Below are 110,163 nucleotides of genomic sequence, written 5' to 3'. Positions count from 1 at the left end.
CCCTGACGATGCGCCGGCTCGATTTCGCCGGAACCGATGACGCCGCGACGCTGCGCGACCTGCCAATCGAGGCGCCGGTGTCGGTCGAGGTTTGCGGCATCGGCTATGCCGTGATGATGGCGACGCCGTCGGACCTGGAAGATTATGCGATCGGCTTCGCACTCGGCGAAGCATTGGTCGAAACCGCCGCGCAAATCCGCAGCATCGACGTCCATCCGGTCGAAGGCGGTTTCGCGCTGCGTATCTGGCTACCGCCCGAACGGACCGAAAAGGCACTCGAACGCGCGCGCAAGCGGGTAAGCGAAAGCAGCTGCGGGCTGTGCGGGATGGAGAATATCGAAGAGGTGCTGCGCCCCCTGCCCGCGAACGCGGCGCGGATCGCGACCGATCGCGCGGCGATCGCGGCGGCGCTGGCGGCCTTGCCCGACCATCAGCCGCTCGGCCGCGCCACCGGCGCCGCGCATGCCGCCGCCTTTTGCAGCCCCAACGGCGACATCCTCCGCGTCCGCGAGGATGTCGGGCGCCACAACGCGCTCGACAAATTGATCGGTGCGCTCGCGCGGGACGGTATCGATCCGGGGGGCGGTTTCATCCTGCTGTCGGCGCGCTGCAGTTATGAGCTGGTCGAAAAGACGGTGCGTGCCGGTTGCCCGATGCTCGTCACCATCTCGGCGGCGACCAGCCTTGCCGCCGAGCGCGCGGTCGCGGCGGGACTGACGCTCGTCACGCTGGCGCGCGCGGATTCAGCGCTGATCGTCGGCGACCCGCACGGGATGATCCGATGAAGACGCTCGGCGCGGTGCTCGCGGGCGGGCGCTCGTCGCGCTTCGGGTCGGACAAGGCAGCCGCGTTGCTCGCCGGGCAAAGCCTGCTCGACCATGCGCTCGCGGCGCTGCGCCCGCATGTCGATGCCGTCGTGGTCGTCGGTCGCGCGATCGAGGGCCAGCCGATGATCGCCGACTGGCCGGCGCCCGACCTCGGGCCGATGGGCGGCATCGCGGGGGCGCTGCGCCATGCCGAGGCCGCCGGCTTCGACCAATTGCTCTGCATCTCGGTCGATTGCGTCCGCCTGCCCGCCGACCTGCGCGCGTTGCTCACCCCTGCCCCCGCCTATCTCGCGAGCCAGCCGGTGATCTCCCTCTGGCCGGTGTCGGCACGCGGCGCGTTCGAAAAACAGCTGATCGGGGGCGACGACCGCTCGGTCCGCCGCTTCGGCAACAGCATCGGCGCGCGCGCCGTCGCCAGCGATTTTGTCCCGCCGAACATCAACAGTGTCGCCGACCTCGACCGCGAGACAAGCCTATAAGCCCCCGAGCGCGTTCACGGTGAAAGCCAATATCCCCATGTTGAACAAAAACGCCGCCATGCAATGGCCGAGCACGACGCGGCGCATATGCGCGCCGGTGACGCTGACGTCCGAGGTCTGGAAGGTCATGCCGAGGGTGAAGGCGAAATAGAGGAAATCCCAATAATCCGGCTCGTGCGTCCCCGGCACCTCGAGCCCGCCACGGTCGCTTCCCTTCGCCTGAAGGTAGAAGAGATGCGCATAGTGAAGCGTGAACACCATGTTCGCGAACAGCCAGGCGAGCACCAGCGTGACGATAATCAGGATGACGTCGCCGCGCCCAAGGCTGCCGGGATCGGCAATCAGCGCCCCCACGGCAAAGAGGACGACCAGCGACAGCAAAACCGAAATGGCGAGCAGGCTCGCGCGGTTCGCGTCATTGTCTTCGGACCGCTGGCGCATCGCATCGGCATCGCCCGACAGCAGCGAGACGATCGACACGAGAAAGACCGCCGCGGCGGCATCGAAACCGAGCAGCAGCGCCGTGCGCGTATCGCAGCCCCATGCCAGCGCGCCGCCCGAAATGGCGACCAGCACGGCGGCGAAGGTCAGGAAACGGACCGGCGCGATATGGCGCCCGGGCGCGAAACCCCTCTTTGCCGTCACGCCGCCGATTCCTCCGCCGCCACGATCCGCACCGGGATCGATTTCGCCGCCGGGCAGCCGCTGATCTTGTCGTAGAAAGCGAGCGGCAACAGCGGGTTGAGTTCGGGATAATAGCCCGCGACCGCGCCGCGCGACATCGGATAGTCGAGCAGGGTCAGCCCCTCGACGCGCCGCACGACACCATCGTCGCTGAACGTTTCAAGCGCGACCTTCGCTCCCGCCGCAAAGCCGCGCGCTTCGCGATCCTCGGCGTTGACGAAAAGTACCATCCGGTCGCCATACACGCCGCGATAGCGGTCGTTATAGCTGTACACCGTGGTGTTGAACTGGTCGTGCGACCGCACCGTGGCGAGCCGCAGCATCGCCGGATCAACGACAGGGTCGTTAGCGTGCAGCCCCGGCAGGATCAGGAAATTCGCCTTCCCGTTCGGCGTCGCCCACACCCGGCGACGCGGCGGAATGTCGAGGTGGAAGCCGCCGGGATTTTTGATCCGCTCCGAAAAGTCGTCGTAGATGTCGGGATAGACCGCGGCGATCTTGTCGCGGATCGCGTCATAATCGTCGATATAGCGTGCCCAATCGACCTTGCTGTCGGGCAGCGTCGCCATCGCCATGCGGCAGACGATCTCCGTCTCGGTCAGCAAATGCTCGCTCGCGGGGTCGAGCACCCCGCGCGAGGCGGTGACGTTCGACATCGAATCCTCGATCGTCACGAACTGCTCGCCCTTCGCGGTTTCGATGCGTTCCGAACGCGCGACCACCGGCAGGATCAGCGCATCCTGACCATGCACCAGATGCCCGCGATTGAGCTTGGTCGCGATCCCGACGGTCAGCTTCAACTTGCGCATCGCCGCATAAGCATGATCGGTGTCGGGGACCGCGCGGACAAAATTGCCGCCCATGCCGATGAAGACCTTGGCGGTTCCGGCCTGCATCGCCGCGACCGATTCGACACTATGATGCCCTTCGGCGCGCGGCGGTTCGAACCCGAACACATCGCGCACCTTGTCGAGATACGCCTGGCTCGGCTTCTCGTCGATGCCGACGGTACGGTCGCCCTGGACGTTCGAATGGCCGCGGATCGGTGAGATGCCCGCACCCGGCTTGCCATAATTGCCCTTGAGCAACAGCAAATTGGCGATCTGTTGCACCAGCCGCGAACCCTCCTGATGCTGGGTGATCCCCATGCCGTAACAGATGATCGTCGCCGACGAGCGGATGTAGATTTCGGCGCAGCGCCGGATCTGCGCCTCATCGACCCCCGACACCGCGACGATTTCGGCCCAGTCCTGCGCCATGATGTCGTCGTGCAGCGCCTCATACCCCGTGCTATGTTCGGCGATGAACGCGTGATCGAGCACGGCTTTGCCCGCCGCTTCGCGCTCGAACAGCACCTTCATCATGCCCTTGAGCAGCGCGAGGTCGCCGCCGATCGCGATATGGACGAATTCGCTGCTGATCTCGGTCGAACCGAAGGTCGCCATCTGGACGATGTCCTGCGGCTCGGTGAATTTGATCAGCGCGCGTTCGGGCATCGGATTGACCGCGACGATCGGCACCCCGCGCTTCCTCGCCTCGACCAGCGGGGTCATCATCCGCGGTGCGTTGGTTCCGGCGTTGTGGCCGATCAGGAAAATCGCCTCGGCATGCTCGAAATCGTCGAGGATCACCGTGCCCTTCCCCACCCCGATCGAATGCGGCAGCCCGCGGCTCGTCGGTTCGTGGCACATGTTCGAACAGTCGGGGAAATTGTTGGTGCCATACTCGCGCACGAAGATCGAATAGAGGAAGGCGGTCTCGTTCGCGGTGCGGCCCGAGGTGTAGAACTCCGCCTCGTTCGGATCCCCCAGCGCGCGCAAATGCGTGCCGATCAACGCGAAGGCATCGTCCCAGCTGACCGGCACATAGTGGTCGGTCGCGGCGTCGTAGCGCATCGGTTCGGTCAGCCGGCCCTGCATTTCGAGCCAATAGTCCGACTGCGCCATCAATGCGGTCACGCCGTGCGCCGCGAAAAATTCGCGCGTCACGCGAAACTTCGTCGCCTCATGCGCCAGCGCCTTGGCGCCATTTTCGCAGAACTCGAGTGTCTTGGTGCAACTCGCGTCGGGAAAGGCGCAGCTGGGGCATTTGAAGCCGCCCGGCTGGTTCATCGACAACAGGGCGCGCGAGCCCTTGCCCACCACGCTCTGCTCGAGCAGCACCTTGGCGGTCGCCGCCGCCGCGCCCCAGCCGCCAGCGGGGCTATTGTAGCTTTTGTATCTCGGTTTCTCACCGGCCATGATATCGCGTCCCGAACCAATGCTCCTCGCGAGACTAGAGCATTTCGGGCGGCCTGTATCTATCGCGAAAACATCGGCGATCGGTCAGCGCGCGGGAACCAGTTGGACGACATGCACTTCCGGACCCGACCGCTCGCCGCGCCGAGGCTTGACGATCAGGCGGGTCGTGCCACCCGCCAGCAGCGAGTCGTAACGCGCCAGTTCTTTGCGATAGCCAACCGGATCGGCGCGATAGCGAAGGTGGTTGGTGACGACCGCAAAATCGGCACGGCACGATTCCAGCTTCGTCCTGTCGACATGACCGACGTCGACGATCGCCCCGCCGCCGCGCAAGCGGTCGACCTTCGAATAGCGGATCTGTCCCGACAGCAGATCGCGGACGTCGACACATCCCGCCGACCCCATCGCGGTGCGCAGTTCGAACGGCGCGGCGAGCAGGTCGAACGCGGCATGTTCGATCAGCACGCTGCTCCCCGGCGGCGCGTGATCGCGCAGCCACGCCGACGCGATCTGGCGCGTGTCGTGTTGCCGCTCGGCCGCCTCGATCTGCGCCTCCCAGACGATGGGGGTCAGCAGGATGAGCAGCGCGACGGGCAACGCCGCCATGCGCAACCGATGGCGCGGCAACAGGTCGGCGAGCCCGCACAAGGCGCGCGCGGCGGCGAGCGCGGCGAACGGCAGCAGCGGCACGACCCAGCGTTCCCAACGCAACGACTGGAAACAGATCATCGCGAAGAACAGCAGACAGAAGGGCAGGATCACGAAGACCCACAGGCGCCTTTTGCCGCCGCCCCAGACGAGGCCGGCCGCGGCGAGCAACAGCCCGCCGACGCCCAGCGACGCGAGCAACGGGCCCGCGACATACCAGCTCAAATTGGCGAAAAGGCCACCGCCCGTCGCGCCGGGGTGCAGCGGCCGTGCCTCACCCGACAGATTGGCGATCACCGTCGCATGGTCGATCAACAGATAGGGCGACACCGCGAATAAGGTGATGATCGCCGCAGCGACCACCATCGCCAGCCGGCTCCAATGGCGCTCACCTGGCGGTCGATAAGCCCAACCGCCGAGCGCGGTCACCAATATCGCCGCCGCTGGCCATTTCGTCGCGCACGCCAGCCCGGCGCAGATGCCGGCGAACAGATAGTCGCGCCGCCGGCCTTGCTCGGCGATGCCGATCGCCGCCAGCGCGCCGAGGAGCATGAAGACGCTCGCCTGGATATCGGTGCGGATGATCTGCGAATATTCGATATGCACCGCATTGACCGCGAGGATCGCCGCCGCGACCAACCCGATCCGCGCGCCGCCGAGCCTCTTGCCGAGCCGGAAGGTCAGCCAGACGCACAGCACGCCGCATAGCACGATCATCACCCGGGCGGGCAGGAACACGATACCGGGATCGGCATAAACCGCAGCCGCCAACGCATCGGCGTCGGCGAAGCGCCCCGTCGCGATGCCGATGCCGCCGACCGCGGCGATGACCAGCGCGAGCGAATAGAGGGTGATCGTCCCCGGATGGCCGAACCAGCCGGGGTCGAGGCTGTGCTTCTGCAGCATTTCGAGCGCGGTCATCATGAACAACGGCTCGTCGGGGTCGTTGAGCGCCGGCAGCCCGAAGCCGACCCCGTCGAGCCGCAGCCAAAGCGCGGCGAGCAGGATCGCCCATAACGCCAGGGCTTCGGCTGACGGACGCCAGCGGGCGGCGATCGTCATCGCGCGCCGTTGTCGCGGAAGGTGACACGATTGTGCCAGAACCAGCTGCCGACGATCACAACGAGCGTGAAGCCGGTCTGCGCGATCACCGGCGGTACAGCGCCGACTTCGACAAGCAGCGGCAGCGCCAGCCAGTTGGCGGCATAGTTGGCGAGGTAAAAGCTCGCGAAGGTCCCGAATTCGCGCAGCACATTGCCCCGCGTGCGAAAGACCGCAAGCTTGTAGGTCGTGAAGGCAAAGCACAGACACACCGCCTGCGCGATCCCGAGCGCGACCATATAATGGACCGCGAACAGCGGCACCGACCACAGCAGCAGCGGATAGAAGCTGAGACCGAACGCCGTGTTGACGCCGCCGACCATCAGGAAGCGCAAAGGCTTCCCGAGGCGGAGGAAACGCGCGGTCACCACGCGGCTCATTCCTCGTCCATCAACGCAATGCGCATATTCGCTTCCAGCACCTCGCGCGGCAGGAAGGGCGACAAATCCTCGAGCGCGGGTGAGGTGATGCGCCCGTCGGGATGCTGCTTCGCGCCGAGCTTGGGGGCGAAGCCGACATGCTCGTCGACCATGATCTCGCAAAAGGCGGGACCGTCGGCCGCGAGCGTCGCGGCGATGGCGCCGGCCAGCTCGGCATGGTTTTCGGCGCGCGCATAAGCGAAACCGAAAGCGCCCGCGACCTTCGAGAAATCAGGGAAGGTCACATGGCTCTTCGGCCCGCCGCCGACTTCCTGCCCGTTGAAGAAATTGCGCTGGGTCTGGAAGATCGAGACATAACCGCTGTTGTTGATCAGGATCACCTTCACCGGCAGACCGTATCCGGCGATCGTCTGCATCTCCTGCAAATTCATCATGATACTGCCGTCGCCGGCAATCGCGATCACCCGCTGCTGTCCCTTGGTCGCGGTGCAGACGCCGATCGCGGCGGGCAGGTCATAGCCCATCGTCGCGCAGCCCGAATTGGTCCACAGCCGCTGTCCCGAATGCAGATGCGCCGCCTGGAAACCGACGACGCAGGCGCTACCATTGCCGGTGACGACGATGTCCTCGCCGCCAAGCTGGCCGAACAGTTCGTCCATCGCGACATAGGGATGCACCAGTGTCGCATGGTCGCGATATTCGGGCAGCACGGTCGGGAATTTCGCGACCCGCTGCCGCGCCCAGCCGAGCCATTCGCGCTGCCCCTCGGTCGGCCCGGCATAGGGCTGCGCGAGCAGCGCGGGGATCAGCTCGGCAAGGTCGGCGGTCACCGGCATGTCGGGGACGACGGTCGGCTTGGCGAGTTCGACCGGGTCGATATCGACCCAGATCTTGTACGCCCCGCGCGCAAAGCTTTTCCAATTGTAGCTGACCTGCCGGATGTTGAGCCGGCTTCCCAGCACAAGCAACAGGTCGGCGCTCTGCGTCACCATATTGCCGCCGCGGTCGCCGACCGTGCCGGGTTTGCCGCAATTGAGCGGGTGGTCGGTCCACAGCGCGTCATGCGCGTTCCAGCCGGTGACCACGGGCACGCCGAGCCGCTCGATCAGCGTCAGGAATTGCGCGTGCGCGCCGCTCAGCCGGACCCCGCTGCCCGCGAACACGACGGGGCGATCGGCCTTGGCGATGCGCTCCAAAATCTCGGTCGCGACCGCGTCGAGGTCGCCCCGCTTCCACGGCTCGTCGAGTTCGGCGGGGTCGAAACCCGGCAGCAGATCGTCGGGGTCGATCTTCGCCGCCTGCACGTCGAGCGGGATGTCGAGCCACACCGGCCCCGGCCGGCCGCTGGTCGCGAGATAGAGCGATTTTTCCAAGTGATAGCGGATCGAGCGCGGGTCGGTGACCATCACTGCATATTTGGTGACCGGCCGGACCAGTTCCTCGATATCGAGTTCCTGGTCGCCATATTGGCGCAGCGGCAACCCGGTGTGGCGCACCGTCGTCTCGGTCTTCACCTGCCCCGAAATTACCAGCATGCCGATCGAATCGACGAAGGCGCCGTAAACGCCGGTGATCGCATTGGTGCCGCCGGGACCCGAGGTGACGTTGACCACCGCGAGCCGGTTGGTCAGCCGATAATAGGCCTCGGCGGCCATCGACAGCGCCTGCTCATGATGGGTGAAGGTCGTCGTCAGCGCGGGGTGGGTGCCGAGCGAATGGTTGAGGTGCATCGCGCCGCCGCCGGTCAGCATGAAGACGTCGGTGATGCCGCGGTCGGCGAGGGTCTGGGCGACCCAGTCGGAGAGCTTGATCTGGCTCATTCTATCCATCCATTGAAAATTGCGGTGCGGCGGATTGCCGCGTCGAGGGTGATGGTCGGCGCGACGCCGAGCCGGCTGCGGATCGCCGCGGTCGAGGGGACATAGCGACCGGGGTTCCACCCGGCGTCGGCTTGTCCCAGCACCTCGACCCCCGGGCCGCCGAGGACGGCGGCGGTGCGCCGCGCGAGGTCGGCGATCGACACCGCTTCCTCCGACCCCATGTTCCATGTCGCGCCGCGCGGCGCGCGCAGCAGCATCAGCCACAGCCAGGCGGTAAGATCGGCGGCATAGAGATATGAGCGGACGGCGGTCCCCGCGCTTTCGATCCGGATCGCCCGCCCCGCCATCGCGTCGCGGATGAAATTGCCCGCCGCGAAATGGATATCGAGCGACAGCAAGGGGCCGAGCAACGCGAAGATACGCGACGTCACGACGTCGAGCCCGAACTGCTGGCCGTAAATGGCGCAGAGCAGTTCGGCGGCACGCTTGCCCTCACCATAGGATGATTTGGGATCGCGCGGGTCGGGGCCGCCATGCCAATCCTCGGCGACATGGCCGACGTCCCACGGCTGGGCGCCATAGACCGCCCCCGAACTCAGGAAGAGGACCCGCCCCGCTTGCCGCTCGATCGCGAGATCGAGCGCGTTGCGGGTACCGGTGACGATGGTGTCGAACATGCGGCGCGGGTCATTCGCGTTGAGCGCCGCGCTAGCATCGGTCGCGGCGTGGATGACATGGGTGAAGCGGCCCGGCGGCGCGGCGAAATCCATGACGTCGCCGGCAACGAACTCGAATCGGCTGGCCAGATGCGGCGCGCGCGCCGCGAAGGCATCGGGATCGCGGCTGAGGATCACCACTTCGGCATCGCAATCCGAAAATGCCAGCGCTTCGAGCATCCAGCGCCCGATGAAGCCGGTGCCGCCGGTCATGAAGATGCGCGCGCCGTCCAGCCCCGCCCAGTAAGGCGCCAGCTGGCGGTCGATCGCGGTCAGGTCTTCGGTCAAGATCATGCGACCACCAGCCCCAGCGAAGGGCGTTGGCTGCGATGCGCGCGCACGACGCGCACGATGCTGTCGAGCGACAACGCCCACAGCATGATGACGATCAGCCCCGGCCGGATGAAATGGCCCGCGGTCAATCCGAAGCTCGCGGTCACCGTGCGCTCGCCCAGCCAGCTCGCACTGGTCACGTCGAGCACCGTCGCCAGCGGCCAGTCGCCGACGAGGCAGAGCAGGTAAGCGCAGACGATCGCGGCGATCGGCCCCGCGCCCTTCCATGTCTCCATCAAGACGAGAAACAGCAGGAACAATTGCGTGTAGCCGCCCGGTGACTGGGTCACCAGATAGGCCCCGAGCAGGATCGCCGCGATGCGGTGCGTCGGCAGCGCCCTGGGCTGGAGCCACGCCGCGGCGAGCGCGGCGAGCGCGACCAGCTGGCTCGACCGGATGACGATCGGCACCAGAAATTCGATCGTCTCGATCAGCCGCGACGGCACGAATTGCAGCAGCGGGATGTCGAGGGTGCGGAACATCAACAGCGGCGCGTAGCTCGTCGAATAATTGACCTCGTTCCACACCTGACCGCCCTGGAAGACGACCCAGTTGGCGGTGTTCGCCGCCAGCTCCATCGGCGTCCCCGATCCGACGAGCGCGAGGGTGACGAGATAGAGCGCGATCGTCGCGATCCCCGCGACTTCGAGCGTCCGCCAGTCGCGCTTCACCGCATGCGCCAGCATCGGCAGCACCAGATAGGGCTTGAAATTGATCGTCACCGCGGCGGCGAACCAGCGCCACGGCTTCGACGACGTCACCGGCCCGTGCGCGATCATGAAGAAGGCGAAGGCGACGAGGATCAGATTGCCGCGCTCGATCGTGAACAGCATCGGCAAACCAAGCGCGATCGCGATCGTCCGCATCGGCGCGGTGCGGCGGTCGAGGCGGCGGAAACAGACCCACGCCAGCACCACGTCGATGACATAGAAGATGTAGATCGTCCCGCGCCCCAGCCAGTCGCAATCGCGCGCGGTAAAGCTGTTGTGCAGGTAACAGCCCGGCAGGCTCGTCGCGTCGAGAAAGACGAACGACAGCGGCGGATAGATGCTCCGCCACACATTGTAGATACCGGGATTGTTCGCCCAATAGGCGGTGTTGAACCAGTCCATGAACGTGTCGTTGGTGTCGAACACGAAGGGCTGAGGCAAATAGCCGAACTCGAGGAAGAAACGCAGCGTCCACGCGCTGCTCGCCACCACGGCGAGCGCGAGCAAGGCTTCCGGGACCAGCGGCAGCAGGCGGACGCGCGGCGCGGTCATGGCCGGCGGATGTGGGTGCGGGCCGCGGGCCGCGACCGGTCGGCGGGAAAATTGATCCGCTCCTCCTCGATCACCAGCGGCACGTTGCGGCTGCGTTCGGCGAGCATACGCACCTGCTCGCCGATCAGCCCGAGGAAGAGCAGCAGGATGGCGAACAGCGCAAAGCCGAGCGCCAGGCCGAGCAGCGCCCAGACCGGGCCATCGAGCGCCAGCGCGACCGGCGCGGCGACCAGCAGGCACAGCGCCAATGCGGCGATGTAGACCGAAAGAAACAACGGCAACCGCAACAGCGACTTCGCCGACCCCGCCAGCCCCGACAGCGCGAAGGACGCGAGCGCGACGAAGTCATTCTTGCTCTCGCCCGCCGCGCGGCCGGGCCGGTCGAACGGCTCCAGTTCCAGGCGAAAACCGCTTTCGACCACCATGCCGCGAAAAAAAGGCTCGGGCTCGTTCCACGCCGCCAGCGTGTCGATCACAATGCGGTCGAACAGCCCGAAACCGGTCGCGCCCGGGATCACCGGATAGTCGCCGAAACGGCGCAGGAAGCCATAGCCCATATGCCGCGCCGCGCGCAGCATCGGCGACGCGCGTTCGGACCGCCGCTGCCCCAGCACCACCTGTGCGCCCTCACGCCACCGCGCGACGAAGGCGCCGATCATCTCGGGCGGGTCTTGGAAATCGGCGCACATGCCGATCACCGCCCGCCCCTCGGCCTGGTACAGGCCATAGGTCGGCGAGCGCATCTGGCCGTAATCGCGGTTGTTGAAGATCACCCGCACGCGCGGATCGACGGCGCAGATCGCACGCATGATCGCCCGGGTGCCATCGGTCGAGCCATTGTCGATCAGGATGATCTCGTGACTCGCCGCATGCGCCTCGGCCTCGGCGGTCACCGCGGCGCAGATCGCCGCGACATTCGCCGCCTCGTTATAGCAGGGAATGACGACCGACAGTTCGGGCGCGGCGTCCGCAGTCATGCCGCGCCGTCCGCCTTGCGCGCCGCAAACAGGCGGATCCCCGTCACGGGCGCATAGATTTCGGTGAACAGCGCCGCGAGAATGACGAGCGCCAGCAGCGCGACCGCCGCGACATTATATTTGCGGTCTGGATCGAGCCGCGGCGCCTCCAGCACCTGCACGCTCGCCGCGGTCTCACCCGCAAGCGTTTCGACCGCGACCTCTTCGGACGAGCGCGCATAAACCTCGTACAGCGCCTGCGCGAAGCGATAGTCGCGATAGAGGTTCAGATATTCGCCCGATACTTCGCTGAGGCCCGCGACGTTCGGGCCGGCGGCACCGGCTGCGGGCTGCGCCGAGCGCGCGATCTGGGCGCGCAGCGACGCGACTTCGGTCTGGACCGCCAGCAGTTCGGGGTTTTCGGGGCCCTGCACCTTTTCCAGCGTCTGCAGCTGGACCTGTTTCGCCTGCAGCCGCGCCTCGAGCCCCGCGCGCAGCGACAGCGCCGCGCCGAGTTCGGCCTGTGGTTCGGCGAGCCGGTTGCGGCGGCGGAAATCATTAAGCGCGGTTTCGGTTTCGACGACACGGTCGCCGGCTTCCTTGAAGCGCTGCATGACGATCGCACGCTTGCGCTCGACGCGGTCCTTGCCAAGCGCGACGATGCGGTCGCCGATCGCCGCGACATAGGCGCGGGTCAGATTCTCGGCCTCTTCGGCGTCGCGCGTGCGCACCTCGACCTCGACGATGCCGCCGGTCAGCGTGTGGATGTCGACCTTCTGCGCCAGCGCGACATGCGCGCTGGTCGCGCTGGCATAGCCGTCCGGCCCGACGAGCTTGAGCCGCTTGATCACCGCATCGCCGACTTCGCTGCTGCGGCTGACCGCCAGATACATGTCGGTCTGCTGCTTCGCGCCGCCGAACAGCGCGGCGAACCCCTGCAACTGGCCGCCGAGCGCGTTGAGCGTCGAGCCGAGCCCGATGCTGCTGCTGTCCTGCGGCAGCAGCTTGGCGCGTGCGACATAGGGTTGCGGAAAGACCGTCAGCAGCGCGAGGATCAGCGCGGCGAGCGCGTAACCGCGACGGCGCCACCGCGGGTCGGCGGCGAAAGCGATCAACCGGCTCATTTCGTGATCGCCGCGACCGAGGCCGCGCCGACGAGCCCGCTGAACAATGTCCCGGTGATGTCGCGCAGCCGCGCCCAGAACTCGCCGCGATTGGCGTCGATCGGGACATAGACAAGGTCGCCGGGCAAGGCCGCGGCGCGCAGCGCGCGCTTGCCGCCCGCCAGCACCGTGCCATTGGCGCGCACGACGAAAATCTCGTCCTTGTCGCCGATATTCTGCACGCCCCCGGCGGACTTGACGAAATCCTCGACGCTCGCGCCCGGACGGTAGGCGAAGGACGCGGGGCTCGGCACCGCGCCGAACACCCCGACCGTCACCGGCCGTGCGGGGACATGGACGACGTCGTTATTCTCGAGGATCAGGTCGCCGGGCAGCGCCGCAGCGTCTACGGCCAAGTCGAACACCAGCCGCCCGTCGGGCTCGCGGCGCCGAAGCTGGTCGACGATGCTGTTGATCAGCGCGATATTGCCGGGCTGCGCGAGCTGGGCGCGGTTGACCGAGGTCACCGGCTGCGCCGCGAGCAGCAATTCGACGTCGCTGATCGCGCGGTCGTAACTCAGCCGTTGCTGATGCTTAACGCTCTCGCGCGTGATGACGCTGGCATAGGGGAAGGCCTCGCCGGTCAGCCCGCCCGCCTGCGCGACGACATCGGCCATGCGGGTGCCGGGCTGGACATAATAATGACCCGGCCGCGCCACCTCACCGCTCAGCGTCACGAGCACCGGCTGCTGGCGCAGCGGCCGCGCGATGCCGATGTTCGACAGGATGCGGATCACGTCGCCGCGCCGCGCCTTGCTGCTCGCTGCGTCGGCGGCGGACAATTCCCGCCAGCCGCTCGCATCGGGGCTCAGCGCGTTGAGCACCATCAGCCGCCCGTCGTCGGCGACGGTGTTGACCCCGCCGGCATATACGATCGCGTCGGTCAGCGTCTCACCGGGCGCGAGTTCGAAAATCGCCTCGCGGTTGATGCTGCCGATCACCGCGACCTCGGCGCCCGCCGGCGCGATATAAAGGACGTCGCCATTCTGCAGCACCGCGTCGCCGCGCGTGTCGCCCTTGAGCAGCAGGTCGTAGAGATCGAAGTCGGAGATCAGCTGGCCGCCGCGGCGCAGCTGGATCGACCGGAAGCTGCCCCCCGTCGCGGGTCCGCCCGCGGCGAGCACGACGTTGACAAGCGTCGACAGGCTGCTCGCCGAATAGGAGCCGGGACGCGCGGCAAAGCCGGTGACATAGACGGTGATGCCCTTGAGCTTGGCGACCCCGACCTCGAGGTGGAAACCGCGATACTGGCGCGACACTTCGCGCTCGATCACGCCATGGACATCGCCATAGCGCACCCCGCCGACGCGGATCGCGCCGACGCGCGGCACGAAGATGCGCCCCTCGCTGTCGATGACGAGGCGCAGGCCCGACGCCTGCACCGATCCGGTGAGGCCGATCAGCAATTCGTCGCCGGGGTTGAGCCGGTAGTCGGGCGGAATCGCGGTGGTCGACGGCGCGGTGAAATCGCGCGCGCCGGGGATCAACAGGTCCGACCCGAAACGGCGCAGCGGCTTGCCGGCGACCGAGGACACCCAGGTTTCGAACTCGCTCGCGACCGGCGGCGCCTTGCCGACCGGGCGGCGGCCGCCCTCGTCGGGCGCTTCGGGCACGGGCGTCGGAGCCTCGATCACCGCGGGCGCGATCGGCGGCAGTTCGACCACCGGCACCGCGACCTGTTCGGCGGCGCCGCGGCTCGCGGCATTGTCGCCCGGCGCGCCGACCGGCGACGCGAGCTGCGCCGACGCGGGCGCCAGTCCGACCAACGACAGTGCCAGCGACACCGTCGCCAGCCGCTTCCACCCATGGCTCATCGCGATATGTCTTTCATGTCCACCAGCCCGGCTTCGGCGCCGAGCAATATGTCGGCGGCGGCCTGCCACAGGTCGGGCGTCGCCGCGGCCAACATCCCCTGCCCCGTTCCGCCGACCCGATACGGCCGCCCGTCCCAATGCGTCGCCTTGCCGCCCGCCTCGGTCAGGAACAGAGCGCCAGCGGCGTGGTCCCACGGCAGGATGCGCTGGAACAGCGCGACATCGTCCTGCCCCAGCACCAGCCGCGGATAGCTTTCGGCGGCGCAGCGCGGCACCGGCTGGACGTCGAGGCCGTTCGCGGCGGCGGCATGCACCCGCTCGCGGCGGTCGGGCGGCAGGAAATGCGTTCCGAGCGCCGCGCGCGGCACCCTGCGCGTCGCCGACCGCGCCCGCACCGGCTGGCCGTCGCAGGTCGCGCCCTTGCCGCGCTCGGCATGGCACAGGCGCCCGGCGAGCGGGTCGAGGATCCACGCCGCCAGCGGCGCGCCATCCTCGACCAGCGCCACCATCATGCCGAAAGGCGACCGCCCTTCGGCGAAATTGGCGGTGCCGTCGAGCGGGTCGATCAACCAGAGCAATCCGCGATCGACGCCCTCCAGCAAGTCCGCGTCGGCGTCGGCCTCGGCCGCCTCCTCGCCGACAATGCGCGCGCCAAGCCCGAGCGCCGCGAGACCGTCGTGGAGCCGCCGTTCGCTTTCGCAATCGACGATCGTGACGATCTCGCCGGGGCTTTTCTCGTCGATCTCCTCGGGCGCGAGCAGGCGGAACCGTGGCATCACCACGTCCGCCGCGACATCGCGCATCAGGGTCGAGACTTGGTCGCGCAGCGGCATCGGGCTCAGGCGGCGACGCTGGCGAGATGCGCGCGCTTGGCGACCGCGCTGCGCTCTTCCATCATGCGGATGCGCGGCAAGTCCTCGGCGGCGATCGCACCGTAATAGTCGCGCTTGTTCTGCAGCCAGGCAAGTTCGAACGCGACGGCATTGGCGACACCGGCGTCGAAGCCGGCGCTCTCGACCGCCGCGCCGTCGAACACGATCTTGCGCGTCTCGAAGCGGTCGAGCCGGACCGCACGGACTTCGCGCAGCGCCGCCGCCGCCTCGACCGCGACCGAACCGCCGACGACGAGTTCGAGGTCATGCTCTGCGCAGGCGTGCGCCACGCGCAGCACCGCATCGGTGATCGCGCGCTCGTTGATCGCACCGCGCGGCATCCCCCGCGACAGCGTGAAATCGACGCGGCCGAACACGATCCCATCGATCTCGCTCGCCAGCGGCAGCATCGCGTCGAGATTGCCGAGCGTGGTTTCGGTTTCGAGGTTGAACAACATGCGCGTGTCGCCGCGATCGGCGCCATAGACCTTGGCGGCGGCATCGACGAATTTCGAGAGCGCATAGGGCGTCTCGACCATCGGCGCGATGATGTAGTCGGCACCGTAGAGCTTTGAAGCGTGGAGGTCGGTGACCGCCTCGCAGCCGCCGATCTTGAGCGCGAATTTCAGGTCGGCGCGCCAGGTCAGTTCGAGCAGGCGCAGCAGTTCGTCGGGGCGCGTGCCCTCGGCTTCGAACTCGGCCTTGACCGCGACGACACCGTGGTGGTCGCGGCCCTTTTTGAGCATGTCGAGCATGCGTTTTTCGGTGGAATTCATTTTCCGTCTCCCTTCGGTGCAAAGGCTGGTGACACAGCCGAAGACGAAGGAAGGCGGTGCATTCCGTAAGGATTTCAGCACAAAAATATTTCTGCTGGCCGATCCAAGGCTAGGCACGCACCGTTCCGTCATTACAGGAAATGCCTGTGCCCCCGGCTCTTCGTCCAACCCTCGCCTTGTGGCTGCTTTGCGCCGCGGGAAGCGCGACAGCAGCCGAACAGGCGGTGCTTCCGTCGGGCGACAGCACCGCGGTGCGCGAACGCATGACCGGCTGGTCCGCGCCGCCGCCCGCGCCCGTCCTCGCACCGCCGCCGCAGCAGCGCGCACCGTCCGCCCCGGCCCGCCTGCCTCGCCTCTCCTCGGGTTTCGGCACCCGCGTCGATCCGATCGACGGCAGCCACCGCGCCCACCGGGGCCTTGATATGCCCGGTCGCGCCGGGACGCCGATCCTTGCCGCGGCGCCGGGAACGATCGCCTTCGCGGGCCGCGCCGGGGGTTACGGCCAGATGGTCGAGATCGACCATGGCGGCGGTCTCAAGACACGTTATGCGCATCTGTCGCAGATCCTGGTGCGGCCGGGCGAAACGGTATCGCGCGAACAGGCGATCGCGCTGATGGGATCGACCGGCCGCTCGACCGGCAATCATTTGCATTTCGAGGTCCGGATGAACGGCCGCCCGACCGATCCGCTCGGCTGGTTCGGCGGCGCCGCCGCGCCGCGCGCCGCGATCGCCGATGCCCCGGTCGCGCCCCCCGCGCCGCATATCTCCGACTTCGCGCGCCGCCGCGCGCCGGCCGAAGCGCGCTAGACGATGGAAGCGGGCGACACCGCCAACGATCTGCAGCGGGTGCTGCTCGGCGAACGACCCCGGCTGGTCCGCTTCCTCGCCGCGCGCGGCGCCGGGGACGAGGCCGAGGATCTGTTTCACGACCTGTGGCAGAAGGTCGCCGTGCTGCCCGACCGCGCCGTCGACGACCCGCTGTCCTACCTGTTCCGCGCCGCCGAAAATCTGATGCGCGACATGCGCCGCGCCGCGATCAGCCGCGACCGGCGCCAGTCCGAATGGCACGGCCTGTCCGACGCGCCGCACGACCGGCCGGCGGGCGAGCGGGCGCTGATCGCGCGCGAGCAGCTGACGGCGATCGAGGCCACGCTCGCCGCGCTCGGCCCGCGCGCCGAACGCATTTTCCGCCGTTATCGGCTTGACGGCGCCGGACAGGCCGATATCGCCGCCGAATGGGGGATCAGCCTGAGTTCGGTCGAAAAGGACCTGCAAAAGGCCTATCGGGCGATTGCGGAATTGAAGGCGCGCTTCGATGCGGAATAGGTCACCCGGCTTCGTCATGGGGTAAAATCCCGTCGAAACAGGGAAGTGGGGAATGCCGACGCATCCATCCGAGCTGAACGAGATCGCCCGCCGCTGGGCGATCCGCGTCGGCGACCCCGCCTTCGGCGATTGGGAGGCGCTGACCGCGTGGCTGGAAGCCGATCCCGCGCACCTCGCCGCCTATGACGCCGCGGTCGACGGCGAAACATGGGCGAGCACGGCGCTGGCCGGCAAAAAAATCCGCGCCGAACGAATGAGCGAGCCGAGCACCCCCGCCCTGCTGAAGGATATTCTGGGGGTCCAGGCGCTGACGACCATCGCCGATGCCGGCCGCGCCGCCTCGCCGCGTTTCGATCGCGAGGCGTTTCTCGCCGCCGCCTCGGACGGTCTCGACGCGCTGTCGATCATGGAACGGGTGCGCCATATCGCCGACGCGCTCGCCGTCGCCCTGCCCGCCGACTACCCGGCCGCGCTGCCGATCGTCCGCACGATGGCGCCGCGCCTGACCCACGGTTTCCAGGCGGTTGCGGTCACCGAATATGTCGCGCGCCACGGCCTCGGCGATTTCGAGGCATCGATGGCGGCGCTCGCCGACCTCACCCGCCATGGCACCGCCGAATTCGCGATCCGGCCGTTCCTCGCCCAAGCTCCCGATCGCACCCTCGCTATGATGCTGCGATGGACGGATCACGAAAACGAGCATGTCCGCCGCCTCGCCAGCGAAGGCTGCCGCCCGCGCCTGCCCTGGGCGGCACGCGTTCCGGCGTTGAAGGCCGATCCGACGCTCGGCGCCCCGATTCTCGAAGCGCTGAAAGCCGACCCCGCGCTCTATGTGCGCAAATCGGTCGCCAACCATCTCAACGACATCGCCAAGGACCGCCCGGACTGGCTGCTCGATCGCCTCGGCGGCTGGTCGCAGGCCGATGCCGCCACAAAGTGGATCGTCCGCCACGCGCTGCGCACGCTGATCAAGGCGGGCGACCCGCGCGCGCTGGCGCTGATCGGGGTCGGCCATGGCGCCGCGGTCACCGTACAGCGCTTTGCCGTCGAACCCGCGACCATCCGCCTCGGCGACCAGATCGCCATCGCGGCCACCCTCGCGTCCGATGCGACCGACGCGCAGTCGCTCGTCGTCGACTATCGCATCCACTATGCCCGCGCCGGCGGCAAGACCGCGGCGAAGGTGTTCAAATGGAAGAGCTTCGACCTCGCCGCCGGCGAAACCGCAGCGCTGGCGATCCGCCAGACGATCCGCGATTTCAGCACGCGGCGCCATCATCCGGGCCGCCACGCGGTCGACCTGATCGTCAACGGCCGGACGATGGCGACGAGCGCGTTCGAGATCGAAGGACGTAGGGACCGTCCCGGCCCTGCCTGATCGATATGGGAAGATTTGGTAGCGGAGGAGGGACTTGAACCCCCGACACCCGGATTATGATTCCGGTGCTCTAACCAGCTGAGCTACTCCGCCCCGAAAGGCCGCCGCACCCAAGATCGGGCGGGCGAGCCGCGCCTATAGATAGGCGGTGCGCCCCGGTCAATATGCTCGCTGACCTCGTCAGCGCCTGCCGCGAAAATTGCGCGTGACCGCGGTTTCCCAAGGACCGCCGCGATAATGATGCGCGGCCAGTCCCACGATCGACAGCGGACGCGGATGGAAATCGCGCCGCAATTCGGCGAGCAGCGCCCTCGCCTGCGCGGACTCGACCTTGTTCTGGACCGTGATGTGGAGCCGCGGGATGCCGCGATCCTGCGCTGACAGCGATCCGGCGAACCAGTCGGCGATATATTCGCGGATCGCGAGCAGTTCGGGGCTGTCGACGCGATAGGCGACCCCGCCACCGAGCGAAAATATGTCGCTCACCGTCGCGGGCGGCGGCCCGTCGGCGACGATCGCCTTGAGCAGTCGGTCGAGTTCGGCAAGGCACGACGGCGGCAGTTGGTGGAACAACGTGAGATGCGCGCGGAGGACATTGCGCTCGGGCGGGAAATGGGTCTGCCGCAGCGCATCGAAAAAGCGCTGGTCGGCCGCACCCATCGTCGCGGTCACGATGATGGGCGCGGCACCAGCGACCCGGCCGGGAGGGGGGGTGGCCGGATCGCCGATCACGAACGGAATTGGGCGCGGCAGGGAGGAGGGGGATGGCCATCGTCCATGGGACACCCGTTCGGGATCGCCGCGCATGTGGTTCGCCGGCCCGCAAACTTCCAATCGATTTTGTTCGTCACAATAATCGTACAAAGCGATGACATAATATTATCCGGTGCTTAGCCCGCTCCAGAACGCCTTCAGCGCCGCGGCGACCTCGACCGGGCGCTCGGCGATCGCCCAATGCCCTGCCCCGTCGATCACCGTGAGCGGGGTGCCGGTGGTCGCCGCAAAGCGCTGCGCCACCGACAATTCCACATAGGGATCGCCCGCGCCCCAGACGAGAGCGCCCGCCTTCGGCAGCTTCGGAATATCGAGCGCCCAGTCGTGCGCGAAGCTCAGCCCCTTCGCCGAACGATAAAGTTTCAGGATCGCGCGGCGCTTGTCCTTGTTCGCCCACTGCCCCGCCTCCTCCGCCGCGATGTCGGCGGGCATCCCCGCCGCCGCGAGTCCCTGGGCGAGCTTCGCGGGCTTGCTCAGCGCCATGAACAATTCGCCGAGGATCGGCGTGTTCCAGATCCGCGCCAGCCGGTGCCCGCGATAGTCGGGGTCGATCACCGCGTTCGACACCGCCCAGCTGCGCAACAGGTCGGGCCGCAGCATCGCCACCCGCTGCGCGATCAGCGCCCCCCAGTCGTGGCCGACGATATCGATCGGACCATGCGCCGCGAACAACGCCTCGGCCTGCCCCACCGCCCAGTCGGCATAAGCCTCCTTGGTCGCCGGAAAGCCCACGGGCAGCGGCGCGGTGAAGCCAGGCAGCGCGGGCACCGCGACGGGCGTGTCGCCGAGGTCGAGTTCGGCGAGCAGTGGTCGCCAGATCGCCGGGCTGTCGGGAACGCCGTGGAGGAAAAGCTTTGCCGTCATACCGTCTCCCCTCGCCGCCGCCGATGCGACCTATTCGATCTCTCCGCGCTCCCGGCGCAGCGCGTACCATTTCTGCACATTGGCATTATGCTCGCTCAGCGTCCGCGCGAAAATATGGCCGCCGTCGCCCTTGGCGACGAAGAACAGATAGTCGTTCGCCTCGGGATCGAGCACCGCGGCGATCGACGCCTTGCCGGGGTTGGCGATCGGACCCTGCGGCAGGCCCGCCATGCTGTAGGTGTTATAGCCGTTCACCGCCTGGATTTCGGAGCGGAGGATGCGGCGGCCGAGCGGCTTGCCCTTGGTGATCGGATAGATGATCGTCGGGTCGGCCTGGAGCCGCATGCCGACACCGAGGCGATTGGTGTAAACCCCCGCGACGGTGCGGCGCTCGGCGGCGACGCCGGTCTCCTTCTCGACGATCGAGGCCAAGGTCATCGCCTCGTTGCGATCCTTGACCGCGGTGCGCGGGGATCGCTTTTTCCACAAGGCGTCGAACGCCCTGTCCATCGCCGCCTGCATCCGCTTGACGACGGCGGCGCGGCTTTCGCCGGTGGTGAAGGCATAGCTGTCGGGCAATATGCTGCCCTCGGCGGGCACCGGGATTTCGCCCTTGAGCCGCTTTTCGGCCATCAGCCGGTCCCACACCATGATCGACGGCATGCCCTCCGGGATCATCACCAGGCGCTGGATCGTCTTGCCCGACTGGAACAGCGCGAGGATGTCGCCCGCGTCCATCCCCTTCTCGATCCTGTATTCGCCGGGCTTGATCGGGGCGGCGCCGCCGAAGAAGCGCGCCTCATTGCGAAAGCTCGACGCCGACACCGCGCCCGCCTTTTCGACGATTTCGCCCGCTTTGGCGATGCTCGCGCCCTGCGGGATGACGACGACGGCATCGCGCGGCGCACCGCCCGAACAGGCAGCGAGGAGCAGGGCCAGCAGGGCTGTCACAAACAGCCTTTTGCGGATCATGCCTTGGTCTTCGCGATATATTCAACGACTTTGTCGACCGAACAGAGTTGTTCGGCGGCATCGTCCGGAATGCTGATCGCATATTCCTCTTCGAACGCCATGATGAGTTCGACAAAATCGAGGCTGTCGGCACCCAGTTCGGTGAAGCTGGACGTCGCAGTAACCTTGCCCGGGGCAAGTCCCAGATGTTCGGACACGATCTCGATGACGCGTCGCTCGACCGGCGATTGCGCCGGGGCCGGCGCATTCGCGCTGCACGCCGCCGGGGCGCACAGCACCACGGGTGCCAGGAGCGCCGCGGCTGCCCGCATCAATCGACCGCCTTGACGATCAGGCTGGCGTTGGTGCCGCCGAAACCGAAGCTGTTGTTGAGCGCCGCCTTGACGACGCGCTTCTTGGCCTTCCACGGCACCAGGTCGACGCCGTCGGTGCCTTCGTCGGGATTGTCGAGGTTCAGCGTCGGGGGGACGATCTGGTCGCGGATCGCGAGGATGCAGAAGATCGTCTCGACCGCGCCAGCGCCGCCGAGCAGATGGCCGATCGCCGATTTGGTCGAGCTCATCGACACATTGGCGATCTCGTTGCCGAACAATTTCTTGACCGCGCCGAGCTCGATCGTGTCGGCCATCGTCGAGGTGCCATGCGCGTTGACATAGTCGATATCGCCGGGGGTCATGCCTGCCTTCTTCAGCGCCATTTCCATCGAGCGATAGGCGCCGAAGCCCTCTGGGTGCGGCGCGGTGACATGATAGGCGTCGCCCGACAGACCGTAACCGACCACCTCGGCGTAGATCTTGGCGCCGCGTGCCTTGGCATGCTCATATTCCTCGAGCACCACCACGCCCGCGCCCTCGCCCATGACGAAGCCGTCGCGGTCCTTGTCATAAGGACGGCTGGCCTTTTCAGGCGCGTCGTTGCTGCTCATGTTGAGCGCGCGCGCCTGTGCGAAGCCGGCGATGCCGATCGGGCAGATCGTCGCCTCGGCGCCGCCCGCGAGCATGATGTCGGCATCGTCGTCGCGGATCATGCGCGCCGCGTCGCCGATCGAATGCGCGCCGGTCGAACAGGCGGTGACGACGGCATGGTTGGGACCCATCAGCCCGTATTTGATGCTGACCTGGCCCGAGATCAGGTTGATCAGACGGCCGTGGACGAAGTGCGGCGAAACGCGGCCCGGTCCCTTTTCGGCGAGCAACAGGCTTTCGCTTTCGATACCCGGCAGGCCGCCGATGCCCGACCCGATCGAGCAGCCGGCGCGCAGCTTTTGCTCGTCGGTCATATCCTCGAGGCCGGCGTCCTCGATCGCCTGGCCCGCGGCGTCGATGCCGAAGATGATGAAGGGGTCGACCTGGCGTTGCACCTTGTGGTCGACGCGCTTGCCGGGGTCGAAACCATATTCATGGTCGGGCCCCTTGACCTCGCACGCGATGGTGCATTTCTGGTCGGAGGCGTCGAAATGGGTGATCTGGCCCGCGCCCGATTTACCGGCGAGCAGATTGGCCCATGTGGTTTCCACATCGGCGCCCAGCGGCGTCACCAAACCCAATCCCGTCACCACAACCCGGCGCATAGTCATTCCTTTCGTCGGTCCCCGTTCGCCCGGGACCCGGCAGCATCATCGGCGCCCTTTTAGGGAAAGCGGGCGCATAAAAAAAGCTTCCCGGTCTCTGCGCGCGAGCGCTCGGGACCGGGAAGCCGGAAACGCGTGGGCGGCGTCGCCGCCGCGTCCGGCCAGGCCGGACCGCAGGGCGTTAGCCCTTGTTCGCTTCGATATAGTCGATCGCATCCTTGACGGTGGCGATCTTTTCCGCCGCGTCGTCGGGGATTTCGACACCGAATTCTTCTTCGAACGCCATCACCAGTTCGACGATGTCGAGGCTGTCTGCGCCCAGATCGTCGATGAAGCTCGCTTCCTCGGTGACCTTGTCGGCTTCGACGCCCAGATGTTCGACGACGATCTTCTTAACCTTTTCGGCCGAATCGCTCATGCGCTATTCCTTTTCTGACTAAGCCGTGAATGTTGAAATTTGCCCTAGTGTGCGCCAGCGGGGCTGGCAAGAGGGCTGGCGTCGGGGTGCCCGGCGCGTGCTTTGTCGACCAATGCCTCCTCTGCGGCGCTATAGGCCGACCGCTTCCCTTTCTGCCCCTCCGGCACCTGTGTGACGAAATAGGCGATGCCTTGCCCGCGTTCAAGGTCGAACCACAATCCCGACCGCAAACCATAGGCATCGCCCGAATGACCAAGGCGCAGGCGGCCGTCGCCGAACAAATCGTCGCGGCACGCCGGATCGGCAAGCGCCGGGCCGCCATTGCTATGCATCGCAACGCCATATTCGCAGAAAAAGCCGCCGGTCCCCTCGCCGCTCGTCGGATGCACCGGGGCCATCGCCTCCAGCCGAACCAGGCTTTGGGGCTTCAGAAAGCCGCCACCGCGGCGAAGAAACATCACGCCGATCCGCGCCAGCCCGTTCGCCGAAATACGCAAACCGCCCTGCGGGCTGAACCCCGCGCCATGCCGGCCGAGGCGATAGGTGGCAAGGTCGCAGCTGCCATCGGCGGCGGGGACGACCGGGCACGCCGGTCGCCGCCCTTTCAGGTCGTCGCGCTGAACGCTGCCGTCGGCGCCGTACAGCACCACCGCGCGCGCAACCGCTCCGTCGCCGCACGTCGTCCAGTTGAAACAGGCGTCGAGCTTGAGCGGCTCGAGGACCAGCCGTGCCATCGCCCGGTCGAACCGTTCGCCGGTCGCCGCCTCGATCACCGCGGCGACCACCGGATAGTTCAGATTGGCATAAGCGAAATCGCCCCCCGGCGGTCGGGCGATGTCCCACGCCGCGGGATTTCGCAGGACCCTTTCCAGATCGGTGCCGAGCGGCAGCGCATAGTCGATATTGTCGGTCAGCCCGGCGCGGTGGCCGAGCAATTGCGTCAGCGTCACCGGCGCATCGGGATGCCCCGGCGCGCGCAGCCGCCAGCCGAGATAGTCGGACACGTCGCGGTCGAGATCGAGCGTCCCGGCCTCGACCAGCCGCATCACCCCGAGTGCGACGACCAGTTTGGAAATGGACGCGATCCGTACCGGATCGTCGGCGGTCAGCAGTCGCCCGGCATCGCGATCCGCCGCGCCTTCGACGACCCGCGTTTCGATGTGGCCCTCGCGGTCGAACGCGACCGCGACCGCGGCGGGCGGAACCGGCGCGGCGGCGAGGGTCAGGGCGGCTATCGCGGTCAGCATCGGGCGATCCTGTTCGCCCGCGAACCCACTGTCAATTGGTCGCCCTGGCTGCGGCGGGCGGCGCCGCCGATCCCGGCCCGACGACACCCGATTCGCGCAGCGCGATCGACGCGCGCGCGATCACCGCGGGGGTGATCATGAACTGGCGCAGCACCATTTCGGGCGGCGCGGCGGCCGGCTGGCCGGTATAGTCGAGCAGCCGGCGCCACAATATCCGCGCTTCGTCGACCTTGCCCATCCGCGCCAGCACGACCGACCGCACCATCAGATATTGCGGTTCCATATTGCTCGGCGAGGGCATCCGGTCGAGCAGCGCCAGCGCCTCGGGCTGCTCGCCGCGCTGCGAGCGCAGGAAGGCGAGCGTCACCGCGGGAACCCCGGCGTGCGAATCGTCGAGCATCACCGAACGCGTCAGCAACGCCTCGCCGTCCGCCGTCAGCCCGCACGATGTCTTGAACAGCCCCATGAACCCCGCAAGATCGGGGTCATAGGGATTGAGCTCGACCGCGGCGTTGCCCATCGCCACCCCGCGCTGGCATTGACCGACATAAAAATGGGCGCGCGCCATCGCAAAAATTCCGGCTGCGCTGTTCGGCGCGGCCGTATAGGCGCGCCGGGCGAAATCCTGCGCCTCGGCAAAGGCTTGCTTACCCTTGGGCGTCGCGCGCAGCGGTTGCCAATCGCCGAAACGCAGCAACGACAGCGCGCCAAGCGGCACCGGATCGCCCGGCAGGTCGACGATCGTGGCGCGCAGGCAACGGTCGACCCGCTGCGCCGCCACGGGAGTGCGCATCTGCCGCAACCGGTTGAACTGCGCGAGGCACGGGAAGCCCGGCGCATAATTGTTCGGCTCGCGCTGCAACTGGTCGCGCACGATGATCCCATAATCGCCCGCCATCTGCGCGATCGCCGGCTCGAGTCCGCGAAATTCGGGAATATCGTCCTGCCCCAGCCGAATCTGCTGCGACCAGATCGCGCGCTCGTCGGCAACGCGGTTGAGCACCAGCGTCACGTCGACCGCACCGCCCTCGAGCGCGCGGACGATCGAGGCATCGAGGCGATAGTCGGCGGGGGTCTGCCGCGCCGCGGCGCCGGGACCGCGCGACGACAGCAATTGCACCAGTTCGAAACGCCGCAGCCCGTCGCGCAGCTTGCTGTCGAGCCCGCGCGCCATCGCCCGCGACGGCCCGGTGTCGCCCGCCGCCGGGCTGCTCACCTCGATCGTCGGCATGGCGACGAAATCGGCGCCGAGCAAATGTCCGTCGGAACGGGCGAACCACCATCCGGCCGCGGCCGCGAGCGCCAGCGCCACCGCAAAACCCAGCCACAGCCAGATGCCGCGCGGCCGCGATGCGGCGGCCTGCGCCGGCCTGGCGGGTACGGCGCTCCCGCCCGCGGCTTCCGGGATCGCGGCGCCGGCTGGCCCCTGCTCATCGTGCGGCGCGTCGGGCGCCTCGGCGCTCCGCGAACTCGGCGGCGCGGCGCGATGCTGGACGACGATCTCATAGCTACCCTGCGGCACGCGCAAACGGTGCAGCCACGGCGTCTCAGCATAATAACGGTCGAGCAGGTTGCGCAGCCGGCCAACCATCACGCGCGGATAGCTGTCGACCGCGGGATCGAAATCGGCACTGCGTCCCAGCGCCTCGGTCGCGATCGCATAGGCCTTGGGCGCGGTGCGATTGCCCTGCAGCCGGTGGTCGGCCAGATATTGAAGCAGGCGGGTGAGCACCGGCGACCGCACGAACATCGGCGATTCGAGCAGGCGCGCCAGTTCGTCGGCGACGATCCGCTCGGCATCATCGCTGCTCTGGTCAACGCTCGCCTTCGTGCGGTCCATACTACCCCCAAATGCCCACAAGCGAGCTGCGGCGTGGTAGATACGCCAATAACGGGGCGCGACCAGCCGTTGTTACTTCTTCGTAACGGTAACAACGAACGCGAGTTCCATAACATAATATTGCGCGGCGGCAAAGTGTGTGCGGAAAAAGCCCAAACAAGGTTAAAAATTCCTTAATGGATTGCGACAACCCGCTACGTGACCCGATGTAACTCGCCAACTTGTCCCATTTCGGGCATTCCATGATTGTGGCGACGTTGTCTTCATGACGTCGCTGTCTGGTCCGGGCCTTGGTCTGGCTTGACGAATTGAGGTTGGTGAATCGGCAGGTGCGAGCTGGTCCCTGGCGCCGGTCATATGGTTCGCCCGCCTCATACAAAGAGACTTCGCCGGGCGGGCGAATAGCCCCACCTGTTTTCCCGCCCGGCAAGTCCATCCATCCTTCCACAGCCGAAAATCATGTGCGCGCGCCCTTGCCGGCGCATCATCGTCGCCTGCGCTGTGCATAAAGCCGCAGCGCGAGCGCGACAAGAAAGAGCGGCGCCAATATCCGCCCCTCGACATGATAGGCGGGGTCGGCGTGGATCGCCCGGCTCGCATAGCTGATGAAAAAGATCAGCCAGATATAATGGATGCCGATGCGGTGGAGCCAGGTCCAGCCGCGCCCGAGCAGGCGCTGCGACGCGTCGTTCGAGGTCAGCACCATCAGATAGATCATCGCATAGGCCAGCCCGCCGCCGACCAGCGTCGCGACCGGCCGCGGGCGAAAGGCGATGATGTTCACCAGCAGCGCGGCGAGATGGATCGTATGCGCCAGCGCGAACCCCAGCCCCCATTGGCGGCGGCGCCTTAACAGCGCGGCGGTGATCGCCCCCGGCCACAACCGCCACAGGGTCGACGCGAGATAGGCGACGAGAAAGACCGGCGCGGCGGCACGGGCGGTCCAGCGCGCCGCGAGCAGCGCCTCCTGCGGCGCCCCCTTGCCGGCGAGCAACGCCGCGCCGACCGCGACCAGCCCCGCCGCCAGTCCGATGAGGAGCGGCGTCCACCGCCGGTCGAGCCAGACCGCGGCGCTCAGGCCGGGCCGATCCGAAAGGCGCAAAGCTTGTTGCCGTCGAGGTCGCGGAAATAGGCGGCGTAAAAGGCCTGCTCGCCTTCGTCGCCGCGCACCCCCGGCGCCCCTTCGCACGTCCCGCCGAGTTCGAGCGCCCTGGCGTGCAGCGCATCGACCTTGGCACGCTCGTCAACGACCAGCGCCGCCATATGGCCGTTGCCGCGATCCGCGGGCTGGCCGTCATAGGGCCGCGTCACCGCGATCCCCGGCTGGCCCCAGCCGGTGCCGTACAGCGTGAAACCGTTGGCCTCCGTATCCGACATGCGCATCAACTCGCTGGCGCCGATCGTCCCGAGCAGCGCGGAATAAAATTCCCGCGCCCGGTCCAGATCGCTGGCGCCCATGGTCACATAACCCAGCATGACTCGTCTCCCTTCAGATTTTCGCGACCGGCGCTTCGGGGACCGGGATGACGATATCATCCGGCCCGCACTCACCCTTGCGTTCGCCGGTCACATGCCAGACCATCTTGCCCTTGACCGAACCATCGGGTTTGAGCCCGGTGATCGTCGCCGTCACATCCTGCGCGGTCGTGCCGCTTATTCCCTTGCCCGCAATCGTCATCGATCCGCCCGGCCCTTCGCATGTCGCGGAAAAATCGACATTCTTGCCGCTCGAAATCCGCCGTCCAAAGCGACAATCGCCACCTTGCGAAGCCAGATCCGCGACACGCTTCGCAATATCCATCCGCTCGGCCAGTTCGGGCGTGATGCACAGCGTTGCGTTGCCCAGTTCGGCGAACATCGCGTTCAACTCTTCCCTGGCATTCGCCGGAGCACCTTCGCCGCTCAGTTCGAGAACCTCGATCTTTTGCGTCCAGCTGCCGGGCCGGGGCTTTTCGGGCGGCGCCTGTTCGGCCGCCCCCTTGTCGCCGCACGCCGCGAGGACGAGGCTGCCGGCGAACGCCAGAACCATGCCTCTTGTCATGGCCATTCCCCTGTCCTTCGAAATCATGATGCGATCATCCTCCCCATATCGTCCGGCTTGGCAATGCCAATATCGCGGCGCTATTTCGCTTTCTCGGCCATCCGCCGCGCGATCGGTCCTTCGACCTTCATGACGTCGACGAAAAGCTTGTCGGGCCGGGCCGCACATTCGAGCCGGGCCGCGGCAAAGCGCATGTCGAACGCCGCCTTCTTTTCCTTGAACTGCGAAACCTGCGTCAGCATGCCCTGCGACAGCGCGCTGATGCCCAGCATCATCGAATAGAATTCATTCTTCTCGCTCGCCGGCCAATTGGCGGCCCACCAGCTTTCGTCGCGCGCGAACTGGTCGCAGCGATAGCGCAATATGCCGCCGCCGGGCCCGGGCGTGCGGTAATTGTCGAAGCTGAAGGGCACCCGCACCGGCAGCGCATAAGGCTGCCCCGCCCCATCGCGATAGGGGCGATAGCGCGACGCGGTGGCGGCTTCGAGTGCCGCCGCGTCCAGCGAGGCCGACCGGCTGCTCTGGAATACGACCGCGTCGATCATCCGCCCGTCGGGACCAATTTTGCCGTCGATCACCACCTTGCCATGTTCCCCCGCCGCGCGTGCCGCATCGCTGAACACCGGTTCGACGCGCGTCACATACATGGGATGACCGCCCGCCGCTTCGAACGAAAAGGGCAACAGCGCGGGGACCGCAATCGCCTTGCCCGCCTTGTCGACCGCCGGGGTGAATTTCAGCCCGCGCGCCGCAGCCAGCGCCGACGCGTCGAGTTCGGGCGGTGCGTTGCTGTACCGGATCGCCGCTTCGCTGACACTCCCCTCGGCGGTCACGATGATCGATATGCGTCCCTGGCCCAGCATTCCCGCCGCACGCTGTTCGTCGCTATAGGCCGGCTGGAATTCGCCGATCAGCCGCGGCCCCCGCGCCATCTGCGCCTGGTTCGCGAGCGCCTCGACCATCGCCGGACTTTTTCCGACTTCGACCGTTTCGGCGGGCGACGCGGCTGGTGCGGTGGCATCGCCCTGCAGCGTCATGGCCATGAAAATAAGCGGCAAAACAGACAGCGACACCCTATCCCCCTCGAAAGCCCGACCCCCTCGCCTTTCGGCCTTGGATTGGCGCCTATAACCTCCATATTGGCGGGGATGGCAATTCAGATTCGCACCTCGCTCGACGAAATCGATACCGCCCCCGATTACGTCCCCCACCGCCCCGCGCGCCCCGACAAGGTCGAGGGCGGCAGGGCGTTCGAACTGGTCAGCGAATATGAGCCGGCGGGCGACCAGCCGACCGCGATCCGCGAACTGGTCGATACCGCGCTGACCGGCGAGCGCGACCAGGTGCTGCTCGGGGTCACCGGCTCGGGCAAGACCTTCACCATGGCCAAGATGATCGAGGCGCTACAGCGCCCGGCGCTGATCCTCGCCCCGAACAAGATTCTCGCGGCGCAATTATACGGCGAATTCAAGAGCTTCTTCCCGAACAACGCGGTCGAATATTTCGTCAGCTACTACGACTATTACCAGCCCGAGGCCTATGTGCCGCGCTCCGACACCTACATCGAAAAAGAGTCGAGCGTGAACGAGGCGATCGACCGCATGCGCCACTCGGCGACGCGTGCGCTGCTCGAACGCGACGATGTGATCATCGTCGCGTCGGTGTCGTGCCTCTATGGCATCGGCTCGGTCGAGACCTATTCGGCGATGATCTTCGACCTCAAGAAAGGTCAGGTCGTCGACAACCGCGAGATCATCCGCAAGCTCGTCGCGCTCCAGTATAAGCGCAACGACCAGGCCTTCGCGCGTGGCAATTTCCGCGTCCGCGGCGACAGCCTCGAAATCTTCCCCTCGCATTATGAGGACATGGCCTGGCGGGTCAGCTTCTTCGGCGACGAGATCGAGGAGATCACCGAGTTCGACCCGCTGACGGGCAAGAAGATCGCCAACCTCAACCATGTCCGCATCTATGCGAACAGCCACTATGTGACCCCCGGCCCGACGCTCAAGCAGGCGTCGGAGGCGATCAAGCATGAACTCGCCGAGCGGCTGAAAGAGCTCGAAGCCGAAGGCCGGCTGCTGGAGGCGCAGCGGCTCGAACAGCGCACCAATTTCGACCTCGAAATGATCGCCGCGACCGGCAGTTGCGCGGGGATCGAGAATTACAGCCGTTTCCTCACCGGCCGCCTGCCCGGCGAGCCGCCGCCGACTTTGTTCGAATATCTGCCCGACAACGCCCTGCTCTTCGTCGACGAGAGCCACCAGACGATCCCGCAGATCGGCGCGATGTCGAAAGGCGATCACCGCCGCAAGATCACGCTCGCCGAATATGGCTTCCGCCTGCCCTCGTGCATCGACAATCGCCCGCTGCGTTTTGCCGAATGGGACGTGATGCGTCCGCAGACGGTCAGCGTCTCGGCGACCCCGGGCACCTGGGAAATGGACCGCACCCAAGGTGTCTTCGCCGAGCAGGTGATCCGCCCCACCGGCCTGATCGACCCGCCGGTGTTCATCAAGCCGGTCGAGGAACAGGTCGACGACCTGATCATGGAGGCGAAAGCGACCGCGGCGGCGGGGTATCGCACCCTCGTCACCACGCTGACCAAGCGCATGGCCGAGGACCTCACCGAATTCCTCCACGAAGCGGGTCTCAAGGTCCGCTACATGCACTCGGACGTCGAGACGCTCGAACGCATCGAGATCATCCGCGACCTGCGGCTCGGGGTGTTCGACGTGCTCGTCGGCATCAACCTGCTGCGCGAAGGGCTCGACATCCCCGAATGCGGCCTCGTCGCGATCCTCGACGCCGACAAGGAGGGCTTCCTGCGCAGCGAAACCAGCCTCGTCCAGACGATCGGCCGCGCCGCGCGCAACGTCGACGGCCGCGTCATCCTCTACGCCGACCGCATCACCGGCAGCATGGAACGCGCGATGCGCGAGACCGACCGCCGCCGCGAAAAGCAGGAGGCGTATAACGCCGAGCACGGCATCACCCCGACGACGATCAAGCGCAACATCGGCGACATCATCGCGCATGTCGCGTCGAAGGATCAGGTGACGATCGACATCGGCGACGACAAGCCGGCGCATATGGTCGGCCACAACCTCCGCGCGTACATCGCCGACCTCGAAAAACAGATGCGCGACGCCGCCGCCGACCTCGAATTCGAGCAGGCGGGCAAGCTCCGCGACGAAATCCGCCGGCTCGAAGCCGACGAACTGGGCCTGCCGGCGGATCAACAAGTGGCACCGCGCGTCGGGCGCTCGAACGAGGGCAAGCCGGGCACGCGCAAGGGGCGGTTCGGAAAGGCTAGCAAGACCAAGTGGGGCCGGTGACGACCCGATGGCTGTGATCCGCTGGGGCATGATCGGTTGCGGCGACGTAACCGAGCGCAAAAGCGCGCCCGCCTATCAGCTGGTGGAGGGTTTCGCCCTGCACGGCCTCTATGGCCGCATCCGCGCAAAGGCCGATGATTATGCCGCCCGTCACGGCGTACCGCATGTCTTCGATAGCGCCGAGGCGCTGATCAACGCCTCCGATATCGACGCCGTCTATATCGCGACCCCGCCCGACAGCCACGAGGCCTATGCGCTCGACGTCGCGCGCGCGGGCAAGCCCTGCTGCATCGAAAAGCCGATGGCACCCGACCACGCTGCCTGCGTCCGTATCCGCGACGCCTTCGCCGCGCGCGACCTGCCGCTCTTCGTCGCTTATTACCGTCGCACGCTCCCCCGCTTCCGGCAGGTCAAGGCTTGGCTCGACGAGGGTGTGATCGGATGCGTGCGCCATGTCGACTGGACGCTGACCAAGCCTGCCAGCCCCGCCGATTTCGAAGCGACCAACTGGCGCGTCGACGCCGCGGTCGCGCCCGGCGGCTATTTCGACGATCTCGCGAGCCATGGCCTCGACTTGTTCTGCTGGCTGTTCGGCGAGGTTGCCGACGTCGCGGGCTTCGCGGTCAACCAGCAGGGCCGTTACAGCGCCGCCGATGCGGTGACCGGATGCTGGCTGCACCGGGCGGGCGTGACGGGGTCGGGAAGCTGGAATTTCGGCGCGGCGGAGCGGCAGGACCGGGTCGAGATCATTGGCAGCGGCGGCCGCATCCTGTTTTCGATCTTCGACGACGCGCCCCTGCGGCTCGTTCGCGACGGCACCGCCGTCGAGACGGTCGTCGAGCATCCACCGGTCATCCAGCATTTCCACGTCGAGGCGATGCGCGATCATCTCGCGGGTCGCGGCCCGCATCCCTCGACCGGCGAAAGCGCCGCGCATACCGCTTGGGTGATGGACCGAATCCTGTCGCGCCGCTGAGGCTCTCCGCTTCGACCAAAGCCCCACCGCCACCGACCGACACCCTTGCCCGCTCCCCGTGCCCGGATTAGCGTCCGCGCCTCAACCGGGGAGAAAATCATGAAATCGGGTCCGTCGCTCATCGCCCTGGCGCTCGCCTTTGCCGCGCCTCCCATCGTCCATGCGCAGGACGCGCCCGCCGACAAGGCCAAGGCAGAAAAGCCCACCGACATCACCCCGCAGGTTCGCACAACGAAACTGAGCGGAACCTTCGGCGGCCAGCGGATCAATTACGCCGCGACGATCGGCGAGACGATCATCAAGACCAAGGACGGCGTGCCCGAAGTCGCGGTCGTCACCACCTCCTATATCAAGGAGCCGCGCGACCCGAACCGCCCGATCACCTTCCTGTTCAACGGCGGCCCGGGATCGGGCACCGTCTGGCTGATGATGGGCGCCTTCGGGCCAAAGCGCGTCGCGATCCCCGGCACCGGGGTCGACGACGGCGCCCCGCCCTATCCGATCGTCGACAATCCCGACGCCTTGCTCGACGTCACCGACGTGGTGTTCATCGACCCGCCGGGCACCGGTTTCTCGCACCTGATCGGCAAGGCCGACCCGAAGGATTATTATGGCGTCACGCAGGACGCCAAGCTCGTCGCTTCGGTCATCCGGCTGTGGCTCAACGACAATGGCCGCTGGAACAGCCCCAAATATCTCGGCGGCGAAAGCTATGGCACCACCCGCTCGGCCGCCGTCGCCAACGAGTTGATGAACGACACCTACAATGATGTCGCGCTCAACGGCATCATCCTGATCTCGACCGTGCTCGATTTCGCGGCGGGCGCCGACACGCCGGGCAACGAGCTGTCGCCGATCACCAACCTGCCCTCGATGGCCGCGACCGCGCTCTATCATGGCAAGGCGAGCGCGCCGTCGGTCGAGGGCTTCGTCGAGGAAGCGCGCCAATGGGCGATCGGCCCCTATGCATCGGCGCTGCTCAAGGGCCAGAAGCTCCAGGGCGAGGAACGCGCCGCGATCCGCCGCGAGCTCGCGCGCTTTACCGGCCTTAGCGAAACCTATCTCGAACAGGCCGACCTGCGCGTCACCCCGCAGCGCTTCTACAAGGAATTGCTGCGCGACCGCGGCCTCACCGTCGGCCGCCTCGACAGTCGCTACACCGGCAAGGATTATGACAATGCCGGCGAAGGACCCGACAACGACCCCAGCTTCTATGGCATCGACGCCTCTTATACCGCCGCGATCAACAGCTGGGCGCGCGACGGCCTCGGCTTCAAGACCGACCGCGAATATCAGTCGATCGGCAGCATCGGCGGGCAGTGGGACTGGCGCATCGGCGGCCGCGACACCAACGCCTACCTCAACGTCGCGCCCTATATCGGGCAGGCCTTGCGCGAGAACTCAGGGCTGAAGGTCTTGGTCGCCCAGGGCTATTATGATTTCGCGACGCCCTTTTTCGCCGCCGAATATGCGCTGTCGCGCACCGGCATCCCGCAGGACCGCATCCACTACACTTACTACGGCGCGGGCCACATGATGTATATCCGCGACGAGGATCGCCACAAATTGTCCGAGGATGTGCGCGCCTTCATCCGGGCGCGTTGAGCGCGGGCGAATGGCCCGTGCCGGGCAACAACGCTAGTCGCCCCCGCGCGAAGGCGGGGGCCGCTGGCCGCCTTGTTCAGCAGCGCCCCGTGAACCGATGGCGGCCCCCGCCTTCGCGGGGGCGACGCGTCAAATGGCGTCGGATCCGCTCTCCAAACCTGGCACGTCAGCGCAGCACGCCCTTCGCCGCCATCGCGCGGGCATAGAAGAACAGCGCGAGCAGGATCACCCAGACGGTGATGCTCGTGTAGAGCGGAATGTCGCCAAGCAATTGCTTCAGCCGGTCGCCATTCTGCACAAGCTGGTAATAGCTTACTGCCGCCAACCCCGCTGCCGACACCATGAAGGCAATCGGCGCATGGCGCGATCGCATCAGCAACAGCAGCGAACCGATGAAGGAACCGAAACCGCCAACTGCCCAGCCCAGATTGGCCCACGTCGGCGTCGACAGGAAAAAGGCGCGCTGCGCCTCATTATATTGCGACAGCCAGAATTCATTCTGCATGTTTGTCATCGTGAAATCGACCACCGGGAACAGGTTCCATAGCAGCGATAGACCCCCGACCACCCATAGATGCCAGGGTGTTTTGACCCCATTGTTCATATTCACCTCCCCCTCCAGAAAGAGGCGCGAAGGCTATCACCATTTCAAGACGCGGGCAATGAGTGATATATCGACACAATACACTGAAGAGGTGGCTTGGCAAACGGTCCGCAGCACCCGATAGGCACCGCCATGTGCGTCGTCGCCCTCGCCTGGCAGGTCCATCCCGACTGGCCACTGATCCTGATCGGCAACCGCGATGAATTTCACGGCCGCCCCGCCGCGCCGCTCGCCGCATGGGACGACGGCAGCGGCATCGTCGCCGGCCGCGACCTGCAGGCGGGCGGTACCTGGCTCGGCGTCCATGCGCCGAGCGGCCGGGTTGTCGTCGTCACCAATGTGCGCGGCGCGATGCCCGACCCCGCGAAGGAATCGCGCGGCGCGCTCGTCACCGACATGCTGCGCGGCGATGGCCGCTTCGCCGATCCCGAAGCGGACGATCTGCCGCGGTTCAACGCCTTCAATCTGCTTGCCGTTGGCGGCGGCGAGGCGCGGCTGCTGACCAATCGCCCGGTGCCGCTGATCATGCCGCTCGCGCCCGGCGTCCACGCGCTCGCCAACGAACCCGTCGACCAGCCCTGCCCGCGCGCCGAACGGCTGCGCGCCGCGCTGGCGGCGGTGGTCGAAGCGCGCACCGATCCGGCATCGCTGCTCGACACGCTGATGGAGGAGGACGATCCCGCGCTGTTCCTGCGCGGCGACCTTTACGGCACCCGCGCCTCGACCCTCGTCCTGATCGCCGCCGACGGTAGCGTGCAGATGACCGAGCGCCGATACGAAGCGGGCGGCCGCCCCATTGGAACGACCGCCCGCAATTTTTCGATAGGCTGACGCCCGCGCGCTTATTTCGGCGCGATCACCATCAGCATCTGGCGGCCTTCGGTGCGCGGATGCGCCTCGACCTTCGCGATTTCCGAGGTCAGTTCGGCGACGCGCTGGAGCACGTTGAGGCCGAGCTGGGTGTGGCTCATTTCGCGGCCGCGGAACCGCATGGTCATCTTGACCTTGTCGCCTTCCTCGAGGAAGTCGAACACCTTGCGCATCTTCACGTCGAAATCATGATCGTCGATGTTCGGACGCATCTTGATCTCTTTGATTTCCTGCGTCTTCTGGCTCTTGCGAGCGAGGTTCGCCTTTTTCTGGGCTTCGTATTTATACTTGCCCACGTCGAGGAACTTGCACACCGGCGGATCGGCGTTGGGGGATACTTCGACCAGGTCGAGGCCCACCGAGGCCGCCTGTTCGATCGCTTCAGCAGTCAGCATGACGCCCAGATTTTCGCCTTCCTCGTCGATCACGCGGACCTTGGGCGAGGCGATGAATTCATTGTATCGCGGGCCGTTCTTGGGCGGCATAGGCGCCATCGGGCGGCGAATTGTGGGCGGTGGTATAGCTGTATCTCCTGATCGTGAATAATAGGCGCGCGGAATCGACGCGATCGCGCGCACCGCTCATATAGGGAACGCGCAGCCGTCGTAAAGGCTGCCCGTGGTAAATGGGTGCCGCTTTTCGCCCGACTGTGGCGACTATGCCACGCTCGGAGAGGCGCGAACCCCGCTCACCACTTCGTCGGCGCGGGTTCGATCACGCGAAAACCGCCCGCCCCGACTTCGCTGACCTCGAGCGCGCGGATCGCGATGCCGCGGTTGTTGAAGCGGAAAATGCCGTCGATCCCGCCGAAACCATCGGCCGCGAGCAGCTGGTTCACCGGGAAATTCGTCCCCGGTTTCCAGTCGCGCGAAATCCGCACCGTCAGCAGGACCGAGTCATAGCCCAGGCTGGCGAGACGATAGGGCGCCTTGCCGAACCGGGTGCGATATTTGCCCGCGAGCTGGCCATAGAGCCCGTCCGACACGCTGGCGAACCACGACCCGCGCATCGCGGCGTTAGTGCCGAGCGACGAATCGGTGTTCCACAGCTCGGTCCCCAGGATCTGCTTGCCGCCGGTGCCCTTGATGATCGGCACCGCGCGGATCGCATTGCCGCCCGAATCGGCGATCAGCACCGCATCCATCGCGCCGCCATTGGCGAGCCGCCGCGCCGCACCGGTCAGCGCGGTGGCGCTGCGGTCATAGCTTTCGACCGCGACCAGCGTGCCGCCCGCTTCGGCCACCGCAGCGCGGAATGCCGCCGCCGAGCGGTCGCCATAGACATTCTTGGGCACCAGCGCGCCGAAGCGGACATGGCCCTTGCCGCGCGCATAGGCGACGACGCGCTCGACCGACTGGCCGGGGACGAAGCCCATGATGAAGACGCCATTGCCGGCGACGCCGCTGTCGTTCGAAAAGCTCAATACCGGCACCTTCGCGGCGCGGGCGACCGGCGCCACCGCCGCGACATCCTCGGTCAGCAACGGGCCGAGGATCAGCTTGTTGCCGTCGGCGACCGCCTGCTGCGCCGCCGCCGCCGCGCCGAGCGCGGTGTCATAGGTGGTGATGCGGACGCGTTCGGTCTTGGTGTCGAGCAGCGCCAGCGTCGTCGCATTGGCGATCGCCATGCCGACATCGGCATTGGGTCCGGTCTGCGGCACCAGCAGCGCGACGCGGTGACGGTCGGTATCGGTCGGCAGTCCGGGTTCGATCGCCTCGGGCGGACGATCGGGCGTCACCACCGTCGTCGGACCATTGCCCTTGGGCACGACCTGGCACGCCGCGAGCAGCCCCGCCATCGCCATCACCGCCGCCATGCGCAGCATTTGCCGCCGCGGCGACGCATTATTTTGGCGCTCGGCAGCAGTTTCTGCCATTTGCGGCATCATGCCGGATTCGACCATCTCAAATTCTCCCTTGCCCGGACTCTATATCGTCGCGACCCCCATCGGCAACCTCGGCGACATCACGGCGCGCGCCGCGGCGACGCTGGCCCGCGCCGACCTGATCGCCGCCGAAGACACGCGTGTGACGGCGAAGCTGCTTTCGCATCTGGGTTTGCGAATTCCGATGACCCCCTATCACGACCATAGCGACGAACGCACGCGCGCCGCGCTGGTTGCGCGGATGGCCGACGAAGTCGTCGTTTTGGTGTCGGATGCCGGCACCCCGCTGATTTCCGACCCCGGTTACAAGCTGGTGCGCGACGCGCGCGCGGCGGGGCGCCACGTCACCACCCTGCCCGGCCCCTGCGCCGCGATCGCCGCGATCACTTTGTCGGGGCTGCCCAGCGACCGCTTCCTGTTCGCGGGCTTCCTGCCCAGCAAGGCCAAGGCCCGCTCCGACACCATCGCCGAATTCGCCGGCCTGCGCGCAAGTCTCGTCTTCTACGAAAGCGGCCCGCGCCTCTCGGCATCGCTCGCCGCGCTTGCCGAAGGACTGGGCGACCGCGAGGCGGCCGTGGCGCGCGAGATCAGCAAGCTCTACGAACAATGTGTCACCGGCACGCTGACCGAATTGTCGGCACGCTACGCCGATGCCCCGCCGAAGGGCGAGATCGTCGTCATCGTCGGCCCGCCGGGCGAAGCGGTGGCCGAAACCGCTGACGACGCCACCCTCGATGCGGCGCTGCGCGAGGCCATGGCCGACAAGCCGGTGGCGCAGGCCGCCAAGGCGGTCGCCAAGCGCTTCGGGCTCGACCGTCACGATGTTTACGCCCGCGCGCTCACGCTCAAGGGCGCCGGGTGAAACGCGCCGAGGCCGAAGCGCGCGGGCGCAAGGCCGAACGCCGCGCCGCCTGGTGGCTTCGCCTCCACGGCTGGCGCATCCTCGGCCGGCGATTGCGCGTCCCGGTCGGCGAAGTCGACCTGGTCGCGCGGCGCGGCCGCACGATCGCCTTCATCGAAGTCAAATGGCGCGACCGGCCCGAGGATCTCGACCTTGCCATCGACCAATATCGCCTGCGCCGCGTCGCCGCGGCGGCCGAAATGCTCGCCCCGCGCTTCGCCCGGCCGCGCGACGACATCCGGATCGACGTGATGCTCCTTGCGCCGCGCCGCCTGCCACGCCATCTGGTCCACGTCTGGCAGCCCTGACGGCGCCCAAGGAGAATAGCATGACCCTGCGCGCCGCCGTGCAAATGGACCCGATGGATGGTATCAACATCAATGGCGACAGCAGCTTTGCCCTGATGCTGAGCGCGCTCGAGCGTGGCTACACCGTCTATCATTACGACGTGCGCGGGCTGACATGGGAGGCCGGGCGGTTGACGACCAAAGCGCACCGGGTGCTGGAGGCACAGCGCGAAGCCGGCGCGCATTACAAATTCGGCGAGGAAGTCACCCTCGACCTTGGCCGCGATATCGACGTCGTGCTGATGCGGCAGGACCCGCCCTTCGACCTCGGCTATCTCACCGGCACCTGGCTACTCGAACGGATCAAGGGCGAGACGTTGGTCGTCAACGATCCCGCGGCGGTGCGCGACGCGCCGGAAAAGGTGTTCGTGCTCGACTTCCCGCAATTCATGCCGCCGACGATGGTCACGCGCAGCCTCGAGGCGACCAAGGATTTCCAGGCGCGCTACGGCGCGGTCGTGATCAAGCCGCTCCACGGCAATGGCGGCAAGGCGGTGTTCAAGATCGACGCCGACGGCAGCAACCTCGGCGCGCTCGTCGAACTGTTCGGACAGGTCTGGCCCGAACCCTTCATGGTCCAGCAATTCCTGCCCAGCGTCAGCCAGGGCGACAAGCGGATCGTGCTCGTCGACGGCGAGGTCGCGGGCGCGATCAACCGCAAGCCCGGCGAAGGCGAATTCCGTTCGAACCTCGCGGTCGGCGGCTATGCCGAGGCGGCGGAACTGACCCCGCGCGAGGCGGAAATCTGCGCCGCGCTCGGCCCGGCACTCAAGGAACGCGGGCTGATCTTCGTCGGCATCGACGTGATCGGCGGCGAATGGCTCACCGAAATCAACGTCACCTCGCCCACCGGCATCGTCGCGATCGACCGTTTCAACAACAGCGACACGGCGGGCATGATCTGGGATGCGATCCTGCGGCGGATCGCTTAGGCCATGGTAAGCGTCATTGCGAGGAGCGAAGCGACGAAGCAATCCAGAGCGGTGTAAGGCTGCCCCTGGATTGCTTCGCTCCGCTCGAAATGACGAGGCATTTTTTGACATGACCGATTTTATTCTGAACCTGATCCAGGCCTGGGGCTATGTGGGGATCTTCATCCTCATGGTCCTCGAAAATGTCTTCCCGCCGATCCCGTCCGAAGTGATCATGGGACTCGGCGGCATCGCGGTTTCGCAGGGCCGCTTCGACTTCTGGACCCTCGTCGCGGTCGCGGTCGCGGGGACGACTGCCGGCAATTGGGTCTGGTACGCCATCGGGCGCTGGATCGGCTATGAGCGCCTCAAACCCTTCATCGACCGCCACGGCCGCTGGCTGACCCTCGACTGGGCCGAGGTCGAACGGCTGCACGGCTGGTTCGTGAAATATGGTCCCGCGATCGTCTTTTTCGCGCGCTTCATGCCCGTCGCGCGCACGATGGTGTCGCTGCCCGCGGGCATGGTGCGGATGAACCTGGCAAAGTTCCTGCTGTGGACCGCGGCGGGATCGACGATCTGGATCGCCGCGCTCGCCGGCGCGGGCCACTGGTTCGGCAAGCAGTTCGCCAATCTCGACGCCTTCGTCGGCCCGCTCGCGCTAATCGCGATCGGGACGCTGGTGCTGATTTACGTTTGGCGCGTGATTAGGTGGAAGCCGAAGGCAAGCGAGGACGAAGCATAGAGCCCAACCCAACGCCGTTCGTGTCGAGCGAAGTCGAGACACGCGAAGGAAAGCGCCAGCACAACGTCTCTCGACTTCACTCGAGACGAACGGAAAAGGGAATAGCGCCGCTCAAGCCCTAGGGTGCGCACTCCGATAAATATCCAGCAGATGCGCGGCATCGACCGCCGTATAGACCTGCGTCGACGCCAGGCTGGCATGGCCCAGCAATTCCTGCAGCGACCGCATATCCGCCCCGCCCGCCAGCAGGTGCGTCGCGAAACTGTGGCGCAGCGCGTGCGGCGTCGTCCGCTCGGGCAGCCCCAGTGCGCGCCGCGCCGACCGCACGCTCGCGCGCACCACCCCGGGCTGCAAAGGCCCGCCGCGCGCGCCCAAAAACAGCGGCGTCTCCTTCGCCATCGGCCAGGGACAGGCGTCCACATAACGCGCCACCGCTTTCGCCACCGCCGGCAGGATCGGCACCACGCGCGTCTTGTTCCTTTTGCCCGTCACCCGCAGCACATCGCCGAGCGGCAGCACCGCGCCGGTCAGCGACAGCGCCTCGCCGATGCGCAGCCCCGCGCCATAGAGCAGCAGCAGCAACGCGAAGTCGCGCGCGCCGACCCAGCCCAGCCGCGCATTGTCCTCGACATCCTGCGCCAGTTGCAACGCCTCGGCGGGCGCAACGGGGCGCGGCAGCCCCTTCTTGACGCGCGGCCCGCGCAGCGCGGGCAAGGTCGCCCCCTCGCCCCCGACGAAACGCAGGAAACCGCGCAGCGCCGACAGCTCGCGCGCCGCCGACGCATTGCCCAGCCCCTCGGAACGTCGCGTCGCCAGATAGGCGCGCAAATCATTGGCGCTCGTCCGCCGCAACATCGCGGCATCGACCGCGCCACCATGATGACCCGACAGAAAGGCCGCGAAACGCTCGGCCGTCGCGATATAGGCGCGCCGCGTATGCTCCGACCGGCGCCGCTCATGCGCCAGATGGGCATCCCAGTCGCGAATGATGTCTGAAGCCAAAGACCGCCCTTCAAATCCCGTTTGTGTCGAGCGAAGTCGAGACACGTTGGCGCCATGCCGCGCGTCCCTCGACTTCGCTCGGGACGAACGGTGCGGGAAGGTTACTGAGTTTTCACCACCTCGGAAAGGATCGAATCGAGCAGCAAGATCCCCTCGCCGGTCACCACCAGCCGGTCGCCCTCGGCGCGCATCAGCCCCAGGCCCGCCAGCCGCGCCACCGCCGCATCATCCACGAACGCCGCGCGCCCCAGCCCGCTCCGCGCCTCGACCCGCGCCAGATCGACACCCTCGCTCAGCCGCAGCCCCATCAGCATCGCCTCGGTCGCACGCTCCTGCGCGGGCAGGTCATTCTCGACCTTCAGCCCGTGCCCGTTGCGCTCCACCGCCGCGATGAAATTCTCGGGCTTCTTGTGCCGTTCAGTCGCCTGCGCCAGCCGCCGCCCATGCGCCCCAGGCCCGACGCCCGCATAGTCGCCATAGCGCCAATAGGTCAGGTTATGCCGGCTCTCCTCGCCCGGCCGCGCATGGTTCGACACTTCGTAGCGCGGCAGCCCCGCCGCGCGCGTCATCGCCTGCGTCGCGTCGAACAGGTCTGCCGCGGCATCGCCGTCGGGAATGACGAGGTCGCCCTTCGCCGCCAGCGTCGCAAAGCGCGTCCCCGGCTCGATCGTCAGCTGGTACAGCGACAAATGCCCTGTCCCGAACGCCAGCGCGTCGCCCAGTTCGCGTTCCCAGTCGGAAAGCGCCTGCCCCGGCCGCGCATAGATCAGGTCGAAACTCGCGCGGTCGAAATAAGTTTGCGCTGCCGCAATCGCCCGCCGCGCCTCGTCCCCGCTGTGCGCGCGACCCAGAAATTCCAGCACTTTTGGATCGAAACTCTGCACCCCGATCGACACGCGATTGACCCCCGCCGCCGCCAGATCGGCGAAAGCGGCAACTTCCACCGAATTGGGGTTCGCCTCCAGCGTGATCTCGCAATCGTCCGCCAGCCCCCACAGCGCCCCCGCCTCGGCAATCACCGCCGCCACCGTGGCGGGCGGCATCAAACTCGGCGTCCCGCCCCCAAAGAAGATCGACGACACGGTCCGCCCCGGCAGCAACGCCGCTTCATACCGCAAATCCGCCAGCAAGGCCGCGCGCCAGACCTCTTGGTCGACGCTGTCGCGCACATGGCTGTTGAAGTCGCAATAGGGGCATTTGCTGACGCAAAAAGGCCAATGGACATAAAGGGCGAGCGGTTCACTCCCCTCCCGCTTGCGGGAGGGGTTGGGGGAGGGCATGTCTCGTGGATCAGTGGTGGCCACAGGCCCTCCCCTAGCCCCTCCCGCAAGCGGGAGGGGAATTAAAACGCCCCCGCCACCAGCTTGGCAAAGGCATCCGCCCGATGGCTGATCCGATGCTTCTCCGCCGGATCGATCTCCGCGAAAGTCAGTGTGTTACCGGCCGGAACGAAGACCGGGTCATAACCAAACCCCAGCTTGCCCCGCGGCGGCCAGGTCAGGCTGCCCTGCGCGGCACCTTCGTAAACATCGGCATGCCCGTCGGGCCACGCCAGCGCCAGCGTGCACACGAAGCGCGCGCTGCGGTCGACGTCGGGTCCCTGTTCGGCGAGCAGCCCTTCGACCTTGCCCATCGCGAGATACCAGTCGCGCCCCGGATTGCCCTCGAAGCGCTGCCGCTCGGCCCAGTCGGCGGTGTAGACCCCCGGCCGCCCGCCAAGCGCCGCGACCTCGAGCCCGCTGTCGTCGGCGAGCGCGGGCAGCCCCGCCGCCGACGCGCTCGCATGCGCCTTCAACAGCGCATTCTCGCGGAAGGTCGTCCCCGTCTCTTCGGGTTCGGGCAGGCCCAGGTCGCCCGCCGAAACCGGCTCGATCCCGAACGGTTCGAGCAGCGCGCGAATCTCGCGCACCTTGCCCGCATTGTGGCTCGCGATGACGAGCTTGCCGGGGACGAGCTTGCGATTCACCTCAGCGCCCCGTCGCCTTGTCCTGCGCCGCAAAAATCTCGGCGCAACCGATACGCGCCAACCGCAGCAGACGCAGCAGGCCCTCTTCGTCATAGGTCGCACCCTCGGCGCTGGCCTGGACTTCGACGATCTGGCCGCGCCCGGTCAGCACGAAGTTGCCGTCGGCCTCGGCGACCGAATCCTCGTCATAATCGAGGTCGAGCACCGGCGTGCCGTTGTAGATGCCGCACGAGATCGCGCCGACCTTGTCCTCGATCGGATCCTCGGCGATCGCACCCGACGCGAGCAGCTTGTCGACCGCGATCCGCAGCGCGACCCACGCGCCCGAAATCGACGCGGTGCGCGTGCCGCCATCGGCCTGGATCACGTCGCAATCGATCACGATCTGGCGTTCGCCCAGCTTCTTGAAATCGACCACAGCGCGCAGACTGCGGCCGATAAGCCGCTGGATTTCCTGCGTCCGTCCCGACTGCTTGCCCTTCGCCGCTTCGCGGCTGCCGCGCGTATGCGTCGCGCGGGGCAGCATGCCATATTCGGCGGTGACCCAGCCCTGCCCCTTGCCGCGCAGGAAGGGCGGCACCTTTTCATCGACGCTGGCGGTGACGAGCACCTTGGTGTTGCCGAAGCTGACGAGGACGCTGCCCTCGGCATGGATGGTGAATTCGGTCTCGATGCCGATGGGACGCATCTGGTCGGGCGCGCGGCCGGAAGGGCGCATGGGGGATTCTCCTGTGAATATGTGGGGGGCGCTTAGCGGCGCGCGAAGGAGTTGACCAGAAAAAGCCGGTGCCAATCGAAATGGAAGAGTATAGCATCTCCAGCCATGCGAACCGGCGCGATCATGGCCGCTGTAACAGCTACGTTGATTGCAATCGGCGTGACTTTGGGAATCGCCTTGGTCGATGCCGATCCCAGACGTCTCGATGGGTTCGAAGAGATCGTCTACACCCGAAACGTCGAGCATGGCCAACCGCGAGCGCTCGGAACATGTCCGTTGGGACGCGATATTTTCGTGAAACGAACCGGCCATGTCGAGATCGTCTGGTATGTGCAGAATCCGGATAATCATGGCTGCACGATTGCCGCCATCTATGAGCCGGGGAAGGACGACAAAAAGATGTGGGAAGAACCCGTCATCACCCGAACCAAATTTGTGCTGGATCGGGCCAAACTTGAAAAAATGCTCGGCGAGCTGAGGAGTCTGCACTGGACGCCGCTCTGGAGCGACACTGGCATAGAAGATTCCGCGTCGGTCGGCTGCGAAGATCGCAATAGGAATTTTAGTGACGCATTGCCCAGTCGAGCTTTCGTTGCCGTCAAACCCGGCCCCAAGATCGTGAATCTGCGGGTGCGGGGTCCCGCAGCTCGTTACACAGCCACCACGCCTTGCATTGAAAGCGAACTGGAAAACGTTGCAACGCTCGACGCCGCCTTTGACCCCATTGCTCCTGCCTTACCGCGAAACTACAGACTTGATCCTAAGATCGACGCCCAACTCGCGCGCTGAACTTTACCCCGTCAACCGCATCCTGAAAAAATCGAGGATTTCGTCGCGCGCCTGCACCGTCGGCTGGCCGGCTTCGTCGATCAGGTGGATCGTCACCACGCTGTGCGGGTTCTTCATCGGGCTGTCGGGGTTCGCGGCTTCGTCGGGCAGCACCTTGCCGATGAACCGGTCGCCGAGCGCGTCCTCATAGGCCGCGAAGCGCGCCGCCTTGCAGAATTTGTCGCCCTCGAAGCGGTAGGCGAGCACGGTCAGATCCTCGGCCTCCATCCGCGCCTTGACCGCCGCGAGTTCGTCGGGGGCGATATGCATGCCCGCCGCGTCGTTCAGCGGCAGCGACGGCTGCGACAGCACCGGCGCGAGTACCGAGGGTTCGAGCATCATCGACAGTGCGAAATTGCCCGTGAAGCACATGCCGATCGCGCCGACGCCCTTGCCGCCGCATTCCAGATGCGCGAACGCCGCGAGCGCGCGCAGCCATAACGTCGCGGGCGAGCTTTCATTCGCCTGGAAGGCGCGAAACTGGCGGCTGATGCACCCGCCGATCATCGTGAAGACCGCACCCGGCATGCGCGGCACCGCGCCGTCCTTGCCGAAAATATGCGGCATATAGACGGTGAAGCCCGCATCGCGGACCCAGCGCGCGAAGCGCGCGACATGCGGGCTGATCCCGGGCATTTCGGTCATCACGATCACCGCCGGACCGCTGCCCATCGTGTAGACGGGGTGCTTGCGGCCAAGCAGCGCGATGTCGCGATGGTCGAAATCGTCGAGCGGATCGTCCTGATTCAGCGGGCGTGTGGTCATGTGTCTCTCCCCCGGTCGGAGGCTAGGCAGAAGAATCGCCTTTTGCACCCCCTTTCGTCATCCCCGCAAAGGCGGGGATGACGATCGTTGAGGAGCCGAGGTCCAGCTTTGTTGCGCTCGGCCTCCTGCATCCCTAAATCCTCCCCATGACCACGCCGCCGATCACCGAACTCACCACGCGCGCCCGCGACGTGTTCCGGATGGTCGTCGACGCCTATCTCGAAACCGGCCAACCGGTCGGCTCGCGCACGCTGTCGAAGCTCGCCAGTCTCAACCTCTCCCCCGCGTCGATCCGCAACGTGATGCAGGATCTCGAGGAATATGGCCTGCTCGCCAGCCCGCACACCAGCGCCGGCCGCCTGCCCACCGAACAGGGGCTGCGCCTGTTCGTCGACGGCATGATGCAGGTCGCCGAACCATCGGCCGAGGACCGCGCCCAGATTGAGGCGTCCTTGTCCGACGCCGGCCCGATCGAAAGCGCGCTCGCGCAGGCGACCTCGGCGCTCTCGGGCCTCTCGGCCTGCGCCGGGCTCGTGCTCGTCCCCAAGCATGAGCGCGTGCTCAAACAGCTCGCCTTCGTGCCGCTGTCGGCCAGCCAGGCGCTCGTCGTGCTCGTCGCGGGCGACGGCGCGGTCGAGAACCGCGTCATCGCCATTCCGCCCGGCCTGAACCCTTCGGCGCTGATCGAGGCGGGCAATTATATCAGCGCGACCCTGTCGGGCCTCACCCTCGCCGAAGCGATGGCGCGGGTGCGCCGCGAGATCGAGGCCGAACGCATCGCGATCGACCGCGCCGCGCAGGATATGGTGTCGCGCGGGCTCGCGGTCTGGTCGTCCGACGGCGCCGACCGCCCGGTGCTGATCGTGCGCGGCCAAGCCAATTTGCTCGACGAGAGCGCGGTCGGCGACCTCGACCGGGTCCGCCAATTGCTCGACGAACTCGAAACCAAGCAGGAGATCGCCGGGTTGCTCGACAGCGCGCGCGAGGGGGCCGCGACGCGGATTTTCATCGGGTCGGAGAATAAATTATTCTCGCTTTCGGGCTCGTCCGTGATAGCGGCGCCCTATCGCGGATCGGACGGGCGCGTGGTCGGGGTTGTCGGCGTGATCGGTCCGACGCGCTTGAACTATGCCCGCATCGTTCCCATGGTGGATTTCACCGCCCAATCGCTCTCCAGACTGATACGATAGGTTTATGACAAATACTGACAACGACACGCGCGCCGAAGACGCGCTGACCCCCGAAAATGTCGCGGCCGAGGCCGATGCGACGACGCCCACCGCCGGTGAGAATGACGAAGTTGCGAAGCTCGCCGAACAGGTCGCGGCGCTGCAGCAGGACCTGCTCTATTCGCGCGCCGAGACGCAGAACGTCCGCCGCCGCGGCGAAAAGGAAGTCGCCGACGCGCACGCCTATGCCGCGACGAAATTCGCGCGCGATATCCTGTCAGTCGCCGACAATCTCGGCCGTGCGCTCGCCGCTCTCAGCGAGGAGCAGCGCGCCGACGAGGGGATCAAGCCGCTCGTCACCGGGCTCGAAGCGACCGAGCGCGAATTGCTCAGCGTCTTCGAACGCAACGGCATCACCCGCATCGCCGCGATCGGCCTGCCGCTCGACCCCAACCAGCACCAGGCGATGCTCGAAATCCCGAGCGATCAGACCCCCGGCACGATCGTGCAGGAAATGCAGGCGGGTTATATGATGAAAGACCGCCTGCTGCGCCCCGCGATGGTCGCGGTAGCAAAGGCGGGATAGCCCCTTCCCTCTCCCCTTGAGGGAGAGGGTTGCGCAGCCTTGGCGGTTCTGCCGCCTAGGCGAAGCTGGGTGAGGGGGTGCGCCCTATCGGCGGCAAAACGCCCTCACCCGCTGCAACTAGCGAATAAATTCGCAAGTTTCGCTGCCCTCTCCCTAGATGGGAGAGGGATTTAAGCCGCTTTCCGCATCTTCATCAGCTTCTTGAGCACCATCTCGCGCTTCAACCGCGACAGATGGTCGATGAAGAGAATGCCTTCCAGATGGTCATGCTCGTGCTGGATGCACGTCGCCATCAGCCCGGTCATGCGTTCGCTGTGAGGCTTGCCGTCGGCGTCCTGCCAGTCGACGGTGACCTCGGCGGGGCGCGTCACATCGGCATATTGCTCGGGGACCGACAGGCAGCCCTCCTGATAGACGCTATGCTCTTCGCTTTCCTCGGAGAAAACGGGGTTGATGAACACGCGCGGGGTGCGCAGCAGCCTTTCGCCGCTCTCATCCTCGGGATCGGGTTCCTGCAGGTCGATCACCAGGATGCGCTTCGCGACGCCGACCTGAATCGCCGCCAGCCCGATACCGGGGGCGTCGTACATCGTCTCGAACATGTCGGCGATCAGCGTCTTCAACTCGGCGTCGAAGGTCTCGACCGGCTTCGAAATGACGCGCAGCCGCGGATCGGGGGTCTCTATGATGGGTAAAAGGGCCATGGCGTGCAGGTATGGTCGGAGAGGCGCAGGGTCAAGGGGCCATATTTTCACCACAGGCGGCCAGATTTAGAAGCCCCGTCGCAACGTCGAACGTCCCAAAAGCCATCCGATAATCGCGATCATCTATCCCGCCCGAACCCTCGGGATAGTTGGAATAGCTCCGTCTTCCGTTCCCAAATTCCTCAAAATTAGCCTCGCGCAAATCCACTTCGATAACAGATTTGTTATAGGCGGTCGGCTGCGGCTCACGCCGCTCCTTCCAAGCTGCCTCTGACTCCTCCGGCGAGAATTCCAGTTTGTAATGATAGCGGCGAAGCCAGCTTTTGAGATCGCCTATACACTCCTCGCGTCCCAATGCCGCCTCGACCCGGTCCATTTCAGCCTCGGTCGGCTTGACCTCGCGCGCGGCACAAGCGGACAGGGCAAGCGCGATCAAGGCGACGCATCGCCATTTCATGCCCGCTGGCGCCAACGCGAAATGACCGTTCGGATCAGGATGAAACAGGTCGCCAAAACAACCAGGAAGACGCCCGACATGATCCACCACGCTGCGAAAATCTCATAAAGGTCGCTCTTCCACACGCCGGTTTCCAGATCGACGAATTCGCCCTGCGGATTATGCGCCCAAGCGGCGAAACCTGCGAACAATGCAGGCAGGGTGGCAACCAGCATACAAACGAGCAGAAGACGAAAGTAGCTTCTCACCCCACCGGCCGCCGCGCCCTCAGCGCCTGCGCCAGCGTCCCCTCGTCGAGATAATCGAGCTCGCCGCCTACCGGCAGGCCATGCGCCAGCTGCGTCAGCCGCACCGGATAGCCCTCCAGCCGCTCGGCGAGATAATGCGCCGTCGTCTGCCCCTCCAGCGTCGCGTTCATCGCCAGCACCACCTCGTCGATCCCGCCCGCCGCGACGCGCGCGACCAGCGCATCGATGCTGAGGTCCTGCGGCCGCACCCCCTCCAGCGCCGACAGCCGTCCGCCGAGCACATGATATTTGCCCGGAAAAAGCCGCGACTTGTCGAGCGCCCACAGGTCAGACACCTCCTCGACGACGCATAAAGACCGCTCATCGCGGCGCGGATCGGCGCAGATCGCGCACGGGTCCTGCGTGTCGACATTGCCGCAAATGGTACAGGTGACGAGCCGTTCGGACACGCTCTGCAACGCCGCGAGCAGCGGCGCAAAACTGCTCTCGCGCTTCTTCATCAGGTGCAGCACCGCGCGCCGCGCCGAGCGCGGGCCGAGGCCCGGCAGGCGGGCGAGTTGCTGGACGAGGGCTTCGATTTCGGTGGACGCCATGGGGTGGTGGTAGTGAGGCTGCGGGGTCGGCGCAATATCCCCTCTCCCGTCGGGAGAGGGTTGCGAAGACTTGCGAACTCGTTCGCTAGGCGAAGCTGGGTGAGGGGCGGTGAGTCATCGACCGGGCGCATCCCCTCACCCAGCTCCAGCTAGGCAGCAAGCTGCCAAGCTTGCGCAACCCTCTCCCGATGGGAGAGGGACTTGCGCCGCATCGCAACCTCATCCAAAGCCCGCACCCATGCGCATCGCCTTCATGGGAACGCCGCCCTTCGCGGTACCGACGCTCGCCGCGCTCCACGCCGCGGGGCATCAGATCGTCGCGGTCTACACCCAGCCCCCCCGCCCCGCCCAGCGCGGCAAGAAGGTGCAGCAAAGCGCCGTCCACAACTGGGCCGAAGACCATAGCCTGCCCGTCTGCACGCCCAAGAGTCTGAAAAGCCCCGAAGCGCAGGCCGAATTCGCCGCGCTCGACCTCGATGTCGCGGTGGTCGCCGCTTACGGCCTGATCCTGCCGCAGGCGATCCTGAGCGCGCCGCGCGAGGGCTGCCTCAACGTCCATGGCTCGATCCTGCCGCGCTGGCGCGGCGCGGCGCCGGTGCAGCGCGCGATCCTGTCGGGCGACGGCGAGACCGGCGTGACGATCATGCAGATGGACGCGGGGCTCGACACCGGCGCGATGCGGCTCGTCGGGCGGACCGGGGTCGACGACAAGACCGCGGGCGAGCTGACCGACGAACTCGCCGCGATGGGCGCCGCGCTGATGGTCAAGGCGCTCAGCGATCTCCACGCCTTCCTGCCCGAAGCGCAGCCCGACGACGGCGTTACTTACGCGGCCAAGATCGACAAGAGCGAGGCTCGGCTGGATTTCCTGACGAGTGCGGTGCAGGTCGAGCGCCAGGTCCGCGCCTTCAACCCGATGCCGGGCGCCTTTTTCGAACTCGACGGCGAGCGGTACAAACTGCTCGCCGTCGAGGTGATCCATCCGACGCAAAGCGCCCCGGGCGCCGCGCCGGGCGTCACGCTCGACGATGCGCTGACCATCGCCTGCAACCCCGGCGCGATCCGCGCGACGCGCGTCCAGCGCGCCGGCAAGCCCGCGATGGACGCCCCCGACCTGCTGCGCGGCCGCCCGATTCCCCAGGGCACGCGCCTCGCCTGATTTCCGTTCGTGTCGAGCGAAGTCGAGACACCTCGAAGGCGCGCGCGACCGATGAGCATCTCGACTTCGCTCGATGCGAACGGCTAAGGGGCGGCGATGACGCGCTTTGCCCTCACCATCGAATATGACGGCCGTCCCTATATGGGCTGGCAGCGGCAGGCGCATGGGCCGAGTGTCCAGCAAGCGATCGAGCAAGCCGTCACGAAGATTACCGGCGAAGACACCGCGGTGTTCAGCGCCGGACGCACCGATGCCGGGGTCCACGCCATCGCGATGCGCGGCCATGTCGATATCGAAAAGCCGCTGGCGCCCTTCCGCCTGATGGAGGCGATCAACGCCCAGCTTCGCCCTGCCCCGATCGCGATCATCGGGTGCGAGGTGGCGGACGACGACTGGCATTCGCGCTTCGCCTGCATCGGTCGTTCCTATGAATATCGCATCGTCAATCGCCGCGCGCCGTTGACGTGGGACAAGGGACTGGCCTGGCAATTCGCCCGGCCGCTCGACGCCGCGGCGATGCACGACGCGGCGCAACTGCTGCTGGGGCTGCATGATTTCACGACTTTCCGCTCGGCGCATTGCCAGTCGCAAAGCCCGGTGAAGACGCTCGATAAGCTGACCGTCAGCCGCCATGGCGACGAGCTGATTATCGAGGCCGCGGCGCGCAGCTTCCTCCACCACCAGGTGCGCTCGATGGTCGGCTGCCTTGCGCTGGTCGGGTACGGGAAATGGTCGGCGCGTGATTTACGGGCGGCGCTGGAGGCCGCGGATCGCAACGCGCTGGGCCTGAACGCCCCGCCCGACGGGCTGTATTTCGTGGCGGCGAAATATCCCTGAATCCCCTCTCCCATCTAAGGAGAGGGAGGGACCCATTGCGCAGCAATGGGAGGGTGAGGGTCCGGAGGTTTCGAAAAACGCCCTCACCCGCTGCGACTAGGTGGCAGAGCCACCAAGTCTCGCTGCCCTCTCCCTAAATGGGAGAGGGCAAGAAAAAAGGGCGACCCTTTCGGACCGCCCTTTCCTTTTTGGCATCGCGTCGAAGCCTGGCTTAAACCACCTTCTCCACATAATAGCGCGGCGCATTTTCGTTCAGGATCTCGAGGATCTTCGCCTGCGCCGTCTTTTCGTCGCTCTCTTCCATCGCGCCCAGTTCGCGGGCGAGGCGGCTCGAGGCGGCTTCGAAGATCTGGCGTTCCGAATAGCTCTGCTCGGGCTGGTCGTCGGCGCGGAACAGGTCGCGGGTCACTTCGGCGATCGACACCAGGTCGCCCGAATTGATCTTCGCTTCATATTCCTGGGCGCGGCGCGACCACATGGTGCGCTTGACCTTCGGCTTGGTGGTCAGAACCTGCAGCGCTTCCTTCAGCGTCTTGTCCGACGACAGCTTGCGCATGCCCACGCCCTCGGCCTTGTTGGTCGGAACGCGCAGGGTCATTTTTTCTTTTTCAAAGCGCAGGACATAAAGCTCAAGCTGCATACCGGCGATTTCCGACCGCTGCAGTTCGATGACGCGCCCCACGCCATGCTTCGGATAAACGACATAGTCACCGACTTCGAAGAGGAGGGTGTTTGCGGACATGCAGTTTCCTTTCTGTGCCTTGTCGGGGACGGGGAAGCGGGTCAAAGCCGGTGCATCCTGCCCTCCTGCGAGGGGGATCGGAGCATTTCGGCGGCGCTAGCCAGTCAGAGTGACAAGGGATATGGCTCCATCGGAAACGCCGAACGTGCCCCAGCCCAGCGACGGGAAGAGACAGAATGTCGGCGTGTTGATATTTATTATAACAGAGTCGCAACAAAATTGCCACCCCTGCACGGAAATGCGTGGGTAGGCGCCTTGACGCCCCCGCACAGCCGTTTCAGGCTGGGACGAAATGACAGATAGGATGCCAATATGCAGGATCAAGTTTGGTGGGTCACGGGCGCGTCTTCGGGGATCGGTGCCGCACTGGCGCGCGCGCTGTCGGCGCGCGGCGCGCGGCTGATCCTGTCGGGGCGCAATGTCGCGGCACTCGAAGCCGTGGCGAAGGATTGCGGCCCCGGCACGATGATCCTGCCCTTCGAGGCGACGGATTACGCCGCGCTGCCGTTGATGGCCGAGGAAGCGTGGAACTGGTGCGGCCGGATCGACGGCCTCGTCAACAACGCCGGCATCTCACAGCGCAGCCTAGCGATCGAGACCGATTTTTCGGTGTATCAGAAGATCGTCGACGTCGACCTGCTCGCCCCCATTGCCCTCACCCAGCAACTGCTGCCGCGCATGGTCGCGGCGGGCGGTGGCCAGATCGTCGCGATTTCCAGCGTCGCGGGCATCGCCGGGGTGCCGCTGCGCAGCGCCTATTGCGCCGCCAAACATGGGCTGATCGGCTATCACGACAGCATCCGCGCCGAAAATGAACATCTCGGGCTGAGAGTGCTCGTCGTCGCTCCCGGATCGATCGCGACCAACGTCAGCCGCAACGCGCTCAACGCCGACGGCAGCGTGCGCGGCGAAAGTGACAAAGCGATCGACAATGGCCTGTCGCCCGATTTCGCCGCAGCCGAGATTATCGCCGCGGTCGATGCGGGCACGCGCGAGCTCGTCGTCGCCGAAGGTGCAGAAGCTGCGATCCCCGGCCTGCGCCGCAGCGATCCCGACGCGCTGTTCGACCGGATGAGCGCGATGGTCCAGGCCGGCTATGCCGCCCAAATGAAAGCGGGCCGCGAAGGATAATCCTCCGCGGCCCGCCTCGGGTTCCAATGATAGCCGATGCTATTTGGTGTCGACGGTCACCACGACCGGCACCGGCTTGTCGGGATCGCTGGCGATATAGGCGGGGTTGAACCGCTCCAGCCACTTCTCGGTCTCGACCAGCCATTCGGTGTGCACATCCTCATAGGGCAGGTTGTGCGTCCCCTTGGGCTGTTCAACATAGCGGAAGTCGACGCCTTCCTTCTTGCCCGATCCCTTCAGGCGCGACACCAGCGTGCGCGACTGCTCGATCGGGATACGCGCATCGCGCAGACCGGCGACGATGAGGATCGGCGACCACTTCCCGTCGGTGTTGCGTGCCGACGAGATCGAGATCAGGTCGGCGGCGGTGGCCTGGAAATTGGCGCCGAAGCTGCCGAAGGTGCCGGTGTCGAACGACTTCATCATCGGGAAGTCATAAACGCCCGCACCCGCGATCGCGCATTTCCACAGATTGCCGTCGCGCTGCGCGCCGCGTGCGGTCGCATAGCCGCCATAGGACCAGCCCATGATGCAGGCCCGCTTGGGATCGATCAGGCCTTGCCCGGCGAACCAGGTGACCGCGTCGTTGAGGTCGTCCTGCATCCGGTTGCCATAGCCGTTGGGCTTGCGTCCTTCCTTGACGAACTCCTTCCCGTAGCCGCCCGAGCCGCGATAATTGGGCTGGATGACGACATAACCGAGTTCGGCGACCGCCTGATGCCAGGGGAAAAAGCCGAAGCCTTCTTCATCGCGGATGCCATAGGGCCCGCCGTGCGGCATCACCACGACAGGCAGGTTCTTGGCACCCTTGCGGTGGCGCGGATAGGTGACGACCGCCTCGATCTCCATCCCGTCCGACGCCTTGTAGCGGACCGTGTCGGTCGGATTCATCTTCGCACCCTGCAAAATCGGGTGGACCCAGCCGAGCAGCTGCAATTTGCCGCTTTCGGTATCGTACAGATAATAGCCGCCCGGATCGCTCGTCTCGCCGACACGAACGACCAGCTTGGTGTCGCCGTCGTTGGTCGAGGTGATGATCGCATTGCCTTCACCGAAATCCTCGTCGAAGAATGCCTGGACCTGCGCGAGGCGCGGATCCGTCCATTTGCGCCGCTCCTTGTCGGTCGTGAAAGCGACACCCAGCATGTCGTTCTCAGCCTCGTTGACGACAATGCCATCGACATCGTAGCGGCTGAGCTGGAACACCGGGCCGCCAACGACTTCCATCGTCTTCATATTGACCTTGTAGACGCGGCGCAGATTGTCCTTGTTGCTGGTCGCATAGGCCATGTCGGGTTCGTCGAGGAAGACTTCCGGTACGATCTGCGAATTGGTGAAGGTCGGGTCCTTCGCGTTCGACACGGTCTTGAGCGTCCCGCTCGCGTCCGAACGATACATCAGGCGCTGGTTGCCCTTGTCGTCCTGGCCCAGACCACCGCGAATTACGCCCTTGCCGTCGACCAGCCAGGTGCTGACCTCGACATTGGGGCGTTGGACGGTCTTGAATTTCCCGGTGCGTACATCGACGTCGAGCACTTCGGGGCCCACCGAGAAGCTGCCGTCCTTGAAGAAGCCGCGCTGGATCAGCATCGTTTCCTTCTCGTCGTCGATGTGCAGGATCGTGCCGCCATCGCCGCCGGCTTCGGTCCACGCGATCGGGGTCAGCTTGCCCGATTCAAGATCATAGGCGGCAAGGCGGCGAAGGTCGGCGCGCTGCCCGAAGATGTTCTCGCGCGACAGCAAAGTCACGATCAGCGTGCGATTGCCGACCCAGCGCCAGCCCCCCATGGTCCGGTCGCCCGCCTCACGAAATTCTTCGGCCTTGGCGATCAGCGTCGGTGCGCTGCCCGGCTTCGCGAGGTCGAGATAGACCAGATTGTCGACGCCATCGCGGCTCATCATCACCGCGATCTTGGTGCCGTCGGGCGACAGGCGCGGATCGCGCATGAACGGCCTTTTGCCGAACACGGCGGTGTCGACGCGCCCCTTTTGCGCGGTGACGACGATATCGCTCGCCTGCGCCATGCCGACCGCCGGCCACGCCACTGCCGATGCCAGCAAGGCGGCGGCAAACATCTTCTTGATCATTATAATCTCCGTATTCATGCCCCGACGGAGAGCGCAACCCACTGGCATTCGGGCCGATTGCCCGCGCTTCCCTCTACCGCGCAGCCTAGAAAGCGCGCGCGGGGATGGCAACCGACATAAGTTGAAATTGAAACCAAAAAGCCCCGCCGGATCGCTCCGACGGGGCCTCTTGTTTCACCCGCAGGCGAAGGCGGTTTACGCCGCGCCGTGCGCCAGCGCCGCGAGGAGCAGGATCGCCACGATATTGGTGATCTTGATCATCGGGTTGACCGCCGGACCCGCGGTGTCCTTGTACGGATCGCCCACGGTGTCGCCGGTCACCGCGGCCTTATGGGCCTCGCTGCCCTTGCCGCCGTGGTTGCCGTCTTCGATATATTTCTTGGCGTTGTCCCATGCGCCGCCGCCCGAGGTCATCGAGATCGCGACGAACAGCCCGCCGACGATCACGCCGAGCAACAGCGCACCGAGCGCTTCGAGCGCCGCGGCCGGACCCGCGACGCCACGGATGACGAAATACACCACGATCGGCGCCAGCACCGGCAACAGCGACGGGATGATCATTTCCTTGATCGCCGCCTTGGTGACCAGGTCGACCGTGCGCGCATAGTCGGGCTTGCTCTCATAGGTCATGATGCCGGGGTTGTTCTTGAACTGCTCGCGAACATCCTTGACGACCTCGCCCGCCGCGCGGCCGACGGCGGTCATGCCGAACGCCCCGAAGAGGTACGGCAAGAGCGCACCGAGCAGCAGCCCGACGATGACATAGGGCGACGAGAGCGAGAAGGTCAGCGGCGCGTCGAGGCCGAGCTTCGCCGAATATTCGGTGATGTCGGCGGTATAGGTGCCGAACAGCACCAAGGCCGCGAGACCCGCAGACCCGATGGCATAGCCCTTGGTCACCGCCTTGGTCGTGTTGCCCACGGCGTCGAGCAGGTCGGTCTTTTCACGCACGCTGTCGTCGAGTCCCGCCATTTCGGCAATGCCGCCGGCGTTGTCGGTGACCGGGCCATAGGCGTCGAGCGCGACAACCATGCCGGCGAGTGCCAGCATCGCGGTCGCCGCAAAGGCGATGCCGATGATGCCCGCAATCTGGAAGGCGATGACGATGCCCGCGCAGATCACCAGCGTCGGCAACGCGGTCGATTCAAGGCTGATCGCCAGACCCTGGATGACGTTGGTGCCATGGCCCGTTTCCGAAGCCTTGGCGATCGACCGCACCGGGCGGTAATTGGTGCCGGTGTAATATTCGGTGATCCAGATGATCAGGCCGGTGATGACGAGGCCGAGCAGCGAGCAATAAAAGAGGTCCCAGCCGTTGAACGCCTGACCCGTGACGACGGTATCCATGTCGCCTTTCAGCACATAGCTGGTCGAGAACCAGATCGCCGGGACCGACAGGATCGCGGTGACGAGGAAGCCCTTGTACATCGCGCCCATGACATTCTTGCCGCCGCCGAGACGAACGAAATAGGTGCCGATGATCGAGGTGATGATGCACACGCCGCCCATCAGCAGCGGCAGGCTCATCAGCGGCAGCAGCTGGTCGCCCGCGCTCTTCAAGAGCAGCGCGATCAGCACCATGGTGGCGCCGACGGTGACAACATAGGTTTCGAAAAGGTCCGCGGCCATGCCGGCGCAGTCGCCGACATTGTCGCCGACGTTGTCGGCGATCACCGCGGGGTTGCGCGGATCGTCTTCCGGAATTCCGGCCTCGACCTTGCCGACGAGGTCGGCACCGACGTCGGCGGCCTTGGTGAAGATACCGCCGCCGAGACGCGCGAAGATCGAGATCAGCGAAGCGCCGAAGGCGAGCGCGACGAGCGCGTCGACGACGGTGCGATCGTCACCGCCGACGGTGTAGCCGCCGGGACCGATCAGATACCAGAAGAAGACCGAGATCGCGAGGAGCGCCAGGCCCGCCACGAGCATGCCGGTGATCGCGCCGGCGCGGAACGCCATGGTCAGGCCGGCCTGAAGACCCGTCTGCGCCGCGGCCGCGGTGCGGACGTTGGCCTTTACCGAGATGTTCATGCCGACGAAGCCGGCGACGCCCGACAGAATGGCGCCGATCAGAAAGCCCGTCGCCGAAACTTCGCCAAGGAACCACCAGACGAGGATGGCGACGACGACGCCGACGATGGCGATGGTGCGATATTGACGGCCGAGATAGGCCTTGGCGCCTTCCTGAATGGCGGCGGCGATTTCCTGCATCTTTTCATTACCCGCCGATGCGCTGAGCACCTGCCGCGAGGTAATGAATCCATAGAGTACGGCCACCAGGCCGCACGCTATCGCGATCATAACCGGATTCATGCGTGTCTATTCCTTCCCCATTGAAGAAGGGCGAACGCGAAGATAGCAGTCGAACGTCCGACTTATTGATGCCGGTTCGCTCTCTCCCCTGATGCGACCGCCCCAAATTGGACGCCGCGTTATGGGAAGAAAGCGAAACGAGGGCAAGCCCGGTTATTCGGCCGTTTCCTGGGGCTTTCGCGCTCAGTGCATGAAACCGAGATGCGCGGGCAGCGCGATCCGCTGCGCGCGGTGGGTCAGCATGATTCCCGTGCCGACCCCGGCGTGGCCGACCGGCGTGACCGCGACATTCAGCCCCGCCGATATCTCGCGGATCGCCGCCGCTGCGCCCGGATCGGCCGCGAAAAGCAGCTGGTAATCGTCGCCCGCCGTCGCCGCGGCGAGGCGCGTGTCGAGGATATCGGGCCGCACCGCGAGCAGCGCCGCCGACAAGGGTATCGATTCGAGCATGATCCCAAGCTCGCACCCGCTCGCCGCCGCCATCCGCTGCGCGTCGATCAGCAGGCCGTCGGAAACATCCATCATCGCATGGACATGCGGAACCACCGCCCGGCCAAAGGTCAGCTGCGGCTGCGGGCGGCGATAGGCCGCGAGGCAGGTTTCGTTCGGTTCGACCTGTCCGAGCCGCATCGCGAGGCCGAGCCCCGCATTGCCGATCGTCCCGGTCACCCACAGCTGGTCGCCGGGCTTCACCCCGCCGCGCGAGGGGGCGCCGCCCGCCGGCGCACGGCCGATCGCGGTCAGGCCAAAGCTGCGCGGCGTCCCCGCCGGCACCCGCACCGTGTCGCCGCCGAGCAGGACGATCCCGAACCGCCGCAGCGCGACATCGAGCCCGTCGACGAAGGCCCCGTTCCAGTCATCGTCGCCGAGGCTGTAGCCGACCAGCACCCCGATCGGCGCCGCGCCCTTCGCCGCCAGATCGGACAGGTTCACCGCGACGAGTTTCCATGCGACATCCTGCGGCGTGTCGTCGGGCAGGAAGTGGATGCCCTCGACGATCATGTCGTGGGTAAGCACAAGGTCGCCGAGCACCGCGGCATCATCGACCAGCCCGCGCGCGGCGGGATCGGTCGCGATGGCCTGCAGACGAGCGATGAAATCGGCTTCGGACATTACGACCCTCTCGCCGAAACAATGTGCCCTAATTCCGTTCGTGTCGAGCGAAGTCGAGACACGCTTGGGACGCGCTAGGCTTCACGTGTCTCGACTTCGCTCGGCACGAACGGGAATTTTTAGGAAGGCTTGCGCGCATCCTTGCCGATCGCATCGAGTAGCCCGTTGGCGAACCCGGCCTCGCGCGCATCGAAAAACGCCTTCGCGACATCGACATATTCGCTGACCACCGCCCCGACCGGCACATCGCCGCGCGCGAACAGTTCATAGGTGCCGGCGCGCAGGATCGCCTTCATCGTGCGGTCGAGCCGCTCCATCGACCAGCCGCTGGCCAGCCGCGCGACGATCGCCGCGTCGATCTCGGGCAGCCGCGCGAGCGCGCCCTTCACCACATCATCGAAGAAGGCGAGGTCGGCGTCGGCATATTCGGCATCCTCGATCGTCGCGCCGATGCGATGCTGGTGGAATTCGTGGATCAGCCGGGTGACCGGCGTGCCTTCCATCTCATGCTGGTACAGCGCCTGCACGGCGGCGAGCCGGGCGGCGGAACGGGATTGGGCGCGTTTGTTCATGATATTCAATTCAATCTGTTCTGGACGCTGAGCGCGTGGGCGGGCAGCCCCTCGGCGCCCGCGAGCGCAACGGCGGCGGGCCCTATAGCGCGCAGCGCCGATTCGTCCAGCGCCAGAAAACTGGTGCGCTTCATGAAATCGCCGACCGACAGCCCGCTCGAGAAACGCGCGCGGCGCCCGGTGGGCAGGACATGGTTCGGCCCCGCGACATAGTCGCCGATCGCCTCGGGGGTATGCCGCCCCAGGAACACCGACCCCGCGTGGCGCACCTTGGCGAACAACGCATCGGCAACCTCGGCATCGACCGCGAGCTCGAGATGCTCGGGCGCCAGCCGGTCGCACAGCGGGATCGCATCGGTCAGCGTCGGCACGATAATCACCGCGCCATTGTCGCCCCAGCTCGCCGCCATCGTCGATGCGGTCGCCAGCGCCGGGATCACCCCGGCCACCGCCGCCGCCACCGCCTCGCCGAACGCGGCATCGTCGGTGAACAGGATCGACTGGCTCGTCGGATCATGCTCGGCCTGGCTCAAGAGGTCGGCGGCGATGACATGTGGCGCGTTGCGATTGTCGGCGACGACAACGATCTCGCTCGGCCCCGCGACCATGTCGATGCCGACGACCCCGTAAACCTGCCTTTTCGCCTCGGCGACCCAGGCGTTGCCCGGCCCGGTGACCACATCGACCGGCGCGATCCGCTCGGTGCCATAAGCGAGCGCCGCGACCGCCTGCGCGCCGCCGATCCGCCAGATTTCGTCGACCCCGCCGATATGCGCCGCGGCCATCACCACCGGATTGACCTCGCCGCCCGGGGTAGGGGTCATCATCACGATCCGCCCGACCCCGGCGACCTTGGCGGGAATGATGTTCATCAGCACCGACGAGGGATAGGCAGCGCGTCCGCCGGGAACATAGACCCCCGCGGCATCGACCGCATTCCACCGCGCGCCAAGCCGCGCGCCGATGCCGTCGCGATAGTCGCGATCCTCGGGCAACTGCGCAGCATGATAGGCGCGGATGCGGTCGGCCGCGAGATTCAACGCATCGCGCAGTTCGGGTGCGAGCGCGTCGTAAGCCGCGGCGCAGTCCGCCTTCGAAATGCTCCAGCCGCTCGCGTCGAGGTCGAAGCGGTCGAACCTGGCGGTATAGTCGGCGAGCGCGGCGTCGCCCTCGGCCTTCACCCGCGCGATGATCGCCGCGACGTCGGCCGACACATCGGAATCGCTTTCGCGCCGATCATTGACCAGCATGTCGAACGCGGCCGCGAAACCGGGTTCGGAGGCATCAAGCCGCCGCATCGCCCACCGCCTGACGGAACCGTTCGACCAGCGCCGGCACCTCGGCCGAGCGCAGCTTGAACGCGGCGCGGTTGACGATCAGCCGCGCCGACACCTCGCTGATGATCGTCTGCTCGGCGAGCGCGTTCTCGACCAAAGTTCGTCCGGTCGAAACCAGATCGACGATGTGCGACGCGAGCCCCAGCTTCGGCGCGATCTCCATCGCACCGTTCAGCTTGATGCATTCGGCCTGGATGCCCTGCGCGGCGAACCAGCGGCGCGTCGTCGCGGGATATTTGGTCGCGACGCGGATATGGCTCGACCCCAGTCCCGGCGGCGCGCTGTCCGCCGGCCCGGCAAGCGACAGGCGGCAATGGCCGATGCCCAGGTCGACCGGCGCGTAAAGCTCGCTGTAATCGAACTCGTCGATCACGTCCGAGCCGACGATACCGAGCTGCGCCGCGCCATGCGCGACGAAAGTCGCGACATCGAAGGCGCGCACGCGGATCAGCGAGACATGCGGCTGGTTGGTCGCGAACACCAGCGCGCGGCTCTTCGGATCGAAGAAGTCCGCAGCCGGTTCGATGCCGACCTTGGCCAGCAACGGCAACGCCTCGTCGAGAATCCGCCCTTTCGGGATGGCAAAGATGATGGGTTCGGGCATAAGCGCGCCAGCCCATAAGCGGGCCCGGGAGAAAGGGCAATGAGCGAGCGACCCCAGCCGATGGAACTCGGCGACACCGGCGCCGACGCGGTACGCGGCGCCTTCGCCAACCAGGTGCTTTATTGCCGGGCCAACGACGCGCCGGTGACCGCGCGCATCGTCGCCGCGATCGCGACCCTGCTCGACACGCCCGCGACCGAATTCGCGCGGAGGATCGCCGAATGGCAAGGTCCGCCGCTCGCCGACGCCCTGCCCCTGCGCGCCGCGGGCGGACTCCATGCGCTGCACCTTGCGGGGATCGCGCACGAACTCGCCCCCATCTATGCCGATGCCGAGGGGATCAACGACGCCGCGATCGTCGCGGGCACGGTGCAGCGGCACGAGGCGGCGCTCCTCCCCTGGCTCGACGGCCCGCCGCAGACCAACGAGGCGGGGCGCTCGTCGAACTTCATCGCCGCGATGCTCTGGCTGGCCGAACAAGGCCTGCCACCGCATTTCCAGTGCCTCGAAATCGGGTCGAGCGCCGGGATCAACCTGATGCTCGCGCGCTATCATTATGATCTCGCGGGCGTGCAGGTCGGGCCTTTGCCCGGCGCGATGGCGTTCACCCCCGAATGGCGTGGGCGCCATCCGCCACAGCACAAGATCGAAATCCTGGGTACCAGAGGCTGCGACGTCGCCCCCGTCGACCTCACCGACCCGGCGCAGGCGCTGCGTCTGAAAGCCTATATCTGGCCCGAGCATCATATCCGCTTCGCGCGCATGGAGGCCGCGATCGCCGCCGCGACCGCGCAGAAACCCGACATCGTCCACAGCAATGCCGCCGATTTTGTCGAGGCCGAACTTGCGAAACCGCAGGCCGCGGGCACGACGCGCGTCCTGATGCATTCGATCGTCTGGCAATATGTCCCCGCCGATCAGCAGGCGCGCGTCACCGCGGCGATGGAGGCCGCCGGCGCCCGCGCCACCGCGGACCGCCCGCTCGCCTGGATCGCGCTCGAAGCGAACCGCACCGTGCACCATCACGAACTGGTGGTGCGCCACTGGCCGGGCGATGGCGCACCGAAGATGCTCGGCCGCGCGCACGCCCATGGCGCATGGATCGAGTGGCTGGCCGGCTGACTGTTAACAAGCGAGAGTCGGCCTTTCTTGTTTCGTCACCCCGGACTTGATCCGGGGTCCCGCTTGAGGCTGAAGCCTGCTGATGCCTTAAAAAGCGGGATCCCGGATCAAGTCCGGGATGACGACGGAAAATGAGGCGACGTCCACTCCCCACCCCAAAGCCGCCGTCGATCAGCCAAAGCTCAAAGCCGCGCCTCCAGCCGCGCCAGCATCGCCTGCACCGGCGGCGCGGCGACGGGCGCGTCCCATCCCGCCTCGATCGCCGCAATGCGTTCGAACAGGCGCTCGCTCGCGGCGATGATCCGGCGGACGGGGTCGTCGAACCGGACGCAGATGTCCCAGTCGGCGACGACGGGTTCGCCGATGCGCGCCGCGCTGTCGTTCGGCCCGGCCCCGGGATCGCCGCCGATCATCGCGCGGCGATGGAGCAGCCAGGCGATGATGTGCATCAGCCGTGTCGTCGTCTTGAGCGATTCGCAGGCAAGCCCGATCTGAAGCAGGCTGTTACGCGTGCCCCCGACGCCGACCACCCCCAGGTCACGCGCGGCGGCGAAAGCGGTGTGCGCTTCGTCGGCCAGCACCATCGCCTCGACATAGAGATTTTCGACCTGCGCTCGCCGCACGGGCAGGCCGATCGTCGCCAATTCTGAAACGCCCCTGTTCATGCGGCGGGAAATGCCACGGCCGGCGCCATGCCTGCAACGGCGCTAACCAATATTTCGAAAGCCCGTCCCATTTTGAGTCGGATGACGCCGCGGGTCAGGCGATGATGTCGGGGATCAACTGGTCCTCGCACCACGCGATCTCGTCACGCAGCCGCAGCTTTTTCTTTTTGAGTCGAGCCAGTTGCAGCTGGTCGGGAACCACCGTCACGCCGAGCGCGGCGATCGCCGCATCGAGGTCACGATGCTCGATACGAAGAAGTTCGAGGCGCTGGCTGATCTCGTCGGGGTTCACGCGCCGCTTCCTGCCACGATCACAATCTATCCGCAACGGGGACCGGCTGACCGAATCGCCGCGTTAACGGCGCGACAAACTCTGTGATCCATGTTTTATTCGGTCCTGCCAACCGAGTCGAAAAATGAAGGAGACTGGCCGATGAACATGTCGCACCTTTCCGCCCTGAAGTCCCGTCACGCGGACCTCGATGCGAAAATTGCGAATGAAGAACGGCGACCGGCCCCCGATGTGGGCCTGCTGGCGCAGATGAAAAAGCAGAAGCTGAAAATCAAGGAAGAGCTGTTCGCGAACGGCTAACGATCGCGCCAGGTTCGGCCGCTGATCGCCCGCTGCGCCTTCCGAACGCGGAACGGGTCAGCGCGGACGGATCGGCGGTCGGCCCCTATTCAGACGAAGGCCGGCCAGCGTCGGCGGCACATCCTCCTTTTGCGGCGCCACGTCACGGCGCACCGCCTGCGGATTGACCGCGCGGTCAAAGGCGATCCCGAATTTCTTTTCACCGGTCCAGACGATCCGCCCGGGCACCGGTCCGACATTGCGCAGTTCGATCTCGACCACCGCACCCTGCACGACCGAAATCGGGCTTTCGGCGAGCATGCCGCCCGCCGACAGATTGCGAACGCGGACAAGAATCGGTTCGGGTTTTCCGGCCATCACCACCCTCGCCTGCATGAACAGGCTGTCCCGATCGGCGCTGCGCGACAGCGCCGCCACTTCTTCGTCTATCGATGTCGGCACGCGCGATTCCATTGCGACCCGTTCCCCGCGTTAAAAGTCAGGATAGCGAATCTAGGGCGCAGCCCTTGCGGAAACGTAAATTTCGCCGGTCCGTCCCACTCTGGGGCAGGCGCTGCCGGTCTTCGATCAGTCCTCGCGCGAGATCCGCTCGTTGCGCTCGTGGCGTTCCTGCGCCTCGAGCGTCATCGTCGCGATCGGGCGTGCCTGGAGCCGCGCGAGCGAGATCGGCTCGCCGGTCACCGCGCAATAGCCATATTCGCCCTCGTCGAGGCGGCGGATCGCCGAATCAATTTTCGAGATCAGCTTGCGCTGGCGGTCGCGGGTTCGCAGTTCGATCGCCCAGTCGGTTTCGCTCGACGCGCGGTCGGCCAGGTCGGGTTCGCGTAGCGGACCGTCCTGAAGCTGGGCGAGCGTCGATTCGGATTCGGACAGGATCGACCTTTTCCAGGCGACCAGAAGGCCGCGGAAATAGTCCTGCTGCCGTTCGTTCATGAACGGCTCGTCGTCGCGGGGGACATAGTCCGTATCGAGGTTGGATTTGGCTTCGCGGAGCGCGTCGGCACCAATGTCGGCGGTCTGTGTCGGCATGACGGGCTCTTGCGTCCTTTCGTCTCGCGGACCGCCGGGCATGGCGGACCGGGGGAGTGCGCGCGCCTATAACCAGCCGTTGGATGCGATACAAGCGTCGAAGCGGTGGATGGCGTTTGCAGGGTGAAGCAAGGCTGAACCGCCGTCACCGCCGACGCGATTCTCGTCGGTCGCCATCGCGGTCGCCAAACGCCTGTTTTTGGCACTCGGGTTAACCACAGCCGGGGAATCGTCCAAATTTCCGTTCCGTTTTGGGACAGTGGGTGCAACGGGAGTTGATTCCGCCCTCCTTTTCCCGCTGTCGGACAGTCAAACGCGGTTAACGCAATTGCGGCGTTCACAAAGCTTTGGCCTTTTGGCACCAGAACAGGTGCAAGCGGGTGTCGGGGTGTGGCACCTTCCCACCAAGCAACGGGAAAAGAGAGAGAAACCTATGTCTGTCCGAATGGCCCTCGCAAAGCTCTGCGCCTGCACCTGCGGCGGTGCGATCATCGGTACCGGCGCGATGCAGATCAGCGACGTGCCGGCGGCACGGGCGCAAACGACCAAGTCCTGTTCGCCCTGCGCCGGCAAACCCGTCGTGCGCAAGCGCCATGCGGCGAAGAAGCCGGTCAAGCGCGTGCGCCGCGTCGTCACGACGAAGCGCGTTATCCGCACCGTAACTCCGCAGACCCAGGTCGTCACCCAGACGATCCCCCTGCCCCCGATCCCCTATGCGCCCTTCCCGCAGCGCGGCGGCTGGGAAGGCGGCGGCGGCGGTGGCGGCGGTGTGACCGTGGTCGGCGGCGGCTTTGGCGGTGGCTTCGGCGGCGGCTTCTTTGGCGGTTTCTTCGGCGGATCGAGCGGCGGCGGCAGCAGCGGCAGCATCGTCGTCACCTCGACGACGACCGGCGGCGTCAGCACCTCGTCGAGCACCTCGTCGGGCGTTTCGACCTCGACCGGCAGCGTCTCGACCTCCACCGGCAATGTCGATGTCTCAACCTCGACCGGCGGTGTGAGCACCTCGACGGGCAGCGTGTCGACTTCGACCGGCAGCGTGTCGACTTCGACCGGCAGCGTCTCGACCTCGACCGGCAGCGTCTCGACCTCGACCGGCAGCGTCTCGACCTCGTCGGGCAATGTCAGCACGTCGTCTGGCAACGTCTCGACCTCCTCGTCGAGCAGCAGTTCGTCGTCGAGCTCGTCCTCCTCCTCTTCGTCGTCGAGTTCCTCGTCGTCGGGCGGCGGCAACTCGTCGAAGGGCGGCTCGTCGCATGGCGGCAGCTCGCACGGCGGTTCGTCGCATGGCAATTCGTCGAAAGGCGGCTCGTCGCACGGCAGTTCGGGCTGGGGCGGTTCGTCGCACGGCAGCTCGGGTGGTTCGGGCGGCAGCAGCTCGTCCTCGTCGAGCTCTTCTTCGTCTTCGTCCTCGAGCAGCAGCACGTCGTCGGGGGCCACCTCGTCGGGCGCGACCGGCGGCAGCAGCAGCTTCGGTTCGACCGGCAGCAGTTCCTCATCCTCCTCGTCGAGCAGCAGTTCGTCGTCGAGTTCCTCCTCGTCGTCGAGCTCGGGCGGTACCAGCAGCGGTTCGTCGGGCACCCCGACCCCCGTTCCGGCCCCGCCGATGCTCCTGCTCTTCGGCGCCGCCGCCGCCGCGCTCGTCGCGCGCCGCCGCGCCGCGAACAGCAACGGCCAGGAACAGGACGCCGCATAAGCCATCCACTGGAGGTCCGATCCGGACCACCATTTCAAGGGCCGCCCGCAAGGGTGGCCCTTTTTCTTGGCGCCGCAGAAACAGTTTGCCATATGGAAAACTGTTTCATATGGTTCACTAGATGGTAAACCAACAAACACCCCTCGACACCGTCTTCCACGCCCTCGCCGATCCGACTCGCCGCGCGGTCATCAGCCGCCTGCTCAAAGGCGCGGCGCCCGTGAAGCGGCTGGCCGAACCCTTCGCGATGGGCCTTCCCGCCTTCCTCAAGCATCTGACGGTGCTCGAAACCTCGGGACTGATCCGGTCCGAGAAACAGGGCCGCGTGCGGACCTGCCACATCAACGAGGACCGCCTCGCGGCGGCCGAAAGCTGGCTCTCGCAGCAGCGCGCCATCTGGCAGGGCCGCACCGACCGCCTCGCCGCCTTCGTCGAATCGCAAATCCCCCAGGAGAAGAACCCATGAGCAACGAAACCGAACTGACCATTTCGCGCCTGATCAAGGCACCGCCGTCGGCGGTGTGGGACGCCTGGAGCGACCCCGCCAAGCTCGCTGCATGGTGGATTCCCGCACCGATCGAATGCCGCGTCGACACGCTCGACCTGCGCCCCGGCGGCGGTTTCGTTACCCGGATGCGCGAGGGCGACGGCGCGTTTCAGCCGCACGTCGACGGCTGCTTCCTGGAGGCGGTGCCCGAGAAAAGGCTCGTCTTCACCACCGTCCTCACCGAAGGATGGCAACCCGCCGAACCATGGCTCGCGATCACCGCGATCCTGACCTTCGAGGCGCAGGACGGCGGCACGCTCTACGCGGCGCGCGTCCTCCACAAGAACCCCGAGGACAGCGCCAAGCATGACGAGATGGGCTTTCAGGAGGGCTGGGGTACCGCGATCGGCCAGCTTGCGGCGCTTATCGACCGCTAAACCGGACTTGCACCACTAGCGCCGCGCCGTCATAGCGCGGCCATGCACGATATCCGCCTGATCCGGGACAACCCGCAAGCGTTCGACGCCGGCCTCGCCCGCCGTGGTCTCGAACCCCTGTCCGCCGAAATCCTGGCGATGGACGCATCGCTGCGCGCGCTGCAGACCGACATGCAAGGCGCGCTCGCACGGCGCAACGAAGCGTCGAAGCTGATCGGCCAGGCGATGGCGCAGGGCGACAAGGACCGAGCCGAGGTTCTGAAGGCCGAGGTCGCCGGCCTCAAGACCGCGCTCCCGGCGCAGGAAACCGCCGAGCGCGATCAACTCGCGGCGCTGCAGGACAGGCTCGCCGCGCTCCCCAACTTGCCCGCCGCCGACGTGCCCGAGGGCGAAGACGAGGACGGCAATGTCGAAATCTCGCGCTGGGGCACCCCGCGCAGCTTCGACTTCGTGCCACAGGAACACGCCGATTTCGCGCCCGCGCTCGGACTCGATTTCGAGACGGCGGCCAAGATGTCGGGCGCCCGCTTCGCCTTCCTCCGCGGTCAGATGGCACGCCTCGAACGCGCGCTCGGCCAATATATGATCGACCGCCAGACGATCGAGCAGGGTTACACCGAATGCGCGACCCCGCTGATGGTCCGCGACGAGGCGGCGTTCGGCACGACCCAGCTTCCCAAATTCCGCGAGGATCTGTTTCAGACCACCGACGGCCGCTGGCTGATCTCGACGTCGGAAATGAGCCTAACCAACGCGGTACGCGAAGAGATTCTGCCCGAAGAGCAGCTCCCGATCCGCATGACCGCGCTGACCCCCTGCTTCCGCTCCGAGGCCGGCTCGGCGGGCCGCGACACACGCGGCTATATCCGCCAGCACCAATTCTGGAAGGTCGAGCTGGTCTCGATCGTCCGTCCCGAGGACAGCGACGCCGAACTCGAACGCAAGACCCGCGCCGCCGAACTGATCCTAGAAGGGCTCGGCCTGCCCTATCGCAAGATGCTGCTCTGCGCCGGCGACATGGGCTTCGCCGCGCGCAAGACCTATGACCTCGAGGTCTGGCTGCCCGGCCAGAACGCCTATCGCGAGATTTCGAGCTGTTCGAACTGCGGCGATTTCCAGGCCCGGCGCATGAACACGCGTTTCCGCCGCGAGGGCGCGAAGGGCAATGAGTTTGTCCACACGCTCAACGGCTCGGGCCTAGCGGTCGGGCGCACGCTGGTCGCGGTGCTCGAAAATTACCAGCAGGCCGACGGCAGTGTCACAATACCGGAGGCGCTGCTTCCCTACATGGGCGGGATCACGAAGCTGGAACCGGCAAGCTAAATCAACGTCACCCCGGGCTTGACCCGGGGCCCGCCTTCTTGAAGGCGAAAAAGGCGGGTGCCGGGTCAAGCCCGGCATGACGAAAGAACAGAAAGAAGAACCGTGCGCATCCTCCTCACCAACGACGACGGCTATCACGCCCCCGGTTTCGCGGTTCTCGAAGCGATCGCCCGCCAGCTCAGCGACGATATCTGGGTCTGCGCGCCCGCCGAAGAGCAGTCCGGCGCCGGCCATTCGCTCACCCTCTCGCGCCCGGTGCGCGTCCGCCAGCACGCCGAACGCCGCTGGTCGTGCACCGGCACGCCGACCGATTCGGTGATGATGGCGATCGGCAAGCTGATGCCCGAAAAGCCCGACCTCATCCTCTCCGGGGTCAACCGCGGCGCCAATCTCGGCGACGACGTCACCTATTCGGGCACGGTCTCGGCGGCGATCGAAGGCGCGCTCGCGGGCATCCGCTCGATCGCGCTCAGCCAAGTTTACGCCAAAGAGGGCATGGGCGACACCGTCCCCTTCGGCGCCGCCGAAGCCTGGGGCGCCAAGGTGCTGCGCCCGCTGCTGGCCATGGACATGGCGCCGCGCACGATGATCAACATCAACTTCCCCGCCCTGCCCGCCGACGCGGTCAGGGGCATCCGCGTCACACGCCAGGGCTTCCACGACTATGGCCGCGGCTCGATCGTCGAAGGCACCGACCCGCGCGGCTATCGCTATTACTGGTTCGGCCTCCACGGCATCGAGCATAGCCTCGGCCACGACAGCGATCTGGAAGCGATCGATGACGGCTATATCGCGGTCACTCCGCTCCAGCTCGATCTGACGCACGATGCGTCGCTCGCGGCGCTGCGGGCGGCTTACAGCTAATATTGCTTTGAGGGTGCAAGCCGCCCTCAAATCCCGTTCGTGTCGAGTGAAGTCGAGACACGCCGAAGTCGTGCGATCCTATGGGTGTCTCGACTTCGCTCGACACGAACGGAACCAATGGGCATTGGCGTATGAGCCATGACCCGCCTCTACCGCCTCGACGTCCCGGCCGCCGACATCGCGGCGCGTTTCGGTGCCGAGGCGGGCAAGGACCCGTGGACCGGCGGCTATGCCGCCCCCGGACGTCCCGCGCCGATCGTCACCCGTGACGCGAAATGGCGCAAGCGCCGGGTCGGGCCGATGTTCTGGGGCGTACCGCCGCCACCGCGCGGCACCGACCCGATCACCAGCGTGCGCAACCTCGACAGCCCCTTCTGGATCGGCACGCTGCGCCACACCGAATTCCGCTGCCTGATCCCCGCGACCAGCTTCGCGCTCTGGTCGGGGCCGGACGGCGCGCGGCGCCAGCACTGGTTCGCGGTCGCGGGCCAGCCGATCTTCGCCATCGCAGGCATCATCCGTTTCGCCGACGAAATCCCGACCTTCGCGATGCTGACAACCGACCCCAACCGGCTGGTCGCGCACCATCATCCCGGCGCGATGCCGCTGATCCTGCCCACCGAGGCGCAGGAACGCTGGCTGACCGCCGACTGGAAGGACGCCCGCGAGCTGGTCACGCCCTTCCCCGGTCAGGCGATGACGGTGTCGGATACGCCGCCGGTCTGAATTTCCTCTCTATCGCAGCGCGGGAAGAAAGGATCGGCGGGAAGCGACCGTTTGCGGACGTTGCGGCTTACGCATATGTTGGAATGTCGGAGGCGTTTGCCACCCAAATGGATTTCGGAAATTGTAAATGAAAATCAGAACGCGATATGTAAATTACTTAGTATTTTTTATAATATCTATGTTGTGTATTTTCTTATCTTTCGACATGCTCAAAGATTTTTTTAATAATGGCTTTGTAGATGAAAACAAAGTTACCGACTCATTGATTGGCATTTCTTTGTTTTTATTGGGTGCTCTTTTTATCAATGCTGTAAGCTTTTTAGTGGATGGGATTTCTAAAGAGCGCTAGCTACATTGATCGGCGCGAGCAAGGTCCGCTTCCCACCCCAAACCTGCCATCGGCATCCAATCCACTCTCTCTGCCCCCAACACAACGTCACCGCTGGTCAATCCGCCAAGGCTTTGGCAAAGAAGTCCCATGGGGGACCACCATCGCATATTTGCTATACCGCTGCTCGCGGCGCCGCTCGCCGCCTGCATCCCCGCGTCGGCACCGCCGCAACAACCCGCCCCGCCGGTGGTCGCCACGCCCGCGTCGCCTTCGCTCGCGAACAACCCGCTCGGCTATGACGATGTCGCGGGCGGTGACAGCAAGCCGACCTGGGTTCTCCAACCCGTCGCGGCCAAAGCTCGCGAGGTTCCCGCCAGTCTCTACACCGTCCGCCCCGGCGACACGCTGCGCGCGATCGGCGAGATGACCCACGCCGGTTCCGAAGCGATCGCGATGGAGAACGACCTCGCGCCGCCCTACACGCTCGTTCCCGGCCAGCGGCTGCGCATTCCCGCCGGCCTCTATCACCGCGTCGCGGCGGGCGAGACCGGCATCGGCATCGCGCACGCCTATGGCGCCGACTGGGGCGAGATCGTCACGATCAACGCGCTCGCCGAACCCTATATATTGCGCGTCGGCCAGCGGCTGCGCCTGCCCGCCGATGCCCGCCCGCTCACCCCCAAACAGGTCGATGTCGCGACCCGCGCCGCGGCGTTCAGCCTCGACATCGACGATATCGCGACCGGCAGCCAGCCCGCCCTCGCCGCCAACAAGGCCCCCGCCGCCGCCAGCGCCGCCCCGCGCAAGCCGGTCACCGCCGCCATCGCCACCCCCGCCGCCTTCACCGGCCGCTTCGTCTGGCCCGTCCCGGGCAAGGTCATCGCCAAATTCGGCCCCCTCGCGCCGGGCAAGGTCAACCAGGGCATCAACATCGCGACCCCCGCCGGCACCCCGATCCATGCTGTCGCCAACGGCGTCGTCTCCTATGCCGGCGACCAGATCGCGGTCTATGGCGGGCTGATCCTGATCGATCATGGCGGCGGCTGGGTCAGCGCCTATGGCCATGCCCAGCAACTCGACGTCCGGCGCGGCCAGTCGGTCAAGGCGGGCGACGTCATCGGCCTCGCCGGCGCGACCGGACAGGTCCAGACCCCGCAGCTCCATTTCCAGCTGCGCAAGAACCGCATCCCCGTCGATCCGCTCAAGCAACTGCCCGCACGATGAGCAAAAAATCCTCCGACAAGTTCCAGATGCAGCATATCTTCCGCCCGCTGAAGCGCGCCAGCAAATGGCCGATCTGGGCCGACGTCATCGCGCGGCTCAGCGTCGCCTTCTTCCTGATCGGGATCGTCGTGCTCGTCCACTGGATCGATCGCGCGGGGCTGAAGGACAGCCACGACGGCCATATCAGCTTCCTCGACGTGGTCTATTTCACGATGATATCGGTGACGACGACCGGCTTCGGCGACATCGCCCCCGTCTCCGACCGCTCACGCCTGATCGAAGCGGTCATCGTCACCCCGATCCGCATCATGGTGCTCTTCATCTTCGTCGGCACCGCCTATAATTTCGTCCTCAAGCGCACATGGGAAAAATGGCGTATGGCCCGCATCCAGGCAAAGCTCACCAACCATATCGTCGTCCTGGGCTTCGGCGTCAGCGGCAGCGAAGCGGTCAAGGAACTGATCGCGCGCGGCACCGACCCCGGCTGCATCGTCGTCATCGACCAGTCGGGGACGCGGATCGAGCAGGCCGAAGCGATGGGCTGCAACGTGCTGCAGGGCGATGCGTCGAACGACGACACGCTGATCGACGTCCAGATCGCGCGCGCGCAGGCGGTGCTGGTGTCCGCCGGACGCGACGACACGTCGATCCTGATGGTCCTCACCGTCCGCCACCTGTCGCCGCAGGTGCCGATCAGCGTCGTCATCCGCGCGCAGGACAATGAACTGCTCGCACGCCAGGCCGGTGCGAACAATGTCATCAACCCGGTCAGTTTCACCGGCCTGCTGCTCGCCGGATCGGCGCAGGGCGCGCATGTCGCCGACTATATGGCCGACCTCGCCAGCATCGGCGGGCGCGTCCAGCTCCGCGAACGGCCGGTCAGCGCCGAAGAAATCGGCCGCAGCATCGACCAGTTGGCAAGCGCGGGACGCGGCTTGCGCATCTATCGCGGCGGCAAGCCCTATGGCTTCTGGGAAACCGAGGCGCAGCGCCTCGAGGCCGGCGACATGGTCGTCGAGGTCATCCGCTGCGAAGAATGCGAGGCAAGCGTTCCCGGCGGCTAGGGCGGCTAGGCTGCCTGGGGTCCGGCCCCTAGCCCCGCCAGTAAATCCAGCCCGCCCACAGCCAGCCGATGATCAGCAGCGTGCCGCCGATCGGCGTCACCGCGCCCAGCCATTTCGGCGCGCCCAACGCCATCGCATAGAGCGTCACGCCAAAAATCGCGCCGCCCGCGAGCAAGGTCAGCGCCGGTCCGCGCGCGACCCCCATGATCGCCAGCGCGGCAACCGCGTGAACCAGCTGATAGATACCGCCGGTCCGCAGCCATTCGGCCTCCTGCGGCCCCGCCGCGCCATGCGCGCCGAACGCGCCCGCCGCCACTGCCATCGCCGCCGAAACGGCCGCCAACACGCCTATCGCCATCTGTCACCTCGCATCGCCGATTCCAGCCCGTGGCATGGCGCCAAGCGCCGCGCGTGACAAGCCACGCAAAATCGACTATGCGCGCCGCCAATCATGGCAACCAAAACCCTCCCCTCCCAGCCGAAGATCGGCATGGTCTCGCTCGGCTGTCCGAAAGCGCTCGTCGACAGCGAACGGATTCTGACGAAACTGCGCGCCGACGGCTACGGCCTGTCGCCCGACTATGCCGGCGCCGACGTCGTGCTCGTCAACACCTGCGGCTTTCTCGATTCCGCCAAGGAAGAAAGCCTCGAAGCGATCGGCGAGGCGATGGCCGAGAATGGCCGCGTCATCGTCACCGGCTGCATGGGCAACGAGGCCGACGTCATCCGCGCCCGCTTCCCCAACGTCCTCGCGGTCACCGGCGCGCATCAATATGAACAGGTCGTCGATGCGGTTCACGAAGCTGCCCCGCCGACGCAGGGTCCCTTCGTCGACCTCGTCCCCGAAGGCGGGCTGAAACTGACCCCGCGCCACTACAGCTATCTGAAGATTTCGGAAGGCTGCAACCACAGCTGCTCCTTCTGCATCATCCCCGATCTACGCGGCAAACTGGTCAGCCGCCGCATCGACGCCGTCCTCCGCGAAGCCGAAAAGCTCGTCGCCGCGGGGACCAAGGAACTGCTGGTGATCAGCCAGGACACCTCGGCCTATGGCGTCGATACCCGCCACGATCCGCGCCAGTGGAAGGGCCGCGAAGTCCGCGCCCATATGACCGACCTCGCCCGCGAACTCGGCCAATTGAAGACCAGCGAAGGCCGCGCCCCGTGGGTCCGCCTCCACTATGTCTATCCCTATCCGCACGTCGACGCGGTCATCCCGTTGATGGCCGAGGGGCTGCTCACCCCCTATCTTGACATCCCCTTCCAGCACGCGAGCCCGAGCGTCCTGAAGCGCATGAAGCGCCCCGCGAACGAAGCGAAGGTGCTCGAACGGCTGAAGAGCTGGCGCACGATCGCCCCCGACATCGCGATCCGCTCGAGCTTCGTCGTCGGCTTCCCCGGCGAGACCGAGGGTGATTTCCAATATCTGCTCGACTGGCTCGACGAAGCCCAGCTCGACCGCGTCGGCGCCTTCCGCTTCGAACCCGTCGCGGGCGCGCAGGCCAATGCGCTCGACGATCAGGTGCCCGAAGAGCTCAAGGAAGAGCGCTACCAGCGCATCATGGAAAAAACCGCCACGATCAGCGCCGCCAAGCTCGAAGCCAAGATCGGCCGCACCCTGCCCGTCATCATCGACGAAGTCGGCGAAGCCGACGAAGATGGCAGCATCGGCGCGACCGGCCGCAGCCAGGCCGACGCGCCTGAGATCGACGGTCATGTGTATCTGCGCGATGTCGCCGCGACGCTGAAGGCCGGCGATATCGTCGATGTCGCGGTCGAAGACGCCGACGAGCATGACCTGTTCGGGGTGATCAAAGGATAGCAGCATGCCCGTTGGCGGGATCGCTAAATTGCTGGCAATCGCAGTCACACTGGCTGACCCTGCTACGTCAATGAAGTCAGACTTCCCGCCTGAACTGGCCCGGGCCTTCCAAAACGTCGACCAAGTGCTCGACAAGGTGACAATTTGCCTTGGCGATGAGGCGGCCAATGACTCGGAAGAGCTTAATGCTCGCGATCAGCGACTGACCAAGGTCCGAATACCGGCGTCCGGGATTTGGGGCTGGGAAACCCTGCGGCCCGCCGACCATCTCGGCGAGGCACCGATGACCGATTGCGACGCTCGCGATATTCCGTCGTTATTGACCGAAAGCGATGAGGCTCTGGATGCACTCGAAGCAAGCTTTGCGGAGCATTCCGCAATGTTCGACAAGGGGGTCTGGATCGGCAATTTGGCGCTATGCGGCGTCGGTCCGATCAAGGTTGCGATGATTGAGGATGATTTTGGCGGCAATGACGCATTGCTGATCACATTGAACAAGGCCGCCGGGGCCAAACTTTCGGCTCTAACCGAAGCGAATGTGGGGAATCCGCTCGCAATTCGTGCCAACGGCCTGATCCTTATGGAGCCGCAGATCTACGAACCCCTGATGGATGGTCAACTGCAACTCGCTGGCCCCGATCGTGCGGACCTGGAAAGGGTCGCCGCATCATTGACGCAATGTGCGGGAATGCAGTGACAACCCCGACCGCCTCTCATGAGCGCTACTGCTAAAACCGCTGTCCTACAAAACATCGACGCGTTAGCTTCTGCCCGTGCCGGGCCTTGTCTCCCTTTCATATTATCACGCACCCGCAGCGCAGTTCGCGTGCGGCTTCGCTTGGAGCGACAAAGGAGACAATTTCAGCTCGCGTTTCCGTATCTTTTGTCGCTTTAAGGCCCCTGCCGCTTCCGATGGCAGGTCCGCCGAAGTCGATTTCGGAATGCGGCGCGCAGCAAGACAATTCCAGTGTGAAGTTGCGCAGTTTTCTGCCGGTTTGGCAGAGATACGCGACTCGCTTCTTCGTCATCCCGGACTTGATCCGGGATCCATTCGGCGCATGGGTGGGTGGTCGTCCCCGGATCAGGACCAAAGTGACGAAAAGAGAATCGATGCGCGGAAAAAATGCGATTCCAGAATGAAGTTGCGGAGTTTTCTGCGCGCGAGTGCGCAAGCGCGCCCTAAGCGACTGACCCCACTGATGGCCGCAACCTTAGTGCTCACCGCCTGCAACCCTGCCGATGGCGGAGCCGAGGCGCCGCCGCGCGCGACCGACAAGGCGCCTTCGCCGTCGCAGACGTCGCTGATCGCAGTCCCGATCAATGCCAGCATCGCACCGTTGCGGCAGGAACTCGAACACGCGGTACCGCGTACCTTGTGGACGATCGACCGGCGCGAACAGGCATGCGTGGCGCCGCAGCGGGTCAAGGTGTTCGGCAAGCGCGTCAAGGTCACCCCTGCCATCCCCTGCACCATCGTCGGCCAGGTCACGCGCGGCCCGCTGCGGCTGCGCGGCGAAGGCGACGAGATCGTCGTCGATGTCCCGATCCACGCCCGGATCAGCGCGCGCGACGTCGGCGGCGTGTTGAAGGGCGAGACTGCGACCGGCGCCGCGATGGCGCACGCCCGCGTCCGCATCGAACTATCCGCCGACTGGCGCACCCGCGGCAAGGCGCGGATCACCTATGGCTGGACCAGCGCCCCGGGCATCGATTTCCTTGGGCGTCGCATCACCTTCACCGACGAGGCCGACGCCAAGCTGAAACCCGTCGTGCGCGACGTCGAAGGCATCGTGAACCGCGAGATCGCGAAGATCGACATCCGCAAACAGGCCGCCGATGTCTGGCGGCAAAGCTTCACGACGCTCGAACTCAACCACCAGAATCCGCCCGTGTGGATGCGCGTCACACCGCAGCGCATCCTGTATGGCGGCTATCGTCTCGACGGCCAGCGCATCAACCTCAACCTCGGGATCGAGGGCATCACCGAAACCTTCGTCGCGAACCGCCCGGCCGATCCCGCCCCGACGCCGCTGCCGAAACTGGCGCGACAGGCGCCCAAGCCGCACCTCGACGTGCGCGTCCCCGTCATCGCCGACTATGCGCAGCTGCAGCCGGTGATCGACCGTGCGCTCGCAAAACGGTCGACCCGGCCCTTCGTCCTTCCCGAGCTTGGGCCGATGGACGTGAAGTTCGGCAAGGCGGCCGTCTATGGCGCGTCCGGCGGGCGGATCGCGGTCGGGGTCGATGTCGAGGCGCGGCTCCAGAGCCGCAAGGGCGCGCCGACCCGCGGTCGCATCTGGATGACCGCGATCCCGCGCAACGAGCCGGGCTCGGCCGAGGTCCGTTTCACCGACCTTGTCATAAACGGCGACAGCGACGGGGTGGCTGGCGACTTGCTGATCCTGCTCGGTCGCAGCGAAGGCTTCGCGCCGCTGATCGCCGACGCGCTGACCCAGAATTTCACCCGCGACCTGGACGAACTCCAGGGCAAGATCCGCCGCGCCGTCGGCCAGCGGCGCGAGGGGGCGTTCGTAATCCGCACCAATGTCGCCAGCTTCACGATCGGCGAGATCAAGGCCTATGGCAACGGGCTTTACCTGCCGGTCCAGATGGTCGGCGGCGCGAGCGTCGATTACCGCCCCACTAAATGACGCCGGGTCCGTTCCGCTATGCCCGGATGAAATCCATCGTCCAGTTCACTTCCCAGCTCTGGCCATCGTCCGCCGACATCGCCTGTTCCCAGCGCGGCGATTCGGTGTCGGTGCGGCTCCAGATGAAACGCAGCCGGATCGGACGCCCGTCGAGCCTATCGTCGGCATAGAAATGCCCGACCCCATCCTCGAACCGGCCGATGACGGGGACGTCGATCGCATGCGGGCTGCGCGCATCGAGCCACCAGATCGCCCAGCTCTTCTGAACGGGATCGAAGGATCGCAATGCGACGGCCCGATAGGATCCGCTGGCGATGTGCAGGACATTGTCTTCGATATTGCCGTCGCCGCCCAATATCGGGCGCATGTCGCACGTCCCGTCGAACTCTTCCCATTCGTTGCAGTCCGCAAGGCGCATCTTCAGCCGGCGGTGCCACACGCGCCAGCTGCCGATCTGGAAATCGAAATCACCAGCCATCATGAATTCTCCCCGATCTCATCGCAGAGATTGTTCTTATTACGTTCTCATTCGAACGCAACCCCGCCCTGCTCAGAACAGGCGCGTGAGGCCATAGAAGGCGGCCGCGACGATCGCGCTTGCCGGGATGGTGATGAACCAGGCCGCGACGACATTGCTCGCCACACCCCAGCGCACCGCGCTGGCGCGTCGGGCGACGCCGGCGCCGATGATGCTGCCGGTGATCGTGTGCGTCGTCGACACCGGGATACCCAGCAGGCTGGCAGTGAACACCATGATCGACCCGCCGGTCGAGGCCGCGAAGCCCTGATGATGCGACAGCTTGGTGATGCGTCCACCCATCGTCTCGATGATTTTCCACCCCCCCGACAGCGTACCGAGCGCGATAGCGATGTAACAGCTGAACGCCACCCAGTGCGGAACATGGAATTCGCCGCCGAGATAGCCGGTCGAATAGAGCAGCACGGTGATGATCCCCATCGTCTTTTGCGCATCGTTGAGCCCGTGGCTCAGTGAATAGGCGGCCGACGAGAAGAGATGGAGATGGCGGAACGTCTTTTCGGCGAAGCTGGCAGTCGCGCGGCGCAGCGCCCAACTGCTGACCAGCATCACGATCATTGCGAGCAACATACCCAGCATCGGTGACAGGAAGATCGCGATCACCGTCTTGTTGAGGCCGGTCCACTCGATCCCCTCGAACCCGGCATGGGCGACGCCCGCACCGACGATCCCGCCGACGAGGGCGTGGCTCGACGAAGAGGGAATGCCCTTGAGCCAGGTGACGACATTCCAGAACATCGCGCCAACCAGCGCGCCGAAAACCACCGCCGGTGTCACCAGATCCTTGTCGATGATCCCCTTGCCGATCGTTTCGGCAACCTTGTGCAGTTCGGGAAAGATGACCGACAGGAAATAGGCGGCAAAGTTGAAGAAGGCGGCGAACAGCACGGCCTGCACCGGCTTGAGCAGCCGCGTCGCGACGACGGTCGCGATGCTGTTCGCGGCATCGTGCAGCCCGTTGAGAAAATCGAACGCCAGCGCCAGGATGACGAGGCCGACGAGCAGGGGAAATGCGAGTTCATGCATGCGCGTGCCCTCGCTTATGCGTGGTCGATGACCAGGCCGTCGATCTCGTTCGCGACATCCTCGAACCGGTCGACGACGCGTTCGAGGTGGCTGAACAGCTCGCGCCGGATGATGAACTGAATCGTGTTCGTCTCGCCATGTTCCTGGAACAGGCGCTTCAACCCGGCTGCATGGATTTCGTCGGCATGCCCCTCCATACGCACCAGCCGTTCGGTCAGTTCGTGCAGCCGCGGCCCGTTGGCGCCGATATTGCGCAGCAGCGGCAGCGCCTCGGCGGTCAGCCGTGCGGCATCGACGATGATGCCGGCGATGTCGCGCATTTCGGGTTCGATCTCGGTCACGTCGTACAGGTCGATCGCGCCCGCCGTCTTCTGCATCTCGTCGATCGCATCGTCCATCGAGGCGATCAGGTCGGTGATCGCACTGCGGTCAAACGGGGTCAGGAAGGTGCGACGGACGGTCTGCAGCACTTCGCGGGTGATCGCATCGGCGTCATGCTCGCGCTCAACGATTTCCTGGATATGGTCGGCCATGCCCGGCCCGCCCTGCAACAGGCGCGACAGCGCATTGGCGCCCGCAACCAGCGTCGCCGCGTGGCTTTCGAACAATTCGAAAAAATTGCCCTGTCGCGGCAGCAAGCGCTGAAACCATGCGAACATCCAACTCACCCCTGTCTTCTCGGCAACATTCTGCACCACCCCGCCGGTCCGCGCCACGGCGCGAAAGCCGCTGTCGCCGAACGATCGGATGAGTGCCTGCAAATCGGGTTCCTCGACCGCCGCGGCGGCGGCGTGGAACGGAAACCACTGGCGGTCGCGCTCACCCTCTTCCTTCCATTCGGAAAGTTCGCTGGTGACGGCGAGCGGAAACACCTCGACGTCGAGCAACACCGACGCGCCGTTAGCGCGGCGTTTGCGATATTGATAGCTGCCGATCGGCGTCGGGCACACGGCGCCGATCACGCCGGCCTCTTCCTCTGCCTCGATCGCGGCGGCGGCGTGGCGCGTCATGCCGGTTAGCGGGTTGCCCTTGGGAATCACCCAGCGCTTCGTCTCGCGCGAGGTAATCAGCAGCACTTCGGTCGGTCCATCCTGCGCAGGTCCACCGAAACGATAGGGAAGAACGGCGATCTGGCGCATTTTTCGTCCCTTCCTATTCTTGGGCGGACCATGCCGCCGTTGGTTACAATCGGGTTTCGCCCCTATGACAATAATGTGACAGCGACAAGGATGCTTCGCCCCCCAACGCTCCCCCGTCTAATGCATTGCAAAATGCAACGCGGTGCGTAAGCTGCACCCTAAAGATATATGGGAGACGAAATCATGGCAGGTACCGCGACCATGGAACGCGCGAATGACACAGCGGCTGCGCCGGTCGATCAGGATGTACTGATCGTCGGCGCGGGCATTTCGGGTATCGGCATGGCGGTTCACCTCCAGCAGTACAGCCCCGGGCGCAGCTTCGCGCTTGTCGAGCGCCGCGCCGATCTGGGCGGAACCTGGGATCTGTTCCGCTATCCCGGCATCCGCTCGGACAGTGATATGCACACGCTGGGTTTTGTCTTCGAACCGTGGAAGCATGAAAAGACGATCGCCGATGGCCCTGCGATCCTCGAATATCTGAACCGCATCGTCGATGAACGCCATATCCGCGAGCGCATCCGTTTCGATCGTAAGGTCGTTGGTGCCGACTGGGACAGCGCGACCGCGCGCTGGACGGTTACGATGGAGGACGCAAGCGGCGCGACATCGAGCACGACCGCGCGCTGGCTGTATCTAGGCGCCGGCTACTACGACTATGATTCGCCGTTCGATGCCAATTTCACCGGCCGCGACGATTTCCAAGGCCAAATACTGCACCCGCAGTTCTGGCCGAAGGATCTCGATTATACTGGCAAGAAGGTCGTCGTGGTGGGGTCGGGTGCGACCGCGGTAACGATCGTCCCGGCGATGTCGGACAAGGCTGCACATGTCACGATGCTGCAGCGCACTCCGACGTGGTTCGCCATTCGACCCGCCAAGGACGCGCTCGCCAATTTCCTGCGCAAAATCCTGCCCGAGGAACTGGCATACAAGATCACGCGCTACAAAAACGTGAAGATGCAGGACATCGTCTTCCAGAAGGCCCGCACCAAACCGGAAAAAGTCCGAGAATTCCTGACCAAGCAGATCAAGAAGAATCTTGGTGACCGCTATGATGCCGAGGCATTCACGCCGCCGTACAACCCCTGGGAGCAAAGGCTCTGCCTCGTCCCCGACGCCGATTTTTTCGAAGCAATCAAGGCCGACAAAGCTTCGGTCGTCACCGATCATATCGACCGTTTCGACGCCACCGGAATCCAGCTCAAATCAGGCAAGCATCTCGACGCCGATATCATCGTTACCGCGACCGGACTCAACCTTGCCGTCGCGGGCAAGATTCCGGTGCGCGTCGATGGCGCGCTCGTCGACTGGAGCGAGCATTTCTACTACAAAGCGTGCATGTTCTCGAACGTCCCGAATTTCTCGGCGGTGTTCGGTTATCTCAATGCAAGCTGGACGCTGCGCGCCGATATCGTCGCCGAATATGTCTGCCGCGTGCTCAATCATATGGACGCGACCGGCACGACCGTCGCCACCCCGCGCCTCGACGATCCAGATAGCCTGACCGAAGAGAATATCTTCGATTTCTCGTCGGGCTATATCCAGCGCTCGCTGCACATCATGCCCAAAAACGCCGATGCCCTGCCCTGGCGGCTCAACCAGAATTATATCCAGGATCGCGTTGACATGCGGACCGGCGCCATCGACGACGGCGTGCTTGGCTTCGCCAACGCCCGAGCGGCAACTGCGGCGAAAGACGAAGCGCCGGCGCTCGAAGCCGCCGAATAATTGCGGCAAATCCGTATGGCGGCGACGCGCTTCCCGGCGCGGTGCCGCCGTACCGGCCAGACGCCGCATAGATGGGCCTGAATCCAACCCCTTAATACGGACCCTTTGAGCAGAGTCGGACCGTCCTTGGCACAGCGCCCCGCAGCGTTACTGCCAGATTGGATGTAATGATCTTCGGTTCACGGTATCCGAATATTTACTTTATACTATTCTCCTATTACGCTCTCCGCTTTCCAGGGGGCAAGCATCATGAACGCGGGCTTTAATGCCAAGTTCTGGCGGGGTGCAAAACTTGCAGCGCTCGCCTTTGCCGTGACCACGCCGCTGTCGTCGTGCAAGGACGGCGGGTATGGCAGCGATAAGGAAATCGCGGCGGCCGGCAGTTGCCCCGAGGGCTTCGGCTGGGCCGAGGGACTGCAGGGCTATCTCAACCCGACCGCGACGATGCCGACGACGATGAGCGCGACCGCTGACGATTGCCTGTTCAACCAATGGTCGTGGGAAGCCTTTGTCTGGGCAAACGCCCCGATCGACGGCACTCCGCGCTTCCTAACCTGGCAGGTCCCGGACGATCTGCTCACCAACACCTCCGAAGTCCCGCGCACCTCGCTGCTGCGACTCGATGTGCATATGAAGCCGCTGCACATGGCCGATGGCGCCCCCAGCCAAGACGGCGCGATCGTCGAGGCCGACGGCAGCATGCTGATCGGGCAGAACGGCTATCCGGTCTATGCGTCGAGCCACATGACGCCGAACTATTTCGATGTGATCAAACGCAACCTGATCGCGACCGGCGCCTATCAGAACAATCCAAACCAGGACGATTATTTCAGCGTCGGCGACGCGATCGTCAAGGCGACCTGGTATCGGCTCGCCGCGGGTGAGGCCGCGCCGGCGGGCAGCTATACGACGCAGGCCGAGGTGCCGGTGCTGCAGAACAACTGCAACGGCGCGAACTGCACGGTCGTCCCGAGCGGCAAATATGAGACGGTCACCGTCGCGCTCGTCGGCATGCACGTCGTCGGCTATACCGAGAACCATCCCGAATTCGTCTGGGCGACTTTCGAGCATAAGCTGAACGCCCCGATGTTCGCCGACAACAGTTTTGTGTTCGACGCCAATGCCAGCGATCCCGGCAACTACACCTTCTACAAGGCGGGGACGCCCTATTCGCAGCAGGCATTGCTCGTCGAAACCAACACCAATCCCGCCACGGTCACCTTCGACGCAGCAACGGGTAAATTCTCGCCGATCACGCAGGTCGTCCAGATGAACAAGACCGGCGGCGACACCCAGCCGAACGGGCCGGCGAACATCACCGCGATCAACGTCGCGTCACAGGGCGCGGCGGCGAATTTTCCCAACAATTCACCGCTGCAGAACTACAATCTGATCGGAACGGCGTGGTTTAAGCCCAACACCTATGTGACGACCAATGCGAACTGGCAGGCGCTGAATCAGACCAACGCGATCGGTGCGATCAGCCTGATGAACACCACCGCCGAAACCTTCCTGCAAAGCGCGAAGGGGCAGCAGGGCAATAATTGCTTCGAGTGCCACAGCGCGACCAGCTTCTCCTATCAGGGCATCCAGCCCAAAGCGCTGACGCGGCGCCGTATCGCGATCAGCCATATGGTCGCGATGGGTTCGGCCTATGAAGTGCCTAACACGCTCCCGGTAACCGCGGGTGGCTCACCCGCCGCCAAGGCCACGGCGATCAAGGCCGTACAAAAGAAATAGAGCTGCACTGGGTCGCAGTCGCGTAGCCCCGGGTCGTCAAAGGCCCGGGGTTATGTCTTTGGGTCAATCGACATGCTCGGGCTTGCCCTTGGCCGACCCCTTCGCGAAATCCTCGAGCTGTTTCTCGGTCATGCTCTCGGCCATCTCTTTCGATGCCCCCTTGAGCTTCGACTTGGGCGTGTCGCCGCGCTTGGCGCTAAGCGCCGCACCGGCGGCTTTCTGCTGGGCTTTCGATTTGGCTGGCATCGGCTTTCTCCTGTCTGCCCCCGTATCCGTCACTGCCCCTTACCCGTTAACGATCGTGCCGCCGTTGGGATGCAACACCTGACCCGACATATAGCTGCTGTCGTCGCAGGCGAGGAACAGGAAGCAGGAGGCGACCTCGTTGGGCTCGCCCGGCCGTTTCATCGGCGTACCCTCGCCAAAGGTCGCGACCTTATCGGCTGGCGACCCGCCGCGCGGGTTGAGCGGGGTCCAGATCGGTCCCGGCGCGACCGCATTGACGCGAATGCCCTTCCCCACCAGATTTTCGCTGAGCGAGCGGGTGAAGGCGGTGATCGCACCCTTGGTGGCGCTGTAATCGAGCAGCCCGCCCGATCCCTGATACATCGTCACGCTGGTGCAATTGACGATCGCCGCTCCCTTCTTGAGGTGCGGCAGCGCGGCCTGCACCAGATAGAACATGCCAAAGATGTTGGTTGCGAACGTGCGCCGGAGTTGTTCGAGGCTGATGTCGCGAATATCCTCCGCCGGATGCTGCTCGCCCGCATTGTTGACGAGAATATCGAGCCGGCCGAGCCTGGCAACCGCCTTGCCGACGATCCTTTCGCCCGCGCCCGATTTGCCGACGTCGGCCTTGATGGTGATTGCGCAGCGCCCCTCGGCTTCGACGATCGCGGCGGTGGCGTCGGCGTCAGCCCTGTTGCTGCGGTAGACGATCGCGATATCGGCGCCCTCGCGCGCGAAGAGCGCGCAGACCTCGCGGTCCTTCGGCGGCTTGGCGATCGTTTTGCCCGCACCGACCTCCTTCCTCAGCTTCGTCGCCGCGCGCTTCTTGCCCCTCTTTTCAGCGTCGGTTTCGCCGACCTTCCCGGCCTTCGGCTGTTTCGCCATCGCCCTACTCCTATTTCCCCGCGCGGAAGTCGCCAGCGAACTCCGGATTTACGGCGCGGATCAGTCCAGCCGTCACGGGGACGTTGATCCGGTAATCGCCCTCGGCATAAGCGCCGATCTCATAGGGTGCGATGGCGATCGTCAGGCGGTCGAGATGGCGCCCATCGGACGAGCCGAGCCACACCGTCTGCGCCGAGGCCGGCGGGCATTTGGCGAAGACCGAGTCCTCACCCTCCGCAGGCAGCTGAATGCCCTTCGCCGCCTTGGCGCGCGTGATCGCAGCGCAGAAATCGTCGCGGATCGCCGCGTCGAACGCGGTGCCGCTGGTGAACAGATCGAGCGGCGAACGTCGCTTGCCGCTGTTGCGGTCCCAGAGCAAAGTGCCGAAGGTCGTCATGCCGTGAGCGCCGCCGGTGTAGGTCGAAATCTCGCTCGACAGACTGAGGAAGCGCGGCGTGTCGGTGATGCGTTTCCAAGACTGCAAATGGCTGTGGGGACGGTAAGGAAAGCCTCCCTTTTCCGCGGCCGCCCGATCACGGCGCGATTCAGCGATCAGCGCGTCGCGATTGGCCGCGCGGTCGGCATCGAGCCATTCGGCGAGTTTGGGGATCTTCGCCGCCTCGAGCGGATAGGCGTAGGAAAACTCCATCAGGTCACTGCTTTCCTTGACCTCCGACGCCGTCGCATTCGCCACCTTCACATCGTCGACGGCGCCGGGAGGCGCACCGGGGACCGAGGCGGCAGCGGCCTTTTCAGCGGTCGTCTGCGCCGGTTCGCTGGAGCAGGCGGTGAGAAGGAGGAGGATAGCCGGCGCGAGCGCTGCGGCGGAGCGGAGGGAAAGGATGGCGGTCATGGGCCAACAACGCCGGGCATCGACAAAGTTTCCCCGCAAGCCTAGCAATTCGGAATGACCGACCATTCCGACTTGATCCAGCCAGACAAGGGCCAGGATGCACGCACGATCCACCTTGTCGACAAGAAGAGCTTTGATAGCTGGCTGAAGGGCCGCAGCGCGCGTGAACGCGCCCACCTCGCCGCCGTCGGGTTCAAGCCCGATGCCTTTGTCCATGCTATCCTGCCCGGCGACGATCCCGAGCGCTGGTCGGTGGTAACGACGGTTGCGAATGTTGAAAGCTTGTCGGCTTGGTGCCTTGCCAAGCTGGGCCAGATCTTGCCCGAAGGCCGTTACCGGGTCGAGGGGCGGCAGCCGGGCAAGGCGATGTTCGGGTGGATGAGCGGACAATATCGTTTCGACAGGTACCGCCCCAAGGCCGAAGCCCATGGGCCACGTGTGCTGCTGACCAGCGACGTCAGCGCGATTGCCCCGGTGGTCGCCGAGATGCGCGCGACCGCGCTGGTCCGTGACATGGTCAACACGCCGGCCGCCGACATGGGGCCGGCGGCGATCGAGAAGGAAACCGAGCGCATCGCCAAGGCGCATGGCGCGAAGATCGTGGTAACCAAGGGCGAGGCGCTGGAACAAGGCTATCCGATGATCCATGCCGTCGGACGCGCGGCAGCGAAACATCATGCCCCGCGACTGATCGAGATCTTGTGGGGCAAGGAGGGCCACCCGCGCATCGCGCTGGTCGGCAAGGGCATCAGTTTCGACAGCGGCGGGCTCGACATCAAACCGTCAGCCGGAATGCGGCTGATGAAGAAGGACATGGGCGGTGCGGCGCACGTGCTGGCGCTCGCCGAACTGGTGATGGCGAGCGGGCTGCCGGTGCGGCTGCACTGTCTGGTCGCGGCAGCGGAAAATGCGATTTCAGCCGATGCGTTCCGGCCGGGCGACGTATTGAAAAGCCGGCTCGGGTTGACGGTCGAGATCGGCAACACCGACGCCGAGGGCCGGCTGGTGCTTGGCGACGCGCTGGCGAAGGCGAGCGAGGACAAGCCCGAGTTGATCGTCGATTTCGCAACCCTGACCGGCGCCGCGCGCGTCGCACTGGGTCCCGACCTGCCACCGCTGTTCGCCAATGACGATGCGCTGGCCGACGCGATGCTGGCAGGCGGCATCGATCGCGACGACCCGCTTTGGCGGATGCCGCTGTGGGATGGCTATGCCGACCTGCTCGAAACCGACATCGCCGACCTTGGCAATGCGGGCTCTTCGGCGTTCGCCGGGACGATCACCGCCGCGTTGTTCCTCAAGCGGTTCGTCGGCGAAGGCATCGCCTGGGCGCATGTCGACACCTTCGCCTGGCGCCCCTCTGCGAAGCACGGCCGACCCAAGGGCGGCGCGGCGCTCGGGATGCGCGCAGCATGGGCGATGCTGCAGGCGCGCTACGACCGGCGGCGCAAGGGCGATGGCGCTTGATAAAAGCCCCGCCGCTGCGCTAATGCGCCGCGATTATCCGCCGTTCGGCGGCTTCATCGCATTTCAGGACATGACGTGACAGCAGAGGTCGAAAATTTGGCGGGTCGCATCCGCATGGGGCGCCCCGGCGCAGCCGGAGCGGGACGTGGCCGTTTCGGCCTGACCGGCACGTCACAAAGCTATGATCCGCGCGTCGTCGCGATCCGCCCCGACCTCGCCGACATCGCGGTCGCGGGCCAGCATTTCGCCCCGCATTATGCCGCGCCGATGATGAGCAGTTGCGTACTGCCCTCGGCGGTGCTGCGCGGCGCGCCGTCACTCGATGCCGACCAAACGAGCGAGCTTCTCTACGGCGAAGGCTTCGCGCTGCTCGACCTGACGGGCGGGTGGGCTTGGGGGTATTGCCTGGCTGACCATTATGTAGGGTATCTGGCCGCCGACGCGCTGGGGGCGCCGATCGCACCGACGCACCGGGTGCGGGCGAGCGAAGCGCTGCTCCACAGCGCGCCCGACGCCGCGAGCGGCGGGTCGGCGGTGCTGCCGCGCGGGGCGCTGGTGATGGGCGAGGCCGAGGGCGAATGGCTCGCCACCGCGCACGGATATCTGCCGATCGCCGCATTGGCGGAGGTCGGCACCGACGAAACCGATGCCGCGACGATCGCCGAGGAGATGGTCGGCGCGCCCTATCTGTGGGGCGGCCGGACCGCCGCCGGGATCGACTGTTCGGGGCTGGCGCAACTCGCTTGGGCCGCCGCGGGGATCCACCTGCCGCGCGACAGCGATCTGCAGCTGGCATCGCTCGGCGCCGACAAGGACGTCGACCCAGCCGCACTCCGGCGCGGCGACCTGGTCTTCTTTCCCGGCCATGTCGGCATCATGGCCGACGCCACCCACATCATCCACGCCAGCCGACGATGGATGGCGGTGAAAGTGGAGCCGCTGGCCGACGTCGTCGCACGTTCGGCCGCCAAGGATCATGACCCGCCGGTGAGCGGGTATAAAAGACTGACATAACATCATGACACAGACGGTATTCATCGACGGCGCGGCGGGAACGACGGGCCTCGAAATCGCCGAGCGGCTGGCCGGGCGGAGCGAATTCGCACTGGTGACGCTCGACGAAGCGCGGCGCAAGGACGCCGATGCGCGGCGCGAAGCGCTGAACGACGCCGATTTCGTCATCCTCTGCCTGCCCGACGCAGCGGCGATCGAAGCGGTGGCGATGATCGCCAACGACCGCACGAAGGTGATCGACGCGTCGACCGCGCACCGCGTCGCCCCGGGCTGGGCCTATGGCTTCCCCGAGCTGAACGCGGGACAGCGCGCCGCGATCGCAGCTTCGTCGCGCGTCAGCAACCCCGGCTGCTACCCAACCGGTTTCCTCGCGCTCGTGGCGCCGCTGGTGGCCGCCAGCATCGTCGCGAAGGATGCGCGACTGAGCGTCAACGCGGTGTCGGGCTATTCGGGCGGCGGCAAGGAACTGATCGCGCGTTTCGAAGCCGAAACCGACATCGGTTTTCGCAGCTATGGCCTGTCGCTTGGACACAAGCATGTGCCGGAAATGCAGGTCGGTTCGGGTCTGGTCCACGCGCCCGTGTTCGCGCCGGCGGTGGTGCCGGTCTATCGCGGGATGCTGGTCGAAGTACCGCTGAGCTTCGACGCGCCGACCGCCGACGCGGTCTATGACGCGCTCGCGGCGCATTATGCGGGGTCGCCGCTGGTCAGCGTGCGGCGTGCGGGCGACGAAAGCGAACTGCTGCTGCGCAAGGACGATGCCGCGACCGATGCGATGGAGCTGATGCTCTATGCCAGCGCCGACGGCGCCCAGCTGCGGCTCGTCGCGCGGCTCGACAATCTCGGCAAGGGCGCGAGCGGCGCCTGCGTCCAGAACCTCAACATCATGGCGGGTTTGCCTGAGACCGTTGGGCTTCGCCTCTAAAACAGCATCGTCATTGCGAGCGAAGCGAAGTGAAAGAAACGCTAGGGAGTCAGTGCACCGTGTCGAGGATGTCCTCGACCGACAGATAGACGATCAGTCGCTCGATCTGGCGCCAGCGCGCAAAGTGGATGTGGTTGCCGAGCACGCGATACTGCTCGGCGCGCGCCGCTGCGGCGAACCCCGCCTCGTCGCCATGCTGGTGGATCAGCGCATGCGCGTCGTCCACCGCGGCGCGGTCGGAAAGAAAAGGTGCTGGCAGCTGCATGGTGTCCCCGATCATGTCGGGACCGCTCTACGCCCCCCGCCTCACCGCGCCGTTCCCAATAGTGCTGAACAGGCAGGTAAGGTTAATCGCAAGGCGCTTCGAGTTAACCATGGCAGGCCGCGTTTCGCCTCTTTGACCTTGCCCGCAGCGCGTGTAGACATGGGCCATGCGCAAGATCCTGAAATATGTCCTCATCGCCCTGCTGCTGATCCTGGTCGTCGCCGGCATCGTCCTTTACGCGATGTCGCGGCCCGATGTGGCGCGCTTCTCGACCGCAGAGCTGAGCGGCCGGGTACCAGTGATGGCGCCGCAGGCGTCGCAGACGATCCCGACGATGAACGTGCCCGAGGCGACCAAATGGCCCGCCGGAGAGGCGCCGCGCGCCGCCGCAGGGCTGAGCGTCGCACGCTTCGCCGAGGGGCTGGCGCATCCGCGGACGATGTTCGTGCTGCCCAATGGCGACGTGCTGGTCGCCGAGAGCGAAAGCCCGCCGCGCGATACCTCGGGCATCGAGGGTGCGGTGATGGGCCGGATGATGAGCAAGGCGGGCGCCGGCGGCAAGTCGGCGAACCGCATCAGTCTTCTCCGCGACGCCGACGGCGACGGCAAGGCCGAGGTCAAGACCGCCTATATCACCGGCCTCAACTCGCCCTATGGTATCGCGCTGGTCGGCAAGACGCTCTATGTCGCCAACACCGACGCGCTGCTCGCCTTCCCCTATGTCGAGGGCGAAACCGCGATGAGCGGCAAGCCGAGCAAGATCGCCGACCTGCCCGCCGCGGGCACCAACCGCCACTGGACCAAGAGCCTGGTCGCGGCGCCCAACGGCTGGCTCTATGTCGGCGTCGGCGCCGACAGCAACATCGGAGAAAAGGGCCAGGCGAACGAAGCGCGGCGCGCGCGCATCCTGGAAATCCGCCCCGAACAGAAATATGTCCGCACCTTCGCGGCGGGCATCCGCAACCCCGTCGGGCTCGGCTTCTATCCGGGCAGCGACCAGTTGTGGACCGTGGTCAACGAGCGCGACATGCTCGGCAGCGACCTGGTCCCCGACTATCTGGCCGAGATCGACGAAGGCGATTTCTATGGCTGGCCCTGGTATTATTGGGGCGGCTTCGTCGACACGCGGGTTGCGCCCGATGCCGACGACCGGCGCCAATATGTCAAGCGCCCCGAATATGCGCTGGGCGCCCACACCGCACCGCTCGGCATGACATTTACCCAAGGCCTCGACCTCGGCGAGCGCTGGGCGAACGGCGCGCTGATCGCGCGGCACGGATCGTGGAACCGCGAACCGGTCGCGGGGTATGACGTGGTGTTCGTGAAATTCGGTGCCAATGGCAAACCCACCGACACGCTGCCGATCACCCTGCTCGACCAGTTCCTTGCCAAGGACGGCAAGACCACCCGCGGTCGCCCGGCGGATGTGAAGGTGGCGAAGGATGGCAGCGCGCTGATCGCCGACGATACCGGCGGCGTGATCTGGCGGGTGGCGAAGGCGGGGTAAGAGAAATCAGTCTCGCCGCCGCAATGCTTATTTAATAGCGGCGGACAGGGATTCCTCTTGCGCCAGCAGTTCCAAGCCTACAACGGTGCTCTCAGCGTCGCACCGCCTAAACTCTTCTCCTAACTTCAATACCAAGGGCGTCAGCAGATCCATAGTGAACACTTCACTGGGCCTTTAGATCGGGATGCCGTCCCTTCAACTTGCCAAGGAAATAGAGGACCGTCCGGGCAAGTCTCTGAACGTCTTCGGCCGGCCTCCCAACTGACTTTGCTTTGCCAGCCGCGATGGTCATCGTCGCATAACAATTGAGATCTGCACGGTCTTGATCCGTGAAACCGGGAGGCTCAGCCGCCGTAGCCTGCAAGGAAAAAAGCCCGGCAGCGACTGCAATCGAAAAGCCTAAGCGGCCTCGCACGGCTTAAACCCGCATCGGCATCAATACGTAAAGCGCCGGGCTCTTCTCGCTTTCGCGGATCAGGGTCGGGGCGTTGGCGTCGGCGAGGTGCAACTCGACCGTGTCGCCGTCGACCTGGCCGAGGATGTCGCTGAGGTAGCGGGCGTTGAAGCCGATCTCCATCGCCTCGCTGTCGTACACCGCCGCGACCTCTTCGGCGGCGGTGCCGTTTTCGGGGCTGGTGACGCTGAGCGTGATGCGGTCCTTGTCGAGGCCGACCTTGACAGCGCGGGTCTTTTCGCTGGCGATCGTCGAGACGCGGTCGACGCCCTGGAACAGGCTTTTCGGATCGACCTTCAAGAGCTTGTCGTTCGCGGTCGGGATGACGCGACTGTAGTCGGGGAAGGTGCCGTCGATCAGTTTCGAGGTCAGCACGGCGTTGCCGAGCTGGAAACGGATCTTGGTCGCCGACAGGCTGATTTCGACATTGCCCTCGGCCTCGTCGAGCAACTTGCGAATCTCGCCGACGCATTTGCGCGGGACGATCACGTCGGGCATCGCGCTGGCGCCGTCGGGGCGGGTCACCGTGTAGCGGGCGAGGCGGTGGCCGTCGGTCGCCGCGGCCTTGAGCACCGGGCCGGTCGCATCTTCGGCGACGTGCAGGAAGATGCCGTTGAGATAATAGCGTGTTTCCTCGGTCGAGATCGCGAAGCGCGTCTTGTCGATGATCTGGATCAGCTCGGCGACCGGCAGTTCGAAATTGGTCGGCAGTTCGCCCTCGGCGATCACCGGGAAATCGTCGCGCGGCAGCGTCGGCAGGTTGAAGTTCGAACGGCCGGCCTTGACCTGCATCTTGCCCTCGGCGGCGGCGAGGCTGACCTCGGCGCCCTCGGGCAGCTTGCGGGCGATTTCGAAAAGGGTGTGCGCCGACACGGTGGTGGTGCCGGGGGTTTCGACCCGGGCGGCGATCGTCTCGACCACCTGCAGGTCGAGGTCGGTCGCCATCAGCTTGAGCTGGCCCGATGCGTCGGCCTCGATCAGCACGTTCGAGAGGATCGGAATCGTGTTACGCCGCTCGACCACCGACTGGACGTGGCCGAGGCTCTTCAACAGTATCGCGCGTTCGATCGTCGCTTTCATTGTTATTCCGCCATCCTGTATGCTCGTGCGGGAGAAGTCCCTCAGGGACGGGTACCATGGGCGCCTTGGCACCCCGATTCCCTGCCCCCATAAAATGTCTTCCTTCCTTAACGCGCCTATGGCGCCGTGCAAGCCATGCTTGCAAAGCATCCCCAATCGCGCAATCGAGGCGCGATGCGCCGCGCCCTCCCCTTTTTGCTGATGCTGGCGGCGGTGCCCGCCATGGCGGCGGCAGCGCCGCGCACCGCGCTCGGCATCTTCGACGGCTGGGGGGCCTTTCGCGACCCCGCGGCGCCGCGTTGCTACGCGATCGCCGCCCCCGCCGCGACGATCGGGACGCCGCAGGTGAAGGCCTATGCCAGCGTCGGTTACTGGCCCAAATCGCGCATTCGCGGCCAATTCTACGTCCGCCTGTCGAAAGCGCGACGCGCCGGCGGCGAATTGCGGCTGACGATTGGCAGCCGCCGTTTCATCCTGACCGGCAACGGCGCCCATGGCTGGGCGAGCGACGCGCGGATGGATGCCGCGATCATCGCCGCCATACGATCGGCGCCGAGCATGAGCGTCGAAAGCGTTTCGACAAGTGGCGGATCGATCGCCGACACCTATCGCCTGCGCGGCGCGGCGACGGCGATCGATGCCGCGGCGCTGGGCTGCGCAAGACTGGGATGATGCCATGAAGACGATCGGCTTGATCGGCGGTTTGAGCTGGGAAAGTTCGGCGCACTATTACCGCCTGATCAACGAGGGGGTGAAGGCGCGGCTCGGCGGGCTGCATTCGGCGCGCGTGCTGATGCTGTCGCTCGACTTCGCGCCGATCGCCGCGTTGCAGGCGAGCGGCGACTGGGACGTGCTCGACGGACAGATGGCCGAAGCCGCGAGGTCGCTGACCGCGGGCGGCGCCGAGATGCTGCTGATCTGCGCCAACACGATGCACCTGTGCGCCGAGGCGGTCGAGGCGGCGACCGACGTGCCGCTGCTCCATATCGCCGATCCGGCCATCGCCGCGATCCGCGCGGCGGGATATAAGCGCGTCGGGCTGCTCGGCACCGCCTTCACGATGGAAAAGCCCTTTTACACCGGACGCATGGCGGCCGCGGGGATCGCGGCGATCATCCCCGGCGATGCCGACCGCGCGACCGTCCACCGCATCATCTATGACGAACTGGTGCAGGGCGTGATCCGCGACGAATCGCGCACCGAATATCGCCGCATCATCGCGGCGCTGATCGCCGACGGCGCCGAGGCGATCGTGCTCGGCTGCACCGAAATCATGCTGCTGGTCGATGCGCGCGACAGCGCGGTGCCGCTGTTCGACACGCTGGCGCTGCATGTCGAGGCGGCGGTGGAGATGGCGTTGGCGTGAAGCGGGGCGCGCGAGAAATGGCGTAATTCCGCCGAACTTAACAGTGAAATCCCGTTTCAGTGCTTCGCCAGCGCCCGAGCGCGGCAAGCGGGACCCCGGATCGAGTCCGGGGTGACGAAGATTGCTGCCATCGATAAGAATCGGCAGAAAACTGCGCAACTTTACACTGAAATGCCATTCGGGAGCGCGAGGGTAAGCACCTAAGGGCACAAAGGTCCCCGATGCGCGGCGCGAAAATGGGGCCTTTGTGCCCTTAAGCAACCCGGTGTCGGCGAAGCCTTTGGGCAGGCGTGCAGCGGATGATTTGCCGTTCATCGACCAGCTTGGAGCATGGCGATCTTTTTTAGGAAAGCGATTTTTCGGCTACTCCCGCGCCAGCTTCGTCAATTCCTGCGCCAGGAAATCGAGCACTGTTCGCACCCGCGGCACATGGCGCAGCCGTTCGTGGGTCAGCAGCCATAGCCCGGTTGTGTCCTCGCTCTTCGGCGGGATGCAGCGGATGAGGTCGGGTTCGCGGTCGGCGAGGAAGGCCGGGAGGATGGTGAGGCCCATGCCCGAGCGCACCCCGGCGAGCAGACCCGAGGCGCTGTCATATTGCATCACCACCGATTCCTCGAGCCCGTACTGCCGCAGCCACGCCTGATAGGGTTCCCAGACCCCGCCGCCGCCGCCGATGAAGGGGTGCGTGGCGAGCTGCTCGCGGCTGTGCGGAATGCCGTGGCGGTCGGCATAATCGCGGCTGCTGTAGACCGTCCACGGATTGTCGGCGATGCGGCGTCCGACGAGCCCAGCACCGGTCGGCTGCTTGCTGCTGCGGATCGCGATATCGGCGGCGCCCGCCGCGAGGTCGCGCGGCTCGTCGGCGGTGTCGAGGCGGATGTGGATTTCGGGATGTGCCGCGCGCAGGTCGCGCAGGATCGGCGGCAGGATGGTGACCGCGAAGATTTCCATCGTCGTCAGGCTGACCGTGCCGCCGGCGTCGCGCGAGCGCGCGCCCGCCGCCTCACCGAAGCGGTCGGCGGCCTCGCGGACGGCGAGCGCGCTGGCGAGCATCCCCTCGCCCGCCGCGGTGAGCGCGTAGCCGGCCTGTCGCCGTTCGAACAGGGTGAGCCCGGTCGCCTCCTCGAGCGCGGCGATGCGGCGGGCGACGGTGGTCTGGCTGACGCGTAACGCCTGCGCCGCCGCCAGCGTGCTGCCGGTTTCGGCGACCGCGAGAAAGGATTTGAGGTCGTTCCAGTCGAACATGGCGTCTTGTGCGTCATACGCCCCGTGCACGCATTCTGCAATTTTGCAGAATGGCTTCGCAACATCGTTGCTCCCGCAGCGGCGCGCGGCGGATTATCTGGGTCTCCACCGGCTTCCTCCCCTCCTCTTCAGCCGGCCGAAGGAGACACAAGATGAAAAAGCTTCTGATCCTCGCCGCGCTGGCCGCCGCCTCGTTCGGCCAGCCCGCTTCCGCCCAGACCGCACCCGCCAATCCGACGGTCGTGGTCCAGCACAAGGACCTCGACCTGCGCACCGAGCGCGGTGCCAGGACGCTCGACCGCCGCATCTGGCGCGCGGTGGTCGAAGTGTGCGGCACGCCATCGGATTTCGACCTCGAAGGCAAGAATGACGTGCGCGAATGCCGCCGCGACACGCGGCTCATCGCCTCCAAACAGGCCGACCTAGTGGTAGCCGGCGCGTCGCGCGATCAACTGATCCAGGTCAGCTCGATCCAAAACTGATCGGCGGACCTACCTTGCAGGGCCCGTCAAAGCCGGGGCCATGATTCGGGCACGATCATGGTCCCGGCTTATCCCCGCGCGTCGAAGGTCGACCGCGCGTTTGCCACTTTTTCCAGATTGGCTTCGGCCCAGGCCCACACCCCGCAAAAGGCTTCGCCCAAGCTGTGGCCGAGGTCGGTCAGGCAATATTCGACTTTCGGCGGGACGACCGGATGTACCGTCCGCACGACAAGGCCGTCGCGCTCCATCGCGCGCAGGGTCTGGGTCAGCATCTTCTGGCTGATGCCGGGAACGCGGCGCGACAATTCCGTGAAGCGGCACGTTCCGTGATCTTCCAGCTCCTCCAGAACGAGTAGGGTCCATTTGTCGGCGACTCGGCCGATCAGTTCGTTGACCAGCGTTTCGACGCGCGGATCGACCGGCGCATTGGGATCATAGACGATTTTTTCAGGTGCAGGCATGGCGGAAAATCCAAATCTCTCTTTTGGGTAACTATGGCACTTTTGGGTGCCTTCTTTCTTTTGGAGAGTATAGGCGTATTCGGGTCTTCTCACCATCCCCCAAGGAGACAGACCATGAAAACCACCGGCAACACCATCCTCGTTTCGGGCGGCGGCTCGGGCATCGGGCTGGCGCTCGCGCAGCGCTGGCACGACGCGGGCAACCGCGTCATCATCACCGGGCGCAACGCCGCAAAGCTGGACGCGGCGATCGCGGGGCGGGCGAACATGGCGGCGGTGACGCTCGACGTCACCGATGCCGATGCAATCGCGGCCTTCGCCAAGGACATCGTCGCGCGCTTTCCCGCGCTCAATATCTTGGTGAACAATGCCGGTATCATGAGCGCCGAGGATGCCAGCGCGAAGCGCGACCTGGCGCAGGCCGAGGCGACCGTCGTCACCAACATTCTCGGCCCGATCCGGCTGACCGACGCGCTGGTCGACCATTTGGCGGCGCAGGACGACGCCGCGATCGTCAATGTGACGTCGGGGCTGGCGTTCGTGCCGCTGCCCAAGGCGCCGACCTATTCGGCGACCAAGGCGGCGATGCACAGTTACTCGGTCGCGCTGCGTATCCAGCTGGAGGGCAAGGTCGAGGTGATCGAACTGGCGCCGCCCGCGGTGCGCACCGACCTGACCCCCGGCCAGTCGACGCGCGAGGGCTATATGCCGCTCGATGAGTTCGCCGACGAGGTGATGAGCCTGTTCGCGGTCGAACCGACGCCTGCGGAAATCCTGGTGCAGAATGTCCTGCCGCTGCGCCATGCCGAGGCGAACGGGAATGTCCCCGCGGTTCTGGGGATGTTGAAGTCGCTGTAGGCCACAGGTCATTGCGAGCGAAGCGAAGCAATCCGGAGCGACGCGCACTCCGGATTGCCGCGTCGCTTCGCTCTTCGCAATGACGAGGGTGTTTCGCACTCCGAGTGGGACACTTAGTTACATAAGCGCTTGCCCCCCCTCCCCCATTGGCGCATGATCGTCCCCGAACGATACGGAAGACGCCCTCACGGCGCGCCGTTCGGTCGCAACGGCAATGGAGAGGGAGATGCCGGAATGACTGTAGTAAGCCGCTGTGATGCGGAAGCCCGCGAGCGGCACCGGACGCTCGATTTCATCGGCCTGCGCGCGCATGCGACGACGGTCGGGCTGATCCAGCTGTGCGAGGAATTGCTCAATGCCGGGATCTTGAACCCCGACGCGCTCGAACGGATCAAGGGCGCGATCCGCTCCGAACTGACCGTCAGCAACGCCCGAATTTCGAACCAGCCGACCTTTGACGACACACTGAAACGCCGGCTCGACGCGATTTTCCCGAAATGCCCCGGGGAACCGCCCGCGGAGCATGTCGGCCCGCTCGAACAGTTCGAAGAAGCGCTGGGCGAGACGCGCGCGCATTGACCTCACACCGCCCCTCTCCTGACGGGGAGGGGCTTGTCATTGCCTAAACGCGGCTTCCGCCCTATAGGGCCGCGATCATGCAGATCCCCGGCCATATCGACCCCGTTACCACGGGCACCGTCCCCTTGCGCGGCGGCAACCGCATCGACCTCGTCGGGCTGACCCGCGACGCCATCGGCGGGGTGCTGGTCGAGGCGGGACTCGACGCCAAGGCGGCGAAGCTGCGCGCCAAGCAGATCTGGCACTGGATCTATCACCGCGGGGTCACCGATTTCGAGGCGATGACCGACATCGCCAAGACGATGCGCCCCTGGCTGACCGACCGCTTCATCATCGGCCGCCCGACGGTGCGCGAGGCGCAGGTGTCGAGCGACGGCACGCGCAAATGGCTGCTCGCCGCCGCCGACGGCCAGGAATATGAGATGGTCTTCATCCCCGACGCCGATCGGGGAACATTATGTGTCTCAAGCCAGGTCGGCTGCACACTCAACTGCCGCTTCTGCCACACCGGCACGATGCGGCTGGTGCGCAACCTCGCGGCGGGCGAGATCGTCGGGCAGGTGATGCTGGCGCGTGACGAACTCGGCGAATGGCCCAAGGGCACGATGGCGGGCTTCGGCCCCGATCCCGAGGACGACGACGAGGACGAAGGCGGTCATTATACCGCCGACGGCCGCATCCTGACCAACATCGTGATGATGGGCATGGGTGAACCGCTGTATAATTTCGAAGAGGTCAAGGGCGCGCTCAAGATCGTCATGGACGGCGACGGGCTCGCGCTGTCGCGGCGCCGGATCACGCTGTCGACGAGCGGCGTCGTGCCGATGATGGCGCGCGCGGGCGAAGAGATCGGGGTCAACCTCGCGGTGTCGCTGCACGCGGTGTCGAAGGAAATCCGCGACGAGATCGTGCCGCTCAACCGCAAATATGGCATCGAGGAACTGCTGCAGGCGTGCGCCGACTATCCGGGCGCGGGCAATTCGCGGCGGATCACCTTCGAATATGTGATGCTGAAGGACAAGAACGACAGCGACGACGATGCGCGCGAGCTGGTCCGGCTGATCCGGGAATATGGGCTGCACGCCAAGGTCAATCTGATTCCGTTCAATCCCTGGCCCGGCGCCATGTACGAATGTTCGACGCCCGAGCGGGTGCGCGCGTTCAGCAACCTGATTTTCAAGGCCGGCATTTCGGCGCCGGTGCGCACCCCGCGCGGGCGCGACATCATGGCGGCGTGCGGGCAGCTGAAAAGCGCCGCGACCAAGCCGACGCGCGCCGAACTCGACCGCATCGCGGAAGAGAAGCAGGCGGCATTGGGCTGACAGCCCTCCCCTGTGTTGCAAAAACAACACAGGTAAGAAAATTGTCACAATCTGAATGATCCGTTCATTGAAGCGACAGCCGAAAACGCCATTTAGGCGGCGGGTCGCGTTCCAAGGGACGCGTCCCATCACTGATAAAGGAAAACAAAATGAAGAAATTCGCAGTTGCAGCCGCTCTCCTCTCGGCCGTTGTCGCAACCCCCTCGTTCGCTGCCGAAGGCGGCGAAGGCCATGTCGAAGTTCGCGGCGGCCTGATCACCGGCAACGGGATCGACGAAGGCACGCTCGGCCTCGCAGCAGGCTATGATTTCGACCTCGGCAGCACCGCGTTCGTCGGCGCCGAAGTCGCCGGCGACAAGGTCCTCGTCGATGGCGCGGACGTCCAGTTCTCGGCCGGCGGCCGCATCGGTGCCAAGCTCGGCACGAGCGGCAAGCTGTACGCCACCGGTGGTTACACCTTCAGCGACATCGACGATCCCTATGTCGGTGCCGGCTACCAGCACAAGTTCGGTTCGAACGTGTACGGCAAGGTCGAATATCGCCACCAGTTCATCAGCAACTTCGGCGACTTCGACAGCTTCGTCGCCGGCGTCGGCTTCGCTTTCTGATTTTTCGGAAACCGAATGAAACAGGAAGGGCGGCCCCGCGGGGCCGCCCTTTTTCGTTGGGGGTGATGGGTTTGGTTGGGGCGGATGGCGGGTTCTGGGGGAGAGCGGGCGTTTAAATCCTCCCTGTGGCGAAGCCATGGGGAGGGGGACCGCGCCCGAAGGGCGTGGTGGAGGGGCCGAGAGGTCGCGCGACGCCTACGGCGTCGGCCCCTCCGTCAGCGCTTCGCGCTGCCACCTCCCCATCGCTGCGCGACAGGGAGGATTTAACCCCACCCCGAAGCCGTCGTCCCGGGATGATCCCGCAAGCGGCGCGATCACCCCATATCGACCGCCGTCAGTTCTGGAACACCGCCGCCGTCCCCGGCTTGACCATCTGTGCGAGGCGCGCGGCGTCCCAGTTGGTGAGGCGGACGCAGCCATGGCTTTCGGCGCGGCCGATGGTGTGCGGTTCGTTGGTGCCGTGGATGCCATAATGCGGCTTGTTGAGGTCGAGCCAGACGACCCCGACCGGACCGTTGGGGCCGGGTTGCAGCAATTGCGCCTCCTTGTTGTCGCTGACGTCCCAGAACAGCTTGGGATTATAGTGAAAATCGGGATTGCGGCTGACGCCCTGGATCTTCCATGTCCCGATCGGCAGCGGATCGCGATGGCTTCCCATCGTCGCCGGAAATAAAGCAATGAGCTTTCCGTCGGCGTCATAGGCCTTGAGCACGCCCTCGCTCTTGTCGACGACCAGCTTGTCGGCGGCTGGCTGGGTCGCGGCGACCCCCAGCTTCTGCAAGGTCGCGCCCCAGCCGCGCGGATCGTCGGCGGCGGGCAGCGGATCGACGTCGGGGATGTTCGGCACGCGCAGAGCCTTGCCCGCCCCGACCGGCGTTTCGGGGGTGTTGAGCGCGACGATCGTTTCGGGGGTGGTGTGGAAGCGCTCGGCGAGCGCTTCCATCAGGTTGCGATAGCCGAGCGCGGGAAGCTTCGCCTGATCGGCCGCGTCCTCGGGAAAGTCAGGAACGAAGGGTCCGGCCGCGAAGGCGGCGGGGATGACGACGAGGCGCGTCGCGGCGACATTGTTCCACTGCTGCATCTTCGCGAGCGTCGCGTCGTCGAGCTTGCCGCTTTCGTCGAGATCGTGCGCCGCCTGGAAACCACGCAGCGCCGCGACATAGGATTGCCCCTCCTTGCCGTCGATCGCGCCCGGCGAAAAGCCGAGCTGGGCGAGGATCACCTGCGCGCGCAGGACCGGCGGTTCAGCGAAGGGCGTCGTCGCCTTGGCATCGGTAAAGCGGAGCGTGCCGGAATCGGCCGCAGCGGCGCGCTCGGTGGGTTTGTCATTCGGGCTTTCGGAGGGAGAATTGCATCCGGCAATGAGGATAAAGGCAGGCAAACAGGCAAAAATTTTCACGCGATGCTCCTGTGACGGGTTCGGCTTACCAACGTCGTGCGCCCGCGATGGATGCAAGGCAGGGTACCGGCCCGGCTTGTCTGCTCGTTGCTGCGGCGCTAGCGCGGAGGCCGGGCGACGCGACAGGAGGGCGGCATGAGCTATGCGATCGACGCGGTGCTGACCGGCAAGGCGCGCGTTTTCGGCGACAAGAGCGAGCCGAGCGCGATCGCCAAAACCCCCGTCACCGGGCCGTTGCGGGTCGGACCACTGGGCATCGCGGGCGACGAGCAGGCCGACCTCACCGTCCATGGCGGCACCGACAAGGCGATCCACCATTATCCGCGCGATCATTATGCCTGGTGGGCGGACGCGCTGGACGATCATGAACTGCTTGGTGCGCCCGGCGCGTTCGGGGAGAATATCTCGACCGCGGGGCTGGTCGAGCAGGAAGCGTGCATCGGCGACCGTTACCGGCTGGGCAGCGCGCTGGTCGAGATCAGCCAGGGGCGCCAGCCGTGCTGGAAGCTCGGTCATCGTTTCGGCGTCGCGAGCGTGCCCGCGACGGTGGTCAGGACACGGCGCAGCGGCTGGTATTATCGCGTGGTCGAAGACGGCGTGGTCATCGCGGGCGACCGGTTGGAACTGGTCGGGCGTCCGTTGTCCGACTGGAGCGTCGCGCGGGTGTTCGGGCTGTTGATCGGTGGCGCGGGCAAGCGCGAACCCGCGGCGCTGCGCGAGCTGGCGGAGATGGATGTGCTGGCCGAAACCTGGCGGGTGCGGGCAGGGAAATTGCTCGCTTAAAATGGGGTTCGTCATTGCGAGCGAAGCGAAGCAATCCAGAGCGGTTTACGCTACTCTGGATTGCTTCGCTTCGCTCGCAATGACGTGGTTCAGTCCACGTCGGGCAACGCGTCCTCGACCAGCGGCGCCAGGCCCTCGACGATCACCCCGACGCCCTTGGCATTGGGGTGGACATTGTCGCCCAGCATCAGCGTCTTGTCGGTGACGACATTGTCGAGGATGAAAGGATAGAGGCTCGCGCCATATTTGGCGGCGAGGTCGGGATAGATCGGGTTGAACGCCGTGGCATAGTCGCTGCCCATGTTCGGCGAAGCCATCATGCCGGTGAGGACGACCGGGATGCCGCGTTTTTTCAGTTCGGCGAGCATCGCGTCGAGATTGGCGCGCGTCTCGGCGGGCCGGATCCCGCGCAGCATATCGTTGCCGCCGAGCCCGAGCAGGACGAGCGCGGGTTTGACCTTGGCATTGTCGAGCACGAAGGTCAGGCGCTGCAGGCCAGCGGCGGTGGTATCGCCCGAAACGCCGGCATTCTGGACGCGCGCGGGCGTGCCGTCGGCGGCAAGCGCGGCCTGAAGCTGGGGTGCGAGGCCTTCCTTGGGGCCGAGTTGGTACCCCGCGTAGAGACTGTCACCAAAGGCGATCACGAGCGGGGCGTCGGCGGGGACGGCGGCGACCTTGGTCGAAGCACTGGTATCCTTCGTCGAAGCCGCCGGGTTTTCCGCCGATCCGCAACCCGCGAGCGGTTGGCAAAGCGCGAGTCCGAAACCATATATTGCAAACGAGCGCCATCCGGCCTTGATCATTCCAAAGGGTCCCTTCTTGACCGAACCTTCCCGACCGCCGGCCGACGCCGCGATCGCCGCCCATAATGTGACGCTGACGCTTGGCAGCGACAAGGCCCCCGTCGAAATTTTGCGCGGCATCGACCTCAGCGTCGCCGCGGGGGAATCGGTCGCTTTGCTCGGGCCGTCGGGGTCGGGCAAAAGCTCGCTGATGGCGGTGCTCGCCGGGCTGGAGCGCGCAAGCGGCGGGACGATCCACGTCGCGGGGGCCGATTTCACGACATTGGACGAGGACGGGCTGGCGCGCGCGCGGCGCGGCCGGATCGGCATCGTGTTGCAGGCGTTCCACCTGTTGCCGACGATGACCGCGCTGGAAAATGTCGCGGTGCCGCTGGAACTGTCGGGCCATGCCGACCCGTTCGGGCGCGCGGCGAAGGAATTGGAGGCGGTCGGGCTGGGCCATCGCCTCACCCATTATCCCGCGCAATTGTCGGGCGGCGAGCAACAACGCGTCGCGATCGCGCGCGCGATGGCGGGCGAACCCGCGATCCTGTTCGCCGACGAGCCGACGGGCAATCTCGACACCGCGACCGGCCATGCGATCGTCGACCTGCTCTTTTCGCGCGGCAAGGAACTCGGCGCGACCTTGCTGGTCATCACGCACGACCCCGAACTGGCCGAGCATTGCGACCGGGTGCTGGTGATGCACGACGGGCGGATCGACGAGGAACGCGCCGGCAAGGCGCCGCGCTGATGCTCCCCCTCGCCTCGCTCTGGCGCATCGCGCGGCGCGACCTCGCGGCACGGATTCGCGGGCTGCGGCTGCTGGCCGTGTGCCTGTTCCTCGGCGTCGCGACCCTCGCGGCGATCGGCAGTTTGACGCGCGGGATCACGTCGGAGCTGGAGACGCGCGGGCAGACGATCCTCGGCGGCGATATCGAATTCGGGCTGCCGCAGCGGCAGGCAACGGCGCAGGAAATGGCGGCGTTTCGCGGCGCCGGCGACGCATCGGCGACGGTGCGGATGCGCGCGATGGCGAATGCGCCCGACGGCGACGCTCTGTTGTCCGAGCTGAAGGCGGTTGACGGCGCCTATCCGCTGTACGGGACGATGCGGCTGGAGAGCGGCGTCCGGCGCGGGCCGCCGCCGGCGGGGGCGATCTGGGTCGGCGCCGACCTCGCGTCGCGGCTCGACCTGCAGGTCGGCGAGGATGTGAAGTTCGGCGACAAGAGCTTCCGCATCGACGGCATCATCGCCGACGAGCCCGACCGGCTGGGCGAAGGCTTTACGCTGGGGCCGGTGGCGATCATCGGGCTGAACGATCTCGCGGCGACGCAGTTGATCCAGCCGGGCAGCCTCTATGAGAGCAAATATCGCGTCCGCCTGCCCGACGACGCCAATCCCGAGGCGGTCGGCAAAAGGCTGACCGGACAATTTCCCGAAGCGGGGTGGGAGATTACCGACCGCAGCAATGGCGCGCCCGGAACGCGGCGCTTCATCGAACGCATGGGGCAGTTTTTGTCGCTGGTCGGGCTCGCGGCGCTGGTGATCGCGGGGATCGGGGTCGGCAATGGCGTCGCAAGTTATCTTGCGGGCAAGCGCCCGGGGCTGGCGACGCTGAAGGTGCTCGGCGCCGACAGCGGCACGGTGATGCGCATTTACGGCCTGCAGATTTTGGCGGTCGCGGCGGTGTCGATCTTCGCCGGCCTCGTCGTCGGCGCGCTCGCGCCCGCGGCGATTTCGGCGGTCGCGGGCGATGTTTTGCCGGTGAAGCCAGGGGTCGCCATCTATCCGCTGCCGCTGCTCATCAGCGCGACTTACGGCCTGCTCATCGCGATCGCTTTCGCCCTGCCCCCGCTCGCGGCGACGCGGCGGGTGCCGGCGGCGGGGCTGTTTCGCGCGACGATCGACGGCATGGCACGGCCCGAGAAACGCACGATCTTGGCGGTCGGCACCGCGCTGGCGGCGATTATCGCGCTCGCGGTCGGGACGGCGCGCGAGCCTTTGTTCGCGCTCGGTTTTGTCGGCGCCGCCTCCGGATTGCTGCTGCTGCTCGTCGGCATCGGCTGGCTGGTGCGCAAGGCGGCGAGCCTCGCACCGCGGCCGAAGCAACCGCTGCTGCGTCTCGCGGTGGCGAACCTGCACCGGCCGGGTGCGGCGACGGGGGCGCTGGTGGTGGCGCTGGGGCTGGGGCTGACTTTGTTCGTGACGCTCGCGGCGATCCAGACGAGCATCACCGCCGAGATTTCGCGCACCGTGCCGCAGCGCGCGCCGAGCTTCTTCGTGCTCGACATCCCGCGCGGCGGCGCTGCCGAATTCCGGTCGATGGTGACCAAGGCGGCGCCCGATGCCGAGGTCAATATGATCCCGGCGCTGCGCGGCAGCGTCACCGAATATGCCGGACAGCGCGTCGACGAACTCGCCGAACTGCCCGAGGGTGCGTGGGTGCTGCGCGGCGACCGCGGGCTGACGTACAGCCCGACCTTGCCGAACGGGAGCGTGCTGACTGCGGGCACATGGTGGGCCGCCGACTATAAGGGACCGCCGCTGGTCAGCGTCGAGGCGGAGGTCGCGACCTCTCTCGGGCTCAAGATCGGCGACACGTTGTCGGTCAATGTGCTGGGGGTCGAGGTGCAAGGCAAGGTCGCGTCGTTCCGCACCGTCGAGTGGGACAATTTCGGGCTGAACTATGTGCTCGTCTTTTCGCCGGGCAGCTTCGACGCGGCGCCGCACAATATGGTCGCGACGGTCGCGGTGCCGCCGGCGGCCGAGGCGGAGCTGGCGCGCAGCATTCCGCGCGCCTTCCCGTCGGCGTCGCTGATCGCGGTGCGCGACGTGATCGGGCAGGTCACGACCCTGCTGACCCAGATGAGCCAGGCGATCGCGGCGGCGGCGAGCATCGCGATCCTCGCCGGCATCGCGGTGCTGATCGGCGCGATCGCCGCGAGCCGCGAGCGGCGGGTGTATGACAGTGTGATCCTGAAACTGCTCGGCGCGACGCGCGGGCAGATATTGGGGGCGCAGGGGCTGGAATATGCGGTGCTGGCGCTGATCCTCGCGGCGCTGTCGCTCGGCATCGGGCTGGCCGCGGGCTGGTATGTGGTGACCCAGCTGTTCGACTTCAGCTTCGCGCCCGACCCGTTCGTGGTCGGCATGACGCTGCTCGGCGGGGCGGGATTGGCGTTCCTGATCGGGATCGCGGGAAGCTGGCCTTTGCTGTCGGTGCGCCCGGCGAGCGCGCTGCGGAGCCTCTAGCCCAGCAACCGCACCGCCGCCGACACCGCCGCGAGACCCAGCACGACCGCGACGATGCTGCGCCAGATCCGATCGGGCACCCGCCCGAAAGCGCGGGTGCCGAGGTGGTCGCCGAGCCACATCGGCACGAACAGCAGCAGCGCCAGCAGGAACAGCTTGTGCGTCGCGAGGCCGAGCCACAGCGACGCGAGCGTTCCGGCGATCGCGGTCGCGAAGAAGATCAGCATCATCGATGCGCGCGCGACCGCGGGGACGATGCGCTGGCGCAGGTAGAAGGGCACGACGGGTGGGCCGGGCATCGCGGCGAAGCCGGTGAGAATGCCCGAGGATATTCCGGTCAGGCCGATCGCGACGCGCCCCGGCCTGTGGCCGTCGGGATGCTGCGGCAGGAACAGGACCAGGAAGGCGCCGATCGCGACCGCGGCGATCAGCAGCCGCGCGACGTCGGGGGTCACCGCCTTCAGCGCGAGCATGCCGAGCGGGGTGGCGAGCATCGCGAGCAGCGCGATCGGCACCGCATTGCTGCGGTCGGCATCGGCGGCGATGCGCCTGAAGCCGACCGGCCCGATCAGCAGTTGCAGGATGATGCCGAGCACCACTGCCTCGCCCGGCGCGACGATCATGCCGAGCAGCGGCACGAGGATGATCGCCATGCCGAACCCGGTGAGGCCGCGCACCAGCGCCGCGCCGAAGGTCATCGCGGCAGCAATGGCGAAAAGCAAAGGCGACAGCCCGATCGCGTGCCAAGAGCCGGTCATCGCGGCGCGGCCTTGGACCCCAGCGTCACCAGCCACACGTCGGGCGGGACGCCATAGCGCAGCGGCAAGATGCTGGTGCCCAGCCCCGCTCCGACGAAGATTTTCTGGCCATGGTCGGTCATGTCGCCGCAGGCGAAGCGGTCGCCATATTTCGACGCGTAGCTGAGCGCGCCGACCAGCGGCAGCGCGATCTGGCCGCAATGGGTGTGGCCGGCGAACACAGCATCGACCGGCGCGCGCAGGTCGGGGACGATGTCGGGGCTGTGGCTGACGATGATGCGCGGTCCGCCGCCGAGCGCATCCATCGCGGCATAGGCGCGCTTGAGGCGCGCGTGGTTGGTGACCTCGTCATCGATGCCGCCGACGATCAGCGGCCCGCGCCGCACCGCGCCATTGCGCAGCACGGTGACGCCCGCAGCTTCCAGTCCCTTCGCGATCGGTTCGGGCTGAAACCAGTAATCATGGTTGCCGAGCACCGCGACCACCCCGAGCCGCGCTTTCGCCTCGGCGAAGGGCGCGGTGAGTTCGGCGGCCGAGTAATGGCGCGTCGCGAGGGTCTTGCCGCTGTGGAAATCGCCCGCGAGCAGGATCAGGTCGGGATCGAGCGCATTCAGCCGGCGCAGGACCGCGCGCAGCCGTTCGGGCGGCATGTCGGGACCCGCGACATGGGTATCGGAGATCAGCAGCACCCGGAGCGGCGGTTCGCCCGCCGGCCAGTCGGCGAGCGCCAGCGTTGCGGTGCGCACGATCGGATCGCGCGACGCGTTCCACAGCCCCTTGCCGATCAGCGCGGCGCCGATCAACGCCAGCAGCATCAGCCAGCGCAGCCACCGGCGCGGCCGACGCTTTGGCGCCGCGCTCAACCGCGCAGGTCGGGCGGGGTCGCCTCGCCCTTGAGCATCGCGATCGCCTCGGCGAGCGGCATGATGCGCTGGCCATCCTGACCGAGGGTGCGGATCGCGACCGTGCCTTCCTCGGCCTCGCGATTGCCGACCACCAGCAGGTAGGGAACCTTGGCGAGGCTGTGTTCGCGGACCTTGTAGTTGATCTTCTCGTTGCGGACGTCGCTTTCGGCGCGGATGCCCGCCGCGACGAGCTGGGCCACCGCGTCCTTGGCATAAGCGTCGGCGTCGCTGACGATCGTCGCGACGACAGCCTGCACCGGCGCGAGCCAGGTCGGGAAGCGGCCGGCGAAATGTTCGATGAGGATGCCGATGAAGCGCTCGTAGGTGCCAAGGATCGCGCGGTGGAGCATCACCGGGCGATGGCGCTCGCCATCCTCACCGATGTAGCTCGCGTCGAGGCGTTCGGGCATCACGCGGTCGGACTGGATCGTCCCGCACTGCCAGGTGCGGCCGATCGCGTCGGTCAGGTGGAATTCGAGCTTGGGCGCATAAAAGGCGCCCTCGCCCGGCAGTTCTTCCCAGCCATAATCGTCGTTCGCCATGCCGGCGCGTTCGACGGCTTCGCGAAGCTCGGCCTCTGCCTTGTCCCACATCTCTTCGGTGCCGAAACGCATGTCGGGGCGCAGCGCGAGCTTCACCGCATATTTTTCGAAGCCGAGCTGCTTGTAGACGCGGTCAAGCAGTGCGCAGAAATCGCGGACTTCGTCGACGATCTGGTCTTCGCGGCAGAAGATATGGCCGTCGTCCTGGGTGAACTGGCGCACGCGCATGATGCCGTGCAGCGCGCCGTGCGGTTCGTTGCGGTGGCAACAGCCCATTTCGGCCATTCGCAGCGGCAGGTCGCGATACGACTTCATCCCCTGGCGGAAGATCAGGACATGCGCGGGGCAGTTCATCGGCTTAAGCGCCATCCACTCGGCGTCGTCGGAGACGATCGGCCCCTCGTCCTCGATGTTCGGCACCTCGTCGGGGATGACGAACATATTCTCGCGATATTTGCCCCAGTGGCCCGACTGCTCCCATTGGCGCGCGTCCATCACCTGCGGGGTCTTGACCTCCTGATAGCCCGAGCCGTCGATCGCGCGGCGCATATAGGCCTCGAGCTCGCGGTAGATGCGATAGCCCTTGGGGTGCCAGAAGACGCTGCCGTGCGCCTCTTCCTGGAGGTGGAAGAGGTCCATCTCGCGGCCGATCTTGCGGTGGTCGCGCTTCGCGGCCTCCTCGAGCCGGACGAGATGTTCGGCGAGTTGCTTCTTGTTGAGCCAGCCGGTGCCGTAGATACGGCTGAGCTGCGCATTCTTCTGATCGCCACGCCAATAGGCGCCCGAGACGCGCGTCAGCTTGAACGCGGCGGGGTCGAGCTTGCCGGTCGAGGCGAGGTGCGGGCCGCGACACATGTCCATCCAGCCGTCGCCCGAACGATAGACGGTCAGTTCCTCACCCGCGGGCAGTTCATGCGCCCATTCGGCCTTGAAGCTCTCGCCATCGGCCTGCCATTTCGCGATCAGCGCGTCGCGTTCCCACACTTCGCGCGTGAGGGGCAGGTCGGCGGCGATGATCTTGCGCATCTCCTCCTCGATCAGCGGCAGTTCGTCGTCGCGGAACGGGCCATGCTCGGCGGTCGGGGCGAAGTCGTAATAGAAGCCGTCGCCCGTCGACGGGCCGAAGGTGATCTGCGTGCCCGGAAACAGGTTCTGCACCGCTTCGGCGAGGACATGCGCAAAGTCGTGGCGAAAGAGTTCGAGCGCGTCGGCCTCGTCGCGGCTGGTGACCAGCGACAGGTTGGTGTCTTCCTCCAGCGGGCGCATGATGTCGCGCAGTTCGCCGTCGATCTTGGCGGCGAGCGCGGCCTTGGCGAGGCCGGGTCCGATGTCGGCGGCGATCTGGGCCGGGGTAGTCCCGCGCGCGACTTCACGGGCAGAGCCATCGGGAAGGGTGACGCGGATCATCTGGGACATCGGGAAAATCGGCCTTTCTGGCGGGGTAAAACAGCGCCCCTTTGCCAGTATGCGATAGGAGCGGCAAGGGGCGGATTCGCAATCGGGCTTGCAATGTTACATTGTATCATTATCTAGCGGCACCGACCTCCCGCGAAAGCCGCCTCATGTCCTTTTCCGCCGCGCGCCCGCGCCTCGCCGACCTGATCGGCCTGGCGCTGTCGTCGACCTGCCTGATTCACTGTCTCGCACTACCGATGTTGCTCCTCCTGGCTCCCGCGCTCGGCCACTGGATCGCGCTGCCCGAATGGACGCACGCCGCGATCCTGACGCTCGCGCTGCCTGCGGCCTTCGCGGCGATGCGGGCCGGGTGGCGGCGGCACGGTCGCATCGCCCCGCCGCTGGCCGCGGCGGCGGGGCTCGGCCTTCTCGCGCTGGGGCTGGCGGCGCACGAAGGCTGGATGGGCTTCGCCGATCCCGCCGCCACCGACCGGCTACTCACCTCGATCGGTGCGCTCGCGCTGGCCGGCGCGCACCTCGCCAACTGGCGGTTGAGCCATCACATCTGAACCGGGCCGGCGCAGTCCGTCCATAGCGACCTTGTCATTATGTCAATGTTGCTTGACAAAAACGACTCATGGTGTCAATGTTCCTTGACTGAGTAACAAGGGAGCTTGACCAATGCCGCAAATGCTTCGTGCCCTGCCCTGGGCCATCGCCATCCTGCTGATCGCGCTCGCCGGGGCGGCGGGGATCGTTCCGGCGGCGACGGCCAATATGCTCGTCACCGTGCTGCCGCTGGTGATGGTCGCGACCCTTGCGGGATCGCGCCACCGCTGCGCCCGGGCGGCCTGAGCCATGGCGATGAATCCCGCGCAGCGCCGCTATATCGGCCGGATGATCCCCGTCTCGATCGCCTATGTCGCC

Annotated in this window: 115 protein-coding genes and 1 tRNA gene (2 of these 116 running past the window's edge); 51 read left to right on the top strand and 65 right to left on the bottom strand. The window is 66.0% G+C overall.

What is annotated here, in order from left to right; genetic code table 11:
• Positions 1-785: the 3' portion of a formate dehydrogenase accessory sulfurtransferase FdhD gene (gene fdhD, locus AC07U1_RS16545; RefSeq protein ID WP_495178265.1), read on the top strand. 22 nt of this gene lie to the left of the window's left edge; only the last 785 of its 807 coding nucleotides appear in the window; the start codon falls outside the window, past its left edge; the stop codon is at positions 783-785.
• Positions 782-1,306: a molybdenum cofactor guanylyltransferase gene (locus AC07U1_RS16540; protein ID WP_056349285.1), complete on the top strand. Its 525-nt coding sequence runs from the start codon at positions 782-784 to the stop codon at positions 1,304-1,306. Before fdhD ends, AC07U1_RS16540 begins: the two co-directional genes overlap by 4 nt.
• Here the strand turns inward: AC07U1_RS16540 and AC07U1_RS16535 are convergent.
• From AC07U1_RS16535 to AC07U1_RS16480, 12 genes are all read right to left on the bottom strand, one after another.
• Positions 1,301-1,951, bottom strand: a complete 651-nt coding sequence (locus AC07U1_RS16535; protein WP_187139345.1) for a DUF1345 domain-containing protein — start codon at positions 1,949-1,951, stop codon at positions 1,301-1,303. The two genes, AC07U1_RS16540 and AC07U1_RS16535, sit on opposite strands and share 6 nt — an antisense overlap.
• Complete coding sequence (locus AC07U1_RS16530) at positions 1,948-4,230, bottom strand: FdhF/YdeP family oxidoreductase (RefSeq protein WP_495178266.1); 2,283 nt, start codon at positions 4,228-4,230, stop codon at positions 1,948-1,950. Before AC07U1_RS16530 ends, AC07U1_RS16535 begins: the two co-directional genes overlap by 4 nt.
• 84 nt (positions 4,231-4,314) lie before the next feature.
• A complete protein-coding gene (locus AC07U1_RS16525; RefSeq protein ID WP_495178267.1) occupies positions 4,315-5,940 on the bottom strand; it encodes an ArnT family glycosyltransferase in 1,626 nt (541 codons plus the stop codon).
• Positions 5,937-6,359 carry a GtrA family protein gene (locus AC07U1_RS16520; RefSeq protein WP_495178268.1) on the bottom strand — a complete coding sequence of 141 codons (423 nt, stop codon included), beginning with the start codon at positions 6,357-6,359 and terminating at the stop codon, positions 5,937-5,939. The genes AC07U1_RS16525 and AC07U1_RS16520 overlap by 4 nt, the downstream gene beginning before the upstream one ends.
• Entirely contained in the window at positions 6,356-8,179 is a 1,824-nt protein-coding gene (locus tag AC07U1_RS16515; RefSeq protein WP_495178269.1) for a thiamine pyrophosphate-binding protein, read from the bottom strand. The genes AC07U1_RS16520 and AC07U1_RS16515 overlap by 4 nt, the downstream gene beginning before the upstream one ends.
• Positions 8,176-9,189, bottom strand: a complete 1,014-nt coding sequence (locus tag AC07U1_RS16510) for an NAD-dependent epimerase/dehydratase family protein (protein ID WP_187139340.1) — start codon at positions 9,187-9,189, stop codon at positions 8,176-8,178. Before AC07U1_RS16510 ends, AC07U1_RS16515 begins: the two co-directional genes overlap by 4 nt.
• On the bottom strand, positions 9,186-10,490 hold the full coding sequence (locus AC07U1_RS16505; RefSeq protein ID WP_495178270.1) for a hypothetical protein: 1,305 nt from the start codon (positions 10,488-10,490) through the stop codon (positions 9,186-9,188). Before AC07U1_RS16505 ends, AC07U1_RS16510 begins: the two co-directional genes overlap by 4 nt.
• Complete coding sequence (locus AC07U1_RS16500) at positions 10,487-11,467, bottom strand: glycosyltransferase family 2 protein (protein WP_187139338.1); 981 nt, start codon at positions 11,465-11,467, stop codon at positions 10,487-10,489. Before AC07U1_RS16500 ends, AC07U1_RS16505 begins: the two co-directional genes overlap by 4 nt.
• The gene (locus AC07U1_RS16495) at positions 11,464-12,570 is read right to left on the bottom strand and encodes a capsule biosynthesis protein (RefSeq protein WP_187139337.1); all 1,107 of its coding nucleotides are present in this window, start codon (positions 12,568-12,570) and stop codon (positions 11,464-11,466) included. Before AC07U1_RS16495 ends, AC07U1_RS16500 begins: the two co-directional genes overlap by 4 nt.
• Complete coding sequence (locus AC07U1_RS16490; protein WP_495178271.1) at positions 12,567-14,423, bottom strand: SLBB domain-containing protein; 1,857 nt, start codon at positions 14,421-14,423, stop codon at positions 12,567-12,569. Before AC07U1_RS16490 ends, AC07U1_RS16495 begins: the two co-directional genes overlap by 4 nt.
• Positions 14,420-15,256: an inositol monophosphatase family protein gene (locus AC07U1_RS16485; RefSeq protein ID WP_495178272.1), complete on the bottom strand. Its 837-nt coding sequence runs from the start codon at positions 15,254-15,256 to the stop codon at positions 14,420-14,422. The genes AC07U1_RS16490 and AC07U1_RS16485 overlap by 4 nt, the downstream gene beginning before the upstream one ends.
• 5 nt (positions 15,257-15,261) lie before the next feature.
• Positions 15,262-16,071, bottom strand: coding sequence for an aldolase/citrate lyase family protein (locus tag AC07U1_RS16480; RefSeq protein WP_495178273.1), 810 nt, complete (start codon positions 16,069-16,071; stop codon positions 15,262-15,264).
• A gap of 146 nt (positions 16,072-16,217) precedes the next feature.
• Here AC07U1_RS16480 and AC07U1_RS16475 point away from each other — a divergent pair, with 146 nt between their 5' ends.
• From AC07U1_RS16475 to AC07U1_RS16465, 3 genes are read left to right on the top strand one after another with little or no spacing between them, the layout of a single operon-like run.
• Positions 16,218-16,880 carry a M23 family metallopeptidase gene (locus tag AC07U1_RS16475; protein ID WP_495178274.1) on the top strand — a complete coding sequence of 221 codons (663 nt, stop codon included), beginning with the start codon at positions 16,218-16,220 and terminating at the stop codon, positions 16,878-16,880.
• 3 nt (positions 16,881-16,883) lie between these two features.
• The gene (locus AC07U1_RS16470; RefSeq protein ID WP_187142347.1) at positions 16,884-17,399 is read left to right on the top strand and encodes a sigma-70 family RNA polymerase sigma factor; all 516 of its coding nucleotides are present in this window, start codon (positions 16,884-16,886) and stop codon (positions 17,397-17,399) included.
• A 52-nt stretch (positions 17,400-17,451) separates the two neighbouring features.
• Positions 17,452-18,777 (top strand): DNA alkylation repair protein, encoded by a 1,326-nt coding sequence (locus tag AC07U1_RS16465; RefSeq protein WP_495178275.1) that lies wholly within the window; start codon positions 17,452-17,454, stop codon positions 18,775-18,777.
• 16 nt (positions 18,778-18,793) lie between these two features.
• Here AC07U1_RS16465 and AC07U1_RS16460 read toward each other — a convergent pair.
• The 13 genes from AC07U1_RS16460 to AC07U1_RS16400 form a co-directional block, all read right to left on the bottom strand.
• A tRNA-Met gene (locus tag AC07U1_RS16460) sits at positions 18,794-18,870 on the bottom strand.
• 87 nt (positions 18,871-18,957) lie between these two features.
• Complete coding sequence (locus AC07U1_RS16455) at positions 18,958-19,437, bottom strand: 2'-5' RNA ligase family protein (protein WP_495178477.1); 480 nt, start codon at positions 19,435-19,437, stop codon at positions 18,958-18,960.
• 219 nt (positions 19,438-19,656) lie between these two features.
• Positions 19,657-20,415, bottom strand: coding sequence for an alpha/beta fold hydrolase (locus AC07U1_RS16450; protein WP_495178276.1), 759 nt, complete (start codon positions 20,413-20,415; stop codon positions 19,657-19,659).
• A gap of 30 nt (positions 20,416-20,445) precedes the next feature.
• Positions 20,446-21,387, bottom strand: coding sequence for an endolytic transglycosylase MltG (mltG, locus tag AC07U1_RS16445; protein ID WP_495178277.1), 942 nt, complete (start codon positions 21,385-21,387; stop codon positions 20,446-20,448).
• Positions 21,384-21,662, bottom strand: coding sequence for an acyl carrier protein (gene acpP / locus AC07U1_RS16440; protein ID WP_495178478.1), 279 nt, complete (start codon positions 21,660-21,662; stop codon positions 21,384-21,386). The genes mltG and acpP overlap by 4 nt, the downstream gene beginning before the upstream one ends.
• Positions 21,663-21,697: 35 nt before the next feature.
• Positions 21,698-22,957 carry a beta-ketoacyl-ACP synthase II gene (gene fabF / locus AC07U1_RS16435; RefSeq protein WP_056349227.1) on the bottom strand — a complete coding sequence of 420 codons (1,260 nt, stop codon included), beginning with the start codon at positions 22,955-22,957 and terminating at the stop codon, positions 21,698-21,700.
• A gap of 181 nt (positions 22,958-23,138) precedes the next feature.
• Positions 23,139-23,375, bottom strand: coding sequence for an acyl carrier protein (locus AC07U1_RS16430; RefSeq protein ID WP_003039428.1), 237 nt, complete (start codon positions 23,373-23,375; stop codon positions 23,139-23,141).
• Between the two features lie 44 nt (positions 23,376-23,419).
• Positions 23,420-24,622, bottom strand: coding sequence for a serine hydrolase domain-containing protein (locus AC07U1_RS16425; protein ID WP_495178278.1), 1,203 nt, complete (start codon positions 24,620-24,622; stop codon positions 23,420-23,422).
• 31 nt (positions 24,623-24,653) lie between these two features.
• On the bottom strand, positions 24,654-26,462 hold the full coding sequence (locus AC07U1_RS16420) for a tetratricopeptide repeat protein (protein WP_495178279.1): 1,809 nt from the start codon (positions 26,460-26,462) through the stop codon (positions 24,654-24,656).
• Between the two features lie 484 nt (positions 26,463-26,946).
• Positions 26,947-27,564, bottom strand: coding sequence for a hypothetical protein (locus tag AC07U1_RS16415; RefSeq protein ID WP_495178280.1), 618 nt, complete (start codon positions 27,562-27,564; stop codon positions 26,947-26,949).
• On the bottom strand, positions 27,537-27,938 hold the full coding sequence (locus AC07U1_RS16410; RefSeq protein WP_056349214.1) for a VOC family protein: 402 nt from the start codon (positions 27,936-27,938) through the stop codon (positions 27,537-27,539). The genes AC07U1_RS16415 and AC07U1_RS16410 overlap by 28 nt, the downstream gene beginning before the upstream one ends.
• Before the next feature lie 13 nt (positions 27,939-27,951).
• The gene (locus AC07U1_RS16405; RefSeq protein WP_495197750.1) at positions 27,952-28,491 is read right to left on the bottom strand and encodes a DUF3617 domain-containing protein; all 540 of its coding nucleotides are present in this window, start codon (positions 28,489-28,491) and stop codon (positions 27,952-27,954) included.
• Positions 28,492-28,583: 92 nt separating this feature from the next.
• Positions 28,584-29,546: a TonB family protein gene (locus AC07U1_RS16400; protein ID WP_187142353.1), complete on the bottom strand. Its 963-nt coding sequence runs from the start codon at positions 29,544-29,546 to the stop codon at positions 28,584-28,586.
• Positions 29,547-29,651: 105 nt separating this feature from the next.
• Between AC07U1_RS16400 and uvrB the strand changes: the two genes are divergently transcribed.
• The 3 genes from uvrB to AC07U1_RS16385 all read left to right on the top strand — a co-directional run bounded on the left by uvrB (position 29,652) and on the right by AC07U1_RS16385 (position 34,419).
• Positions 29,652-31,838: an excinuclease ABC subunit UvrB gene (gene uvrB / locus AC07U1_RS16395; protein WP_495178281.1), complete on the top strand. Its 2,187-nt coding sequence runs from the start codon at positions 29,652-29,654 to the stop codon at positions 31,836-31,838.
• A gap of 7 nt (positions 31,839-31,845) precedes the next feature.
• A complete protein-coding gene (locus tag AC07U1_RS16390) occupies positions 31,846-32,814 on the top strand; it encodes a Gfo/Idh/MocA family protein (protein WP_495178282.1) in 969 nt (322 codons plus the stop codon).
• 99 nt (positions 32,815-32,913) lie between these two features.
• The gene (locus AC07U1_RS16385) at positions 32,914-34,419 is read left to right on the top strand and encodes a S10 family peptidase (RefSeq protein ID WP_495178283.1); all 1,506 of its coding nucleotides are present in this window, start codon (positions 32,914-32,916) and stop codon (positions 34,417-34,419) included.
• A 166-nt stretch (positions 34,420-34,585) separates the two neighbouring features.
• Here the strand turns inward: AC07U1_RS16385 and AC07U1_RS16380 are convergent, their stop codons facing one another.
• Positions 34,586-35,023, bottom strand: a complete 438-nt coding sequence (locus tag AC07U1_RS16380; RefSeq protein WP_492740055.1) for a hypothetical protein — start codon at positions 35,021-35,023, stop codon at positions 34,586-34,588.
• Positions 35,024-35,155: 132 nt separating this feature from the next.
• Between AC07U1_RS16380 and AC07U1_RS16375 the strand changes: the two genes are divergently transcribed.
• Positions 35,156-35,854 (top strand): NRDE family protein, encoded by a 699-nt coding sequence (locus AC07U1_RS16375; protein WP_492740053.1) that lies wholly within the window; start codon positions 35,156-35,158, stop codon positions 35,852-35,854.
• A gap of 11 nt (positions 35,855-35,865) precedes the next feature.
• On the opposite strand, the gene infC is transcribed toward AC07U1_RS16375, so the two are convergent.
• Together infC and AC07U1_RS16365 are read right to left on the bottom strand one after the other, a co-directional pair.
• Entirely contained in the window at positions 35,866-36,387 is a 522-nt protein-coding gene (gene infC, locus AC07U1_RS16370; RefSeq protein WP_056349184.1) for a translation initiation factor IF-3, read from the bottom strand.
• A 194-nt stretch (positions 36,388-36,581) separates the two neighbouring features.
• Complete coding sequence (locus tag AC07U1_RS16365; RefSeq protein ID WP_156377837.1) at positions 36,582-37,718, bottom strand: penicillin-binding protein activator; 1,137 nt, start codon at positions 37,716-37,718, stop codon at positions 36,582-36,584.
• Between the two features lie 61 nt (positions 37,719-37,779).
• On the opposite strand from AC07U1_RS16365, the gene rsmI reads away from it, so the two are divergent.
• The 4 genes from rsmI (at position 37,780) to AC07U1_RS16345 (ending at position 40,682) form a co-directional block, all read left to right on the top strand.
• Positions 37,780-38,640, top strand: coding sequence for a 16S rRNA (cytidine(1402)-2'-O)-methyltransferase (gene rsmI, locus AC07U1_RS16360; RefSeq protein ID WP_495178284.1), 861 nt, complete (start codon positions 37,780-37,782; stop codon positions 38,638-38,640).
• Positions 38,637-38,987: a YraN family protein gene (locus AC07U1_RS16355; protein ID WP_495178285.1), complete on the top strand. Its 351-nt coding sequence runs from the start codon at positions 38,637-38,639 to the stop codon at positions 38,985-38,987. Before rsmI ends, AC07U1_RS16355 begins: the two co-directional genes overlap by 4 nt.
• A 20-nt stretch (positions 38,988-39,007) precedes the next feature.
• On the top strand, positions 39,008-39,958 hold the full coding sequence (gene gshB / locus AC07U1_RS16350) for a glutathione synthase (RefSeq protein WP_495178286.1): 951 nt from the start codon (positions 39,008-39,010) through the stop codon (positions 39,956-39,958).
• A gap of 109 nt (positions 39,959-40,067) precedes the next feature.
• Positions 40,068-40,682, top strand: a complete 615-nt coding sequence (locus AC07U1_RS16345; RefSeq protein ID WP_495178287.1) for a DedA family protein — start codon at positions 40,068-40,070, stop codon at positions 40,680-40,682.
• Positions 40,683-40,793: 111 nt separating this feature from the next.
• Here AC07U1_RS16345 and AC07U1_RS16340 read toward each other — a convergent pair whose 3' ends face one another.
• From AC07U1_RS16340 to rph, 4 genes are all read right to left on the bottom strand, one after another.
• A complete protein-coding gene (locus AC07U1_RS16340) occupies positions 40,794-41,684 on the bottom strand; it encodes a tyrosine recombinase XerC (protein ID WP_495178288.1) in 891 nt (296 codons plus the stop codon).
• 101 nt (positions 41,685-41,785) lie between these two features.
• A complete protein-coding gene (hemW, locus tag AC07U1_RS16335; RefSeq protein WP_495178289.1) occupies positions 41,786-42,964 on the bottom strand; it encodes a radical SAM family heme chaperone HemW in 1,179 nt (392 codons plus the stop codon).
• Between the two features lie 62 nt (positions 42,965-43,026).
• A complete protein-coding gene (gene rdgB, locus AC07U1_RS16330) occupies positions 43,027-43,650 on the bottom strand; it encodes an RdgB/HAM1 family non-canonical purine NTP pyrophosphatase (protein ID WP_495178290.1) in 624 nt (207 codons plus the stop codon).
• Position 43,651: 1 nt separating this feature from the next.
• Complete coding sequence (rph, locus tag AC07U1_RS16325) at positions 43,652-44,368, bottom strand: ribonuclease PH (protein WP_056349161.1); 717 nt, start codon at positions 44,366-44,368, stop codon at positions 43,652-43,654.
• A gap of 105 nt (positions 44,369-44,473) precedes the next feature.
• Between rph and AC07U1_RS16320 the strand changes: the two genes are divergently transcribed.
• Entirely contained in the window at positions 44,474-45,157 is a 684-nt protein-coding gene (locus tag AC07U1_RS16320) for a hypothetical protein (protein WP_495178291.1), read from the top strand.
• A 3-nt stretch (positions 45,158-45,160) separates the two neighbouring features.
• On the opposite strand, the gene AC07U1_RS16315 is transcribed toward AC07U1_RS16320, so the two are convergent.
• Positions 45,161-45,961, bottom strand: coding sequence for a dienelactone hydrolase family protein (locus AC07U1_RS16315; protein WP_495178292.1), 801 nt, complete (start codon positions 45,959-45,961; stop codon positions 45,161-45,163).
• A 146-nt stretch (positions 45,962-46,107) separates the two neighbouring features.
• On the opposite strand from AC07U1_RS16315, the gene hrcA reads away from it, so the two are divergent.
• Positions 46,108-47,151 (top strand): heat-inducible transcriptional repressor HrcA, encoded by a 1,044-nt coding sequence (gene hrcA, locus AC07U1_RS16310; protein ID WP_495178293.1) that lies wholly within the window; start codon positions 46,108-46,110, stop codon positions 47,149-47,151.
• Positions 47,152-47,155: 4 nt separating this feature from the next.
• Positions 47,156-47,716 carry a nucleotide exchange factor GrpE gene (grpE, locus tag AC07U1_RS16305; RefSeq protein WP_495178294.1) on the top strand — a complete coding sequence of 187 codons (561 nt, stop codon included), beginning with the start codon at positions 47,156-47,158 and terminating at the stop codon, positions 47,714-47,716.
• 170 nt (positions 47,717-47,886) lie between these two features.
• On the opposite strand, the gene def is transcribed toward grpE, so the two are convergent.
• The 4 genes from def to recR are packed head-to-tail and all read right to left on the bottom strand — an operon-like array spanning position 47,887 to position 49,718.
• Positions 47,887-48,420: a peptide deformylase gene (gene def / locus AC07U1_RS16300; RefSeq protein ID WP_495178295.1), complete on the bottom strand. Its 534-nt coding sequence runs from the start codon at positions 48,418-48,420 to the stop codon at positions 47,887-47,889.
• Positions 48,421-48,451: 31 nt separating this feature from the next.
• Positions 48,452-48,856, bottom strand: coding sequence for a hypothetical protein (locus AC07U1_RS16295; protein ID WP_495197749.1), 405 nt, complete (start codon positions 48,854-48,856; stop codon positions 48,452-48,454).
• A gap of 17 nt (positions 48,857-48,873) precedes the next feature.
• Complete coding sequence (locus tag AC07U1_RS16290) at positions 48,874-49,068, bottom strand: hypothetical protein (protein ID WP_495197748.1); 195 nt, start codon at positions 49,066-49,068, stop codon at positions 48,874-48,876.
• Positions 49,069-49,121: 53 nt separating this feature from the next.
• Positions 49,122-49,718: a recombination mediator RecR gene (recR, locus tag AC07U1_RS16285; RefSeq protein ID WP_492740031.1), complete on the bottom strand. Its 597-nt coding sequence runs from the start codon at positions 49,716-49,718 to the stop codon at positions 49,122-49,124.
• 238 nt (positions 49,719-49,956) lie between these two features.
• Between recR and fmt the strand changes: the two genes are divergently transcribed.
• Both fmt and truA read left to right on the top strand, forming a co-directional pair.
• Positions 49,957-50,877 (top strand): methionyl-tRNA formyltransferase, encoded by a 921-nt coding sequence (gene fmt, locus AC07U1_RS16280; RefSeq protein WP_495178297.1) that lies wholly within the window; start codon positions 49,957-49,959, stop codon positions 50,875-50,877.
• 96 nt (positions 50,878-50,973) lie between these two features.
• On the top strand, positions 50,974-51,714 hold the full coding sequence (truA, locus tag AC07U1_RS16275; protein ID WP_495178298.1) for a tRNA pseudouridine(38-40) synthase TruA: 741 nt from the start codon (positions 50,974-50,976) through the stop codon (positions 51,712-51,714).
• A 211-nt stretch (positions 51,715-51,925) separates the two neighbouring features.
• Here truA and AC07U1_RS16270 read toward each other — a convergent pair whose 3' ends face one another.
• The gene (locus AC07U1_RS16270) at positions 51,926-52,456 is read right to left on the bottom strand and encodes a CarD family transcriptional regulator (protein ID WP_056349127.1); all 531 of its coding nucleotides are present in this window, start codon (positions 52,454-52,456) and stop codon (positions 51,926-51,928) included.
• A 312-nt stretch (positions 52,457-52,768) separates the two neighbouring features.
• Between AC07U1_RS16270 and AC07U1_RS16265 the strand changes: the two genes are divergently transcribed.
• The gene (locus tag AC07U1_RS16265; RefSeq protein ID WP_495178299.1) at positions 52,769-53,587 is read left to right on the top strand and encodes an SDR family NAD(P)-dependent oxidoreductase; all 819 of its coding nucleotides are present in this window, start codon (positions 52,769-52,771) and stop codon (positions 53,585-53,587) included.
• 39 nt (positions 53,588-53,626) lie between these two features.
• Here the strand turns inward: AC07U1_RS16265 and AC07U1_RS16260 are convergent, their stop codons facing one another.
• From AC07U1_RS16260 to hisG, 6 genes are all read right to left on the bottom strand, one after another.
• Positions 53,627-55,675 carry an alpha/beta hydrolase family protein gene (locus tag AC07U1_RS16260; RefSeq protein WP_162248597.1) on the bottom strand — a complete coding sequence of 683 codons (2,049 nt, stop codon included), beginning with the start codon at positions 55,673-55,675 and terminating at the stop codon, positions 53,627-53,629.
• A 195-nt stretch (positions 55,676-55,870) separates the two neighbouring features.
• Positions 55,871-57,988 (bottom strand): sodium-translocating pyrophosphatase, encoded by a 2,118-nt coding sequence (locus tag AC07U1_RS16255; RefSeq protein ID WP_495178300.1) that lies wholly within the window; start codon positions 57,986-57,988, stop codon positions 55,871-55,873.
• A gap of 183 nt (positions 57,989-58,171) precedes the next feature.
• Positions 58,172-59,101 carry a thiamine-phosphate kinase gene (thiL, locus tag AC07U1_RS16250; protein ID WP_495178301.1) on the bottom strand — a complete coding sequence of 310 codons (930 nt, stop codon included), beginning with the start codon at positions 59,099-59,101 and terminating at the stop codon, positions 58,172-58,174.
• Between the two features lie 119 nt (positions 59,102-59,220).
• Complete coding sequence (gene nusB / locus AC07U1_RS16245; RefSeq protein ID WP_495178302.1) at positions 59,221-59,673, bottom strand: transcription antitermination factor NusB; 453 nt, start codon at positions 59,671-59,673, stop codon at positions 59,221-59,223.
• 5 nt (positions 59,674-59,678) lie between these two features.
• A complete protein-coding gene (gene hisD / locus AC07U1_RS16240) occupies positions 59,679-60,971 on the bottom strand; it encodes a histidinol dehydrogenase (RefSeq protein ID WP_495178303.1) in 1,293 nt (430 codons plus the stop codon).
• Positions 60,958-61,614 carry an ATP phosphoribosyltransferase gene (hisG, locus tag AC07U1_RS16235; protein ID WP_056349105.1) on the bottom strand — a complete coding sequence of 219 codons (657 nt, stop codon included), beginning with the start codon at positions 61,612-61,614 and terminating at the stop codon, positions 60,958-60,960. Before hisG ends, hisD begins: the two co-directional genes overlap by 14 nt.
• 39 nt (positions 61,615-61,653) lie before the next feature.
• Between hisG and AC07U1_RS16230 the strand changes: the two genes are divergently transcribed.
• The gene (locus AC07U1_RS16230) at positions 61,654-62,736 is read left to right on the top strand and encodes a DUF2332 domain-containing protein (protein WP_495178304.1); all 1,083 of its coding nucleotides are present in this window, start codon (positions 61,654-61,656) and stop codon (positions 62,734-62,736) included.
• A gap of 182 nt (positions 62,737-62,918) precedes the next feature.
• Here AC07U1_RS16230 and AC07U1_RS16225 read toward each other — a convergent pair whose 3' ends face one another.
• Both AC07U1_RS16225 and AC07U1_RS16220 read right to left on the bottom strand, forming a co-directional pair.
• The gene (locus AC07U1_RS16225; protein ID WP_495197747.1) at positions 62,919-63,401 is read right to left on the bottom strand and encodes a DUF1465 family protein; all 483 of its coding nucleotides are present in this window, start codon (positions 63,399-63,401) and stop codon (positions 62,919-62,921) included.
• A gap of 94 nt (positions 63,402-63,495) precedes the next feature.
• Positions 63,496-63,693: a YdcH family protein gene (locus AC07U1_RS16220; RefSeq protein WP_056349099.1), complete on the bottom strand. Its 198-nt coding sequence runs from the start codon at positions 63,691-63,693 to the stop codon at positions 63,496-63,498.
• A gap of 141 nt (positions 63,694-63,834) precedes the next feature.
• On the opposite strand from AC07U1_RS16220, the gene AC07U1_RS16215 reads away from it, so the two are divergent.
• Positions 63,835-63,993 carry a YdcH family protein gene (locus tag AC07U1_RS16215; protein ID WP_082545256.1) on the top strand — a complete coding sequence of 53 codons (159 nt, stop codon included), beginning with the start codon at positions 63,835-63,837 and terminating at the stop codon, positions 63,991-63,993.
• Positions 63,994-64,050: 57 nt separating this feature from the next.
• On the opposite strand, the gene AC07U1_RS16210 is transcribed toward AC07U1_RS16215, so the two are convergent.
• From AC07U1_RS16210 to AC07U1_RS16200, 3 genes are all read right to left on the bottom strand, one after another.
• The gene (locus AC07U1_RS16210) at positions 64,051-64,434 is read right to left on the bottom strand and encodes a PilZ domain-containing protein (protein ID WP_495178306.1); all 384 of its coding nucleotides are present in this window, start codon (positions 64,432-64,434) and stop codon (positions 64,051-64,053) included.
• Positions 64,435-64,560: 126 nt separating this feature from the next.
• Positions 64,561-65,022, bottom strand: coding sequence for an RNA polymerase-binding protein DksA (gene dksA, locus AC07U1_RS16205; RefSeq protein ID WP_056349089.1), 462 nt, complete (start codon positions 65,020-65,022; stop codon positions 64,561-64,563).
• A gap of 711 nt (positions 65,023-65,733) precedes the next feature.
• A complete protein-coding gene (locus AC07U1_RS16200; protein WP_495178307.1) occupies positions 65,734-66,753 on the bottom strand; it encodes a hypothetical protein in 1,020 nt (339 codons plus the stop codon).
• 83 nt (positions 66,754-66,836) lie between these two features.
• Here AC07U1_RS16200 and AC07U1_RS16195 point away from each other — a divergent pair, with 83 nt between their 5' ends.
• The 8 genes from AC07U1_RS16195 (at position 66,837) to AC07U1_RS16160 (ending at position 73,171) form a co-directional block, all read left to right on the top strand.
• Positions 66,837-67,181 (top strand): ArsR/SmtB family transcription factor, encoded by a 345-nt coding sequence (locus AC07U1_RS16195; RefSeq protein ID WP_495178308.1) that lies wholly within the window; start codon positions 66,837-66,839, stop codon positions 67,179-67,181.
• Positions 67,178-67,639, top strand: a complete 462-nt coding sequence (locus AC07U1_RS16190) for an SRPBCC family protein (protein WP_187142256.1) — start codon at positions 67,178-67,180, stop codon at positions 67,637-67,639. Before AC07U1_RS16195 ends, AC07U1_RS16190 begins: the two co-directional genes overlap by 4 nt.
• 42 nt (positions 67,640-67,681) lie before the next feature.
• The gene (gene serS, locus AC07U1_RS16185) at positions 67,682-68,962 is read left to right on the top strand and encodes a serine--tRNA ligase (protein ID WP_495178309.1); all 1,281 of its coding nucleotides are present in this window, start codon (positions 67,682-67,684) and stop codon (positions 68,960-68,962) included.
• A gap of 102 nt (positions 68,963-69,064) precedes the next feature.
• Positions 69,065-69,826: a 5'/3'-nucleotidase SurE gene (gene surE, locus AC07U1_RS16180; protein WP_495178310.1), complete on the top strand. Its 762-nt coding sequence runs from the start codon at positions 69,065-69,067 to the stop codon at positions 69,824-69,826.
• Between the two features lie 138 nt (positions 69,827-69,964).
• Positions 69,965-70,552, top strand: coding sequence for an SOS response-associated peptidase family protein (locus tag AC07U1_RS16175; RefSeq protein WP_495178311.1), 588 nt, complete (start codon positions 69,965-69,967; stop codon positions 70,550-70,552).
• Between the two features lie 205 nt (positions 70,553-70,757).
• On the top strand, positions 70,758-70,901 hold the full coding sequence (locus tag AC07U1_RS16170) for a hypothetical protein (RefSeq protein ID WP_495197746.1): 144 nt from the start codon (positions 70,758-70,760) through the stop codon (positions 70,899-70,901).
• A gap of 129 nt (positions 70,902-71,030) precedes the next feature.
• Positions 71,031-72,107 carry a peptidoglycan DD-metalloendopeptidase family protein gene (locus AC07U1_RS16165; protein WP_492740012.1) on the top strand — a complete coding sequence of 359 codons (1,077 nt, stop codon included), beginning with the start codon at positions 71,031-71,033 and terminating at the stop codon, positions 72,105-72,107.
• The gene (locus AC07U1_RS16160; protein WP_495178312.1) at positions 72,104-73,171 is read left to right on the top strand and encodes a potassium channel family protein; all 1,068 of its coding nucleotides are present in this window, start codon (positions 72,104-72,106) and stop codon (positions 73,169-73,171) included. Before AC07U1_RS16165 ends, AC07U1_RS16160 begins: the two co-directional genes overlap by 4 nt.
• Before the next feature lie 28 nt (positions 73,172-73,199).
• On the opposite strand, the gene AC07U1_RS16155 is transcribed toward AC07U1_RS16160, so the two are convergent.
• Positions 73,200-73,529: a DUF423 domain-containing protein gene (locus tag AC07U1_RS16155; RefSeq protein WP_056349062.1), complete on the bottom strand. Its 330-nt coding sequence runs from the start codon at positions 73,527-73,529 to the stop codon at positions 73,200-73,202.
• 93 nt (positions 73,530-73,622) lie between these two features.
• Here AC07U1_RS16155 and rimO point away from each other — a divergent pair, with 93 nt between their 5' ends.
• From rimO to AC07U1_RS16140, 3 genes are all read left to right on the top strand, one after another.
• Positions 73,623-74,993: a 30S ribosomal protein S12 methylthiotransferase RimO gene (gene rimO, locus AC07U1_RS16150; protein ID WP_495178313.1), complete on the top strand. Its 1,371-nt coding sequence runs from the start codon at positions 73,623-73,625 to the stop codon at positions 74,991-74,993.
• A 4-nt stretch (positions 74,994-74,997) separates the two neighbouring features.
• A complete protein-coding gene (locus AC07U1_RS16145) occupies positions 74,998-75,690 on the top strand; it encodes a hypothetical protein (protein WP_495178314.1) in 693 nt (230 codons plus the stop codon).
• Positions 75,691-76,192: 502 nt separating this feature from the next.
• Complete coding sequence (locus AC07U1_RS16140; RefSeq protein ID WP_495178315.1) at positions 76,193-77,644, top strand: DUF4403 family protein; 1,452 nt, start codon at positions 76,193-76,195, stop codon at positions 77,642-77,644.
• A 16-nt stretch (positions 77,645-77,660) separates the two neighbouring features.
• Here the strand turns inward: AC07U1_RS16140 and AC07U1_RS16135 are convergent, their stop codons facing one another.
• The 3 genes from AC07U1_RS16135 to AC07U1_RS16125 all read right to left on the bottom strand — a co-directional run bounded on the left by AC07U1_RS16135 (position 77,661) and on the right by AC07U1_RS16125 (position 80,347).
• Positions 77,661-78,122, bottom strand: coding sequence for a DUF1579 domain-containing protein (locus AC07U1_RS16135; protein ID WP_495197745.1), 462 nt, complete (start codon positions 78,120-78,122; stop codon positions 77,661-77,663).
• A gap of 72 nt (positions 78,123-78,194) precedes the next feature.
• The gene (locus AC07U1_RS16130; RefSeq protein WP_495178317.1) at positions 78,195-79,208 is read right to left on the bottom strand and encodes an inorganic phosphate transporter; all 1,014 of its coding nucleotides are present in this window, start codon (positions 79,206-79,208) and stop codon (positions 78,195-78,197) included.
• Positions 79,209-79,222: 14 nt separating this feature from the next.
• The gene (locus tag AC07U1_RS16125; protein WP_162248596.1) at positions 79,223-80,347 is read right to left on the bottom strand and encodes a DUF47 family protein; all 1,125 of its coding nucleotides are present in this window, start codon (positions 80,345-80,347) and stop codon (positions 79,223-79,225) included.
• 183 nt (positions 80,348-80,530) lie between these two features.
• On the opposite strand from AC07U1_RS16125, the gene AC07U1_RS16120 reads away from it, so the two are divergent.
• On the top strand, positions 80,531-82,078 hold the full coding sequence (locus tag AC07U1_RS16120; RefSeq protein ID WP_262408124.1) for a flavin-containing monooxygenase: 1,548 nt from the start codon (positions 80,531-80,533) through the stop codon (positions 82,076-82,078).
• 249 nt (positions 82,079-82,327) lie between these two features.
• Positions 82,328-83,818 (top strand): hypothetical protein, encoded by a 1,491-nt coding sequence (locus tag AC07U1_RS16115; protein ID WP_495178318.1) that lies wholly within the window; start codon positions 82,328-82,330, stop codon positions 83,816-83,818.
• 63 nt (positions 83,819-83,881) lie between these two features.
• Here the strand turns inward: AC07U1_RS16115 and AC07U1_RS16110 are convergent, their stop codons facing one another.
• The 3 genes from AC07U1_RS16110 to AC07U1_RS16100 are packed head-to-tail and all read right to left on the bottom strand — an operon-like array spanning position 83,882 to position 85,784.
• Positions 83,882-84,064 (bottom strand): DUF3008 family protein, encoded by a 183-nt coding sequence (locus tag AC07U1_RS16110; RefSeq protein ID WP_336446739.1) that lies wholly within the window; start codon positions 84,062-84,064, stop codon positions 83,882-83,884.
• 39 nt (positions 84,065-84,103) lie between these two features.
• Positions 84,104-84,931 carry an SDR family oxidoreductase gene (locus tag AC07U1_RS16105; protein WP_495178319.1) on the bottom strand — a complete coding sequence of 276 codons (828 nt, stop codon included), beginning with the start codon at positions 84,929-84,931 and terminating at the stop codon, positions 84,104-84,106.
• Positions 84,932-84,941: 10 nt separating this feature from the next.
• Positions 84,942-85,784, bottom strand: a complete 843-nt coding sequence (locus AC07U1_RS16100) for a DUF3298 and DUF4163 domain-containing protein (protein WP_495178320.1) — start codon at positions 85,782-85,784, stop codon at positions 84,942-84,944.
• 54 nt (positions 85,785-85,838) lie between these two features.
• On the opposite strand from AC07U1_RS16100, the gene AC07U1_RS16095 reads away from it, so the two are divergent.
• The 3 genes from AC07U1_RS16095 to argC all read left to right on the top strand — a co-directional run bounded on the left by AC07U1_RS16095 (position 85,839) and on the right by argC (position 89,190).
• Positions 85,839-87,251 (top strand): leucyl aminopeptidase family protein, encoded by a 1,413-nt coding sequence (locus AC07U1_RS16095; protein ID WP_495178321.1) that lies wholly within the window; start codon positions 85,839-85,841, stop codon positions 87,249-87,251.
• Positions 87,252-87,326: 75 nt separating this feature from the next.
• Positions 87,327-88,265, top strand: coding sequence for a C40 family peptidase (locus AC07U1_RS16090; RefSeq protein ID WP_495178322.1), 939 nt, complete (start codon positions 87,327-87,329; stop codon positions 88,263-88,265).
• Positions 88,266-88,269: 4 nt separating this feature from the next.
• Entirely contained in the window at positions 88,270-89,190 is a 921-nt protein-coding gene (gene argC / locus AC07U1_RS16085; RefSeq protein ID WP_495178323.1) for an N-acetyl-gamma-glutamyl-phosphate reductase, read from the top strand.
• A gap of 49 nt (positions 89,191-89,239) precedes the next feature.
• Here the strand turns inward: argC and AC07U1_RS16080 are convergent, their stop codons facing one another.
• Positions 89,240-89,455 carry a hypothetical protein gene (locus AC07U1_RS16080; RefSeq protein ID WP_056351978.1) on the bottom strand — a complete coding sequence of 72 codons (216 nt, stop codon included), beginning with the start codon at positions 89,453-89,455 and terminating at the stop codon, positions 89,240-89,242.
• Between the two features lie 166 nt (positions 89,456-89,621).
• On the opposite strand from AC07U1_RS16080, the gene AC07U1_RS16075 reads away from it, so the two are divergent.
• The gene (locus tag AC07U1_RS16075; protein WP_495178324.1) at positions 89,622-90,962 is read left to right on the top strand and encodes a PQQ-dependent sugar dehydrogenase; all 1,341 of its coding nucleotides are present in this window, start codon (positions 89,622-89,624) and stop codon (positions 90,960-90,962) included.
• Positions 90,963-91,380: 418 nt separating this feature from the next.
• Here the strand turns inward: AC07U1_RS16075 and dnaN are convergent, their stop codons facing one another.
• Positions 91,381-92,496: a DNA polymerase III subunit beta gene (dnaN, locus tag AC07U1_RS16070; protein WP_056349029.1), complete on the bottom strand. Its 1,116-nt coding sequence runs from the start codon at positions 92,494-92,496 to the stop codon at positions 91,381-91,383.
• Positions 92,497-92,670: 174 nt separating this feature from the next.
• Between dnaN and AC07U1_RS16065 the strand changes: the two genes are divergently transcribed.
• Both AC07U1_RS16065 and AC07U1_RS16060 read left to right on the top strand, forming a co-directional pair.
• Positions 92,671-93,168 carry a hypothetical protein gene (locus AC07U1_RS16065; protein WP_495178325.1) on the top strand — a complete coding sequence of 166 codons (498 nt, stop codon included), beginning with the start codon at positions 92,671-92,673 and terminating at the stop codon, positions 93,166-93,168.
• 4 nt (positions 93,169-93,172) lie between these two features.
• A complete protein-coding gene (locus AC07U1_RS16060) occupies positions 93,173-93,862 on the top strand; it encodes an aspartate/glutamate racemase family protein (RefSeq protein WP_495178326.1) in 690 nt (229 codons plus the stop codon).
• Positions 93,863-94,225: 363 nt separating this feature from the next.
• Here the strand turns inward: AC07U1_RS16060 and AC07U1_RS16055 are convergent, their stop codons facing one another.
• Complete coding sequence (locus AC07U1_RS16055; RefSeq protein ID WP_056349017.1) at positions 94,226-95,107, bottom strand: LysR family transcriptional regulator; 882 nt, start codon at positions 95,105-95,107, stop codon at positions 94,226-94,228.
• Between the two features lie 152 nt (positions 95,108-95,259).
• Between AC07U1_RS16055 and AC07U1_RS16050 the strand changes: the two genes are divergently transcribed.
• Complete coding sequence (locus AC07U1_RS16050; RefSeq protein WP_495178327.1) at positions 95,260-95,589, top strand: UrcA family protein; 330 nt, start codon at positions 95,260-95,262, stop codon at positions 95,587-95,589.
• A 68-nt stretch (positions 95,590-95,657) separates the two neighbouring features.
• Here the strand turns inward: AC07U1_RS16050 and AC07U1_RS16045 are convergent, their stop codons facing one another.
• Positions 95,658-96,050 carry a winged helix-turn-helix transcriptional regulator gene (locus AC07U1_RS16045; protein WP_495178328.1) on the bottom strand — a complete coding sequence of 131 codons (393 nt, stop codon included), beginning with the start codon at positions 96,048-96,050 and terminating at the stop codon, positions 95,658-95,660.
• A gap of 114 nt (positions 96,051-96,164) precedes the next feature.
• Here AC07U1_RS16045 and AC07U1_RS16040 point away from each other — a divergent pair, with 114 nt between their 5' ends.
• From AC07U1_RS16040 to AC07U1_RS16025, 4 genes are all read left to right on the top strand, one after another.
• The gene (locus tag AC07U1_RS16040; protein WP_495178329.1) at positions 96,165-96,908 is read left to right on the top strand and encodes an SDR family oxidoreductase; all 744 of its coding nucleotides are present in this window, start codon (positions 96,165-96,167) and stop codon (positions 96,906-96,908) included.
• Between the two features lie 234 nt (positions 96,909-97,142).
• The gene (locus AC07U1_RS16035) at positions 97,143-97,487 is read left to right on the top strand and encodes a hypothetical protein (protein ID WP_056349005.1); all 345 of its coding nucleotides are present in this window, start codon (positions 97,143-97,145) and stop codon (positions 97,485-97,487) included.
• 77 nt (positions 97,488-97,564) lie between these two features.
• A complete protein-coding gene (gene rlmN / locus AC07U1_RS16030; RefSeq protein ID WP_492739981.1) occupies positions 97,565-98,809 on the top strand; it encodes a 23S rRNA (adenine(2503)-C(2))-methyltransferase RlmN in 1,245 nt (414 codons plus the stop codon).
• Between the two features lie 149 nt (positions 98,810-98,958).
• Positions 98,959-99,417, top strand: coding sequence for an outer membrane protein (locus AC07U1_RS16025; protein WP_187141658.1), 459 nt, complete (start codon positions 98,959-98,961; stop codon positions 99,415-99,417).
• 334 nt (positions 99,418-99,751) lie between these two features.
• Here the strand turns inward: AC07U1_RS16025 and AC07U1_RS16020 are convergent, their stop codons facing one another.
• Positions 99,752-100,816 (bottom strand): L,D-transpeptidase family protein, encoded by a 1,065-nt coding sequence (locus AC07U1_RS16020; protein ID WP_495178330.1) that lies wholly within the window; start codon positions 100,814-100,816, stop codon positions 99,752-99,754.
• A 135-nt stretch (positions 100,817-100,951) separates the two neighbouring features.
• Between AC07U1_RS16020 and AC07U1_RS16015 the strand changes: the two genes are divergently transcribed.
• Positions 100,952-101,599, top strand: coding sequence for an MOSC domain-containing protein (locus AC07U1_RS16015; protein WP_495178331.1), 648 nt, complete (start codon positions 100,952-100,954; stop codon positions 101,597-101,599).
• An 89-nt stretch (positions 101,600-101,688) separates the two neighbouring features.
• Here AC07U1_RS16015 and AC07U1_RS16010 read toward each other — a convergent pair whose 3' ends face one another.
• Positions 101,689-102,402, bottom strand: a complete 714-nt coding sequence (locus tag AC07U1_RS16010; RefSeq protein WP_495178332.1) for an arylesterase — start codon at positions 102,400-102,402, stop codon at positions 101,689-101,691.
• A 16-nt stretch (positions 102,403-102,418) separates the two neighbouring features.
• Here AC07U1_RS16010 and AC07U1_RS16005 point away from each other — a divergent pair, with 16 nt between their 5' ends.
• Together AC07U1_RS16005 and AC07U1_RS16000 are read left to right on the top strand one after the other, a co-directional pair.
• Positions 102,419-103,135, top strand: coding sequence for an ABC transporter ATP-binding protein (locus tag AC07U1_RS16005; RefSeq protein WP_495178333.1), 717 nt, complete (start codon positions 102,419-102,421; stop codon positions 103,133-103,135).
• Positions 103,135-105,636 carry an ABC transporter permease gene (locus tag AC07U1_RS16000; RefSeq protein ID WP_495178334.1) on the top strand — a complete coding sequence of 834 codons (2,502 nt, stop codon included), beginning with the start codon at positions 103,135-103,137 and terminating at the stop codon, positions 105,634-105,636. The genes AC07U1_RS16005 and AC07U1_RS16000 overlap by 1 nt, the downstream gene beginning before the upstream one ends.
• Here AC07U1_RS16000 and AC07U1_RS15995 read toward each other — a convergent pair.
• From AC07U1_RS15995 to thrS, 3 genes are read right to left on the bottom strand one after another with little or no spacing between them, the layout of a single operon-like run.
• The gene (locus AC07U1_RS15995) at positions 105,633-106,394 is read right to left on the bottom strand and encodes a sulfite exporter TauE/SafE family protein (RefSeq protein ID WP_056348986.1); all 762 of its coding nucleotides are present in this window, start codon (positions 106,392-106,394) and stop codon (positions 105,633-105,635) included. The genes AC07U1_RS16000 and AC07U1_RS15995 overlap by 4 nt on opposite strands.
• Entirely contained in the window at positions 106,391-107,209 is an 819-nt protein-coding gene (locus tag AC07U1_RS15990; protein WP_495178335.1) for a metallophosphoesterase, read from the bottom strand. Before AC07U1_RS15990 ends, AC07U1_RS15995 begins: the two co-directional genes overlap by 4 nt.
• A gap of 44 nt (positions 107,210-107,253) precedes the next feature.
• Positions 107,254-109,257 carry a threonine--tRNA ligase gene (gene thrS, locus AC07U1_RS15985; protein ID WP_495178336.1) on the bottom strand — a complete coding sequence of 668 codons (2,004 nt, stop codon included), beginning with the start codon at positions 109,255-109,257 and terminating at the stop codon, positions 107,254-107,256.
• A 146-nt stretch (positions 109,258-109,403) separates the two neighbouring features.
• Between thrS and AC07U1_RS15980 the strand changes: the two genes are divergently transcribed.
• The 3 genes from AC07U1_RS15980 to AC07U1_RS15970 all read left to right on the top strand — a co-directional run.
• Entirely contained in the window at positions 109,404-109,805 is a 402-nt protein-coding gene (locus AC07U1_RS15980; RefSeq protein ID WP_187141667.1) for a MerC domain-containing protein, read from the top strand.
• A 112-nt stretch (positions 109,806-109,917) separates the two neighbouring features.
• A complete protein-coding gene (locus tag AC07U1_RS15975) occupies positions 109,918-110,091 on the top strand; it encodes a hypothetical protein (protein ID WP_187141668.1) in 174 nt (57 codons plus the stop codon).
• A gap of 3 nt (positions 110,092-110,094) precedes the next feature.
• Positions 110,095-110,163: the start of a hypothetical protein gene (locus AC07U1_RS15970; protein WP_056348976.1), read on the top strand. The gene runs 345 nt beyond the window's last position; 69 of the gene's 414 nt are visible here — the first part of the coding sequence; the start codon lies at positions 110,095-110,097; its stop codon lies beyond the right edge, outside the window.

This window comes from Sphingopyxis sp. GW821-FHT02C12, assembly GCF_059421785.1.
The sequence above is the reverse complement of the archived record's forward strand: the minus strand, read 5'-3'. Positions and strand labels throughout refer to the sequence as shown.

Bases quoted from the DNA above. Each gene is read 5' to 3' on its own strand.
- AC07U1_RS16540 (WP_056349285.1), top strand. From the start codon at position 782: ATGAAGACGCTCGGCGCGGTGCTCGCGGGCGGGCGCTCGTCGCGCTTC.
- AC07U1_RS16530 (WP_495178266.1), bottom strand. From the start codon at position 4,230: ATGGCCGGTGAGAAACCGAGATACAAAAGCTACAATAGCCCCGCTGGC.
- AC07U1_RS16525 (WP_495178267.1), bottom strand. From the start codon at position 5,940: ATGACGATCGCCGCCCGCTGGCGTCCGTCAGCCGAAGCCCTGGCGTTA.
- AC07U1_RS16520 (WP_495178268.1), bottom strand. From the start codon at position 6,359: ATGAGCCGCGTGGTGACCGCGCGTTTCCTCCGCCTCGGGAAGCCTTTG.
- AC07U1_RS16515 (WP_495178269.1), bottom strand. From the start codon at position 8,179: ATGAGCCAGATCAAGCTCTCCGACTGGGTCGCCCAGACCCTCGCCGAC.
- AC07U1_RS16510 (WP_187139340.1), bottom strand. From the start codon at position 9,189: ATGATCTTGACCGAAGACCTGACCGCGATCGACCGCCAGCTGGCGCCT.
- AC07U1_RS16505 (WP_495178270.1), bottom strand. From the start codon at position 10,490: ATGACCGCGCCGCGCGTCCGCCTGCTGCCGCTGGTCCCGGAAGCCTTG.
- AC07U1_RS16500 (WP_187139338.1), bottom strand. From the start codon at position 11,467: ATGACTGCGGACGCCGCGCCCGAACTGTCGGTCGTCATTCCCTGCTAT.
- AC07U1_RS16495 (WP_187139337.1), bottom strand. From the start codon at position 12,570: ATGAGCCGGTTGATCGCTTTCGCCGCCGACCCGCGGTGGCGCCGTCGC.
- AC07U1_RS16490 (WP_495178271.1), bottom strand. From the start codon at position 14,423: ATGAGCCATGGGTGGAAGCGGCTGGCGACGGTGTCGCTGGCACTGTCG.
- AC07U1_RS16485 (WP_495178272.1), bottom strand. From the start codon at position 15,256: ATGCCGCTGCGCGACCAAGTCTCGACCCTGATGCGCGATGTCGCGGCG.
- AC07U1_RS16480 (WP_495178273.1), bottom strand. From the start codon at position 16,071: ATGAATTCCACCGAAAAACGCATGCTCGACATGCTCAAAAAGGGCCGC.
- AC07U1_RS16470 (WP_187142347.1), top strand. From the start codon at position 16,884: ATGGAAGCGGGCGACACCGCCAACGATCTGCAGCGGGTGCTGCTCGGC.
- AC07U1_RS16465 (WP_495178275.1), top strand. From the start codon at position 17,452: ATGCCGACGCATCCATCCGAGCTGAACGAGATCGCCCGCCGCTGGGCG.
- AC07U1_RS16455 (WP_495178477.1), bottom strand. From the start codon at position 19,437: ATGGGTGCGGCCGACCAGCGCTTTTTCGATGCGCTGCGGCAGACCCAT.
- AC07U1_RS16450 (WP_495178276.1), bottom strand. From the start codon at position 20,415: ATGACGGCAAAGCTTTTCCTCCACGGCGTTCCCGACAGCCCGGCGATC.
- mltG (WP_495178277.1), bottom strand. From the start codon at position 21,387: ATGATCCGCAAAAGGCTGTTTGTGACAGCCCTGCTGGCCCTGCTCCTC.
- fabF (WP_056349227.1), bottom strand. From the start codon at position 22,957: ATGCGCCGGGTTGTGGTGACGGGATTGGGTTTGGTGACGCCGCTGGGC.
- AC07U1_RS16430 (WP_003039428.1), bottom strand. From the start codon at position 23,375: ATGAGCGATTCGGCCGAAAAGGTTAAGAAGATCGTCGTCGAACATCTG.
- AC07U1_RS16425 (WP_495178278.1), bottom strand. From the start codon at position 24,622: ATGCTGACCGCGATAGCCGCCCTGACCCTCGCCGCCGCGCCGGTTCCG.
- AC07U1_RS16420 (WP_495178279.1), bottom strand. From the start codon at position 26,462: ATGGACCGCACGAAGGCGAGCGTTGACCAGAGCAGCGATGATGCCGAG.
- AC07U1_RS16410 (WP_056349214.1), bottom strand. From the start codon at position 27,938: ATGCTGGGTTATGTGACCATGGGCGCCAGCGATCTGGACCGGGCGCGG.
- AC07U1_RS16405 (WP_495197750.1), bottom strand. From the start codon at position 28,491: ATGGTTCTGGCGTTCGCCGGCAGCCTCGTCCTCGCGGCGTGCGGCGAC.
- AC07U1_RS16400 (WP_187142353.1), bottom strand. From the start codon at position 29,546: ATGGCCATGACGCTGCAGGGCGATGCCACCGCACCAGCCGCGTCGCCC.
- uvrB (WP_495178281.1), top strand. From the start codon at position 29,652: ATGGCAATTCAGATTCGCACCTCGCTCGACGAAATCGATACCGCCCCC.
- AC07U1_RS16390 (WP_495178282.1), top strand. From the start codon at position 31,846: ATGGCTGTGATCCGCTGGGGCATGATCGGTTGCGGCGACGTAACCGAG.
- AC07U1_RS16385 (WP_495178283.1), top strand. From the start codon at position 32,914: ATGAAATCGGGTCCGTCGCTCATCGCCCTGGCGCTCGCCTTTGCCGCG.
- AC07U1_RS16380 (WP_492740055.1), bottom strand. From the start codon at position 35,023: ATGAACAATGGGGTCAAAACACCCTGGCATCTATGGGTGGTCGGGGGT.
- AC07U1_RS16375 (WP_492740053.1), top strand. From the start codon at position 35,156: ATGTGCGTCGTCGCCCTCGCCTGGCAGGTCCATCCCGACTGGCCACTG.
- infC (WP_056349184.1), bottom strand. From the start codon at position 36,387: ATGGCGCCTATGCCGCCCAAGAACGGCCCGCGATACAATGAATTCATC.
- AC07U1_RS16365 (WP_156377837.1), bottom strand. From the start codon at position 37,718: ATGCTGCGCATGGCGGCGGTGATGGCGATGGCGGGGCTGCTCGCGGCG.
- rsmI (WP_495178284.1), top strand. From the start codon at position 37,780: ATGCCGGATTCGACCATCTCAAATTCTCCCTTGCCCGGACTCTATATC.
- gshB (WP_495178286.1), top strand. From the start codon at position 39,008: ATGACCCTGCGCGCCGCCGTGCAAATGGACCCGATGGATGGTATCAAC.
- AC07U1_RS16345 (WP_495178287.1), top strand. From the start codon at position 40,068: ATGACCGATTTTATTCTGAACCTGATCCAGGCCTGGGGCTATGTGGGG.
- hemW (WP_495178289.1), bottom strand. From the start codon at position 42,964: ATGCCCTCCCCCAACCCCTCCCGCAAGCGGGAGGGGAGTGAACCGCTC.
- rph (WP_056349161.1), bottom strand. From the start codon at position 44,368: ATGCGCCCTTCCGGCCGCGCGCCCGACCAGATGCGTCCCATCGGCATC.
- AC07U1_RS16320 (WP_495178291.1), top strand. From the start codon at position 44,474: ATGCGAACCGGCGCGATCATGGCCGCTGTAACAGCTACGTTGATTGCA.
- AC07U1_RS16315 (WP_495178292.1), bottom strand. From the start codon at position 45,961: ATGACCACACGCCCGCTGAATCAGGACGATCCGCTCGACGATTTCGAC.
- hrcA (WP_495178293.1), top strand. From the start codon at position 46,108: ATGACCACGCCGCCGATCACCGAACTCACCACGCGCGCCCGCGACGTG.
- grpE (WP_495178294.1), top strand. From the start codon at position 47,156: ATGACAAATACTGACAACGACACGCGCGCCGAAGACGCGCTGACCCCC.
- def (WP_495178295.1), bottom strand. From the start codon at position 48,420: ATGGCCCTTTTACCCATCATAGAGACCCCCGATCCGCGGCTGCGCGTC.
- recR (WP_492740031.1), bottom strand. From the start codon at position 49,718: ATGGCGTCCACCGAAATCGAAGCCCTCGTCCAGCAACTCGCCCGCCTG.
- fmt (WP_495178297.1), top strand. From the start codon at position 49,957: ATGCGCATCGCCTTCATGGGAACGCCGCCCTTCGCGGTACCGACGCTC.
- truA (WP_495178298.1), top strand. From the start codon at position 50,974: ATGACGCGCTTTGCCCTCACCATCGAATATGACGGCCGTCCCTATATG.
- AC07U1_RS16270 (WP_056349127.1), bottom strand. From the start codon at position 52,456: ATGTCCGCAAACACCCTCCTCTTCGAAGTCGGTGACTATGTCGTTTAT.
- AC07U1_RS16265 (WP_495178299.1), top strand. From the start codon at position 52,769: ATGCAGGATCAAGTTTGGTGGGTCACGGGCGCGTCTTCGGGGATCGGT.
- AC07U1_RS16260 (WP_162248597.1), bottom strand. From the start codon at position 55,675: ATGATCAAGAAGATGTTTGCCGCCGCCTTGCTGGCATCGGCAGTGGCG.
- AC07U1_RS16255 (WP_495178300.1), bottom strand. From the start codon at position 57,988: ATGAATCCGGTTATGATCGCGATAGCGTGCGGCCTGGTGGCCGTACTC.
- thiL (WP_495178301.1), bottom strand. From the start codon at position 59,101: ATGTCCGAAGCCGATTTCATCGCTCGTCTGCAGGCCATCGCGACCGAT.
- nusB (WP_495178302.1), bottom strand. From the start codon at position 59,673: ATGAACAAACGCGCCCAATCCCGTTCCGCCGCCCGGCTCGCCGCCGTG.
- hisD (WP_495178303.1), bottom strand. From the start codon at position 60,971: ATGCGGCGGCTTGATGCCTCCGAACCCGGTTTCGCGGCCGCGTTCGAC.
- hisG (WP_056349105.1), bottom strand. From the start codon at position 61,614: ATGCCCGAACCCATCATCTTTGCCATCCCGAAAGGGCGGATTCTCGAC.
- AC07U1_RS16230 (WP_495178304.1), top strand. From the start codon at position 61,654: ATGAGCGAGCGACCCCAGCCGATGGAACTCGGCGACACCGGCGCCGAC.
- AC07U1_RS16225 (WP_495197747.1), bottom strand. From the start codon at position 63,401: ATGAACAGGGGCGTTTCAGAATTGGCGACGATCGGCCTGCCCGTGCGG.
- AC07U1_RS16215 (WP_082545256.1), top strand. From the start codon at position 63,835: ATGAACATGTCGCACCTTTCCGCCCTGAAGTCCCGTCACGCGGACCTC.
- dksA (WP_056349089.1), bottom strand. From the start codon at position 65,022: ATGCCGACACAGACCGCCGACATTGGTGCCGACGCGCTCCGCGAAGCC.
- AC07U1_RS16195 (WP_495178308.1), top strand. From the start codon at position 66,837: ATGGTAAACCAACAAACACCCCTCGACACCGTCTTCCACGCCCTCGCC.
- AC07U1_RS16190 (WP_187142256.1), top strand. From the start codon at position 67,178: ATGAGCAACGAAACCGAACTGACCATTTCGCGCCTGATCAAGGCACCG.
- serS (WP_495178309.1), top strand. From the start codon at position 67,682: ATGCACGATATCCGCCTGATCCGGGACAACCCGCAAGCGTTCGACGCC.
- AC07U1_RS16175 (WP_495178311.1), top strand. From the start codon at position 69,965: ATGACCCGCCTCTACCGCCTCGACGTCCCGGCCGCCGACATCGCGGCG.
- AC07U1_RS16170 (WP_495197746.1), top strand. From the start codon at position 70,758: ATGCTCAAAGATTTTTTTAATAATGGCTTTGTAGATGAAAACAAAGTT.
- AC07U1_RS16165 (WP_492740012.1), top strand. From the start codon at position 71,031: ATGGGGGACCACCATCGCATATTTGCTATACCGCTGCTCGCGGCGCCG.
- AC07U1_RS16160 (WP_495178312.1), top strand. From the start codon at position 72,104: ATGAGCAAAAAATCCTCCGACAAGTTCCAGATGCAGCATATCTTCCGC.
- AC07U1_RS16155 (WP_056349062.1), bottom strand. From the start codon at position 73,529: ATGGCGATAGGCGTGTTGGCGGCCGTTTCGGCGGCGATGGCAGTGGCG.
- rimO (WP_495178313.1), top strand. From the start codon at position 73,623: ATGGCAACCAAAACCCTCCCCTCCCAGCCGAAGATCGGCATGGTCTCG.
- AC07U1_RS16145 (WP_495178314.1), top strand. From the start codon at position 74,998: ATGCCCGTTGGCGGGATCGCTAAATTGCTGGCAATCGCAGTCACACTG.
- AC07U1_RS16140 (WP_495178315.1), top strand. From the start codon at position 76,193: ATGGCCGCAACCTTAGTGCTCACCGCCTGCAACCCTGCCGATGGCGGA.
- AC07U1_RS16135 (WP_495197745.1), bottom strand. From the start codon at position 78,122: ATGGCTGGTGATTTCGATTTCCAGATCGGCAGCTGGCGCGTGTGGCAC.
- AC07U1_RS16130 (WP_495178317.1), bottom strand. From the start codon at position 79,208: ATGCATGAACTCGCATTTCCCCTGCTCGTCGGCCTCGTCATCCTGGCG.
- AC07U1_RS16125 (WP_162248596.1), bottom strand. From the start codon at position 80,347: ATGCGCCAGATCGCCGTTCTTCCCTATCGTTTCGGTGGACCTGCGCAG.
- AC07U1_RS16120 (WP_262408124.1), top strand. From the start codon at position 80,531: ATGGCAGGTACCGCGACCATGGAACGCGCGAATGACACAGCGGCTGCG.
- AC07U1_RS16115 (WP_495178318.1), top strand. From the start codon at position 82,328: ATGAACGCGGGCTTTAATGCCAAGTTCTGGCGGGGTGCAAAACTTGCA.
- AC07U1_RS16110 (WP_336446739.1), bottom strand. From the start codon at position 84,064: ATGCCAGCCAAATCGAAAGCCCAGCAGAAAGCCGCCGGTGCGGCGCTT.
- AC07U1_RS16105 (WP_495178319.1), bottom strand. From the start codon at position 84,931: ATGGCGAAACAGCCGAAGGCCGGGAAGGTCGGCGAAACCGACGCTGAA.
- AC07U1_RS16100 (WP_495178320.1), bottom strand. From the start codon at position 85,784: ATGACCGCCATCCTTTCCCTCCGCTCCGCCGCAGCGCTCGCGCCGGCT.
- AC07U1_RS16095 (WP_495178321.1), top strand. From the start codon at position 85,839: ATGACCGACCATTCCGACTTGATCCAGCCAGACAAGGGCCAGGATGCA.
- argC (WP_495178323.1), top strand. From the start codon at position 88,270: ATGACACAGACGGTATTCATCGACGGCGCGGCGGGAACGACGGGCCTC.
- AC07U1_RS16080 (WP_056351978.1), bottom strand. From the start codon at position 89,455: ATGCAGCTGCCAGCACCTTTTCTTTCCGACCGCGCCGCGGTGGACGAC.
- AC07U1_RS16075 (WP_495178324.1), top strand. From the start codon at position 89,622: ATGCGCAAGATCCTGAAATATGTCCTCATCGCCCTGCTGCTGATCCTG.
- dnaN (WP_056349029.1), bottom strand. From the start codon at position 92,496: ATGAAAGCGACGATCGAACGCGCGATACTGTTGAAGAGCCTCGGCCAC.
- AC07U1_RS16065 (WP_495178325.1), top strand. From the start codon at position 92,671: ATGCGCCGCGCCCTCCCCTTTTTGCTGATGCTGGCGGCGGTGCCCGCC.
- AC07U1_RS16060 (WP_495178326.1), top strand. From the start codon at position 93,173: ATGAAGACGATCGGCTTGATCGGCGGTTTGAGCTGGGAAAGTTCGGCG.
- AC07U1_RS16055 (WP_056349017.1), bottom strand. From the start codon at position 95,107: ATGTTCGACTGGAACGACCTCAAATCCTTTCTCGCGGTCGCCGAAACC.
- AC07U1_RS16050 (WP_495178327.1), top strand. From the start codon at position 95,260: ATGAAAAAGCTTCTGATCCTCGCCGCGCTGGCCGCCGCCTCGTTCGGC.
- AC07U1_RS16045 (WP_495178328.1), bottom strand. From the start codon at position 96,050: ATGCCTGCACCTGAAAAAATCGTCTATGATCCCAATGCGCCGGTCGAT.
- AC07U1_RS16040 (WP_495178329.1), top strand. From the start codon at position 96,165: ATGAAAACCACCGGCAACACCATCCTCGTTTCGGGCGGCGGCTCGGGC.
- AC07U1_RS16035 (WP_056349005.1), top strand. From the start codon at position 97,143: ATGACTGTAGTAAGCCGCTGTGATGCGGAAGCCCGCGAGCGGCACCGG.
- rlmN (WP_492739981.1), top strand. From the start codon at position 97,565: ATGCAGATCCCCGGCCATATCGACCCCGTTACCACGGGCACCGTCCCC.
- AC07U1_RS16025 (WP_187141658.1), top strand. From the start codon at position 98,959: ATGAAGAAATTCGCAGTTGCAGCCGCTCTCCTCTCGGCCGTTGTCGCA.
- AC07U1_RS16015 (WP_495178331.1), top strand. From the start codon at position 100,952: ATGAGCTATGCGATCGACGCGGTGCTGACCGGCAAGGCGCGCGTTTTC.
- AC07U1_RS16010 (WP_495178332.1), bottom strand. From the start codon at position 102,402: ATGATCAAGGCCGGATGGCGCTCGTTTGCAATATATGGTTTCGGACTC.
- AC07U1_RS16000 (WP_495178334.1), top strand. From the start codon at position 103,135: ATGCTCCCCCTCGCCTCGCTCTGGCGCATCGCGCGGCGCGACCTCGCG.
- AC07U1_RS15995 (WP_056348986.1), bottom strand. From the start codon at position 106,394: ATGACCGGCTCTTGGCACGCGATCGGGCTGTCGCCTTTGCTTTTCGCC.
- AC07U1_RS15990 (WP_495178335.1), bottom strand. From the start codon at position 107,209: ATGCTGCTGGCGTTGATCGGCGCCGCGCTGATCGGCAAGGGGCTGTGG.
- thrS (WP_495178336.1), bottom strand. From the start codon at position 109,257: ATGTCCCAGATGATCCGCGTCACCCTTCCCGATGGCTCTGCCCGTGAA.
- AC07U1_RS15980 (WP_187141667.1), top strand. From the start codon at position 109,404: ATGTCCTTTTCCGCCGCGCGCCCGCGCCTCGCCGACCTGATCGGCCTG.
- AC07U1_RS15975 (WP_187141668.1), top strand. From the start codon at position 109,918: ATGCCGCAAATGCTTCGTGCCCTGCCCTGGGCCATCGCCATCCTGCTG.